Genomic DNA, 115,343 nt, shown 5'->3' on the forward strand with positions numbered 1-115,343 from the left:
GTCGGCACGCTGATGAGTAACCTCGGCCTGGAACTGGCCCTGGCGGATCTGGGGATTCCTTTTGTGCGTGCCAACGTGGGTGACCGATATGTCATTGCCGAGTTGCTGGAGCGCAACTGGCAGGTCGGCGGTGAGAACTCGGGGCACGTCGTCTGCTTCAATCACACCACAACGGGTGATGCGATCATCGCGGCCCTGCAGGTGCTGATGTCGCTCAAGACTCGCGGTGAAAGTCTGGCTCAAACCCGCCAGTCCCTGCGCAAATGTCCACAAGTGCTGATCAATGTGCGTTTCGGCGGTGGCGACAGCCCTCTCGAACACCCGGCTGTCAAGGAGGCCAGCAAGCGTGTGACCGAAGCCATGGCTGGGCGTGGACGTGTGCTTCTGCGCAAGTCCGGGACAGAGCCTCTGGTGCGCGTCATGGTCGAAGGTGAGGACGAAAACCAGGTTCGTGGCTATGCCGAAGAGCTGGCAAAACTGGTAACTGAAGTTTCTGCCTGATACAGCTTGCCAGTCTTGATTGTGTTGGGTAACATCTGCGCCCACTTTGACCGACGAGGTACAGCATGCGTCGCCCTATGGTAGCTGGTAACTGGAAGATGCACGGTACCCGCGCCAGCGTCGCTGAGCTGATCAACGGCCTTCGTCATCTGGCCTTGCCAAGCGGTGTTGATGTCGCGGTATTCCCGCCTTGCCTGCATATCAATCAAGTGATTGATGGTTTGAAAGGAAAATCGATTTCGGTTGGTGCGCAGAACTCTGCGGTGGAATCGATGCAGGGTGCGTTGACTGGTGAAGTTGCGCCGAGTCAGTTGGTGGATGCGGGATGTTCCCTGGTGCTTGTCGGGCATTCCGAGCGCCGCCAGATCATGGGCGAGCGAGACGGGATGCTGAATCGCAAGTTCGCAGCGGCACAGGCATGTGGCTTGATTCCGGTGTTGTGTGTGGGGGAGACCCTGGAGCAGCGTGAGGCCGGAAAGACTCTTGAAGTTGTCGGGCGTCAGCTGGGCAGCATCATCGAGGAGCTCGGTGTCGGTGCCTTTGCAAAAGCGGTGATCGCATACGAGCCGGTCTGGGCCATTGGTACCGGGCTGACTGCAACGCCACAACAGGCTCAGGATGTGCATAAGGCCATTCGTGAGCAGTTGGCGGCGGAGAATTCTGAAGTTGCTCGAAATGTGCGGCTTCTATACGGCGGCAGCGTGAAGGCGGCCAATGCGGTCGAGCTGTTCGGCATGCCGGATATCGATGGGGGGCTCATTGGTGGGGCCTCCCTGAATGCAGATGAGTTCGGTGCGATTTGTCGCGCCGCGGGAAACTGAAAAAATGCTGGAAACAGTCGTAGTCGTTTTTCATCTGCTGGGTGCATTGGGCGTAGTTGCTCTGGTTTTGCTGCAGCAGGGTAAGGGTGCGGACGCTGGTGCGTCTTTCGGAGCAGGTGCTTCAAATACTGTGTTCGGAAGCCAAGGTTCCTCTACCTTTCTTAGTAAGTTTACTGCTATACTTGCCGCCGGTTTCTTCATAACCAGCTTGGGGTTAGGATACTTTGCTAAAGAGAAGGCTCATCAGCTGACTCAAGCAGGATTGCCAAACCCAGCGGTATTGGAGGTTCCAAAGCAACAACCGGCTTCTGATGATGTCCCGGTGCTTCAAGAGCAAAAGTCGGCTAGTCCAGCGACTGACGTACCTCAAGCTCAAGAGCAGAAGTAAGAAGAGTTTCAAACGTAGTTTTGCCGAGGTGGTGGAATTGGTAGACACGCAACCTTGAGGTGGTTGTGCCCATAGGGTGTAGGGGTTCGAGTCCCCTTCTCGGTACCAATTAGTCAGGAGAGCCCGCTGTTGCGGGCTTTCTTGCAGGTGGAAGGTTACATTGACCCTCCAGGGGATCGGTCGTATACTTCCGCCCCAGCTTTGTCGCGGGGTGGAGCAGTCTGGTAGCTCGTCGGGCTCATAACCCGAAGGTCGTCGGTTCAAATCCGGCCCCCGCAACCAGTTTAAGGAGCCCCTTTTAAGGGGCTTTTTGTTAGCTGGACACTTTCAACGCCGCTGTTCGACGGCGTTTCAAGGATGGGCGTTTCGCCCATTTTTTATTTTGCAAAGCATGCACATACATGCACGAGGGGGTTCAGGTGTCGAGCAAGCTAGAAGAGTTGCAGGCCTTGTTGGCCCCGGTGGTCGTGGCCCTGGGCTATGAATGCTGGGGTATTGAGTTCTCGGCTCAAGGTCGTCACTCAATGTTGCGCGTTTATATCGATAAGGAGGGCGGCGTGCTGGTGGACGATTGTGCCATTGTCAGCCGTCAGATCAGCGGTGTGCTGGATGTTGAAGATCCGATCTCCGTTGAATACACCCTTGAAGTTTCCTCGCCTGGCATGGAACGCCCACTGTTCACTCTTGAGCAGTTTGCCAAATTTGCCGGTGAACAAGTAAAGATCAGGCTGCGCTCGCCTTTTGAAGGACGACGCAACTTTCAGGGCCTTCTGCGCGGTGTAGAAGATCAGGATGTCGTGGTGCAGGTAGATGACCATGAGTTCCTGTTGCCGATCGATATGATCGACAAGGCCAACATTATTCCCAGTTTTGACTGAGACGCGGATCCCGCGGATCCAATGGCTTGCGAAAGGCGAGGCGTACGATGAGCAAAGAAGTACTGCTGGTTGTTGAGTCGGTATCCAATGAAAAGGGCGTACCGGCAAGCGTAATTTTTGAAGCGCTGGAGCTGGCTCTGGCCACCGCTACCAAAAAGCGTTTTGAAGACGAAGTTGATCTGCGTGTGGAAATCAATCGCCACACCGGTTCTTACGAAACTTTCCGTCGCTGGACGGTCGTCGAAGAGAATGATCTCGATGATCCGGCTATCGAAACCTGGCCAAGCAAGGTTGCCGAAACGCACCCTGGCGCCAAGGTCGGTGACGTCGTCGAAGAAAAGATCGAATCCATCGAGTTCGGCCGCATCGCTGCGCAGACCGCCAAGCAGGTCATCGTGCAGAAAGTGCGCGAAGCCGAGCGCGCTCAAGTGGTAGACGCCTATCGCGAGCGCCTGGGTGAAATCATCTCCGGCACCGTGAAAAAAGTGACCCGCGATAACGTGATCGTTGATCTGGGCAATAACGCTGAAGCGTTGCTCGCCCGCGAAGACATCATTCCCCGCGAAACTTTCCGTGTCGGCGTGCGTCTGCGTGCGCTGCTCAAGGAAATCCGCACCGAGAACCGTGGTCCGCAGCTGATCCTGTCGCGCACCGCGCCGGAAATGCTGATCGAGCTGTTCCGTATCGAAGTGCCGGAAATTGCTGAAGGTCTCATCGAAGTAATGGCCGCTTCCCGTGATCCGGGATCGCGCGCCAAGATTGCCGTCCGCTCCAAGGACAAGCGCATCGACCCGCAGGGTGCCTGCATCGGTATGCGCGGTTCGCGTGTGCAGGCCGTGTCGGGCGAGTTGGGTGGCGAGCGTGTCGACATCGTCCTTTGGGACGACAACCCGGCGCAGTTCGTGATCAATGCCATGTCGCCGGCGGAAGTGGCGGCCATCATCGTTGACGAAGATGCCCACGCGATGGATATCGCCGTCGCCGCAGACAACCTGGCTCAGGCCATCGGTCGTGGTGGTCAGAACGTGCGTCTGGCCAGCCAGCTGACTGGCTGGACCCTGAACGTGATGACCGAGTCGGACATCCAGGCCAAGCAGCAAGCGGAAACCGGCGACATCCTGCGCAACTTCATCGACGAGCTGGAAGTCGACGAGGAGCTGGCTCAGGTGCTGGTCGACGAAGGCTTTACCAGCCTGGAAGAGATTGCCTACGTACCGTTGGAAGAAATGCTCAACATCGACGGCTTTGACGAAGACATCGTCAACGAGCTTCGCGCTCGTGCCAAGGATCGCCTGTTGACCAAAGCCATCGCTACTGAGGAAAAACTGGCAGACGCCCATCCGGCCGAAGACCTGCTCTCGCTTGAGGGTATGGACAAGGATCTGGCGGCGGAACTGGCGGTGCGCGGCGTAGTTAACCGCGAAGACCTGGCCGAGCAGTCGATTGACGACCTGCTCGACATCGACGGTATCGACGAAGAGCGTGCCGGCAAGTTGATCATGGCCGCCCGAGCCCACTGGTTCGAGTAATTAGGCGCGGCCTGAGGAGAGAAGTGCATGACGCAAGTCACGGTGAAACAACTGGCCGATGAGGTCAAAACACCGGTAGAGCGCCTGTTGCAGCAGATGCGTGAGGCAGGTCTGCCGCACACCGCCGCCGAAGAACATGTGACTGACAGTGAGAAGCAGTCCCTGCTGACTCATTTGAAGAGCAGCCACAAGGCGAAAGTGGAAGAACCACGCAAGATCACGCTGCAGCGTAAAACCACCAGCACCCTGCGTGTGGCTGGCAGCAAAAGCATCAGCGTTGAAGTTCGCAAGAAGAAAGTTTTCGTACAGCGTAGCCCGGAAGAAATCGAAGCCGAGCGCAAGCGTGAACTGGATGAGCGTCGTGCAGTAGAAAATGCTGCTCGTCAAAAGGCTGAAGAAGAAGCCCGTGCTCGCGCCGAAGAAGAAGCGCGTCGCCAGCCTGCTCCGGTCGTTGCTCCTGAACCTGTTGCAGAGCCTGCCCCTGTGGTCGAGCCAGTGCGTGAAGCCGCTCCGGTAGCGCCTGCTGCGCCGGTTGCCGACACTCGCAAGCGTGACGAACAGCGCCGTCCGGACAAGTCTCGTGCCGACGACAACAACCGTCGTGGCGGTGGTGATGGCGAGCGCAAGAACGCTCCGCACCGCGCTTCGGTCAAGGAAAAGGCTCCGGCTCCACGTGTGGCGCCGCGCACTACCGACGAAGAAAGCGATGGCTTCCGTCGCGGCGGCCGTGGCAAGGCCAAGCTGAAGAAACGCAATGCTCACGGTTTCCAGAGCCCGACCGGGCCTGTGGTGCGTGATGTGCGAATCGGCGAAACCATCACTGTGGGCGATCTCGCCCAGCAGATGTCGGTAAAAGCTGCTGAAATCATCAAGTTCATGTTCAAGCTGGGTACGCCGGCGACCATCAACCAGGTACTGGATCAGGAAACTGCCCAGCTGGTTGCTGAAGAACTGGGCCATAAAGTGACTCTGATCAGCGACACGGCTCTGGAAGACTCCCTGGCCGAGTCCCTGAAGTTCGAAGGTGAAGAGGTTCCACGTGCGCCGGTCGTGACCGTAATGGGTCACGTTGACCACGGTAAGACTTCCCTGCTCGACTACATCCGTCGTGCCAAGGTCGCTGCTGGCGAAGCCGGCGGTATCACCCAGCACATCGGTGCGTACCACGTTGAAACCGAGCGCGGCATGGTCACCTTCCTCGACACCCCGGGTCACGCCGCGTTTACCGCCATGCGTGCCCGTGGTGCCAAGGCGACCGACATCGTGATCCTTGTGGTTGCGGCGGACGACGGCGTGATGCCGCAAACCATCGAAGCCGTTCAGCACGCTCAGGCGGCTGGTGTTCCTCTGGTGGTCGCGGTGAACAAGATCGACAAGCCGGGCGCTGATCTCGATCGCATCCGCAGCGAGCTGTCGACTCATGGCGTGACCTCTGAAGACTGGGGTGGCGATACACCTTTCGTGCCGGTTTCGGCGAAGATGGGTACTGGTGTCGACGAACTGCTCGAGGCTGTACTGCTGCAGGCTGAAATACTTGAACTGAAGGCCACTCCATCGGCTCCTGGCCGTGGTGTCGTGGTTGAGTCGCGTCTGGACAAGGGCCGTGGCCCGGTGGCCACCGTTCTGGTTCAGGACGGTACGCTGCGTCAAGGTGACATGGTGCTGGTCGGCTCGAATTACGGTCGCGTGCGAGCCATGCTCGACGAGAACGGCAAGCCGATCAAGGAAGCAGGCCCGGCCATTCCGGTCGAGATCCTCGGCCTGGACGGTACGCCTGACGCTGGTGACGAGATGAGCGTGGTTGCCGACGAGAAGAAAGCCCGTGAAGTGGCTCTGTTCCGTCAAGGCAAGTTCCGCGAAGTCAAACTGGCTCGTGCTCACGCCGGCAAGCTGGAAAACATCTTCGAAAGCATGGGTCAGGAAGAGAAGAAGACGCTCAACATCGTCCTCAAATCCGACGTCCGTGGTTCTCTGGAAGCACTGCAGGGCGCTCTGAACGGCCTGGGCAACGACGAAGTGCAAGTGCGTGTGGTCGGCGGCGGTGTCGGTGGTATCACCGAGTCCGATGCCAACCTGGCACTGGCTTCCAACGCTGTACTGTTCGGCTTCAACGTGCGTGCCGATGCCGGCGCACGGAAGATTGTCGAGCAGGAAGGTCTGGATATGCGTTACTACAACGTGATCTACGACATCATCGAAGACGTCAAGAAAGCCCTGACCGGTATGCTTGGCAGCGATGTTCGCGAGAACATCCTCGGTGTGGCCGAAGTCCGTGACGTGTTCCGCTCGCCTAAGTTCGGCGCCATCGCCGGCTGCATGGTGATCGAGGGTACCGTTCACCGTAACCGTCCGATCCGCGTACTGCGTGAAGACATCGTGATCTTCGAAGGCGAGCTGGAATCCCTGCGTCGCTTCAAGGATGACGCTTCCGAAGTGCGTGCCGGCATGGAGTGCGGTATCGGCGTGAAGAGCTACAACGACGTCAAGGTCGGTGACAAGATCGAAGTCTTCGAGAAGGTTCAGGTTGCTCGCAGCCTCTGACTCGCGCACTTCAAGGGCCGCGTCGGGCCGTCGCATGAACATGCGCGGCACGGCGTCAGGACTCTAAACGCAACGCCCGGTCTGGCTTTTTGTCAGGCCGGGCGTTTGCCGCTTTCAGACCTCGCGGGTTTCACCGCAGGGCAGTAACAGGTAACAAATCATGGCAAAAGAATACAGCCGTACCCAACGTATCGGCGATCAGATGCAGCGCGAGCTGGCTCAACTGATCCGTCGCGAAGTCAAGGATCCGCGTGTCGGTCTGGTCACCATTACCGCTGTCGATGTCAGTCGTGATGTCGGTCACGCGAAGATCTTCATCACCGTGATGGGGCAGGAAGGCGCTGCCGATATCGCACAGACCATCAAGGTGCTCAATGCTGCCGCCGGTTTCCTGCGCATGCAGCTGGGACGCGAAATGAAGTTGCGCAGCGTGCCGCAATTGCATTTCCACTACGACGAAAGCGTCGCCCGTGGTGCACACCTGTCCGCTCTGATCGAGCGCGCGGTGGCCGAAGACAGTCAGCACGAAGTGGCTGCACCTGAAGACACCAAGGAGTAATTCGGTGGCTCAGGTCAAACGTATCCGTCGTAACGTCAGCGGCATCATCCTGCTCGACAAGCCGCTGGGGTTTACCTCCAACGCAGCGCTGCAGAAGGTTCGCTGGTTGCTCAACGCCGAGAAGGCCGGTCACACGGGCAGTCTCGACCCGCTGGCCACCGGCGTGCTGCCGCTGTGCTTTGGCGAGGCGACCAAGTTCTCGCAATACCTGCTCGATTCCGACAAGGGTTACGAAACCCTGGCGCAGTTGGGCAAGACCACCACCACGGCAGATGCCGAAGGCGAAGTTCTGCGGGAGCGTCCGGTGACCGTTGGTCAGGCCGACATTGAAGCGGTCTTGCCGAAATTTCGCGGGCAAATCAATCAGATACCGCCGATGTACTCGGCTCTCAAGCGTGATGGGCAGCCGCTGTACAAGCTGGCCCGTGCAGGTGAAGTAGTGGAGCGTGAACCGCGTTCTGTTACTATTGCGCGCTTGGAATTGCTGGCCTTCGAAGGCGATACTGCGCGTCTTGCGGTGGATTGCAGCAAGGGCACCTATATTCGTACCCTGGTGGAGGATATCGGTGAGCAGCTCGGTTGTGGTGCGTACGTCGCTGAACTGCGCCGTACACAGGCCGGGCCTTTCACCCTGGCGCAGACCGTGACCCTCGAAGAGCTCGAAGCGGTACATGCCGAAGGCGGCAACGAAGCGGTCGACCGTTTCCTGATGCCGTCGGACAGCGGCCTGCAGGATTGGCCACTGCTGCAGTTTTCGGAACACAGTGCGTTCTACTGGCTCAATGGCCAGCCGGTACGCGCTCCGGATGCTCCGAAGTTCGGCATGGTGCGGGTACAGGATCATACCGGTCGCTTCATCGGCATCGGTGAAGTGAGCGAAGACGGGCGCATCGCGCCGCGTCGACTGATTCGGTCAGAATGACCGGACGAGTGTGGCTGTTAACAGGCACGGTCACTACTCATTTATAGATACAGGGATTTGTCCCTGGCCTGTTGAAACCGTTTTTGTAACGGTTTCCTGATAAAAAGGATTGCCTCATGGCTCTCGACGTTCAAGAAAAAGCCCAAATCGTAGCTGACTTCCAGCAAGCTGTTGGTGACACTGGTTCGCCAGAAGTGCAAGTTGCACTGCTGACCGCCAACATCAACAAACTGCAAGGTCACTTCAAGGCCAACGGCAAAGACCACCACTCCCGTCGTGGTCTGATCCGCATGGTTAACCAGCGTCGCAAGCTGCTGGACTACCTGAAAGGCAAGGACCTGAGCCGTTACAGCGCTCTGATCGCTCGCCTGGGTCTGCGTCGCTAATCAGCGATTGCGCTAGAGGTTGGTTGTCTGTCGTGCGTCAACGGGGTTCCCGCTGGCGCATGGCAGGCTCCCAGCCTCAAGTTTTATCTGAACTACCGTTTTACCCGGACAATCAGCGGGCCGATTCCCGACGTTGCCCAAGAATTTCGCAAGAAACCAGTTCCCCCAAGAGCCACAAAGAAGGTAGGACACCGTGAACCCGGTAATCAAGAAATTCCAGTTCGGTCAGTCGACCGTTACCCTCGAGACTGGCCGTATCGCCCGTCAGGCGTCCGGCGCAGTATTGGTCACCGTTGACGATGACGTCAGCGTATTGGTGACCGTAGTCGGTGCCAAGCAAGCCGATCCGGGCAAGGGCTTCTTCCCTCTGTCCGTTCACTACCAGGAAAAGACCTACGCTGCCGGCAAGATCCCTGGCGGTTTCTTCAAGCGTGAAGGCCGTCCTTCCGAGAAAGAAACCCTGACTTCCCGACTGATCGACCGTCCGATCCGTCCGCTGTTCCCCGAAGGTTTCATGAACGAAGTGCAGGTCGTCTGCACCGTCGTTTCCACCAGCAAGAAGACCGATCCGGACATCGCTGCGATGATCGGTACCTCGGCTGCCCTGGCGATCTCCGGCATTCCATTCAATGGCCCGATCGGTGCCGCCCGCGTTGCTTTCCACGAAAGCACCGGCTACCTGCTGAACCCGACTTACGAGCAACTGGCTGCCTCGAGCCTGGACATGGTCGTTGCCGGTACCGAAGAAGCCGTTCTGATGGTTGAATCGGAAGCTCAGGAGCTGACCGAAGACCAGATGCTGGGCGCTGTACTGTTCGCCCACGACGAATTCCAGGCTGTCATCAAGGCGGTCAAGGAACTGGCTGCCGAAGCTGCCAAGCCGACCTGGGAATGGTCTGCCGCTCCAGAGGCTACCGAGCTGCTGGGCGCCATTCGTGCCGAATTCGGCGAAGAAATCTCCAAGGCTTACACCATCACCGTCAAGGCCGACCGCTACGCGCGTCTGGGCGAGCTGCGTGACCAGGTGGTTGCCAAGCTGTCCGGCGAAGAAGGCCAGCCTTCGGCTGCCGACGTCAAAGCCGCTTTCGGCGAAATCGAATACCGCACCGTTCGCGAAAACATCGTTAACGGCAAGCCGCGTATCGACGGTCGCGACACCCGCACCGTACGTCCGCTGAACATCGAAGTCGGCGTGCTGCCGAAGACTCACGGTTCTGCGCTGTTCACCCGTGGTGAAACCCAGGCGCTGGTCGTTGCGACACTGGGCACCGCCCGCGACGCGCAACTGCTGGATACCCTGGAAGGCGAGAAAAAAGATCCGTTCATGCTGCACTACAACTTCCCTCCGTTCTCGGTGGGCGAGTGTGGTCGCATGGGTGGCGCCGGTCGTCGCGAAATCGGTCACGGCCGTCTGGCCCGTCGTTCGGTTCAGGCCATGCTGCCAGCCGCCGACGTGTTCCCGTACACCATCCGTGTCGTATCGGAAATCACCGAATCCAACGGTTCGAGCTCGATGGCTTCCGTGTGCGGTGCTTCCCTGGCACTGATGGACGCCGGTGTGCCGATGAAGGCGCCGGTTGCCGGTATCGCCATGGGTCTGGTGAAAGAAGGTGAGAAGTTCGCCGTTCTGACCGACATCCTCGGTGACGAAGACCACCTGGGCGACATGGACTTCAAAGTGGCCGGTACTGCCAAAGGTGTTACCGCACTGCAGATGGACATCAAGATCCAGGGCATCACCGAAGAAATCATGGAGATCGCTCTGGGCCAGGCCCTGGAAGCGCGCCTGAACATCCTCGGCCAGATGAACCAGATCATCGGTCAGTCCCGTACCGAGCTGTCGGCCAACGCTCCGACCATGATCGCGATGAAGATCGACACCGACAAGATCCGTGACGTGATCGGTAAAGGCGGCGCGACCATCCGTGCGATCTGCGAAGAGACCAAGGCTTCGATCGACATCGAAGACGACGGCTCGATCAAGATCTTCGGCGAAACCAAGGACGCCGCTGAAGCTGCACGTCAGCGTGTTCTGAGCATCACCGCAGAAGCCGAGATCGGCAAGATCTACGTGGGCAAGGTTGAGCGCATCGTGGACTTCGGTGCCTTCGTCAACATCCTGCCGGGCAAGGACGGTCTGGTTCACATCTCGATGCTGAGCGACGCTCGCGTAGAGAAAGTGACCGACATCCTGAAAGAAGGCCAGGAAGTGGAAGTGCTGGTACTGGACGTGGACAACCGCGGCCGTATCAAGCTGTCCATCAAAGACGTGGCAGCGGCCAAGGCTTCGGGCGTTTAATCACCCCGCCGCCGCAGCGCCATGAAAATGCCCCGCCGTGAAAAACGGCGGGGCATTTTTTTGTCTGTGAAACATGAGATTTCCTGCAAAGTTGCCGACCTTCAAGTCCGGTGCTAGGTTTAGCCCACCGCCCGTGTAGCTCAGCCGGTAGAGCAGCGCACTCGTAACGCGAAGGTCGCAGGTTCGATTCCTGTCTCGGGCACCAGTCCTCTCGCTTCATCTCTTGCCGTTCCATGATCCCCAGGTCAACTTTTTGTGGGAGAGATGTAAAGACCCGTGTAATTCGCTTGCCAAACGTCCTATATTCGCTGTCTGCATGAGCATCGCCCAGCAGTTTTCAGATGATCCCGAATGGTTCCGAAGGCCGGACAATCCGCGTCAGAGAGATCCTTGATGATCCAGCTCCATCCTCCATTCCCATGATCAGCGAGAACGCCATGACTGAATTGACCCAGGAACAACGCCACGAACAAGCGTTGGAGAAATACAAACTCGATGCGCCAGAGCTGATGGACGAGATCAAGGATCTGCCTGCGGATGAGCAGAAGGATCAGATCCAGTGGGCGTTCGAAGACGAAGCTGAAGCCCAGGGTTTGCAACCGTGGGAACTGACGCTCAAGTACACCAGCACCCCGGAGGAGTTCGAGGCCAAGCGTCTCGAGCTGCACAAGGAGGCTGCCGGGGTGTTGGGTGTCGATTGGGAGGAGTACTGCGAGATGAACAATCTTGTGGTCTGAAACAAAAACGCCAGCCTCGAAAGGGCTAGCGTTTTTTATTGCACGCTCGATTCAGAGGCTCAGACGCATCGACAGGTCCACAGCTTTCACATCCTTGGTCATCGCGCCAATCGAGATGTAGTCCACCCCGGTCTGTGCGATCGGCAACAGCGTGCTTTCGTTGATGCCGCCGCTGGCCTCCAGTTTCGCCTTGCCGCCGTTCAGGCGTACGGCTTCGCGCATGTCGTCCAGGCTCAGTTCGTCGAGCATGATGATGTCGGCGCCGGCCGCCAGCGCCTCCTTCAGTTCATCCAGGCTTTCCACTTCGATTTCCACCGGTTTGCCCGGCGCGATCTTGTGCGCGGCGGTAATGGCCTGCGGGATTCCGCCGCTGGCGGCAATGTGGTTTTCCTTGATCAGAAAAGCGTCGTACAGGCCGATGCGATGGTTATGGCAGCCGCCGCAAGTCACCGCGTATTTCTGCGCCAGGCGCAGCCCTGGAAGGGTCTTTCGAGTATCCAGCAGCTTCACCCCGGTGTCGGCGACGAAGTCTGCGAGGTGTTGCGCGCGGGTGGCCACGCCGGACAGCAGTTGCAGAAAGTTCAGGGCACTGCGTTCGCCGGTCAGCAGCGAACGGGCCGGGCCTTCCAGGTGAAACAACGGCTGGTTCGGTGATACCCGTTCGCCATCGCGCACCTGCCAGTGCACCGCCACCCGGGGATCGAGCTGACGAAACACCGTATCGACCCAGGCTGTACCGCAGATGACAGCGGCGTCGCGGGTGATGATGGTGGCTTTGGCCAGGCGTTCGGCCGGGATCAGTTGCGCGGTGATGTCGCCGCTGCCGATGTCTTCGAGCAACGCACGGCGCACGTTGGCTTCGATTTCGGCGGTCAAATCGGCGAGACGTAGATTCGGCATAACGGGCTCCACAAACTAAGTGGCCCGATTATAGGGGCATGGCGCGGGCCAACCCAAGGCAAGAACCGCGTACCGGTCTGCATCTGGTCGATTCTTCGGAGCAAAAAACGTCGCGCTGTGGTCACTTGCAGGCGCGCTCGTGTAGGGGAAACCCTGAGGCCTATGGCGCACTGGACAACTTTTGCAAGATAATCCGCCTTGCATTTGACGCCATGTCTTTGACGTCGGCAAATCACCGTTTGAGGAGGCTTGGATGCACAACGACGGGAACGTAGTGCCTTTGCACAAGGCCACTATCGGTCAGGCGAATCCTTCGCCGCTCGCCCGCTTGCCTGTGATTCTGCTTCAGGTTCGTGACAAGGCTGCCCAGCGCTTGCGCAATGGTTTGCAGGACCTGTTCGATAACGCCGACGACACCTTGTTCGAAATGGCCGATCGGGCCCGCAACGATGTCGAACAGAACATTTTTTTCGAAGCCATGCGCGACTTGCGCCTCAAGCGCAAGAACATCGAGCGCGGCTTTCTCGAGCAGTACTTTGCGGCCTTTGTCGGCCTCACTCAACCGGATCCTGCGCCGAACATTGTTTCGCACGTTTTGCAGTACGAAGACGCTGCGCCGCGTACTGACGACATGGAGCGCAACGTTGCCATCGAGACCATGGTCACCCGGGTCCTCAACCGTGACGGTTTCGCGCTCGATCAACTGACCGCACGGCTCAACGCTCTGCTGGACAAATCCCTCGATGATCAGCACAACCCGCTGGGGCCGGCGATGCTGTGCGAGTATTTTCTCCAGGCCGGGCGCAATCTGGGGGTGGAGATCAAGGTCAAGCTGATCCTGCTCAAACTGTTCGAGCGCTATGTCCTGGCGGACACCGATCAATTGTTCGCCGAAGCCAATGAACTGCTGGTCGCCACCGGTGTGTTGCCTGAACTGAAACCGGCACCGATGCGTCGCGCCAGGGATCATGCCACGGCCGGCGTGCACCGCGAATTTGAAGATCTCGATCAGGCGCCGGCAGATGCCGGTGTACAGGAAGTCTTTGCCGCGCTCCAGGAGTTGCTGTTGCACGTGCGCGGCAGTGTGGCCCCGACCCTGGAGCCCAGCGCGGCGACACAACCGATTTCCACCCGTGATCTGTTGCGCCTGCTTTCGCATTTGCAGCAGTACGCGCCGGCCCTGGCCGGACAGGAAGACTTCGACCTGCGCAACCAGCTCGAACAGTTGCTCACCCGGGTCAGCGTGAAAAGCGGTAGATCCCGGGTCGTCGATGGGGCTGACGAGGATGTGATCAATCTCGTCGCCATGGTTTTCGACTGCATCCTCGACGACCGCAATCTGCCGGACTCCCTCAAGGCGCTGATCGCCCGGCTGCAGATTCCGATGTTGAAAGTCGCGGTGATCGACAAGAGTTTTTTCAGCCGCAGCAGTCATCCTGCGCGACGCCTGCTCAATGAAATCGCCGAAGCGGCCATGGGCTGGGGCAATTGTGACGGTGACGCACGAGGCAGCCTGTACTTGCGCATCGAGCAAGTGGTGCAACGTCTGCTGACGGATTTTGTTGACGACACGACAATCTTTTCCGAACTGCTGGCGGACTTTCTGACCTTCACCAGCGATGAACGTCGCCGCAGTGAATTGCTCGAACAACGCCTGCGCGACGCCGAAGAGGGGCGGGCGAAAACCGAACTGGCGCGTGTGTGTGTCGAACAGGCGATGGCCCGGGCGCTGCTGGGCAAAGTGCTGCCACCATCGGTGGTGTCTTTCGTCCAGACCGCCTGGAGCAAGGTATTGCTGCTGACCTGCCTCAAGCATGGCGACCAGTCCGCCGAATGGCAGGCCGATGTGCAGACCATGGAGCAGTTGATCTGGAGTGTGCAGCGCCACGCCGATGCCGACGCAGGCTTGCGCCTGTTGAAACTGGTACCGGGGTTGCTCAAGTCGTTGCGTGACGGGTTGAACAGTTCGGCATTCGACCCCTTTGCCACCAGCGAGTTTTTCAGTGAGCTGGAAGGACTGCACGTGCGCCTGCTCGAAACGCCTGATCCCGCGCAGAGCGAGTTGCCTCCGATGATCGAGGTTTCCCGGGCCATCGTTCTGCAGACCGCTGACGAGGCGGCACTCACTTTGACTCCGGAGCGTTTGCCCGTCGACGATGCGAGCCTGCGCCAGGTCGACCAGCTGCGCCTTGGCAGCTGGGTGGCGTTCGAGGAGGGTGATGACGAGGACGTCCTGCGCTGCAAGCTGGCGGCGATCATCCAGGCCACTGGCAAGTATGTATTCGTTGATCGCACCGGGATGAAAGTCCGGGAGCGCAACCGTCTCGCCCTGGCCCTGGAATTTCGCCGGGGCACGGTGCGGACTCTGGACGACACCTTGCTGTTCGATCGAGCGCTGGAGTCGGTGCTCGGCAATCTGCGGCGGCTCAATAACGGCAAGTGATCGCGCGTCAGGGGCCGATCGCGGCATACTGGGCGCCAACACAGTCGGCGTTGAAGGAATCGGTATGCAGTTGGATCCCGCAAGCGGGTGGTGTCACGGGGTGCAGATCTGCCCCTCGCCCAACTTCAATGAACGCCCGGCGGGCGAAGTGTCGCTGTTGGTCATTCACAACATCAGCCTGCCGCCGGCGCAATTCGCCACCGGCAAGGTGCAGGAATTTTTCCAGAATCGCCTGGATGTCACGGAGCATCCCTACTTTGCAGGCATTGCCGACCTGCGGGTGTCTGCGCATTTTCTGATCGAACGTGACGGCAAGGTCACCCAGTTTGTCTCCTGTCTCGAGCGGGCGTGGCATGCCGGCGTTTCGGTTTTCGAAGGACGGGAAACCTGTAACGATTTTTCCGTGGGCATCGAGCTCGAAGGAACCGATGATCTGCCGTTCACCGATGCGCAGTATCAGGCCCTGGTTACGCTCACCCGGCAGTTGCAAACAGCATTTCCGGCTATCACCGGCGCCCGTATCTGCGGGCACAGCGACATCGCACCCGGGCGCAAGACCGATCCTGGCCCGGCATTCGACTGGGCTCGCTACCGCGCAGCCCTGGCACAAGAGGAAGAGCAATGAGTTTTCTGGTGTTACTGCTGGCGCTATGGGTCGAGAAATTCTCGGCCTTGCGCCATCGGGTTCAACGCGATGGCGGATGGATCCGCGAACTGCACAAACTTGAAAGCGGCAGCCTGTCAAAACGGCCCTGGCTGGTGCTGACCATTCTGGTGCTGCTGCCGGTGGCGTTGCTGGGGTTGTTGCTGCTGGTGCTGGAGCCGGTTGCCTATGGCCTGCTGGCCCTGCCGGTGCATTTGCTGGTGGTGATTTACAGCCTGGGGCGGGGTGATCTGCTCGGCGGTCTCGGACCGTTCCGTGACGCCTGGCGTCGCGAGGATCTGCAAGCCGCCGCCCACGTGGCCAAGCGTGACCTGGATATCTGCGCCGAGAGCGGTGAGCAATTGCTGGAGCAGGTGCAGCGGCATCTGTTGTGGCAGGCGTATCAGAGTTTTTTCGCGGTGATTTTCTGGTATTTCGTGCTGGGTCCGGTCGCCGCGCTGAGCTATCGCCTGCTGGCCCTGGCAGAAGAGAACGCACAGACCCCGGCGCTGGCCGAGCGTGCAGGGCAACTGCGACATGCCTTCGACTGGGTGCCGGTGCGTCTGTTGGCGGCCAGTCTCGCGCTGGTCGGCAACTTCGTCGCGGTCAGCCGGATCATGCTGCATGAACTGTTGAACTGGAACATCGGCGCCGCACAACTGATCAACAGAGTCGGTCTGGCCGCCGGAGAAATTCCGCCTGCCGTCACTGGCCCGGAAGGCATCAACACCCTCGATTGTCTGTGGGAGCTGCTGCTGCGTGCGGCAGTGTTGTGGTATGCCGGGTTTGCCCTGTGGACCGTTCTGATCCATTGATACCCGCTCGATGAGCAAAAGGTCGTCCGGACGCATCGGTGTTCGGGCGATCCTTCGTCGTTAACCTTAAGTTACAAAACCTCCCTTCGATTTGAGCTATACAGAGATGGCGCCCGATAGTGGCTATCTGCTGTCGCCCGCGCCTGCCAATAAAAACAAGAAAAAAACCAAGGGAGACTTCCAGTGAAGAGCTTGCTCTATCCCGCCGTCTCGCTGATGAACCGCCTGAGCTTCGGCATGAAGTTCAGCCTGATCAGCGTGCTGTTCCTGGTACCGATGCTGGTGACCAATTTCTATCTGGTGCGCGATTCCTATCGCCAGTTTCAGGGCACCCGGGTGGAGTTGCAAAGCCTCGACCTGCTGGGCAGCAGTCTGGTCTTGCGTCGGGATCTGGAAACCCTCAACAACCTGGTACAGATCAACGTCACGCTCGGCCAGTCGGGCAAGGCCGGGAATGTCGAGTCGCAGATCACGGGGCTTGAACAACGTGTTCTGACGCGCCTGCAAGGGCTCGCGGCGATGACCGACGACCCCGAGCAGATCAAGATCTTTGAGGCCAAACGCGATGAAATGATTGCTGCGTTCAAGGCCCAGCAAGCGGAAAACTCCCTGCAAAGCAAAAGCGCGCTGATCGGCAAACTGCTTGGCAGTGCGCAGATTTTCAGCCAGATCATCGCCAGCCAGGCCGGTCTGGGCCGCGATACGCAAAGTGATATCCGCCAGCTCAGCGAGCTGGTGACCGCCACCACGCCCGCCATTACCCAGATCCTCGGTGAAGGGCGGGCCATGGGCTCTTATTCATTGGGACAAGGATTTCTCAACAGTTCCTCCAGCACCCGTTTCGATGAGTTGCTGGCGCAGATTGAAAAACTTCAAGGCGAGTACGGGCTGAAGCTGCAGGATGCGCTGGGGTCGAGCAGCGCGGCGAGGGATTCGCTGAGTAGCGCAGCCGATGCCAGCAAGATGTCGCTGAAACAGGCCAGTGAAATCTTTGAAGAACAAGTGGTGGTCGCCGAAACGCTCGATGCACCGTGGCAGGCGTTCTACGATCAGGTCACCGGGCTGATGGATCGCACTTACCACCTCGACGAAGCCACTCTGAAGTACCTCGATACCCAATTGCAGCAACGTCTGGCGCAGAACCGCACGCACATGGTGTTGCAGGCGGTCGCATTGTCGGTGGTGTTCGTGCTGATCTTCTACCTCTACGGCGGTTTCTACGCTTCGACCCGCAACACGCTCAAACGCCTGGGCGCAATGATGGACAAAGTCGCGGCCGGCGACATGACAGTCAACTTCGTGGCCCACAGTCGTGATGAGCTGGGCGAGCTGGGCGAGGTGTTCAACGGTACGGTGCGCAAGATTCACGACCTGATCGAGCGGGTCGGCCAGACCGTCGGCGAGGTCGAGCGTCAGGCCGGGCAAGTGGAAAATGTCTCGGCGCAAAGCAATCAGGCAGTGGCCGGTCAGCGCAGCCAGATCGAACAGGTGGCCACGGCCATGAACCAGATGTCGGCCACTTCACTGGAGGTGGCGCGCAGCGCTGCGGCAGCGGTCAGCAGTGCGCACAGCGTGAATGGCGAGACCATCAGTGGGCGCGGTCTGGTGCAGTCCCAGCAAAGCAGTATTGCGGCGCTGGCCGGCGAGATCGATCAGTCGGTGCAAGTGATCAATCAACTGGCCAGCGACAGCCAGTCGATCAGCAGCGTGCTGGAGGTGATCAAGAGCATCGCCGAGCAGACCAACCTGCTGGCGCTCAACGCCGCGATCGAAGCGGCGCGCGCGGGAGAGCAGGGGCGAGGGTTTGCGGTGGTGGCGGACGAAGTGCGAACCCTGGCCAAACGCACCCAGCAATCGACCGAAGAAATCGAGCAGATGATCACCAGACTGCAGGGTGGGGTCGGCGCAGCAGTAAAGGCCATGGGCGTCAGTCATCAAATGGCCAGCGGCACCGTGGGACAATCGGAAAAGGTCCAGCAGGCACTGGAAAACATTCTCGGTGCGGTGGGAATGATCGTCGATCAGAACCAGCAGATCGCGGCGGCGGTGGAGCAGCAGACCGCCGTCGCCCATGACATTGATCAGAACATCGTCGAAATCAACCGGGCCGGTGAACGCACAGCCGAAGGCGCACACCGGACCGAGGATGCGAGTCGGGCCCTGTCGGCACAGGTGGTGGAGTTGAAGCAGTTGATCAGCGCGTTCCGGGTCTGAGTCGGCCTGTTGCATTGGAGGCCGGGTGTTCTCGGAACAGTTTGTAGTACTTTTTTGCTTACATTTGTAAGCCAAATCCTGATTTCCTCCGGGCCCGGATTTTTCGTCTTCAATGGTTCAAGATCACGCCAATTGACCGACTGGAGGAAGCCTCTCATGTCCGTTGCAACCCTGGGAATCCAGGGCCGCTGCGCCCATTGTCAGACCACGCTGCTGCTCAAACCCTGGCAACTCAATGCCATCGCGATCAATGAGCCGTTCACCTGCGCCCACTGCGAGAAAGCCCTGGAGCTGAGTTGCCCGAAACAGATCAGACGCTTCAAATCCCTTGATTCACTGGGCCTGTTGCGTTTCAGTGCATCGGTGACGGTGTGCACTGCGCTGCTGGTGGCGCTGGTGATGGAATGGGTAGGGTTGCTCAGCGTGACTGAGCAGCTGAATGCGTCATTGATCGTGATTTTTGTGTACTTCGCGCTGGTGCGGTTTGTTCGCCACCGTCAGCACATGACCTTGATGCTTGATGCCGCCAGGGCCCACGGCGAGTGACTACCAGCCGAATACTTCGCAGCAGTTGGCAGTGCTGGCCTCGGCGAGCCGTTCTTCACTGACGTTCATCAATCCCGCCAGCGCCGCACAGATGGCCGGCAGATGCGCCGGTGTGTTGCGCACACCGGGAAACATGGCGGGTGCCATGTCCGGAGAGTCGGTCTCCAGCACGATCGAGTCCAGTGGCAAATCGGGCAACACCCGGTGCATGCGCAGGGCCTGAGGCCAGGTGGGGGCGCCGCCGAGACCCAGTTTGAAACCGAGTCTGGTGTATTCCCGCGCCTCTTCACGGCTGCCGGCGAAGGCGTGAATGATGCCGGCGCGTTTGAGCTTGAAACGCTTGAGTGTGGCAATCACCGCCGCATGGCTGCGCCGCACATGGATCAATGCCGGCAACTCGAAATCCGCTGCCAGTTGCAGTTGTGCTTCGAACAGCGCTTGCTGGCGCTCGCGGTCGAGGCTTTCGATGAAGTAATCCAGCCCGATTTCGCCAACAGCGCACAGTTGCCGATGATCGCGCAGTCGTGACAGCCAGTCGCCCAGCGCCAGCAAGTCTTGCGACCTGTGCTGATCGAGATAGACCGGGTGCAAACCGAATGCGGCGTACAGCTGCGGATCGCTTTGCACCAGATCCCACACCCGCTGCCAGTTGCCTTCATATACGCCCAGCACCACCATCCGCCGCACCCCGAGGGCACGGCTTTCGGCCAGCAACGCCGCACGGTCGGCGTCGAAGTCGGGAAAGTCCAGATGGGTGTGGCTGTCGATCAGCTCCACGGCTCAGTCCCGGTGAATACGCTGCTTGAACGTACGGGCGATGGCTTGCACGCCAGGCTGGTACTCCGACTGCTCGACCGCTGCCAGCGCCAGTGCCAGCGCTTTGTCGGCGATCAACTGGTGCTGCTGGGCCATGGCGTTGACCGGCAGCGGCAGGAAATCCAGCAACTGGGTGTCGCCGAACGTGCCCAGACGCAGCGGGCGATTTTTCAGCGGGAAGTCATGCAGCGCGTCGAACACACCCTGCAACAGCACGTAGGACGTGGTCAGCAGCGCATCCGGCAAATGCCCGAGGCGTTGCAGGAGTTCTTCCATCAATTGCTTGCCGCACTCGCGGCTGAAGGATTCGGCGTGCTCGATCAGCACGTCGCCCTTGAACCCGGCCAAGGCTTGTTTGAATCCGGCGGCACGTTCCTGGCTGATGCTCAATTCCGGGCGGGCGCCCAGCAGCACGATCTGCCTGGGTTGCGGGTCGAGCAGGCTTTCGGTCAGGTGCAGGCTGGCTTCTCGGTCGTCACTGACCACCGAGCAGAAGTGTTCCGGATCCATCACCCGGTCGATGGCGATGATCGGCAGACCCTTGGCCTGCAACTGACGGTAGCTGTCGTCACCGGACGGCAGGCAGCTGGCGACGATCAACGCATCGCAGCGCCGTGCGCGGAACAGTTGCAGCAGTTGCCGTTCGCTGTCCGGCGCATCGTCGGAGCTGGCAATCAGCAACTGATAGCCGCGCGCCCGGGCGCCTTGTTCCAGCAGTTTGGCGATCCGCGCGTAGCTGGGGTTTTCCAGATCCGGCAGGATAAAACCCAAAGTCCGGGTGTGCCTGCTGCGCAATCCGGCCGCCTGGGGATTGGGAGTAAAGCCGTGCTGATCGACCACCGCCCGCACGCGCTCGACAGTCGCGTTGCTGATGCGTTGCTGTTCGGCCTTGCCATTGATGACGTAGCTGGCGGTGGTCACGGACACTCCGGCCAGCCGCGCGATATCACTGAGTTTCAACCCGGGATTTCCTTGTTTTTTCGAGCTTGCCGCCACATTTTCGCCAATCCTACCCGATTCAGGCAGGCGACCATTGTCGCAGCGCAACCGACAAGTTGGACTTCAAGGATGAGACATTATCGAGTAACGTGCCGATCAATCTAGATTAAACGTTTCAGCAGGCGTATTTTCTACGTTTTAGACGCTTTTGGCCGGTGCTGCCGTGAAACCGCCAAAACGGCCTCCTGAAAGGGAGGCGCACAAGCGCCTAAGCTGGAACCATTCAAAACAATACCTGGCGCGTTAGCGCGTCAAAAAGGAGATCGCATGCTCGAGCTCACTGTAGAGCAGATATCCATGAGCCAGTCGGCTGTGGATAAGCCCGCCGCTTTGCAATTGCTGGCCAGTCATCTGGTCGCCGATGGCCTTGTCGCCGACGGATACCTCGCCGGCCTGCAGGCCCGCGAGGCTCAGGGCTCGACCTTCCTCGGCCAGGGCATTGCGATCCCCCACGGCACGCCCGAAACCCGCGACCAGGTGTTCGCCACCGGCGTGCGGCTGATGCAGTTTCCCGACGGCGTGGATTGGGGTGACGGCCAGATTGTCTATCTGGCCATCGGCATCGCCGCCAAATCCGACGAACACCTGCGTCTGCTGCAACTGTTGACCCGTGCCCTCGGCGAGACCGATCTGGGCCAGGCCCTGCGTCGTGCCGGTTCGCCCGAAGCCCTGCTGAAATTGTTGCAGGGCGCACCACAGGAATTGGCGCTGGATGCGCAAATGATCGGCCTCGGGGTCTCCGCCGACGATTTCGAAGAACTGGTCTGGCGCGGTGCGCGTTTGCTGCGTCAGGCCGATTGCGTGAGCAACGGGTTTGCCGGCGTGTTGCAGCAAGTCGAAGCGTTGCCGCTGGGGGAAGGCCTGTGGTGGCTGCACAGTGAGCAGACCGTGAAGCGTCCGGGCCTGGCCTTCGTTACGCCGGACAAACCGATGCGTTACCTCGGTCAGCCTCTCAGTGGTCTGTTTTGCCTGGCCAGTCTTGGTGAAGCGCATCAGGCGTTGCTCGAGCGCTTGTGCGCATTGCTGATCGAAGGTCGCGGCCATGAATTGGGCCGCGCCACCAGCAGCCGCAAAGTCCTTGAAGTGCTCGGCGGCGAATTGCCTGCCGACTGGCCCAGTGCGCGAATTGCCCTGGCCAACGCCCATGGTCTGCACGCACGTCCGGCGAAGATCCTCGCGCAGCTGGCAAAAAGTTTCGAGGGTGAAATCCGCATCCGCATCGTCGACGGTCAGGACAGCGCCGTGTCGGTGAAAAGCCTGAGCAAACTGCTGAGCCTTGGCGCCCGTCGCGGTCAGGTGCTGGAAATCATCGCCGAGCCGAGCATCGCCGCCGACGCCTTGCCGGCCTTGCTGGCGGCCATTGAAGAAGGTCTCGGCGAAGAGGTCGAACCGTTGCCGGCAGTCAGTCAGCAGCGCGAAATCATGGCCGATATCGCCGAAGTCTTGAGTGCCCCGGCTTCCGGCAGCCTGCTGCAAGCGATTCCCGCCGCCCCCGGCATTGCCATCGGGCCGGCGCACATTCAGGTCCAGCGAACCATCGATTACCCGCTGCGTGGCGAGTCTGCCGCCATCGAGCGCGGACGTCTGAAAAACGCGCTGGCCGAGGTACGTCAGGACATTCAGGGCCTGATCGAACGCAGCAAGGCCAAGGCGATCCGCGAGATTTTCATCACTCACCAGGAAATGCTCGACGACCCGGAACTCACCGATGAAGTTGACACCCGCCTCAAGCAGGGCGAAAGCGCGGAAGCGGCCTGGATGGCGGTGATCGAGGCCGCCGCGAAGCAACAGGAAGCCTTGCACGATGCCTTGCTCGCCGAACGCGCCGCCGATCTGCGCGACATCGGGCGTCGGGTACTGGCGCAATTGTGTGGCGTGCAGATGCCCGCCGAGCCAGAGCAGCCGTACATTCTGGTGATGGACGAGGTCGGTCCGTCCGACGTGGCGCGACTGGATCCGGCACGGGTCGCCGGGATTCTCACCGCACGCGGTGGCGCCACCGCTCACAGCGCAATCGTGGCTCGCGCGCTGGGCATTCCGGCATTGGTCGGAGCAGGCGCAGCGGTGCTGCTGCTGAAACCGGGCACGCCGTTGCTGCTCGACGGCCAGCGCGGTCGTCTGCATGTCGATGCCGATGCCGCGACCCTGCAACGCGCCGCCGAAGAACGTGACACTCGCGAACAGCGCTTGAAGGCCGCCGCCGAGCAACGCCACCAGCCGGCACACACCACCGACGGCCACGCCGTGGAAGTGTTTGCCAACATCGGTGAAAGCGCCGGTGTCAGCAGTGCGGTGGAGCAGGGTGCCGAAGGCATCGGTCTGCTGCGCACCGAACTGATTTTCATGGCCCATCCGCAGGCGCCGGACGAAGCGACTCAGGAAGCCGAGTACCGGCGCGTCCTCGACGGGCTCGCCGGGCGCCCGCTGGTGGTGCGCACCCTTGATGTGGGTGGCGACAAACCGTTGCCGTATTGGCCGATTGCCAAGGAAGAAAATCCGTTCCTCGGCGTGCGCGGGATTCGCCTGACCCTGCAGCGTCCGCAGATCATGGAGGCGCAATTGCGCGCCTTGCTGCGTTCGGCGGACGACCGCCCGCTGCGCATCATGTTCCCGATGGTCGGCAGCGTCGAAGAGTGGCGTCAGGCTCGTGAGATGACCGAACGTCTGCGCCGGGAAATCCCGGTCGCCGACCTGCAACTGGGGATCATGATCGAAGTGCCGTCCGCCGCGTTGCTGGCGCCGGTGCTGGCCAAGGAGGTGGACTTCTTCAGCGTCGGCACCAACGACCTGACCCAATACACCCTGGCCATCGACCGTGGTCATCCGACCCTGTCCGCCCAGGCTGACGGCCTGCACCCGGCGGTGCTGCAACTGATCGATATCACCGTGCGTGCAGCCCATGCCCACGGCAAATGGGTCGGCGTCTGCGGCGAGCTGGCGGCGGATCCGCTGGCAGTGCCGGTGCTGGTCGGACTGGGTGTGGATGAGCTGAGCGTGTCCGGACGCAGCATCGCCGAGGTCAAGGCGCGCATCCGCGAACTCAGCCTGACCCGCACGCAAACCCTTGCTCAACAAGCCCTGGCAGTGGGCAGCGCCGACGAAGTGCGCGCATTAGTGGAGACCCTGTAATGGCCAGGATTCTTACCCTGACCCTCAATCCGGCGCTGGACCTCACGGTGCAGTTGCCAACGCTGGTGGCCGGTCAGGTCAATCGCAGCGACGAGATGCACACCCACGCCGCTGGCAAGGGCGTGAACGTAGCTCAGGTTCTGGCTGACCTCGGGCATCAACTGACGGTCAGCGGTTTTCTCGGCGAGGACAATTTGCAGGCGTTCGAAAACCTGTTCGCCAAGCGCGGTTTTGTCGATGCCTTCATCCGCGTTCCGGGTGAAACCCGCAGCAACATCAAGGTCGCTGAACAGAGCGGTCGCATCACCGATATCAATGGCCCGGGTCCGGTTGTGGGCGTGGTGGCGCAACAGGCGTTGCTCGATCGTCTGGTACAGATCGCGCCGGGGCATGACGCGGTAGTGGTGGCTGGCAGTCTGCCGCGTGGGGTCAGTGCGAAGTGGTTGCGTGAATTGATCGAGCGTCTGAAGGGGCAGGGCCTGAAAGTCGCGCTGGACACCAGCGGCGAGGCGCTGCGCACGGCGCTCAAGGCCGGCCCGTGGCTGATCAAACCGAACACCGAAGAGCTGGCCGACGCGCTGGGGTGTGAAGTGCTGTCTCACGTCGCAGAGGCAGAAGCGGCCAATCGATTGCACGCGCAAGGCATCGAGCATGTGGTGGTTTCCCACGGTGCCGAGGGCGTGAACTGGTTCAGTGTCGGCTCGGCGCTGCATGCCACGCCGCCGAAGGTCAGCGTCGCCAGCACGGTGGGCGCCGGCGACTCGTTGCTGGCCGGCATGCTCCACGGTCTGCTCAGTGCCGACACGCCGGAGCAAACCCTGCGCACGGCTACGGCGATTGCGGCACAGGCGGTGACCCAGATCGGTTTCGGCATTCACGATGTCGCGCAACTGGCGCGGCTCGAACAGGGCGTGCGCGTGCGCCCCCTGACAGAACAATAAGAGGGTTTGTCATGAAGTTAGCCATTGTCACGGCCTGCCCGAACGGCATGGTCACCAGTGTGCTGTGCGCCCGGTTGCTCGATGCGGCGGCCCAGCGTCAGGGCTGGAGCACCAGCGTCGAGGTGGTGGATGCGGCGCATCCGGAACGCGCGTTGTCGGCAGCCACCCTCGATGCGGCGGAATGGGTGTTGCTGGTGGCCACCGGTGATGTCGACATGAGCCGCTTCGTCGGCAAGCGCGTGTACCGGATCGCACCGGCGCAAGCGTTGCAGGATGTCGAAGCGGTGCTGCGTCGCGGTGCCGAAGAAGCCGACATTCATGTTGCAAGTGAAGTTGCCCCGGCTGCCGTTGAGCAACGCGTACCACGCATTGTCGCCATCACGGCGTGCCCGACCGGCGTGGCCCACACCTTCATGGCCGCCGAAGCCTTGCAGCAAGCGGCCAAGCGTCTGGGCTACGAGTTTCAGGTGGAAACCCAAGGCTCGGTGGGGGCAAAAAATCCCCTGAGCGCGACGGCGATTGCCGAAGCCGACGTGGTGCTGCTGGCGGCGGATATCGAAGTCGCCACCGAGCGTTTCGCCGGCAAGAAAATCTACCGCTGCGGCACCGGAATTGCGTTGAAGCAGTCCGAAGCCACGCTGAAAAAAGCCCTGGCCGAAGGCAAGCAGGAAAGTGCGGCAAGCGACGGCAAGGCCCCGGCCAAACAAGAGAAGACAGGCATCTACAAACACCTGCTGACCGGTGTGTCGTTCATGCTGCCGATGGTGGTGGCGGGCGGTCTGATGATTGCGTTGTCGTTCGTGTTCGGCATCACCGCGTTCAAGGAAGAAGGCACGCTGGCGGCGGCATTGATGCAGATCGGTGGCGAGACCGCGTTCAAATTGATGGTGCCGTTGCTGGCCGGTTACATCGCTTACTCGATTGCCGACCGTCCGGGGCTGGCGCCGGGGATGATCGGCGGTTTGCTGGCAAGTACGCTGGGCGCCGGTTTCATCGGCGGGATCGTCGCCGGTTTCATTGCCGGTTACGCGGCGAAGCTGATCAGTCGTTATGTGGCGTTGCCGCAGAGTCTGGAAGCGCTGAAGCCGATTCTGATCATCCCGCTGTTCGCCAGTCTGATCACCGGGCTGGTGATGATTTACGTGGTCGGCAAACCGGTGGCGGGAATGCTCGCGGCGCTGACGCATTTCCTCGACAGCATGGGCACCACCAACGCGATCCTGCTCGGTGTGTTGCTGGGCGGCATGATGTGCGTCGACCTCGGCGGGCCGATCAACAAGGCCGCTTATGCGTTTTCGGTGGGGCTGCTGGCCTCGCAGAGTTACGCACCGATGGCCGCGACCATGGCTGCCGGCATGGTGCCGCCGATCGGTCTGGGCATCGCCACGTTCATCGCCCGGCGCAAGTTCGCCCAGACCGAACGCGAGGCAGGTAAAGCGGCGCTCGTGCTGGGCCTGTGCTTCATCTCTGAAGGGGCGATTCCGTTTGCCGCGAAAGACCCGCTGCGGGTAATCCCGGCCAGCATTGTCGGCGGTGCGCTGACCGGTGCGTTGTCGATGTACTTCGGTTGCAAGCTGATGGCGCCCCACGGAGGCCTGTTTGTGCTGGCGATTCCGAATGCGATCAACCATGCGCTGCTGTACCTGTTGGCCATCGTCGCGGGCAGTCTGTTGACGGCGCTTGTGTATGCGCTGGTCAAGCGTCCGGAAGCGCTCGATCTGGCGCTGGAGCCGGCCAACGCCTGAGGTGTCACACCCGCTTCATCTGGTGATGGTTAAGTTTTCCTTTTTTCAGGGAGAACACCATGAGCGATTTCAACCTCGGTCGCCGGCGCGTGATGCAAGTGGTCGGCGCCGGACTGCTGATGCCGAGTCTGGCCCCGGCCGTGATTGCTTCGGTCAAGGACCGACCACAACTCACCGACGGCGTGCAGTCCGGCGACCTGCAGGGCGACCGGGCGATGATCTGGAGTCGCACCGACCGCCCGGCGCGGATGGTGGTGGAGTGGGACACCCGCAGTCAGTTCCGCCATCCACGACGTGTCGTTTCTGCGCTGGCCGATGCCCGCAGCGATTTCACCGCCCGCGTCGAGCTCACCGGATTGCCCGCCGATCAGGCGATTTTCTACCGCGTGTATTTCAAGGACGCCCAGACCGGTGTTGCCAGTGAGCCGTGGCTCGGCCACTTGCGCAGTGCGCCGACGGCGCGGCGCAACATCCGTTTCGTCTGGAGCGGCGATACGGTCGGTCAGGGTTTCGGCATCAACCCGGATATCGGCGGCATGCGTATCTACGAATCCATGCGTTTGCGCCTGCCGGACTTCTTTATCCACAGCGGCGACACCATCTATGCCGACGGCCCGGTGCCGGCGCAACTGAACACCGAAGGTGGCCGCGTATGGCGCAACCTCACCACGGAAGCCAAGAGCAAGGTCGCCCAGACCCTCGACGATTATCGCGGCAACTATCGCTACAACCTGATGGATGAAAACATCCGCCGTTTCAACGCCGAAGTGCCACAGATCTGGCAGTGGGACGATCATGAAGTGGTCAACAACTGGTCGCCGGGCAAACAACTCGACGAGCGCTATCAGGAAAAGGATATCCACACCCTGGTCGGGCGCGCGCGTCAGGCCTGGCTCGAATATTCGCCGATGCGCCGTCAGGCAGCGGATGGTGGCGGGCGGATTTATCGTAAGTTGAGTTATGGGCCGATGCTCGATGTCTTCGTGCTCGACATGCGCAGCTATCGCGGCGCCAACGATGACAATCTCGGGGCGGAAAAACCGTTCCTCGGGCGCGAGCAACTGAACTGGCTCAAGCGCGGATTGAAGGCCTCGAAAGCCCGGTGGAAAGTCATCGCTGCCGACATGCCGATCGGCCTGGGCGTGCCGGACGGTGAAGTCAGCCCCGGCGTTCCGCGTTGGGAAGCCGTGGCCAATGGCGATCCCGGTCCGGCTCAGGGCCGTGAGCTGGAAGTGGCCGAATTGCTCGGGTTCCTGCGGGCGCAGCAGGTGCGCAATTTCGTGTTCCTGACAGCGGACGTGCATTACTGCGCGGCCCATCACTATCACCCGGACCGTGCGGCGTTCCAGGATTTCGAACCGTTCTGGGAGTTTGTCGCAGGACCCTTGAACGCCGGAAGTTTCGGGCCCAATCCGCTGGACAAGACCTTCGGCCCGGAAGTGGTGTTCCAGAAAGCGCCGCCGACGCAAAACGCTTCGCCGTTTGCCGGATTCCAGTTTTTTGGCGAGGTGAATATCGAGGGGCAGAGCGGGGAGATGAGTGTGGTGTTGCGGGATCTGAACGGGGTGGCGGTGTTTGAGCAGAAGTTGCAGCCGGTCTGATCACCATGAGCCCTGCGGGAGCGTGCAAGTTCGCTCCCGCAGGGCGTGGCGTCAGTAGACGTCGCGGCGATAGCGCCCCTGCTCGATCAGGCGTTCGACTTCTTCGGCGCCGAGGATGTCATGCAGAGCCAGGTCGACGCCCGAAGCCATGCCTTGCAGGCTGCCGCAGATGTAGATTACGGCGCCGTCCGCCAGCCACTTTTTCAGTTCATCAGCCGATTCGCGCAAACGATCCTGCACGTAGATTTTCTCGGCCTGATCCCGGGAGAATGCCAGGTCCAGTCGCGCCAGATCACCATTGATCAGCCACTCTTCCAGCTCCGTACGGCACAGGAAATCGTGTTCCCGATTGCGCTCGCCGAACAACAGCCACTGGCGCTGCTGGCCGTCGGCGATCCGCGCCTTGAGCAGGCTGCGCAGGCCGGCAAGGCCGGTGCCGTTGCCCAGCAGGATCATCGGTACCGGCTGGTTCGGCAGATGGAAGCCACTGTTGCGGCGTACCCGCAGGCTGATGCTGCCGCCTACGGGAGCATGCTCGGTCAGCCAGCCGGAGCCGATGCCGAGGGTGCCGTCGCTGTGTTGTTCCTGACGCACGATCAGTTCCAGCACGCCGTCGGCAGCAATCGAGGCGATCGAGTATTCGCGCATCGCCAGCGGCATCATCGCATCCACCAGCGCCTGAGCGTGCAGGCCCACCAGATGGGCGCGGTGCTCGGGCAACTGGCGGGAGGCGAGGGCGGTTTCCAGGGTCTCTTCCAGACCGTTGACCTTCACGGTGGTTTCGCCACGGATGCCCAGGCCGTCGAGGAAATGTTCGATGGTCCAGGGGCAGTTGCGCGGCAATACTTCCACCAGATCGCCGGCCAGCCAGCTGCTGTTATCGGGGGGCGTGAGTCCCAGCAGATAAACCGGCGAACCGCTGCTGTCAGGGTTCATCAATTCGCGGCGGACCAGTGTCCAGTTGCTGTAGCTCGGTGCCTGCCAGGTGTCGACCGGCGCTTGCCCCGTGATCAGGCCGAGCTGGGTCTGCCAGTGTCGCAGTGCGTAGGGATCGCCGCTGTCGACTTCCACCGGGGCGAACAGGGGCGTGCCGCCGTGTTCGCTCAGCCATTGATGCAGGCGTCGGGCGAAACCGCAGAAATGCTGATACTGGCGGTCGCCGAGCCCCAGTACGGAGTACTTGAGATCGCCGAAAGCCGAGGCGCGACTCAGCACGTTGCGCTCGAAACCGCGAGCACTGTCCGGCGCCTCGCCGTCACCGAAGGTGCTGACCACGAACAGCGCGTTGTTTGATGCCTGCAGATCCTGTTCGCGGACATTCGCCAGCGGCTGGACCTTCACCGGCAAACCGGCGGCCTGCAACTGGCCGGCGGTCTGCCACGCCAGTTGCTCGGCAAAGCCGCTCTGGCTGGCGAAGCCGATCAGCCATGCCGGACCGTCGCCCGCCGGCTGTTCGAGCCCCTGACGGGCATCCTTGATCTGCTTTTTCTTGCGCCGGCGATCCAGGTACAGCAGCCATCCGGTGATGAAAAACAGTGGCATCAGTACTGACGCGACGGTCACGATGATCCGCCCGGCCAGGCCGAAGTAGCTGCCGACGTGCAGCGCGTAAATGCTGGTCAGCAATTGCGCCTTGAAGCTCTTGTCGGTGTAGCGGTCGACCCGTTTGACGACGCCCGTGGCCGGGTCGAGAGTGATCTGGTTGAGCGCACGCTCATGGGGCGAACTGTCGAGCAGATAGAACACCGTCGCCGGTTGACCGGCCACTGGCGGCATGCGGATGTTGTAGGAGGCGAGGCCCGGACCTGCGGCGCTGTAGATGCTGAGCCACATGGCGGCGTAATCGGCGGTCGGCGCCGGGCCTTCGGGAGCCGGGCCACGACCGCCGCGCACGCGCTCGTTCTGTGGTGCATCCGACAGCAACTTCGTCAGTCCCTTGTTGTACCACTCGTAGGACCAGAACAGGCCGGTCAACGCCAGTAGCAAATAGACCAGCATGCACCAGGTGCCGAACACCGAATGCAGGTCCCAGTTGAAACTGCGGCCCTTTTTCTTCCAGTCCAGGGTCAGCCACACACGCCAGCTGTTCCACTGACGCGGCCAGCGCAGGTACAGGCCGGACAGGCAGAAGAACAACAGCATCAGGGTACAGGCACCGGTGATGTTGCGACCGGTGTCGCCCATGGCGAGGAAACGGTGCAGCTGCAGCATCAGGCCGAAGAAATCCTCACCGGTGACATCGCCCCTGACCTCGCCGGTGTACGGATCGAAATAGCGCATCTCGCCACGGCGCTCACCCTTTGCCGGGGTGAACCAGACCCGCGCCGCATTGCCGCTGTCGGTCTCGACCGTGAGCATCGAAACGGTCATGCCCGAGGCTGCCTGAATACGCTCCACCAGCTCGGCGGGCGGCAGGACGCCGGCGACCTGTTTTTCCACTTGCAGGACCTTCGGATTGAGCGCCTTCAGGATCTCGTCCTGAAACGAATAGGCGGCGCCGGTGATGCCCATCAGGGCCAGTACCAGCCCGGCAGTGATGCCAAAAAACCAGTGCAACTGGAACAGGGTTTTCTTCAACACGTCGCTTGCCTTGTCCGTCCGGAAATTGTTCTCACGGTGTGCATTATGCCGTGGGTTATCGAGAAACGTTCTTTATTGCGCACAAAGGCCCCGTTCAAGCGAATGAACGGGGCCTGGAACTTCCTTCCGCGATCAGAAGTGGAAGTTGGTGCTCAGCAATGCCGTGCGGCCCGCCGCCTGGTTGGCGAAGTGGGTCGAGAAGGCTTTGTCGTAGTAGGTTTCGTTGGTCAGGTTCTGCACGTTCAGTTGCAGGTCGACGTTCTTGCTCAGCTTGTAGGCCGCCATGGCGTCATAGCGAACGTAGGAATCGACCATGGTGGTGTTGGCCACGTTGCCATACACGTCATCCACGTAGAACGCACCGCCACCGATGGTCAGCTTCGGCGTGACCTGATAAGTGGTCCACAGGCTGGCGCTGTTTTTCGGGGTGTTCGGCAGTTCGTTGCCGTTGTTGGCCTTGTTGGCCGGCAGGTCACCACCGTCAACCTGTTCGCTGTCCATGTAGGCGTAGCCGGCGAACACTTGCCACTTGTCGGTGATCTTGCCGCTGGCCGACAGTTCGATACCTTGCACGCGGGTCTTGCCGGCGTTTTCGTACGAGGTGGTATCCACCTGGACACGCGCGTTTTCTTTCTCGGTACGGAACAGGTCGGCGGTCAGCGACAGGCGATCGTTCAGCAGATCCCACTTGGTACCGATTTCGTAGTTTTTGGTGGTTTCCGGCTCCATGTCGCTCTTGAGCAGGTTGCCGTTGCGATCCGGCGTGCCGCCCAGCGGGTTGCCTTCCTGGCCTTCACCCAGGGTGTTGCCCGGCGGTGTGGCGGACGTGGCGTAGGATGCATAGATGCTGCCGTTCGGTGCCGGTTTGTAGACGATACCGAACTGGCCGGTGACGAACTCGCTGGTGTCCGAACCCTTGGCGGTGGTGTTGCCGGCGTTGGTGTAAGTCTTGTAGCCGGTTTCGAAATGGTCATAACGCAGACCCATGTTCACCAGCCATTGTTCGGACAGCTCCAGTGTGTCGAACGCATACACGGCGTAGGTATCGGACTGGGTATCGGTGCCGGCATAGTTGCGCGAGATCGCGCCGTTCCACGGATCGTTCGGGTTCGGGTTCGACAGCGAGGTGCAGTTGTAGCCGCTGGCGGCACCGATCAGGCCCGGGTTGCAGTTGGTGGTCACGGCCGAGGTGCGCGGCGTGGTGTCGGTGTTGACGTTGTAGGAGGATTTGCTGCTTTCCTCACGGGTGTACTCGACACCGGTGGAGAAGCTGTTCTTGAAGCCCGCCACATAGAAGTTGCCGAACAGGTCAGTCTGGTTGGTGGTGGTCTCGGTGTTGCTCACGCGAGTGTTCGCGCGACGCCAGACGCTGCCGTTGTTGACGTTGCCCTTGCTGTCGTCCGGCTGGGTCAGGATGTAGTCCTGCATGCTGGTGCCGTGACGCAGGGTGTTCTTGATGGTCAGCGAGTCATTCAGGTCATGCTCGATGGCGAAGGTCGCGGTGTCGGTGCGGCCCTTGCGGAAGTCGCGATCCAGACCGTAGAAGTTGCTGTGGTCGCCGCCGGCGTATGGTTTGTCCGGGTTGGACTTGGTACGCGCCCCCGAGCCGCCGGCGGGGATGGTGTAAGGAATGCCCGAATCCGGGGTGTCGTTGCTTTCGAGATGGTAGTAGTCGAGGTTGACGCGGGTGTCGGTGCCCAGACCGAAGGCCAGGGACGGCGCGATGCCCCAACGGTCGTAGTCGACGCTGTCGCGACCGGCGACGTTGCTCTCGTGGCTCATCAGGTTCAGACGGCCGGCAGCGGTGTCGCTGAACTGGTAGTTGCCATCCATCGTGTAGCGCTGGGTCTGGTCGGAACCCCAGGTGAATCCACCGTCGAAGGAATTGCCCAGGTGCGCTTTCTTGCTCACCAGGTTGATGCTGCCGCCAGCCGCGCCACGACCGCCGATGGCGGAGTTCGGGCCCTTGCTGACTTCGATGTTTTCCACGGCGAAGATCTCGCGGCTCTGGGAGCCGGTGTCGCGTACGCCGTCGAGATAAGTGTCTCCCTGGGCATCGAAACCACGGATGAACGGACGGTCACCCTGCGGGTTGCCACCTTCACCGGCACCGAAGGTGATGCCCGGTACGGTGCGCAGGGCATCCTGCATGTTCAGCGCGCCGGTGTCTTTCAGGACTTGTTGCGGAATGACGGTGACCGAGCGCGGTGTGTCGACCAGCGGCGCGGTGTACTTGGGCGAGGAGGCTTTTTCGACCTGGTAGGACGTCGGGTCCTGCGCTTCGCCGGTGACGGCGGTGGCGTCCAGGGCGATGGCATTGCCGGAGGCTTTGCTGTCGGTCTTTTCGGCGGCGAACACCATGTGGCCTGCGGAACCGGCGGTCAGCGCCACGCCGATGGCAGAGGCGAGCAGGCGTGGTGAACTGACGGGTAATTGTGCGTGTTGACGTGACATTTTTATTCCCCTCCCCAAGGATTCGAGGCGGCGGAATATAGGGTAAACAGGTATTCGTATCAATTGCGAAATATTGTTATTCGCGACGAATTTACATTCTTTACAATTTATCCTTACGGTTTTTGCCGATTCATTCGTCTAGCGGGTTTTACACAGTCAATAAGAATCAATACCATTGCCGCCTCTTTGCCATCAGGTGACCCCGACATGCTGCTGCACATCCCAGCTCTGTTCGAAAAAGACGAAGTGCGGCGCATCCGCGAGGCTCTGGAGCAGGCCGACTGGGCCGACGGCAAGATCACCGCCGGCTATCAATCGGCCAAGGCCAAGCACAATCTGCAGCTGCCGGAAGGTCATCCACTGGCCAAGGAAATCGGCGCGGCGATGCTTGAACGCCTGTGGAAAAATCCGCTGTTCATGTCGGCCGCGTTGCCGCACAAGGTATTCCCGCCGTTACTCAACTGTTACACGGCGGGCGGCAGTTTCGATTTCCACATCGACAACGCCGTGCGCCAGCCCAAAGGCAGTATCGAACGGGTGCGCACGGATCTGTCGGCCACGCTGTTCTTCAGCGAACCCGAGGATTACGACGGCGGCGAGCTGGAAATCCAGGACACCTACGGCACCCAGCGCGTGAAACTGCCGGCCGGCGACATGGTGTTGTACCCCGGCACCAGTCTGCACAAGGTCAACGCCGTCACCCGCGGTGCGCGCTACGCCTCGTTCTTCTGGACCCAAAGCCTGGTGCGTGAAGACAGTCAGCGCGCCTTGCTGTTCGAGATGGACGGTGCAATCCAGCAACTCACCCGGGACCTGCCCGATCACCCTTCACTGATCCGCCTCACCGGCACCTATCACAACCTGTTGCGTCGCTGGGTCGAGGTGTAAGTGGCGGACTTTCGTTTGCGCCGCGAGGAAGTCCTCGATGGCGAACGGCTCACCGCGATGCTTGAAGAAAGCCCCGCCCGTGCCGCCCAGGCCATTCTGATGGCGGCGGGTGAGGGTGTGCTGGAGGCGCAGGCGCTGCTTGGGCAGATTCTGCTCGATGGCCATGGGATTGCGCAGGATCAGTCGTTGGCGCTGCGCTGGTTTGAAATCGCCGCCGGGCAAGGTCACCTGATGGCGCGCAACATGCTCGGTCGCTGCCATGAACAGGGTTGGGGATGCGCGGCAAATGCGTCGATTGCCGCGCAGCACTATCGAATCGCTGCCGAAGCCGGCCTGGACTGGGCGATGTACAACCTGGCCAATCTGTTGGCCACCGGGCGCGGTGTGGCGGTCGATCATCTTCAGGCCTTGGCGCTGTATCAACGCGCAGCCGAGGCTGGTCATGCCAAATCGATGAACCTGCTCGGGCGTTATCTGGAAGAAGGGCAAGTGTGCCCGGCGGATCCGGTAGCGGCCCGTGACTGGTATCGGCGTTCGGCCGAGGGCGGTGATTTTCGCGGCCAGTTCAGTTACGCCGCGGTGCTGGCGGCTGAGGGGCGAGTCGATGACGCAATTGTCTGGCTGGAGAAAGCGCTGGCCGGCGGCAACCTGAATTTTCTGCGAGTGGCGAGCCAGACACTGGCGAGCGCAACCGATCCGAAAATACAGGCATTGGCGCAGGCGTACGCTCGCCGTTGCGCCGAATGGCAGAACTCCTGAGCCGCAGCCACAAAAAAGCCCATGACGCGTCATGGGCTTTTTGCATTACGCCAGCGACACTTACACGTAGAACGATTTCAGCGGCGGGAAGCCATTGAACTCTACGGCGCTGTAGCTGGTGGTGTACGCACCGGTCGACAGCCAGTACAGGCGATCACCGATGGCCAGGTTCAGCGGCAAGCCGTATTTGTAGTTTTCATACATGATGTCGGCGCTGTCGCAGGTCGGGCCGGCGATCACGACTTCTTCCATCTCGCCTTTCTTCTCGGTCCAGATCGGGAACTTGATCGCTTCGTCCATGGTTTCGATCAGGCCGGAGAACTTGCCCACATCGGTGTACACCCAACGCTCCACAGCGGTGCGGGATTTACGCGCAACCAGCACCACTTCACTGACCAGGATGCCGGCGTTGGCGATCAGCGAACGGCCCGGCTCCAGGATGATTTCCGGCAGGTCATCACCAAAATCTTCTTTCAGGAAGCGAATGATTTCTTCGGCATAGGTTTCCAGGCTGTTGGTGCGGGTGATGTAGTTGGCCGGGAAGCCACCGCCCATGTTGATCAGCTTCAAGTGGATGCCGTCTTCTTCTTTCAGACGCTGGAAGATCACTTTGACCTTGGCGATCGCGGCGTCCCAGACACTGATGTCGCGCTGTTGCGAACCGACGTGGAAGGAGATGCCGTACGGCACCAGGCCCAGGTCGCGGGCGAGGATCAGCAGATCCATGGCCATGTCGGTCTGGCAGCCGAACTTGCGCGACAGCGGCCAGTCGGCGGTGGTCGAACCCTCGGTCAGGATGCGCACGTAGACTTTGGCGCCCGGAGCGGCCTTGGCGATGTTGCGCAGGTCGGCTTCCGAGTCGGTGGCGAACAGGCGCACGCCCTTATCAAAGAAGTAGCGGATGTCCTTGGACTTCTTGATGGTGTTGCCGTAGCTGATCTGGTCCGGGCTGACGCCACGGCTCAGCACTTTGTCCAGTTCGTAGATCGAAGCGATGTCGAAGCTCGAGCCTTTCTCCTTGAGCAGGTCGATGATTTCGACGGCCGGGTTGGCCTTGACCGCGTAGTAGACCTTGGCGAATTCGAAACCGGCGCGCAGGTCATCATAGGCCTGGGCGATCATCGCGGTGTCGATCACCACGAACGGGGTTTCCTGTTTGTCGGCGAACGCCTTCATTTTCTGAAAGGTTTCGCGCGCGAAATAGTCTTCGACCTGGATCGACATACCTGGGAGCTCCTATGGGCAAACTCGTGAAATCAATGGGTGCGAGGGTGTGTCATCAATGAATTCGCGAGGGCGTTGCGCCTGAGCGCGTGCCAGGCAAGGCGCAGGCCGCCGCTAATGGTCGCTCCCTTCGCAAGGCCTGCAACGCAGCATGGCGCGCGCTCAGGCACAACCCGAAGGGCCGGGCCTGCTTTTGCGCAGGGCTGCGTTGCTCGTCCCTTATTTGGAACAACCAAACTGCAGGCCTCGCGCCTTGCCCTGCGCAAAAGCAGACCCGGCGCACTCGTGAATTCATTGATGACACACCCTCCTGAACGTCCTCCGTATCCCCACTTTGGTTCGCCTACTTCCCAAGGCATGTCGCCGAAAGCAAAAAGGCCATGGGAAATGTAGTCTTTCTTTCCCTTGGCCTTGCTGTCTCGTCGTCAGTACTTGAGCCGGATGGATCGTTTCCAGCATGGACGTTCGGCGCGAACTTTAGGGCGTGAGGGGCCTGAGATCAACTAAAAATGTCGCGTTTTTGCACGCTTCTGACGTGCGTTGCGGATATCACTCTTTGTAGCCGACCGAGATGACGGTCAGATGTTCCGAAATAATTTTCAGGTGTTAAAAATACCTGCACGTTCGATGCTGATGTGCGCCAACTCTCAGATAACTACGATCACTTCAACATCGGCGACGTTGGCCGCGAGAAGGGCAGGTGAGGGGGGATTTGCTGGTTGAAGCTGACAGGAACGGCCGGGTTCGGCGCTCTGGTGTGTTGATATTTCTTGCCGGCTCATCGTCGGCGAAAAAATCCCGGCCTTGAGGATCCGGTGATCGAAAAAAAGGGCTGTCGAACAGCCCTTTTGCGTTTGATCAGGCCACCGCTTCGGCCGGCGACACAATATTGGTCTTCATTCCGCGTGATCGACCCGAACTCAGGTACGCGGCAATCGACTCTTGCGTGACCTCCCCGAGGAACACTCGTTCGGCATCCAGCACCGGCAACCATGCCCGATTGAACTCGTACATGCGCGACAACAGAATCCGCAAATGCTCGTCGTACGCAGCCGTGGCGTTGAATTCCCGCAGGAACTGCGCACAGGTTCCGGTCTGGCGGTGCAGGTCGCGACGTCGCACATAACCCAGTGCCTTGTTCTCGGCACAGGTGACCACCACGTAACGACGGTCATGCTCATCCATCAATTCCAGCGCGTCGGCCACCGGGGTTTCCGGGCTCACCGACGGTGCGTTGTCCGCCGCGTCTTGCGCCTTCACCAGCAGCAGGCGCTTGAGGGTGCTGTCCTGGCCGACGAAGTGGCTGACAAAGTCGTCCGCCGGATGGGCGAGCAGGGTGTCCGGGTGGTCGATCTGCAGCAGTTTGCCGGCGCGGAAGATCGCGATCTTGTCGCCGAGCTTGATCGCTTCGTCGATGTCGTGGCTGACCATGATCACGGTCTTGTTCAGCGCTCGCTGCATCTCGAAGAATTCGTTCTGGATCATCTCCCGGTTGATCGGGTCCACCGCACCGAACGGTTCGTCCATCAGCAGCAGCGGCGCATCCGCCGCCAGTGCGCGGATCACGCCGATCCGTTGCTGCTGGCCACCCGACAGTTCACGCGGATAACGATGCAGATATTGCTTGGGTTCAAGCTTGATCATGCTCATCAGTTCGCGGGCGCGGTCGTGGCATTTCTGTTTGTCCCAGCCGAGCAGTTTCGGCACCACGACAATGTTCTCTTCGATGGTCATGTTCGGGAACAGACCGATCTGCTGAATCACGTAACCGATGTTGCGACGCAGGGTCACTTCGTCGAGGTCGGTGGTGTCTTCGCCGTTGATCAGGATCTTGCCCGAGGTGGGCTTGATCAGGCGGTTGATCATTTTCAGCGTGGTGCTTTTGCCGCAGCCCGATGGCCCGAGGAACACGCAGATTTCGCCTTCATTGACGGTCAGGCTTACCGAATCCACGGCTTTCACGTCTTTGCCGTTGCTTTGGAAGGTCTTGCTGAGGTTTTGAAGTTCGATCATTTGAGGAGTCCTTTTGGAGTCAGCGAACGTTGCAGCCACTGCAAAATGAGGTCGGCGAAGATCGCCAGAAGACTGACCAGCAGCGCGCCGACGATCAGCATCGACATGTCGCTGCGGCTGATGGAGGCGAGGATCAGCACGCCGAGGCCGCCGGCGCCGATGGTTGCGGCAATGGTCATCACGCCGATGTTCATCACCACGGCGGTGCGTACGCCGGCAAGAATCACCGGCACCGCGATCGGCAACTCGACCATGCGCAGGCGCTGGCCGAAGGTCATGCCGATGCCGCGAGCGGCTTCACGAATGCCCGGTTCGACGCCGGTCAGGGCGAGGTAGGTATTGCGCATGATCGGCAGCAGTGAATAAAGGAACACGGCGGTAATGGCCGGCATCGGGCCGAGGCCCTGACCGAATTTCGAGTAGAACGGCAGCAGCAGCCCGAAAAGGGCGATCGACGGCACGGTCAGCAACACGGTGGCGCTGGCCTGCAAGGGACCGGCGAGGCTCGGGAAACGCGTCATCAGAATGCCCAGCGGCACGCCGATGAGGATCGCCAGGCTGACGGCGATGCCGACCAGGGTGATGTGCTGCCAGGTCAGGTGCATCACCTGCTGCCAGTCGAGGTGGGAAAAGGCGTTCAGGAATTCCATGACTTTTCCTCCTTCAATTCAGTGGATGCTGGCGCAGGAAATCGGCAGCGACTTTCGACGGGCTTTCATGATCGACATCGACCCGCGCATTGAGCTGGCGCATGGTTTCGTCGTCGAACAATTCCGCCAGCGGCTTGAGTTGCCCGGCCAACTGCGGATGGGCATCAAGGTAGGCCTGACGTACGACCGGTGCGGCGGTGTAGTCCGGGAAGTAATGTTTGTCGTCTTCCAGCAGCTTCAGGCCGAACGCGTTGAGGCGACCGTCGGTGGTGTAGACCAGCCCGGCAAACACCTGGCCGTTGCGCAGGGCGGTGTAGACCAGGCCTGCGTCCATCTGCCGGATATTTTTGCGGGTCAGGTTCATGTCGTAGCGCTTGACCATGCCGTCCAGACCGTCGGAGCGGTTGGCGAACTCGGTGTCCAGCGCCACCAGGTGATTGGTCCTGGCTTCAGCCTTCAGCACGTCGTTCAACTGGCTGATATTGCTGATCTGCGGATAGTCCTCGGCCACCTTTTTCGGCAGGGCGAGGGCGTAGGTGTTGCTGAATTTCGACGGGGTCAGCCAGACGAGGCCTTTTTTCGCGTCGAGTTCTTTCACCCGTGCGTAGGACTGTTCGCTGTCGAGTTTTTCGGTGACATGGTTGTAGGCCACCAGCGATACGCCGGTGTATTCCCAGAGCATGTCCAGTTGCCCGCTTTCGTGGGCGCTGCGGGCCAGATTGCTGCCCAGTCCGCCGGTGATCTGCGCATCGTAGCCTTTGCTGCGCAGGTATTGCGCGGTGATTTCCGCGAGCAGGGTTTGCTCGGTGAATACCCGGGCGCCGAGGCGAATGAGCGGCTTTTCCGCCGCCTGGGCAAATCCTGCGAACAGCAGGGCGCAGCCCAGAATCAAGCTAAGTCGTTTCATGAATATTCCTTTGCCGAAGCCTTAAGACGGGCGCAAACCGCGTTCCAGCCAGAGACGGCTGGCAAGGGTGACCACGCCATCGAGCAGCAGGGCCAGCAGCGCGGTGCACGCGGCGCCGAGCAGCAGTTGCGGCTGATTGTTCAGGGCGATGCCGGGGAAGATCAGGCTGCCAAGGCTGTTGGCGCCGATCAGGAATGCCAGCGGCGCGGTGCCGACGTTGATCGCCAGCGCCACCCGTACACCGCCGACGATGATCGGCACGGCGTTGGGCAATTCAACCTGCCACAGCACCTGGCGCGGGGTCATGCCAATGCCGGTGGCGGCTTCCTTGAGTGAACCCTGGACATTTTTCAGGCCTTCGTAGGTGTTGCGCACAATCGGCAAAAGCGATGCAAGGAACAACGCGAAGATCGCCGGGCCGCTGCCGATGCCGAGAAAACCCAGGGCAATCGCCAGCACGGCCAGCGGGGGCACGGTGTTGCCGATATTGAAGACCTGCATGAAACGTTCGGCGCGCCCGACCATGGTCGGACGGCTCAGGAAGATACCGGCGGGGATGCCCACGAGCAGGGCGGCCAGCATTGAAGCGAGGACAAGAATCAGATGAGCTTGCAGGTAAAACAACAAATCGTCGCGGTAGTGTTCGATCGTGTTGATGCCGATCCAGCGGACCAGCAGGGCCAGGAGCGCGATCACCACCGCACCTCCCATCAGCCCTTTGCCATAGCGGATAGCCACAGGCGGACTCCTTTTTCATAGTCGGCGGACGCTGTCCCGAGTGGCATGCCAAGCCTTGGCTGCCGAGAGAGTCGTTCGCGAGAAGCAGCTTTTTTTCAGCCCGGCAAAAGCGGTCCGAAAGCGAGCCATGAGCGCAGCCTCGTCAGGCTAACTTGCTGATTTTTCAGCCCCTGACGAAAAGTCGTAACAGGGGATGGACGTCTCCATGAATTAAAAGGTTCCCATCCTGGACAGCATTTGGCCACCCTTGATGTGCTCAACGGTTCGGTAATTGTCTTGACTTGGGCTATAATCGCAGCCCTTTTTTGAATCACCGCCAGGCGATTTCCCATGACCAACCAGGCCGCCGAAGTCGCGAAACGCCGCACTTTCGCCATTATTTCCCACCCCGATGCCGGTAAAACCACGATCACCGAAAAGCTCCTGTTGATGGGCAAGGCGATCTCCGTGGCCGGTACGGTGAAATCCCGCAAATCCGATCGCCATGCGACATCCGACTGGATGGAAATGGAGAAACAGCGGGGCATTTCCATTACCACGTCGGTCATGCAGTTCCCGTATCGCGAACACATGATCAACCTGCTCGATACCCCGGGCCACGAAGACTTCTCCGAAGACACCTATCGCACCCTGACTGCGGTGGACTCGGCCCTGATGGTCCTCGACGGCGGTAAAGGTGTAGAGCCGCGGACCATCGCGCTGATGGATGTCTGCCGTCTGCGTGACACGCCGATCGTCAGCTTCATCAACAAACTCGACCGCGACATCCGCGACCCGATCGAGCTGCTCGACGAGATCGAAGCCGTCCTGAAGATCAAGGCTGCGCCGATCACCTGGCCGATCGGTTGCTACCGCGATTTCAAGGGTGTGTATCACCTGTCGGGTGACTACATCATTGTCTACACCCCCGGTCACGGCCACGAACGCACCGAAACCCGGATCATCGAGAAGCTCGACTCCGACGAAGCCCGCGCCCACCTGGGCGACGAGTACGAGCGCTTCCTTGAGCAGCTGGAGCTGGTGCAGGGTGCCTGCCACGAGTTCAACCAGCAGGAGTTCATCGACGGTCAACTGACCCCGGTGTTCTTCGGTACCGCGCTGGGCAACTTCGGTGTCGATCATGTACTCGACGCCGTGGTCGACTGGGCGCCGCGTCCGCTGCCACGGGTGGCCAACGAGCGCACCGTGGAGCCGGTGGAAGAGAAGTTCTCGGGCTTCATCTTCAAGATCCAGGCGAACATGGACCCGAAACACCGCGACCGCATCGCCTTCATGCGTATCTGCTCCGGCAAGTACGAAAAAGGCATGAAGATGCGCCACGTGCGCACCGGCAAGGACGTGCGCATCGGCGATGCCCTGACGTTCTTCTCCTCCGAGCGTGAACAGCTGGAAGAGGCCTATGCGGGCGACATCATCGGTCTGCACAACCACGGCACCATCCAGATCGGCGACACCTTCACCGAAGGCGAAACCCTGGGCTTTACCGGTATCCCGCACTTCGCCCCGGAACTGTTCCGTCGCGTACGTCTGCGCGACCCGCTGAAATCCAAGCAACTGCGCCAGGGCCTGCAACAGCTGGCCGAAGAAGGCGCGACCCAGGTGTTCTTCCCGGAGCGCACCAACGACATCATCCTCGGCGCCGTCGGTGTGCTGCAGTTCGATGTGGTCGCCAGCCGCCTGAAAGAGGAATACAAGGTCGAGTGCTCCTACGAGCCGATCACCGTGTACTCCGCGCGCTGGATCGAATGCAGCGACAAGAAGAAGCTGGAGGAATTCTCCAACAAGGCTGTGGAAAACCTCGCGCTGGACGGCGGCGGTCACCTGACCTACCTCGCTCCGACCCGGGTCAACCTGGCCCTGATGGAAGAGCGCTGGCCGGACGTGAAATTCCGTGCGACCCGTGAGCATCATTAAGCGCTGAACTATTGTGCGGACTCCCTGCAGCGCGAGCTGCGGGGTTCAGACCGAATAGCCCTGCCGGTTTACGCCTGCAGGGCTTTTTTGGTTTTGCTTCACAGGTTGTCCGCAAGATACAGCCGGTGGCTGCGTTCAATTTCTTCGATCAATTCTTTATTTTCAATGCCGGCGGTGCTTGCGAATTCGCGCCATCGACGAACCGAATCGGCGACTTCCTTGATGATTTTGCGCCCGTTCAACCTGGGGATCTGTTTCGCCAGTGCGAGCAGGTCTTCGATTGTAAAACCATCTCTTTTCCCATTGATGGTCATCTGGTGAGTGGATACCCATGGCGAGTCGACGCGATAAGCCCAGCACATGTCATAGGCCGGGGCCAGGCGCCAAACCCCGTCCCTCCAGACCTGGAAAGCAATATTTCGAGTATGGTCGTCCTGATTGCGTGCAATCACATTGAACACGGCGCGACGAAACAGCTCTATGTGATCTTCTCTGGGAAGACTCAGATCCCTCGCTACGAGCAGCGCTTGTTCGTAAGAGTACGCGCCTGGTTGGGTATAGTCGGCAATGTCCATGGCACACAATGTTTGCACGTGAATCTTGTCACCATCGTCCATCCGGTCGAAACGGCGGGTCATGAAGTGAGCGCGAGGACCATCAATGTGCAGGCGGCACTCGGTCATGGTAATCCCCGAGGCGACAGTCATCAGATGGTAGGCGTATTCCACCCGGCCAAAGCCGGCCGGGTCCCCCAGCGAGTTTGCCCCTTTTGGCACATCGAACTTGAACAGCCAGTAGCTGTAACCCTCAGGGGCCGTGATTTGTCCCGAGCAAAGTTGGCCGGTCTTTTCATTGATGGCAATGATCGCCTTCGGTCGTTGGCCGCCAGCCGATGAACCCACCTGAAACAAATGCTTGAGCGCTTCTTCATCCCGCTTGCCGTGATGACCCAATTGCAGCCCGGCAAACTGCTGTTGGCGCTGCTCGAGGATCTGTCCGGCAAGCTCCACCAGAGAATCGAGCTCCAGCTTTTCGATCCTGGTCCTGGCCCGGTCCACGGCAGGGCGGAATTCCAGCGCCCCCATGCCTCGGGCGCCGATGTAAAGCAATCGTTCAACAGGCGTGAAGCTTTTGGGGTCGCGCCCTTCCCTGGCCAGCCAGGCGTCGATCACTGCGTTACCGAAGTCATCCGGAAGCGAATCTGAAAGGCATGGCGGGAGAGATTTGAAAGCCTGGACGTTCAGCGATGGGAAGGCGTACACCTCACCTGCCACTGCTCGCATGGTCAGTGGTGCAATCTCGAGCCCGATTTCGGCAAACGCTGGATCGAATTCAAATGTCGCTGTTGCCGGGGACTGACTTTCATCCCAAAGCACGGCACCCACCTTGATATCCCACATCCACACTTCTGCGGTTATCGTCACGTCATTTCTTCCTTGGTATCAGCAAAGGCTTCGCTTTGCCCTGCTCATTGTTTTTTGATGATGCTTGCGGTTGAGCGCTGCCGTAGGCATGTATTCGGCCCTCGCGGGTACGGACGCTTCCCTGTGCACGGACCCGGCCTGTCTTGCCTGTCTGGGCCGCAGTCATCGGGCTCGCACGTGGAGGCTCGATCAGGCCGGAGAGAAGGTCCAGAGAATCAAACTCTCGTAGCACGGCGATCAGCAGCTGTAGGGTACCTTTGCCTTTTTCCAGCTTTTGAATCGTGGGAGTGCTGACTCCGACACTTTCTGCAAGCTGGTCTTGTGTTATGTCCTTGCGCAGGCGGCGCGCGCGCAAAGCCTCACCTAACTGAGCAGAAATGGCGTCATCACTTTTACGTTGAATTCGCATAAGAAAAATATTCCTTTGTGTTGTGGTCTTTTTTCAGACTTAAGGAAAATATTATTTTGCATTATGCAAGGTTTCAAATCTGATCATTTTAGTCGATAAAGAAAATTTTTATTTGTGTTAGGCGATGAGATACGCACAAATGAAAATATTTCTTTGTTTTATAGGCTAGCCAGGATTCGTGATGATTTTGCGGTCATGAAGGCGCTTTTTTCAGGCCAGTGGGGCCAACAGTTGCAGTTATCGAGACGCTATGCACATAGCTTTCGGCGTTCGCCTGGTTGTCTGGAGGCACTCTCAATTCAATGCGAATGCTACGTGCGATGTAAAAGAGTGCACAGGCTCTTCGTGTAGGCCTTTTCCTGCCTGTAGGTGAGAGGACTCCGGATTGTTGTCTTCACGGGATGTCCAAACGACAACCCGCCTTCTGGCAGCTAGTGTCAACGCTCACGCACCTTCAAGGATTAATGGAATGAGAGGGCGGTTCACTCATTTGCTGCGATTCGATGGTTACTTCAGCACCATGGCCTGGGTACTCGCGGCGCTGCTGTTCATCAATCGCCTGAGCAGCATGGTCAAGCTGTTCATGGCCTTGTATCTGCGTCAGGAGCTGGGCTTCGCCATCGAGACCGTTGGCTGGTTGCTGGCGGCGTATGGCGGCGGGTTGTTGATCGGTTCGCTGCTGGGCGGTTTGCTCAGCGACCACATCCGCACCGCGCGGCTGACGGCGGCGCTGTTCTTCCTTTCAGCCTGGGTACTGCTCGGGCTCGGGCTGGTGACACAAGTGCCGCTGCTGGCCGGGCTGCTGTTGCTCAGCGGTACGATCGACGGTGCGATCCGTACGTTGCACCAACGCCTGATCATGGAGTATTGCGAAGTCCCGCAGCGGCCTCGGGCGCAGGCCTTGAGCCGTATCGCCAGAAACCTCGGCATGGCCGCCGCCGGTGTCGCGGGCGGGGTGCTGGCGCAGGCGGATTTCCGCTGGGTGTTCTTCATCAGCGCGGCGCTGACGCTGGTGGCGCTGCTCTGGTTCGTCCGCACGACCTGGCGGCGAACAGTGCTGATCCCGGACGAAACCCCAGAGGCGCAGATCGGATCCGGCCTGCCATACCGCGACAAACCCTTTCTCTGGCTGCTGGCAGCGACCGTTTTGCTCGGCATGGCGTTCGACACCGTTTACAGCACCCTCGGCAACTATCTGCGCGACTACTATCGCTTGAGTACCGAGGCCATCGGCTGGCAGTTCGCGATCAACGCGGTCCTTGTCGTGGCGTTGCAGATTCCAGTCTCGCATTGGGGCGAACGCTGGGGCTCGCGTCGGCCCTTGATCGCCGGTTGCGTGTTGCTGGCGCTGGGCCTCGGCATGCTGCCACTGGGTTCCGGATTGTTTTATGTCTGCCTGTCGACAATGGTCTGGACGCTGGGCGAAGCGCTGTTCATGCCGCCGCTGAATGTGCTGGTCATGCAGCATGCGCAACGCGGCAAGAGCGGCCAGTACTTCGGTCTGTTTTTCATGGCCTGGAGCGCGAGTGCGTTGCTGTCGCCGGTGCTGAGCGGACAGCTTTACGGCCAGTTCGGAGGGCACAGCGTCTGGGTGGCTAGCGCGGCACTGGCACTGCTGTCGGTTCCGCCGGTTTGTCTGGCGACCCGTTTGCGCGGCTCGGCCAGCCAGCCCGTGCAAACCCGCAAGGTCACCTCGCTTAGTTGATCCGGTTATGGGGCTTATTCGAAAGCGGTCTGTCCAGCCATGGCATTTCCGGGCATGGGTTAGCGTCCTATCTGGTGAACCCGGCTGATCGGAACTAGATTTTATTCAGCGCCGGACCGGCACTCTGGCTTCAACCACGAAAGGATGGAAACGCTTATGAGCATTTTTCAACGCACAGTGTTGTTGCTTAAGGTTTTGCTGATGCTGACGCTTGGCACCACGGCAGCGTGGGCGAGCAACGCGGCGCCTGCGCAGGGTTTCAATGCGGCGCAGGGGCACGCGGGTGTGATCATGCTCGCCAAATCCGAGTCCGAACCCGGCGATCAGGACCAGGGTGGCAGCAAGAATGATGACGACTCGACCACCGACGAGCCTGACACCGATGATCCTGATTCCGGTGACGATGGCGACAGCCAGACCTAGAACGCAGACAAAAGAAAACCCCTTCCTCCCCGACTGATGCGCAATCGAAGAAGAAGAGGTTGGGTCAACGCTTTAACGACCCGCCCCGGCAACAGGGCGGGTTTTTTCATGCCGCGCCGTCGAGGAACTGCTCGGCGTAGTGGCACGCGACCTGACGGGTGTCGAGCTGGCGCAGGGCCGGCTCTTCCGTGCTGCAACGCTCGGTGGCGTATGGGCAGCGCTTGTGGAAGGCGCAGCCCGGTGGCGGGTTCAACGGGTTGGGCAGCTCGCCGACGATCTTGATTTTCGGCTTGTCCGGATCCGGATGGATGGTCGGGGTCGCCGACAGCAGCGCCTGGGTGTACGGGTGCAGAGGACGGGCATAGATGTCCTCTTTCGGGCCGATTTCCACCGGACGACCGAGGTACATCACCATCACGTCATCGGCCACGTGCTGCACCACCGCCAGGTTGTGCGAAATGAACACGTAACCGGTGTTGAACTCCTGCTGCATGTCCATGAACAGGTTCAGCACCTGCGCCTGGATCGACACGTCCAGCGCCGAGGTCGGTTCGTCCGCCACCAGCACTTTCGGTTGCAGCATCATGGCGCGGGCCAGCGCGATACGCTGGCGCTGACCGCCAGAGAACATGTGCGGATAACGCTGGTAATGCTCGGGACGCAGGCCGACCTGCTTCATCATCGCCTGGACTTTCTCGCGACGCTCGGCGGCACTCAGGTTGGTGTTGATCAGCAGTGGCTCGGCGAGCTGGTCACCGATCTTCTGCCGTGGGTTCAACGACGCGTACGGGCTCTGGAACACCATCTGCACGTCTTTGCGCAGTTGCTTGCGCTGGGCCTTGTCGGCGCCGGCCACTTCCTGCCCGGCGATTTTCAGCGAGCCGGATGACGGCTCTTCGATCAGGGTCAGGGCACGGGCCAGGGTGGATTTGCCGCAGCCCGATTCGCCGACCACGGCGAGGGTCTTGCCGGCTTCCAGTTCGAACGACACGCCGTTCAGGGCGCGTACGGTCGCATGGCCCTTGAACAGGCCACGGGAGACTTCGTAGTGACGGGTCAGGTCGCGGGCGGTAAGTACGACGGCCATTACGCCACCTCCTGGTTCAACGGGTAGAAGCAGCGGGCGAGGCTGTTGGCTTTCGGATCGAGGGTCGGACGCTGCGCGCGGCAGCTGTCCTGAACGTACGGGCAGCGTGGCGACAGCAGGCAGCCGTGCGGGCGGTCGTAACGGCCGGGAACGATGCCTGGCAGTGTGGCCAGACGCGCGGCACCCTGGCTGTGTTCCGGAATCGCCTTGAGCAGTGCTTCGCTGTACGGGTGGGCCGGGATGTCGAACAGTTGCGGCACCTGGCCGACCTCAACGGCTTGACCTGCGTACATCACACACACGCGCTGGGCGGTTTCGGCCACCACGGCGAGGTCGTGGGTGATCAGCACCAGGCCCATGTTCTGCTCTTTCTGCAGTGCCAGCAGCAGGTCCATGATCTGGGCCTGGATCGTCACGTCGAGTGCAGTGGTCGGCTCGTCGGCGATCAGCAGTTTCGGCTCGCCGGCAATCGCCATGGCGATTGCCACACGCTGGCTCATGCCGCCGGACAGTTGGTGCGGATAGGCGTCCATGCGGCTGGCGGCGCCGGGGATTTCAACCTTTTCCAGCAGTTCGATGGCGCGCTTGCGGGCGGCCTTGCCGGACATTTTCAGGTGCAGGCGCAGCACTTCCTCGATCTGGAAACCGACGGTATAGCTCGGGTTCAGCGCGGTCATCGGGTCCTGGAACACCATGGACAGGTCTTTGCCGATGATCTGCCGACGCTGGCGATTGCTCAGTTTGAGCATGTTCTTGCCGTCGAAGCTCAGGGAGTCGGCTGTGACGATGCCCGGGTGCTCGATCAGGCCCATCAGCGCCATCATGGTCACGGACTTGCCGGAACCCGATTCGCCGACGATGGCCAGGACTTCGCCCTTGTCGACCTTGAGGTCGAGACCGTCGACCACCGGTGTGGCGTTCTTGTCGCCGAAGCGAACGTTGAGATTCTTGATTTCTAGCAGTGACATGGGAATCTCCTCAGGCGGCGTTCTTGAGTTTCGGGTCCAGCGCATCGCGCAGGCCGTCGCCCATCAGGTTGATTGCCAGCACGCTGAGCAAAATGGTCAAACCAGGCAGACTCACCACCCACCAGGCGCGTTCGATGTAGTCGCGGGCCGAGGCCAGCATGGTGCCCCACTCCGGGGTTGGCGGCTGCACGCCGAGGCCGAGGAAGCCCAGGGCGGCGGCGTCGAGGATCGCCGAGGAGAAGCTCAGAGTGGCCTGAACGATCAGCGGTGCCATGCAGTTCGGCAGCACGGTGATGAACATCAGGCGTGGCAGGCCGGCACCGGCCAGGCGCGCAGCGGTCACGTAGTCGCGGTTCAGTTCGCCCATCACCGCAGCACGGGTCAGACGCACGTAGGACGGCAGCGAAACCACGGCAATCGCGATCACGGTGTTGATCAGGCCTGGGCCGAGGATGGCGACGATCGCCACGGCCAGCAGCAGCGATGGCAGGGCCAGCATGATGTCCATCAGACGCATGATGGTCGGGCCGACCACTTTCGGGAAGAAACCGGCGAACAGACCCAGCAGGATCCCCGGAATCAGCGACATCACCACCGACGACAGGCCGATCAGCAGCGACAGGCGCGAACCCTGGATCAGACGCGACAGCAGGTCGCGACCCAGTTCATCCGTGCCGAGCAGGAACTGCATCTGCCCGCCTTCGAGCCAGGCCGGTGGCGTCAGCAGGAAGTCCCGGTATTGCTCGCTCGGGTTATGCGGGGCGACCCACGGCGCGAAGATCGCGCAGAAGATCACCAGCAGCATGAACAGCAGGCCGGCAACGGCGCCCTTGTTCTTGGCGAAGGCTTGCCAGAATTCCTTGTACGGCGACGGGTACAGCAGACTTTGATCCGCGCCAGGTGCAGCGGTGACTACTGAGGATGTTGGAGTGCTCATGGGTATTGACCTCAGCGCTGATGACGGATGCGTGGGTTGGCAAAGCCGTAGAGGATGTCCACCACGAAGTTGACCAGGATCACCAGGCAGGCGATCAACAGAATGCCGTTTTGCACGACCGGATAGTCCCGGGCGCCGATGGCTTCGATCAGCCATTTGCCGATGCCGGGCCACGAGAAAATGGTCTCGGTCAGTACCGCACCGGCCAGCAGGGTGCCGACTTGCAGGCCGACTACGGTCAGCACCGGGATCAGGGCGTTGCGCAGACCGTGCACGAACACCACGCGCGACGGCGACAGGCCTTTGGCCTTGGCAGTACGGATGTAGTCTTCACGCAGCACTTCGAGCATCGACGAACGGGTCATCCGCGCGATCACCGCCAGCGGAATGGTGCCGAGGACGATGGCCGGCAGGATCAGGTGATGCAGCGCATCGAGGAAGGCACTGACGTCGTCGGCCAGCAGGGTGTCGATCAGCATGAAGCCGGTGCGTGGCTCGATGTCGTAGAGCAGGTCGATCCGCCCGGAAACCGGGGTCCAGCCCAGGCTCACCGAGAAGAACATGATCAGGATCAGGCCCCACCAGAAGATCGGCATCGAATAGCCCGCCAGGGAGATGCCCATCACCCCGTGGTCAAACAGTGATCCTCGCTTGAGGGCGGCGATCACGCCGGCCAGCAGACCGATGATGCCGGCGAACAGCAGGGCGGCCATGGACAGTTCCAGGGTCGCCGGGAAGAGGGAGGTGAACTCGGTCCATACGCTTTCACGGGTGCGCAGGGATTCGCCGAGATCGCCATGGGCCAGTTTGCCGATGTAGTCCAGGTACTGGGCGTACAACGGCTTGTTCAGACCGAGGCGTTCCATTGCCTGAGCGTGCATTTCGGGGTCGACCCGACGTTCGCCCATCATCACTTCCACGGGGTCGCCGGGAATCATGCGAATCAACGCGAAAGTCAGCAAGGTGATGCCGAAAAACGTGGGGATCAATAACCCCAGTCGGCGGGCAATAAAACTAAACATCTTGTGTGGTACCTCATCAGCCGGTTAGGCGTGCCCGGCGACCCTGGGGTCAGGGAGGCCGGGAGTTTCTTATCTACTTCACCTGGGTGGTGGCGAAGTTATTGGTTGTCAGAGGGCTGATGTGATAACCCTCGACGTTGTTGCGCATTGCCGTGAACATCCGGGTGTGGGCCATGCTGATCCACGGTTGATCCTTGTTGAAGATGGCCTGGGCTTCTTCATACAGTTTGGCGCGTTCGGCCGGATCTACTTTAGCCCGTGCTTCGTCGAGCAGGGTCTGGAATTTCTCGTTGCACCAGCGAGCGTAGTTTTCGCCGTTCTTGGCGGCCTCGCAACTGAGCATAGGCGTCAGGAAGTTATCCGGGTCACCGTTGTCGCCCGCCCATCCGGCCGACACCATATCGTGTTCGCCCGCCTTGGCGCGCTTGAGCATTTCGCCCCATTCCATCACGCGGATGTCGATCTTGATCCCGACTTTCGCCAGGTCAGCCTGCATCATCTGCGCGCCGAGCATCGGGTTGGGGTTGGTCGGGCCGCCGCCGTTGCGGGTGAACAGGGTGAAGGTGGTGCCTTCCGGTACGCCGGCTTCCTTGAGCAGGGCGCGGGCCTTGTCGAGGTCGCGTGGCGGATTTTTCAGCTCGTGGTTGTAGCCCAGCAGGGTCGGCGGGTACGGGTTGACCGCAACGGTCGCATTGCCCTTGCCGAACAGTGCGTTGACATAGGCTTCCTTGTCGAAGGCAATGTCGATCGCTTTGCGCACCCGCACGTCGCTCATGTACTTGTGCTGGGTGTTCATGGCGATGTAGGAGACGGTCATCGCGTCCATTTCGTCGACTTTCAGCTTGTCGTCTTTCTTGATGCTCGGGATGTCATCCGGTTTCGGATACAGCGCGATCTGGCACTCGTTGGCCTTGAGCTTCTGCAGGCGCACGTTGTTGTCGGTGGCGATGGCCAGAATCAGTGCGTCAGCCGGCGGCTTGCCACGGAAGTAGTCCGGGTTGGCCTTGAAGCGAACCTGGGCATCTTTGTTGTAGCGCTGGAAGACGAACGGCCCGGTGCCCACCGGCTTGCTGTTCAGGTCGCCGGTCTTGCCGGACTTGAGCAACTGGTCGGCGTATTCGGCCGAGTAGATCGAGGAGAACGCCATCGCGATGTCGGCCAGGAACGGCGCTTCGCGGCGGGTCAGGGTGAACTTGACGGTGTTGTCGTCGACTTTCTCGACGCTTTTCAGCAGTTCCTTGAAGCCCATGCTTTCAAAGTACGGGAAACCCACGCTCGACAGTTTGTGCCACGGGTGATTCGGGTCCAGCTGGCGCTGGAAGCTCCAGACCACGTCGTCGGCGTTCAGGTCGCGGGTCGGCTTGAAATATTCGGTGGTGTGAAACTTGACGCCTTTGCGCAGGTGGAACGTGTAGGTCAGGCCGTCGTCACTGATGTCCCAGGACTCGGCGAGCGCCGGGATCACTTCAGTGGTGCCGGGCTTGAAGTCGGCCAGGCGGTTGAAGATGGTTTCGGCCACCGCGTCGGCAGTGACTGCAGTCGTGTACTGGACCATATCGAAGCCTTCCGGGCTGGCTTCGGTGCAGACCACCAAGGGTTTGGCCGAGACGCCGATGGCGGCGCTCAACAGGGCGGCAGCGACGGCCGCACGTAGGGGAAGCATTTTCATCGATAACCCTCTGCAATCGGTTGAAGACAAAAAGCCGAACGGCCGACTCGTCACTGAGTCAGCCGTCGACCGCGTTTTTACAGAATGTTGAACGGTACGGTGGTCACGAGACGGAACTCGTTGATGCTGCCGTCCGCCTGGTTTTCGCTGGCGCGGTGGGCAGTGTAGGTGGCACGCACGGTGGTTGCCTTGAGCGGGCCGCTCTGTACCGCGTAGGTGGCACCGATGCCGTATTCGTAGTGGTGCTCGCCGTCCATGTTGCGTACGTCATACGCCGTGCCGGTGTAGTGAGTACCGTCGATGCCCCAGCCGCGAGCCTGGTAAATGTTGAACTTCAGGCCCGGCACGCCGTATTCGGCCATGTTCAGACCGTAGGCGACCTGGAAGGATTTCTCGTTCGGGCCGTTGAAGTCCGACAGCAGGGAGTTGGCCAGGTAGATGCCGTTGGTTTCGTGCAGGTAGTCGAAGTATTCGTTACCGTTGATCGCCTGATACGAGAAGGTCAGGCTGTGGGCCTGGTGAGTCAGGCCGAACGACAGCGAGTAGGTGTCGTTATCGATCTCACCCATCTCTTTCTTGCCGGTATCGACGGTCTTGTAGTAGTTCAGGCCGGTGGTCAGGCTCACGACGTTGCTGTCACCCAGTTCGTGGGTGGCGCCGAAGTAGTACTGGTTCCAGAAGTCTTCAGCCTTGGAGGCGTACAGGCTGGTCTTCAGGCTCTGCAGCGGCTGGTAGTTCAGGCCGACGATGCTCACGCGATCGGTTTCGGCGCCGTTGGCGCTGTACTCGGTGCGGAATTTCGACAGGCTTTCTTCGGTACGCGGCGATACGCGGTCGAAGCTGCCGGCGTCGAACGACAGGTTGTTCAGCTCTTCGCTGTGCAGGCTCACACCTTCAAAGCTCGAAGGCAGCGCACGGTTGCCGATGGTGTCGACGATCGGCGTGCTGAAGTTCTGGCGACCGGCGGTCAGGGTGGTGTTGGAAACGCGGAACTTGACGTTGGCCAGGCCGAGTTTGCTCCACTGGCCTTCGGCGTCACCGCCTTCCTTGGTCAGGGTACGGTTGTTGCCCGCGCCTGGACGTGTACCCGGCGCACCGCCGTTGTTGGAGGCCAGGGACTTGCGATCGCGCTCCAGGGCCACGGCGTTGTAGGCGGCTACTTCAGTGCTGACACCCACGGTGCCCTGAGTGAAACCGGAAGTGAAGTTGACGATGGTGCCCTGTACCCAGTTGATACGGCGATCGGTCGGGGTCGCAACGCCGTCCTTGCGGTAGGTGAACTTGCCGCCGCGCTTGAGTTGCTCGTTGGCGTACCAGTTACGGGTCGTGCCGCTGATCTTCGAACCTTCGAGGAAACCGGTGGCCTCGGCCTGGGCGCTTTTCTCGTTGACGGTCACCGGGGTGAACGCCTGGCTCTGTTCCTCGGCAAACGCCGTGGCGGTGATGCTGCTGATGGCCAGGGCCAGTATCGCGGTGCTGCTCAGTTTCATGGGTGAAGCTCCTTTACTTTCTTTTTATGCCGGCTTTTTTGGTTGGGCCGGTTTTTGGTTTTAGAACTCATTCACACATCGCAAACGTTTGCAAAAGGCCTGATCGGCAAATTTCGGCAAAGCGCTTGCGTGAGGAGGTAGACGGCCTCCTCAGCATTGCGGCTAATCGGTTATGGGTTTAATCGATGCTGACACCCGAAAACACGTTGCGGCCGAAGGGGCTGACCTTGAACCCTTCGACCCTGGCGCTCAGCGGCTGGTTGACCGTCGAGTGGGCGACAGGCGTGATCGGCACTTGCTGCTTGAGCAACTGCTGGGCCTGTTTGTAGAGCACGGTGCGCTGGTCGCGGTCGGTGACGACCTTGGCTTCTTTGATCAGCTTGTCGTAAGCCGGGTCGCACCACATGGAATAGTTGTTGCCGCCAATGGCGTCGCAGCTGTACAGCGTGCCGAGCCAGTTGTCCGGATCCCCGTTGTCACCGGTCCAGCCGATCAGGCTGATGTCGTGTTCGCCATTCTTGGTGCGCTTGATGTACTCGCCCCATTCGTAGCTGACGATCTTCACCTTCAGGCCGATCTTCGCCCAGTCTGCCTGGAGCATTTCGGCCATCAGCTTGGCGTTAGGGTTGTACGGACGCTGCACCGGCATGGCCCACAGGGTGATTTCGGTACCTTCCTTGACGCCGGCAGCCTTGAGCAACTCCCTGGCTTTTTCCGGGTTGTAGGCGGCGTCCTTGATGGTGTCGTCGTAAGACCATTGGGTCGGCGGCATGCCGTTGACCGCCAGTTGGCCGGCGCCTTGATAAACAGCGTTGAGAATCCCCTGTTTATTCACCGCCATGTCCAGTGCCTGACGCACTTCGAGCTGGTCGAACGGTTTGTGGCGCACGTTGTAGGCGATGTAGCCGAGGTTGAAGCCCGGCTTCTCGATCAGTTGCAGTTTCGCGTCATTCTTCAGTGCCGGCACATCCGCCGGCCGTGGATGCAGCGTGACCTGGCATTCGCCGGCCTTGAGCTTCTGCACGCGCACGGAGGCGTCGGTATTGATCGCGAAAATCAGGTTCTTCAGCTTCACCCGGCTCTGATCCCAGTAATGCGGGTTGCCGGTGTAGCGGATGTTCGAGTCTTTCTGATAGCTCTTGAACACGAACGGGCCAGTGCCGATCGGCTTCTGGTTGATGTCGCTCGGCTTGCCTTCGGCCAGCAGTTTGTCGGCGTATTCGGCAGACAGAATGGCGGCGAAGCTCATGGCGATGTTCTGGATGAACGCGGCGTCGACGCTGTTGAGCGTAAACACCACGGTCAGTGGCCCGGTCTTCTCGACCTTGGCGATGTTCTTGTTGAGGCTCATCCCGTTGAAATACGGGAACTCGGTCGGATAAGCCTTACGGAAAGGCTGCTGCGGATCGAGCATGCGGTTAAACGTGAACAGCACGTCGTCGGCGTTGAAATCGCGGGTAGGTTTGAAGTACGCCGTTGTATGAAATTTCACCCCTTCACGCAGGTGAAAAGTGTACTTGAGGCCATCCTCGGAAATCTCCCAGCGCGTTGCCAGGCCCGGTACGACATTGGTCGCGCCTTTTTCGAATTCGGCCAGGCGGTTGTACAGCGGCTCCGCGGCGTCGTTATCGGTCGCGGTCGTGTATTGCGCGGTATCGAAACCGGCCGGGCTGCCTTCGGAGCAGAACACCAGACTGTCGCTGGCGGCAAAACTCGCGGACGTGGCGGCCAACAGGCCGGCGCCCAGCAATGCGGAAAAAACCAAGGTGTGGCGCATGACGCTCCCTCTTGTCTCAGTGTTTTTCAATGCGCCGCGATCCCTTCCAGGGAAGTTGTGGCCGCATTGAGCTCAATCCAGCAGCAAACCGATAGCCCACGCAGTCACTGGTCAGAGCCTGACGGTAGGGGCCGCAGGTCTGGCAGTAAATGCGCTGAGTCCTAAAGACTCGTAGGAAAAGGCGACACGTCCGATACCAACCTGGTCAGACCAAGTGGAAATGGATGTAGGCAAATTCCTGACTATTCGGCAGAAAAAAGCAGCGGCGACGCTGAATACGTCGCCGCTGCGTTTTTTACTTGATGCTGACGCCGTAGAAGGAGTTCAAGCCGAACGGGCTGATCTTGAAGTCCTGCACGTTGGCGCGCATGGGTTGATACACCGTCGAGTGAGCGATAGGTGTCATGGGAACTGCATCTTTCAGGACGTGTTGCGCCTCTTTGTAGAGTTCGGTGCGCTTGGCCTGGTCGGTGGTGCGCTTGGCTTCTTTCACGAGGCCGTCGAATTTCTTGTCGCACCATTTGGAGAAGTTGTTGCCACTCAGGGAGTCGCAACCGAACAACACGTTCAGCCAGTTGTCCGGATCACCATTGTCACCGCTCCAGCCAATGATCATGGCCTGGTTCTCGCCACCTTTGGAACGCTTGATGTACTCGCCCCACTCATAGCTCTGGATCTTCACGTTCAGACCGATCTTCTTCCAGTCGGACTGGAGCATTTCGGCCATCAGTTTGGCGTTCGGGTTGTACGGACGCTGCACCGGCATCGCCCACAGGACGATCTCGGTGCCTTCCTTGACGCCGGCTTCCTTGAGCAGCTCCTTGGCTTTCTCGGGATCGTACTTGGCGTCCTTGATGGTGGTGTCGTAGGACCACTGGGTTGGCGGCATGGCGTTGACGGCCAGCTGGCCCGCGCCCTGGTAAACCGAGTCGATGATCTGTGGCTTGTTCACAGCCATGTCCAGCGCCTGGCGAACGCGCAGGTCGGCCAGCGGGTTCGGCTCGTTGCTGCCCTTGACCTTATCCATCACGTTGTAAGCGATATAGCCCAGGTTGAAACCGGCCTGGTCAGGCATCTTCAACGCAGGGTCGGCTTTCAGTGCCGCGAGGTCGGCCGGACGCGGGAACAGGGTGACCTGGCACTCGTTCTTCTTCAGCTTCTGGATACGTACCGACGGGTCGGTGGTGATGGCGAAGATCAGGTTGTCGATCTTCACATCTTTAGGGTTCCAGTAATCCTTGTTGCCGGTGTAACGGATGTTGGAGTCTTTCTGGTAGCTCTTGAACACGAACGGACCAGTGCCGATCGGCTTCTGGTTGATGTCGGCCGCCTTGCCTTCCTTCAGCAGCTGGGCTGCGTACTCGGCGGACTGAATCGAAGCGAAGCTCATGGCCATGTTCTGGATGAACGCGGCGTCGACTTCTTTCAGGGTGAACTTGACGGTGTGGTCGTCGACTTTATCGATCTTGGTGATGTTGGTATCCATCCCCATGTCGGTGAAGTACGGGAATTCGGTCGGGTACGCCTTACGGAACGGGTCATCCTTGTTAATCATGCGATTGAAGGTGAACAGCACGTCGTCGGCGTTGAACTCACGAGTCGGCTTGAAATACGGGGTGGTGTGGAACTTCACGCCTTCACGCAGGTGGAAGGTGTAGGTCAGGCCGTCCGGGGAGATGTCCCAGCTGGTCGCCAGCCCAGGAGTCACGGCGGTGCCGCCACGCTCGAACTGGGTCAGACGGTTGAACATGGTTTCGGCTGAGGCGTCGAAGTCGGTTCCGGTGGTGTATTGGCCTGGGTCGAAACCGGCCGGGCTGCCTTCGGAGCAGAACACCAGGTTAGTCGCAGCGGAAGCGAAAGGTGCGGAGGCTAACAAGCCTGCGCCGACTAAAAACGGAATGACCGCGTGTTTAAGCATGTTGGCCTCATGATTTGTTGTCATTTTTTAATATTGAGGTACGACCTCGTGAGTCGTGCCTGCGGATACTTATGCAGGGCCCATACCCAATGCAAGATCCAGAGCGCCCGGCGGCGTCAAAGCGTGGCACGAACGTACCTTAATGTCGCATCTGTATAACTTTTGACGCATTTAACCGTTTGCGCCCGGTTTTTACGGTGCAAACCGAGCCCCAAAACGGTGCATTGGTCACGATGTGTGCGCCGGATCGGGGCCGGGTGTTACTTATTTATACCCACGCCATAGAACGGGGTTAGACCGAACGGGCTGATCCTGAAGTCGGTGACTTCCTTGCGCAGTGGCTGGAACACCGTGGAGTTGGCGATTGGCGTGATCGGCACCTGCTGTTTAAGGATCCGTTGCGCCTGTTGATACAGTTTTACCCGTTGCGATTTATCGGTAGACACCTTGGCCTGTTGCACCAGTTTGTCGTAGGCCGGATCGCACCACTTGGCGTAGTTGCTGCCCTTGACGGCGGCGCAGCTGTAAAGCACGCCCAGCCAGTTGTCGGGGTCGCCGTTGTCACCGGTCCAGCCATAGATCATCGCGTCGTGTTCGCCATTTTTGGCGCGCTTGATGTACTCGCCCCATTCATAGCTGACGATGTTGGCCTTGATGCCGATCTTCTCCCAGTCCTGCTGGATCATCTGCGCCGACATCCGCGCATTCGGGTTGGAAGCGCGCTGCACGGTCATCGCCCAGAGATTGATAGTTGTACCCGGTGCAACCCCGGCTTCCTTGAGTAGCGCCTTGGCTTTTTCAGGGTTGTACGGTGCGTCCTTGATATTCGGGTCATAGGACCATTGCGCAGGTGGCAAGGCGTTCTGCGCCAGTTGCCCGGCACTCTGATAGACGGCTTTGATGATCGCCGGTTTGTCGATGGCCATGTCCAGGGCCTGACGCACTTTCAGCTGATCCAGCGGCGGATGCGTGGTGTTGTAGGCGAGGAAGCCGAGGTTGAAGCCGGCCTGCTTCAACACGCGCAGGTTCGGGTCTTTCTCCATCACTTCGATGTCGGCCGGGCGCGGGTAGCCGCTGACCTGGCATTCGCCGGTCTTGAGCTTCTGCAGACGGACAGCGGCATCCGGGGTGATCGAGAACACAAGGTTGTCGATTTTTACATCTTCGGGTTTCCAGTAGTCCTTGTTCGCCGCGTAGCGGATCTGCGAATCCTTCTGGTAACGCTTGAACACGAACGGGCCGGTACCGACCGGTTTCTGGTTGATATCTGCTGCTTTGCCTTCCTTCAGCAACTGCGCGCCATATTCGGCCGATTGCACCGAGGCGAAGCTCATGGCGAGGTTTTGCACGAACGCGGCGTCGACGTTGTTCAGGTTGAAACGTACGGTGTTGTCGTCGAGTTTTTCCACCGACTTGATCGTGGTGTTCAGGTCCATGTCGGTGAAGTACGGGGACTCGGCGGGGTAGGCCTTGCGAAAGGCGTTGTCCGGGTCGAGCAGGCGCTGGAAGGTGAACAGGACGTCGTCGGCGTTGAAGGGGCGGGTGGGGGTGAAGTAATCCGTGGTGTGGAATTTTACGTTCTGGCGCAGGTGGAAGGTGTACTGGAGGCCGTCCGGGGTTACGTCCCAGCTTGTGGCCAGACCGGGTTCGACTTCGGTGCCGCCGCGTTTGAATTGGGTGAGACGGTTGAAGACGGTTTCGGCGGAGGCGTCGAAGTCGGTGCCGCTGGTGTATTGGCTGGGGTCGAAGCCTGCGGGGCTGGCTTCGGAGCAGTAGACCAGGGTTGTTGCTGCGTTGGCGATTGGGGTTATGGCGGTCAGGGCGAGGGTGATCAGGAGTGGTTTTAGGGTGGGTCTTTGCATGTCTGGCCCGTGGGTCTGGAGGTGGTTGTTCCTTGAGGTTAGCGGGGATTTGGGGGTGTTCGGAAATATCGTTTTTTGAGGGGGTGCGTCTGTCTCGGTATATCTGGCGGGATTTTGGGCATATCCGTTTCTTCGGGTGTTGCGGCTTATGGTTCCGCCCTTACGGCGGGTCACTTTGGCAAACGCCCCAAAGTAACCAAAGGTCTGGGCCCCGGCGTACGGCCCCTCGCTGGGGCTCGGGGTTCCTTCGTTACGGTATTCATCCGGGGGCATCGCCTACGGTTTGCTTCGCTGCACCTCCTCTCGATGTGTTTGGCTTCGCCAAACGGTCGCTGCGCTCCCACCCCCGGATGAATCCCTCCACTCAGCCTGCCGAAGGGGCCGTCACGTCAAAAGCGGTACTCGAGCTAACGCTCATCGTGTTAAGTGGTAGGAAGCGGAAAGCGAACTGCTTTCCTGTGGGAGCCAGCCTGCTGGCGATGGAGGCCTGACAGCCGACCAGATCTTGTGGGGGTCAGTCCACTCCGCGTGGGAGCGCCGCCCGGGACGCTCCGCGTTCCATTTTCGAATGTTTAAAGATGTGTGGGATTTACAGAACCTTCCCACAGTGTTTTCAGGTTGTCCGTCGGAAGTGCGGTCTCTAGTCTTTGGTTGTCGCTGCCAATTCAGCGACCGGGAGTGAGATCCCGGCGATTCATTTGGATACTTGTACGAGCCCCTTCATAATCGCCGCCAGCTTAGACTGTCAGCGATTCTTTATGGCGGCTGTGTGCGGGTGGACGAATGTCCTGCCGGGTGTCCATACCGGTGATCTCACCCCGTACATAGCTGCCACCTCTTCTTCGAGTGAGATCGGGAAAAAGTGGCTCCATAACTTGGAGAAATTGCTACATGGATAAGCTGATACCCGACCCACCCCTCGAATCACCCACCCCCCTCGAAGAAGCCATGCGCGCCGAAGACCTCGCCCGCAACCGCGAAGCCATCAAACGCGCCCTCGACTATTACCTGTGCCCCAACCCTTCCAAACCGCGCCCGAGCACGATGTATATGGTCACGCCCAACGTCGACACCGAAAGCCTGTTGGTCAACGCCTGCGAATCCCTGGCGTCGGCCAGTACCATCGCCAGCAATTTTGCCAATGAACTCAGCGGTTCGCAGCGCAGTACGGCACTGGGTATTCAGCAGATCATCATGCTGGCCGAGTTGGCGGTGAACCGTGCGCTGGACCGGGTTGATCCGAGAGCTTGAGACCGCGTCGTCGTTCATTGCGGGCAAGCCCGCTCCCACAGGGTCGTGCGCGATTTGAATAAATCCACAGAACCGGTGGGAGCTGTCTTGCCAGCGATGACGGCAGAGCTGACAACTCAAATCCCGGGCACAAAAAAACCGGCGTTCATCACTGATCGCCGGTTTTCATTCAGCTGTCACTCAATCACTGCATCAACACTTCGATCGAACCGTCGGCGGTCAGGCTGACCTGGCTGGTGCCTGCTTCGACTTCAGGCGTGACCGGCGCAGCGTCCATGCCAGCGGCCGCTTTCATCATCATCGGGGCGCGCATGTACGGTTGCGGGTAGCCATTGCTGTTGAGGTTCATGTTGACGATTTTGTAGCCCTTGCCGCCCAGGGCGTCGGTGGCCAGTTGGGCGCGGGCCTTGAAGGCAGTGACGGCTTCTTTCAGCAGATTGTCTTCGCTGGCCTTGCGGGTCGGGTCGGCGATGGCGAAGTCCATGCCGCCCATTTTCATTTCGGTCAGCAGTTCGCCGGTGAGTTTGGACAGGGCGGCGAAGTCGGTACTTTCCAGACGCAGTTCGGCGCGTTCGCGCCAGCCGGTGATTTTCTGGCCCTTGGTGTCGTAGATCGGGTAGCTGTTGCGACTGCCCTGGCGCAGGGTGATGTCTTTCACCTGTTTGGCCTGGGCCAGTGCCTTGTTCATGGTGGTGCTGATGTCGGCAGCGAGTTTGGCCGGATCAGTGTTTTGCTCTTCGGTGTAGAGGGTCACGATCATCAGGTCGCGGGCCACTTCCTGGCTGACTTCGGCGCGCAGGGAAATCTGGTTGTAGTGCAGCTCATCGGCGGCCAGGGCCGGAAGGCTGGCGACGCTGCCGACGGTCAGGGCGAGAAGGGCGGCGCTGCGGCGAAATGTGTGCATGAAAGCTCCTTGATGAGGGCGCAGGTGATGGTTCGGGGGCCTGCGTGAAACCATCAGACTCTAGCTTTTATGATCCGGTTCGCCCAGTTACAACTTCTATACAGATGCGAGCGTGCACCGCCCGTCGTATAAAACGGGATACCTGTTGGTTCTGACAGTAGACGGATTTCGCCGGCAGATTGAGCATGTTTGTGAGCCGTCATTTCACTCGGCTTCAAACACGACAATTGCGAATAAGGAAATTGAAAATGAACGCACAAGAACAAGCCGATGCAAAAGGTCGAGGCTATTCAGTCCAGCTCCAGGAACGGGGTCCCGGCAGTTGGTCGTATTGGGTTTACTTCAATGGCAATCAGGTGGGCGGCCCCTTTGGGTCAGAGAATGAAGGGTGGAGTTGCGTGCAGGGATTGATTAATCAACAAACGTACGGGATGTGAAATCGACTGATCCTGCAAACCGGTAATCGGGAACAGATCGCTGATTTTTTGAGTATCAGGCCGCCGTGTGCAATGCCGGTGGCCACCCTTATAGCCGCAGAAAAACTTTGCGCCATGTGGTCGTTTGCCGCACTTTCGCCTCTCAAGCCCGCGCCTTGGTTATACTCCGTGCGATCCGCCTGGAGCGCTCATCAGGAGAGCTCATGCTCGCCCCCGTACAACTGACTTCCGCCACTCGCCAGAACCTCTGGCGGCTGACTTTCATTCGCACCCTGGTGCTGGCCGCGCAGGCCGGTTCCGTGGGCCTGGCCTACTGGCTGGAGCTGTTGCCGTTGCCGTGGGTGCAACTGGTGATGACCCTCGGCTGTTCGATTCTGCTGTGTGTGTTCACCGCCGTGCGCCTGCGCACTTCGTGGCCGGTCACTGAACTTGAATACGCGCTGCAACTGGCCTGCGACCTGTTTATCCACAGCGCCTTGTTGTACTTCTCCGGTGGTTCGACAAACCCGTTCGTTTCGTACTATCTGGTGCCGCTGACCATCGCCGCAGTGACGCTGCCATGGCGTTATTCGGTGTTGCTGTCCGGCATTGCGCTGGCTCTGTATACGCTGATGCTGACGCATTTCTATCCGCTGGAAACCCTGCCGGTAGCGCGGGAAAACCTGCAGATCTACGGCATGTGGCTGAGCTTCGCGCTGGCGGCAGCGGTGATTACCTTCTTTGCCGCGCGCATGGCTGAAGAGCTGCGCCGGCAGGAAGAATTGCGAGCGATCCGCCGTGAAGAAGGCCTGCGTGATCAGCAACTGCTGGCCGTGGCGACCCAAGCCGCCGGTGCCGCCCATGAACTGGGCACGCCGCTGGCAACCATGAGCGTGTTGCTCAACGAAATGCAGCAGGATCACCACGACCCGATGCTTCAGGAAGACCTGAAGGTGTTGAAGGATCAGGTCAAACTCTGCAAGGAAACCCTGCAACAACTGGTGCGCGCCGCCGAGGCCAATCGCCGGATGGCGGTGGAGATGCAGGACGTCACCGACTGGCTCGACGAAGCCCTCAACCGCTGGCACTTGATGCGTCCCGAGGCCAGTTACCGCTTCCAGCGTCTGGGTCAGGGGCCGTTGCCCCGTGTCGCACCACCGCCGGATCTGACCCAGGCCTTGTTGAATCTGTTGAACAACGCCGCCGATGCCTGCCCGGATAACCTTCAGGTCACCCTGGACTGGGACACGGAATACCTGACCATCAGTATTCGCGACCACGGCGCCGGCGTGCCGCTGGTAATAGCCGAGCAAATTGGCAAACCGTTTTTTACCACCAAGGGCAAGGGCTTCGGCCTGGGCCTGTTTTTGAGCAAGGCCAGCGTGACACGCGCCGGCGGCTCAGTGAAACTCTATAGTCATGAGGAAGGCGGCACGCTCACCGAGCTGCGCCTGCCCCACGGCGTCCGAGGAGAGCAACATGAGTGACGAAATCCAAGTCGAAGGCGAAGAACTGCCGCATTTGCTGCTGGTCGATGACGATGCGACCTTCACCCGGGTAATGGCTCGGGCCATGGCTCGCCGTGGTTTTCGCGTCAGCACCGCCAGTTCCGCCGAAGAAGGCCTGACCATCGCCCAGGCCGATCTGCCGGACTATGCAGCGCTCGATCTGAAAATGGACGGCGATTCCGGTCTGGTGCTGCTGCCCAAACTGCTGGAGCTGGACCCGGAAATGCGCGTGGTGATCCTCACCGGTTATTCGAGCATTGCCACCGCAGTCGAAGCGATCAAGCGCGGCGCCTGCAACTACCTGTGCAAACCGGCGGACGCCGACGATGTGCTGGCGGCGCTGCTGTCCGAACACGCCGACCTCGACAGCCTGGTGCCGGAGAACCCGATGTCGGTGGATCGCCTGCAGTGGGAACACATCCAGCGAGTGCTGACCGAACACGAAGGCAACATTTCCGCCACTGCCCGCGCCCTGGGCATGCACCGCCGCACCTTGCAGCGCAAGTTGCAGAAACGCCCGGTTCGTCGCTGAACCGGCGCTGAACGGCCATTGCCCGCTCTCGCGATAAAGCGCACCGATCAACTATGATCGGTGCGTGTCTGTTCTTTTCTTTATCGAGCCTTATCCATGAATCAGAACGCTGAATATTCCGCGGTCAACGATGCTGTGCGCGGGCAGTTTTTTCGCAAGGTGTGGGCCATGACCACGCCTTACTGGCGCAGCGAAGAGAAGGGCAAGGCCTGGACATTGCTGATTGCCGTGATTGCCCTTTCGCTGTTCAGCGTGGCGATCTCGGTGTGGATCAACAGTTGGTACAAGGACTTCTACAACGCCCTGCAAAAGAAGGATGAGGCGGCGTTCTGGCAGTTGATCCTGTATTTCTGCGGTATCGCCACGGTAGCCATCCTGGGCGTGGTGTATCGCCTGTACCTGACGCAGATGCTGACCATCCGCTGGCGGGCATGGCTCACCGAGAACCATTTCAAACGCTGGCTTGGCCACAAGAATTACTACCAGCTGGAGCAGGGCGGCTACACCGACAACCCCGACCAGCGGATCTCCGAAGACCTCAATACCTTCACCGCCAACACCCTGAGCCTCGGGCTGGGGTTGATCCGCACGGTGGTCAGCCTGGTGTCCTTCTCGATCATTCTGTGGGGGGTGTCCGGCAGCATCGAGGTGTTCGGCGTCGAGATTCCCGGCTACATGTTCTGGTGTGCGCTGTTGTATGCGGCGGTCGGCAGTTGGCTGGCACACTTGATCGGTCGGCGTCTGATCGGCCTGAACAACCAACAACAACGCTTTGAAGCCGACTTGCGTTTCTCCATGGTGCGTGTGCGCGAAAATGCCGAGAGCATTGCGCTGTACAACGGCGAGCCCAACGAAAACCGTCGCTTGAGCAGCCGCTTCGGTCTGGTCTGGCACAACTTCTGGGACATCATGCGGGTCTCCAAGCGCCTGACGTTTTTCACCTCGGGTTACGGCCAGATCGCGATCATTTTCCCGTTCATCGTTGCAGCGCCGCGTTACCTGGCAGGCAAGATCGAGCTGGGTGAACTGATGCAAATCAATTCGGCATTCGGCAATGTGCAGGAAAACTTCAGCTGGTTCATCAGTGCCTATTCGGAACTGGCCGCCTGGCGTGCCACCTGTGATCGTCTGCTGAGTTTCCGTCAGGCCATGACCGACAACGAAGAACGTGCACCGGCCATTGACGTACAGAATCAGGGCAGCGAGCTGAAAGTGCACAACCTCGGCCTGAATCTCGCCGACGGTCGTCATCTGCTGACCAGCGCCGACATGACCGTTGAGCCGGGCGACCGGGTGATGCTCAGCGGCCGGTCCGGCAGCGGCAAGTCGACATTGCTGCGGGCGATGGGGCACTTGTGGCCGGCAGGGCACGGCAGTATCCGCCTGCCGGCGGCACGTTATCTGTTCCTGCCACAAAAGCCGTATCTGCCGATCGGCACCTTGCGCGAAGCCTTGAGTTATCCACAGCCGGGCGACACCTACGCGCCGGAGCATTATGCACAAGTGCTGGAAACCTGCCGTCTGCCGCATCTGGTGGCACGACTGGACGAAGCCAATCACTGGCAGCGCATGCTTTCGCCGGGTGAGCAGCAACGACTGGCCTTTGCCCGTGCGCTGCTTTATGCGCCGCACTGGCTGTACATGGACGAAGCGACGTCGGCGATGGACGAAGAAGACGAGGCCACGCTGTATCAGGCGCTGATCGATCAGTTGCCGGGCCTGAGCATCGTCAGCGTCGGCCATCGCAGCAGCCTCAAGCGTTTCCATCCACGACATGTGCGGATCGACAGCGGGCATCTGGTCGAGCAGACCGTGACCGCGTGACCTCACTCGGAACCTGTGGGAGCTGGCAAGCCAGCTCCCACAATATCTGCAGTGTGTGTGCCGAGTGATCGTACAACTCCCTTGGGCTATGATGCCCCTCCCGCTGAATTTTCGAGACAACCGCAGACCATGGAAACCCCGATCGACACCCCGCGCCTCCCTCGCAAGCGCCGCAGCCTGGCACAGGAACTGGTGACGGTGCTGACCGAGCAGATCCGCGACGGTCTGCTCAAGCGTGGCGACAAGTTGCCTACCGAGTCGGCGATCATGGAAGCCCATGGCGTCAGCCGCACCGTAGTACGCGAGGCGATTTCCCGGCTGCAGGCTGCGGGGCAGGTCGAAACCCGCCACGGCATCGGCACCTTCGTGCTCGACACCCCGAGCCCGAGCGGTTTCCGGATCGACCCGGCCACCGTGGTCACCCTGCGTGATGTGCTGGCGATTCTCGAATTCCGTATCAGCCTGGAAGTCGAATCCGCCGGTCTCGCCGCACAGCGTCGCAGCACCGAGCAACTGGCCGCGATGCGCGCCGCTCTCGATGCACTGAACGAAAGCGTGGCCCATGCCAGCGATGCGGTGGCGTCGGACTTCCAGTTCCACCTGCAAATCGCGCTGGCCACCGGCAATCGCTACTTCACCGACATCATGACTCACCTGGGCACCAGCATCATTCCGCGTACGCGGCTGAACTCGGCGCGTCTGGCCCATGATGATCAGCAGCACTACATGAATCGCCTGAGCCGCGAGCACGAAGAAATCTACGAGGCTATCGCCCGTCAGGATGCCGATGCCGCCCGCGCGGCCATGCGCCTGCACCTGACCAACAGCCGCGAACGGCTGCGTCAGGCGCATGAAGAGGCGCAGGCTCAGGGCTGATGGATCAGGCTTCGACGTAGAGTTTCAGTGGCTCCGAACAAGGCTCCATACTGGACTCGTCGGCAAACTTGTAGCGCAACTCGACGGTGCTGTTCAGGTACTTCTCCAGCTCGAATTTCGGGATGCTCAGTTCGATTCCGGTCAGGCCGACCATGTCGTCGAGTGCGTCATCCCAGACACCGGTCGGTTCCGACAGGCCCAGCCATTCAGGCTCTTCCGGGTCCTCGCCGAGGATCGGGTACACGGTCCAGTTCGGCGGAGTGTTCTGGCCGTCGGGTACGCGGATGATCAGGTCATCATCCAGGGACGACAGGCGCAGGATGATCGAGTCGCTGGCGTGGTCGGGGAATTGCGGAAGGTGTGCAGCGGCAAAACTCATGCTTCGTTCTCCTTGAAAGATCTGCCGCGATCCTTCGCGGCAGTCATCGCACTTTACCCGGCGAATCGGTGAGGCGCGCCGGGGCAATCTTGTCCGGGCATTTCAGCTCTTGGGCAGAATCGAACGATCGACCCTGACCGCCAGTTTGCCCGGGCCGGGCCTGACGGCGAATATTGCGAGCCCCTGAGCGTCCACCGACGCCCGGGCGATGGCCACGCCGTCGCGCAGCAATTGCAGCGGCGCACCTTTCAACGATTGGCCCGAGGCCAGTTCCACGTTCAATTTGATACTCATCGAATCGCTCCTTAATTCGTGTTGCCGGTCGGGTGATAGTCCTTGAGCAGCAGGTAAGTGCTCCAGCCCCACCAATCGTCGACGGTGGCAGTGTCGTTGAGGTTGTTCACATCCTTGCGCCGCAGGACTTTGTTGCCCTGAAGGCGGAACAGTGGCGGAAAGTTGTTGGCCAGGTTCATCACGGCAGTCAGATCCGGCAACCGTTGCAGCGCGTTGAAGGTGGTCGGCACGTTGCCGCTTGAATACGCGGCATACACCTCGTCCGCCGAATCCTGCACCGCCAGATTCACTTGATTTCGGTTGTCGGCATCCGTGGCGTCGAAGTAGCGTTTGTCGCCGAACGCACGCCATTGCTCGCCATGTCCGTTGCGTACCTTGAGCCCGAATTTGCTGTCTTCGTCATGCATGAAGCGAGTGATCAACGAGCCCAGATCGCTCGGTGTTACGACGGCGGCCATGGCCTTGCGCGGCACTCGTAGATGCCCGGAAGAAAACAGGTCGGTGAGGTAGTGGTCGGCAAATGCATTCATCGCATAGGCCCGTTCCAGTTGCAGTTCGTCCTGCCCGGCGTGGGCGGCTGCGGCAGTCTGCAGGGCGACGGTGTGCCCGGCGATGTAGGCCTGCCGGGCCCATTCACCGAAGTGGTCGGCATTGTTCGCCGCCAGTTTCAGATAGCGACCGAGAGGGAACAGCGCCGAGACGAAACTGCCGCCGCCGGTAATTTTGTTCCACTCTTCCGACAACGTATCTCCCAGCGCGTCATAGGCTTCGTGGGGTGATTTGCCGTCCTTGATCGCCTGTTTAACGGCGTCGATCTCTTTTTGCATGATCGCCAGAATTTGTGGCGCTTCGGCCTTTGAAGCCGGTAGAGCGGCGAGGGTGTCGAACGCCGCTGAAAAACGCTGAAGACGATCCGCCGCAGTGGCACCTTCGTTGATCGGCCGGTCGACGATTCCGTAGAAATCGCCACCCAGTGCGAGCACCTGGCCATAGGTCAGCGCCAATCCGTTCGGCAGATGCAAGGGCACGTTTTGCGCGAGTACCGGCTCGGCGTTTTCAACGAAGCGCAGCCGGGTGTTATCGCCGATCGCCGTGTGTTCCGCGCCCTCGAAGCGCAGCGGCGGTTTGCCTTTCATGGCTTTGCCGGGCAGTGCGGGGGAGGGTTCGACATCGCTGTGGGAATCGGCAATGTGCAGCACCAGGTGCGGGTTTTCGGCACTGAAGGCGATGCCGCCGGGGGTGAAAAGATCATCGAAACGGGCGATGACCGGTGTGGATTTTTCAAGGCATTTGGGTTGTAGACCGGACATTTCTTTCTCCTTGAGATGTCGTCGGCAGGTTTTTATTTAACTGTATGTATATACAGCTAAATCGAGCCTAGTCCAGAAAACGCCTACGTCAAAAAGAAATCCTGTCCGACAAAAATTGCCCCCCAGCGATGAAATGCAGTTGACGGTTATTTTTTAGGTTGTACGATGACCTACAACTTCGGCGAAGGCTGAACGGTCCACTCACAAAAAAACGTTGCTACCAGGGTGTTCGAATAATGAATCCACAAGAACTGAAGTCCATCCTCTCCGCCGGCCTGCTGTCGTTCCCGGTGACCGATTTCGATGCCCAAGGCGATTTCAACCGCGCGGGCTACATCAAACGCCTGGAGTGGCTGGCCCCTTATGGTGCTTCGGCCCTGTTCGCCGCCGGTGGAACCGGTGAGTTCTTTTCCCTGGCGGCCAGTGAATATTCGGAAATCATCAAGACTGCCGTCGACACTTGCGCCAGCAGCGTGCCGATCCTCGCCGGCGTCGGTGGTTCGACCCGCCAGGCCATCGAGTACGCTCAGGAAGCCGAACGTCTGGGCGCAAGAGGTCTGTTGTTGCTGCCGCACTACCTGACCGAAGCCAGCCAGGACGGCGTTGCCGCCCACGTTGAAGCGGTGTGCAAATCGGTCAACATCGGTGTGGTGGTCTACAACCGCAACGTCTGCCGCCTGAATGCGCCGCTGCTGGAACGTCTGGCCGAGCGCTGCCCGAACCTGATCGGTTACAAGGACGGTCTGGGCGATATCGAGTTGATGGTGTCGATCCGTCGTCGCCTTGGCGACCGTTTCAGCTACCTCGGCGGTTTGCCGACCGCTGAAGTCTATGCCGCTGCCTACAAGGCCCTGGGCGTGCCGGTCTACTCGTCGGCGGTGTTCAACTTCATCCCGAAAACCGCGATGGATTTCTACCACGCGATTGCCCGTGACGATCACGCGACTGTCGGCAAGATCATCGATGACTTCTTCCTGCCGTATCTGGATATCCGCAACCGCAAGGCCGGTTATGCCGTGAGCATCGTCAAGGCCGGCGCCAAAATCGCTGGGCATGACGCCGGCCCTGTGCGGGCGCCGCTGACCGACCTGACCCGCGAAGAGTACGAAATGCTCGCCGCGCTGATCGACAAGCAAGGTGCGCAGTAACCCACTCTAAAAACAAGGCTGCCGAGCGATCAGCGGCCTTTTGCGTCAGGAGCAAGATTCGTGACCAAGCGCTACGACAACTACATCAACGGTGAATGGGTCGCCGGCAACGATTACTCGGTCAACATCAACCCGTCCGAGTTGAGCGACACCATCGGCGACTACGCCAAGGCCGATCTGGCTCAGGTCAACGCCGCCATCGAAGCAGCCCGTGCCGCGTTTCCGGCATGGTCGACTTCGGGCATTCAGGCCCGCCACGACGCGCTCGACAAAGTCGGCAGCGAGATCCTCGCCCGTCGCGAAGAACTCGGCACCCTGCTGGCCCGGGAGGAGGGCAAGACCCTGCCGGAAGCCATCGGCGAAGTGACCCGCGCCGGCAACATCTTCAAGTTCTTCGCTGGCGAGTGCCTGCGTCTGTCGGGTGACTACGTGCCGTCGGTGCGTCCGGGCGTCAATGTTGAAGTCACTCGCGAAGCCCTCGGCGTGGTCGGTCTGATCACCCCGTGGAATTTCCCGATTGCCATCCCGTCATGGAAAATCGCCCCGGCCCTGGCCTTCGGCAACTGCGTGGTGTTGAAACCGGCGGATCTGGTGCCGGGTTGCGCCTGGGCACTGGCGGAAATCATCTCCCGCGCAGGCTTCCCGGCCGGCGTGTTCAACCTGGTGATGGGCAGTGGTCGCGTGGTCGGTGAAGCGCTGGTCAACAGCCCGAAGGTCGACGGCATCAGCTTTACCGGCTCCGTGGGTGTGGGGCGTCAGATCGCGGTCAGCTGCGTGTCGCGCCAGGCCAAGGTTCAGCTGGAGATGGGCGGCAAGAACCCGCAGATCATTCTCGACGACGCTGACCTCAAGCAGGCGGTCGAGCTGTCGGTGCAGAGCGCGTTCTACTCCACCGGCCAGCGTTGTACGGCGTCGAGCCGTTTGATTGTCACCGCCGGGATTCACGACCAATTCGTCGAAGCCATGGCCGAACGCATGAGGTCGATCAAGGTCGGCCACGCGCTGAAGGCCGGCACCGATATCGGTCCGGTGGTCTCGCAAGCGCAGCTTGAGCAGGACCTGAAATACATCGACATCGGCCAGTCCGAAGGTGCGCGCGTAGTCAGCGGTGGCGGTCTGGTGACCTGCGACACCGAGGGCTACTTCCTTGCGCCGACCCTGTTTGCCGACAGCGAAGCCTCGATGCGCATCAGCCGCGAAGAGATCTTCGGCCCGGTGGCCAACATCGTCCGCGTGGCCGATTACGAAGCTGCACTGGCCATGGCCAACGATACCGAGTTCGGTCTGTCTGCAGGCATCGCCACCACGTCGCTGAAGTACGCCAACCATTTCAAGCGTCATTCCCAGGCCGGGATGGTGATGGTCAACCTGCCGACCGCCGGTGTCGATTACCACGTTCCGTTCGGCGGCCGTAAGGGTTCATCCTATGGCTCACGTGAGCAAGGCCGGTACGCGCAAGAGTTCTACACCGTCGTGAAGACCAGCTACATCGGTTCCTGACCGACGCACTACCTGTGGGAGCTGGCTTGCCAGCGAAAGTATCACCTCGGTGTGACAGACATTCCGGGGCGCCTGCATCGCGGGCAAGCCCGGCTCCCGCAAAAGCAAGACCAAAGAAGATTCACCCGCGCATAAAAATAATCAGTGGGAGTACATCTACATGCAATCGTCCAGGCCGACTCACGTCCGCTATTTGATCCTGCTCATGCTGTTCCTGGTGACCACGATCAACTACGCCGACCGCGCCACCATCGCGATCGCCGGTTCCAGTCTGCAAAAAGACCTCGGCATCGACGCCGTCACCCTCGGCTACATCTTCTCTGCTTTCGGTTGGGCCTACGTGGCCGGGCAAATTCCCGGTGGCTGGCTGCTCGATCGTTTCGGCTCGAAAAAAGTCTACGCCCTGAGCATCTTCACCTGGTCGATGTTCACCGTGCTGCAAGGCTTCGTCGGTGAGTTCGGCCTGTCCACGGCCATCGTGGCGCTGTTCATGCTGCGCTTTCTGGTGGGGCTGGCCGAGGCGCCATCGTTCCCCGGTAACGCCCGCATCGTGGCAGCCTGGTTCCCGACCGCCGAACGCGGCACGGCTTCGGCGATTTTCAACTCGGCGCAGTACTTCGCCACCGTGCTGTTCGCGCCGTTGATGGGCTGGATCGTCTACGCCTTTGGCTGGGAGCATGTGTTCATTGTCATGGGTGTGTTCGGCATCCTGTTTTCACTGATCTGGTTGAAGGTTATCCACAGCCCGCGCCAGCACCCGATGGCCAACGAGGCGGAAGTGAAGTTCATCGCCGACAACGGCGGCATGGTCGACATGGACCAGAAGCAAGGCAAAAAGGCTGACGGCCCGAAGTGGGACTACATCCGTCAGTTGCTGACCAACCGCATGATGCTTGGTGTGTACCTGGGTCAGTACTGCATCAATGGCATCACCTATTTCTTCCTGACCTGGTTCCCGGTGTACTTGGTGCAAGAGCGCGGCATGACCATTCTCAAGGCCGGGTTCATCGCCTCGTTGCCGGCGATCTGCGGATTTATCGGCGGCGTCCTCGGCGGGGTGATTTCCGACTATCTGTTGCGCAAGGGCCACTCGCTGACCTTCGCCCGCAAGGCGCCGATCATTGCCGGTCTGCTGGTCTCCAGCAGCATCGTCGCCTGCAATTATGTCGAAGTGGAATGGATGGTGGTCGGCTTCATGGCCCTGGCCTTTTTCGGCAAAGGCGTGGGTGCGCTGGGCTGGGCGGTGGTTTCCGATACTTCGCCAAAACAGATCGCCGGGTTGAGTGGCGGCCTGTTCAACACCTTCGGCAACATCGCCTCGATCACCACACCGATCGTCATCGGTTACATCATCAGCTCCACCGGTTCGTTCAAGTGGGCGCTGGTATTCGTCGGTGCCAATGCACTGGTGGCGGTGTTCAGCTACCTGGTGATCGTCGGCCCGATCAAGCGTGTGGTACTCAAAGAGCCGCCAACCAATGGCGGTTCCGAGGCCACCGGTAAATTGTCTCAAGCGCATTCCTGAGGAGCGGCGCCATGCAGTTGATTGAACATTCCGACTCGCCGCGCTACATCCGCCTGCACGAGCGGGACAACGTAGTGGTCGTGGTCAACGACCAGGGCGTTCCGGCCGGCACTGCATTTGCCGATGGCCTGGTGACGGTGGATTTTGTGCCGCAAAGCCACAAGGTCAGTCTGGTGGATATCCCCGAGGGTGGTACGGTGATTCGCTACGGCCAGATCATTGGCTATGCGTTGCAGCCGATTCCCCGTGGCAGTTGGGTCAAGGAAGATCAACTGCGCATGCCGACCGCGCCACCGCTGGACAGTCTACCGCTGTCCACCGATGTACCGGCCGCCCAGGCGCCGCTGGAGGGTTACACCTTCGAGGGTTATCGCAACGCTGATGGCACTGTCGGTACGCGCAACATCCTCGGGATCACCACCACCGTGCAGTGCGTCACCGGGGTGCTGGATCACGCGGTCAAACGCATCAAGGATGAACTGTTGCCCAAGTACCCGCACGTCGATGACGTGGTGGCGCTGACTCACAGTTACGGCTGCGGTGTGGCCATTACGGCCACCGACGCCTACATCCCGATCCGCACGGTGCGCAATCTGGCGCGCAACCCGAACCTCGGTGGCGAGGCGCTGGTGATCAGTCTGGGTTGCGAGAAACTCCAGGCCGGGCAGGTGATGCACGAGGACGATGCGTCGGTGGATCTGAGCGAGCCGTGGTTGTATCGCTTGCAGGACTCCAGTCACGGCTTCACCGAGATGATCGAGCAGATCATGGCACTGGCCGACGTTCGCCTGAAGAAACTCGACCAGCGCCGCCGCGAAACCGTGCCCGCGTCCGAGCTGATCCTCGGCATGCAGTGCGGCGGTAGCGATGCGTTTTCCGGGATCACCGCCAACCCGGCGCTCGGTTATGCCTCGGACTTGCTGCTGCGGGCGGGGGCGACGGTGATGTTTTCCGAAGTCACCGAAGTACGCGACGCGATTTACCTGCTGACCTCACGGGCCCAGAGCAAAACCGTTGCCGAGGAACTGGTGCGTGAAATGGACTGGTACGACCGCTACCTGGCCAAGGGCGAGGCGGACCGTAGCGCCAACACCACGCCGGGCAACAAGAAGGGCGGGTTGTCGAACATTGTCGAGAAGTCGCTGGGATCGATCGTCAAATCCGGCAACAGCGCGATCAGCGGTGTACTCGGCCCGGGTGAACGCTTCAAGCAGAAAGGTTTGATTTTCTGTGCGACGCCGGCGAGTGATTTCGTCTGCGGCACTCTGCAACTTGCGGCGGGGATGAACCTGCATGTGTTCACCACCGGGCGTGGAACGCCTTATGGTCTGGCCATGGCTCCGGTGATCAAGGTGTCGACCCGGACCGAACTGGCGCAGCGCTGGCCGGACCTGATCGACATCGATGCCGGACGGATCGCTACCGGTCGCGCGAGCATCGAGGAACTGGGCTGGGAGTTGTTTCACTACTATCTGGATGTGGCGAGCGGCAAGCAGCAGACGTGGGCGGAGAAGCACAAGCTGCATAACGACATTACGTTGTTCAATCCGGCGCCGATCACGTGAGACCGCGAAGGCGATCCGACAGACGCCGGGGGACTGGCTGGCTTATCATTAGCCCCTGACGACGCTCACCTCCAAGGCTCCCCGGCATGCTGGCAATCTTCCTCGAAACCCTGAATATCACCGCGCCGGTGTTTGCCATGCTGTTCCTGGGGGTATTGCTCAAGCGCATCGACTGGATCAACGACAATTTCATCCACACGGCCTCGGCGCTGGTGTTCAACGTCAGCATGCCGGCGCTGCTGTTTCTCGGCATTTTGCATGCCGACCTGCACGCGGCGCTGCAACCGGCGTTGCTGGTCTACTTCGCCGTCGCCACCCTGGCCGGTTTTGCTCTGGCCTGGGGCTGGGCGATTCTCCGCTGCCCGCGCGAGGATCGCGGCATCTACACCCAAGGTGCGTTTCGCGGCAACAACGGGGTGATTGGCCTGGCCCTGGCGGCGAGCATGTATGGCGACTACGGAATTTCCCTCGGGGCGATTCTCGCGGCGTTGGTGATCCTGTTCTACAACACGCTGTCGACCATCGTGCTGGCAGTCTATAGCCCGGTGATCAAGTCCGATCCGTGGAGCATCTGCAAAAGCGTGTTCAGCAATCCGCTGATCATCAGCGTGATTGCAGCGGCGCCGTTTGCCTGGTTCAAGATCGGTTTGCCGGGATGGCTGGAGACGTCCGGCCAGTACCTGGCGCAAACCACGCTGCCGCTGGCGCTGATCTGCATTGGCGGCACATTGTCACTGGCGGCACTGCGCAAGAGCGGGAGCATGGCGCTCAGCTCCAGCCTGCTGAAGATGATCGGCCTGCCGGTGTTCGCCACGCTGGGCGCATGGCTGTGGGGCTTTCGCGGGGCGGAACTGGGGATTCTGTTTCTGTACTTCGGCAGCCCGACGGCGGCTGCCAGTTTTGTCATGGCCCGGGCGGCCCAGGGCAATCATGAACTGGCGGCGGCGATCATTGTGTTGACCACGTTGATGGCGGCGGTGACCACCAACGTCGGGATCTTTTTCCTGCAGTGGGGCGGGTGGATCTAGCCGGAGACCGGGTTTGATCTTTCGGGCCCTTTCGCGAGCAGGCTCGCTCCCACAGGGAAATTGTGATCGCCACAGATCTCATGTGGGAGCGAGCCTGCTCGCGAAGGGGGCAGATCTGTCACTCAGGTTTCTGGTAGGTATCGATCACTTCCTGCGCTGCCCGAAACGCATCGATCGCCGCCGGCACCCCGGCATACACCGCGCAATGCAGCAGCGCCTCGCGGATCTCCTCGACCGTGCAGCCATTGTTCAACGCGCCGCGCACGTGGCCCTTCAATTCCTGCGGGCACTTCAGTGCAGTCAGCGCGGCGAGGGTGATCAGGCTGCGGGTCTTCAGCGGCAGACCTTCGCGGTTCCACACGCCGCCCCAGGCATGTTCGTTGACGAAATCCTGCAAGGGGCGGGTGAATTCGGTGGCGTTGCCCAGAGCACGGTCGACGAATGCATCGCCCATTACCTGGCGGCGGACTTCAACCCCGGATTTCTTCGATTCGGTCATGGCGTATCCCTCTTGTGGTGTTGGCGGCGCCAGGCGCGCACGGACGTGAAAAACAGAAACGTCAGCAGCGTCGGCAGCACATAAAACAGCATCAAACGTTCGAGCTTGCCGGCCAGTGGCATGCCGGTGGTGAACGACACCACATGCAGTGCATACGCCAGGTACAAACCGAGCAGCAACAAGCCTTCGGCGCGGGTCACACGGTAGCCGGAATAGAACACCGGCAAACATAGCGCCGCGACGCCGAGCATTACCGGCAAGTCGAAATCCAGCGCGTTGGGCGACACCGACAGCGGGGTCGGCGCGAGCAGTGCGGTCACGCCGAGTACCCCGAGCAGATTGAACAGGTTCGCGCCGATCACGTTGCCCACGGCAATGTCACGCTGCCCGCGCAGGGCGGCGATCAATGAGGTGGCCAGTTCCGGCAGCGAGGTGCCGACCGCGACCACGGTCAGGCCGATCACCCGCTCGGAGAAGCCCATGTCCGTAGCCACCGCAACAGCTGCGCCCAGCAACAGGTGTCCGGCGAAGACCAGCACGGCCAGCCCGACGACGATCATCAGCAGACTGGTCACCCAGGGCGCTTGCGCCGCTGGCGGCAGTTCCGAGTGCGGACGGGACGAGTGTCGCGACTGGCGCAACAGCAGACCCAGATACAAACCCAGTGCGGCGAGCAGGAGGATGCCGTCGAAGCGGCCGATCTGTTCGTTCCAGGCCAGAACGAACACCAGCAGACTGGCGCCGATCATCAGCGGAATATCCAGGCGCACCAGTTGTCGCGAGACCCGCAATGGAATGATCAGCGCCGAAAGACCGAGGGTCACGAGGATGTTGAATATGCTGCTGCCGATCACGCTGCCGACGGCGATGTCGGGGTTGTGCGTCAGGGTGGCCTGCAGGCTGACCGCCATTTGCGGGGCGCTGCTGCCGAGGGCGACGATGGTCAGGCCGATGATCAGCGGCCGCACATGCAGGCGAGCGGCCAGACGCACGGCGGCCCGCACCATCAGTTCGGCACCGAAAATCAGCAGGGCCAGACCGCTGAGCAGTTCGATCACGTTGATCAGCGGTAAATCGCTCAGTCCGAAAATGGTGGGGGCTCCATCAGTCGTCGAGAGCCTGCACGCGAACCCGTGCCGTGCCGCTGCCCAGCATGCCGAGGCGCTCGGCGGCTTCGCGGGAAACATCGATGATGCGCCCGCGAGTGTGCGGCCCGCGGTCGTTGATACGCACCACGCAGGACTTGTCGTTTTTCAGGTTGGTGACCTTCACCCGCGTGCCGAACGGTAGCTGGCGGTGGGCGGCGGTCAGGGAATTCTGGTTGAACGCTTCGCCGCTGGCGGTGCGTTTTCCGTGGTGTCTGGCTCCGTAATAGGAGGCGACGCCGGTCTGGTCGTAACCATGCGGGTCGATGACATCGGTGCTGGCGCAACCGGCCAGCAAAGAGAGCAGGGCGCAGGCGCCGAGCAGACGTTTCATTTCAAAGGCTCCCAAAAATAATTGGCGAGGGAACCTGCTCCCGCTCGACCGAGAAGAGGTCGCAATTCGGTCAATGCATTCTTTTTCAAAGAGTGCGGTATCCGATTCGGGTCTGCTTTGCAGACCAGCGGGAGCAAGCTCCCTCGCCACAGGGGATCGGAGCCAGTCAATGAATCCTGGCTCCATTGTGGTCAGCCTTCGAGCTTGCTTTTCAGCAGTTCGTTCACTTGCTGCGGGTTGGCCTTGCCCTTGGAGGCTTTCATGGCCTGACCGACGAAGAAACCGAACATCTTGCCGCGTTTGGCTTCGTCTGCCGCACGGTATTGCTCGACCTGCTCGGCGTTGGCCGCGAGCATTTCATCCAGCACCGCCGAGATGGCGCCAGTGTCGGTGACTTGCTTCAGACCACGCTTCTCGATGATTTCATCGGCGCTGCCTTCACCGTTGGCCATCGCTTCGAACACCACCTTGGCGATTTTGCCGGAGATGGTGTTGTCCTTGATGCGCAACAGCATGCCGCCCAGCAGCTCGGCCGAAACCGGCGAATCCTGGATGTCCAGGCTCTGCTTGTTGAGCAGGCTGCCCAACTCGACCATCACCCAGTTCGCCGCCAGTTTGGCGTCGCCGCCGATGCTCGCGACTTTCTCGAAGTAGTCCGCCTGTTCACGGCTGGTGGCCAGCACGTTGGCGTCGTAGGCCGACAGGCCGAAGGCACTCTGGAAGCGCTCGCGCTTCTGCGGCGGCAGTTCCGGCAGGGTGGCACGCACGTCATCCAGGTACGAATCCTCGATGACCACCGGCAGCAGGTCCGGATCGGGGAAGTAACGGTAGTCGTTGGCTTCCTCTTTGCTGCGCATCGGACGGGTTTCGTCCTTGTTCGGATCGTACAGACGGGTCTGCTGGACCACTTTGCCGCCGTCTTCGATGAGGTCGATCTGACGCTGGATCTCGGAGTTGATCGCCTTCTCGATGAAGCGGAACGAGTTGACGTTCTTGATCTCGCAGCGGGTGCCGAATTCGGCCTGGCCTTTCGGGCGTACCGACACGTTGCAGTCGCAACGCAGCGAGCCTTCGGCCATGTTGCCGTCGCAGATGCCCAGGTAGCGCACCAGCGCGTGGATCGCCTTGACGTAGGCCACCGCTTCCTTGGCGCTGCGCATGTCAGGCTCGGAAACGATTTCCAGCAGCGGCGTGCCGGCACGGTTCAGGTCGATGCCGGTGGCACCGCTGAATTCTTCGTGCAGGCTCTTGCCGGCGTCTTCTTCCAGGTGCGCGCGGGTGATGCCGACGCGCTTGACCGTGCCGTCTTCCAGGGCGATGTCCAGGTGGCCTTTGCCGACGATCGGCAATTCCATCTGGCTGATCTGGTAACCCTTCGGCAGGTCCGGGTAGAAATAGTTTTTACGGGCGAATACGTTGTGCTGACCGATCTCGGCGTCAATCGCCAGACCGAACATCACCGCCATGCGCACCGCTTCCTGATTCAGCACCGGCAGGGTGCCGGGCATGCCCAGATCGATCAGGCTGGCCTGGGTATTCGGCTCGGAGCCGAACTGGGTGGAACTACCGGAAAAGATTTTCGACCGGGTGGTGAGCTGTGTGTGAATCTCCAGCCCGATCACGACTTCCCATTGCATGTGTGTCTCCTAGCCTTTTGCTGGGGATTTTGAAACGTCGCGAGCGAAGGTAAGGCAAGGCGAAAACTGGCGAGTAAGCGGAGTTGACTTCAGTCAATGAGCATTACGAGCCAGTTTTCAACGCCGCGTTACCGAGCGCAGCCGTTTCAAAACCCCTGCGGGGTGCGGGTGTGCCAGTCAGTGTGTAACTGATACTGGTGGGCAACGTTCAACAGGCGACCTTCCTGGAAATACGGCGCGAGCAGCTGTACGCCGACCGGCAGACCGTCGACGAAACCGGCCGGCATCGACAGGCCCGGCAGGCCCGCGAGGTTGGCGGTAATGGTGTAGACGTCTTCCAGGTAGGCAGCGACCGGGTCGCTGTTCTTGGCGCCGAGTTTCCAGGCCGGGTTCGGCGTGGTCGGGCCGAGGATGATGTCGACTTCATTGAAAGCCGCCATGAAGTCGTTCTTCACCAAGCGACGGATCTTCTGCGCTTTCAGGTAGTAAGCGTCGTAGTAACCGGCGGACAGCGCGTAGGCACCGACCATGATCCGGCGCTGCACTTCGGCACCGAAGCCTTCGCCACGGGAGCGTTTGTACAGGTCTTCCAGGTTCTTCGGGTCTGCGCAGCGGTGGCCGAAGCGCACGCCGTCGAAACGCGACAGGTTGGAGGAGGCTTCCGCCGGGGCGATCACGTAATAAGCCGGAATGGCGTGCTGCATGTTCGGCAGGCTGATTTCCTTGATCACGGCACCGAGCTTCTGCAGCTCCTTGATGCTGTTCTGGATCAGGTCGGCGATACGCGGGTCGAGGCCGGCACCGAAGTATTCCTTCGGCACGCCGATGCGCAGGCCTTGCAGCGAGCCGTTCAGGCCGGCGGCGTAGTCCGGCACCGGTTCATCGATGCTGGTGGAGTCGTTCGGATCGAAGCCGGCCATACCTTGCAACAGAATCGCGCAGTCTTCGGCGGTGCGCGCCAGTGGGCCACCCTGATCAAGGCTGGAGGCGTAAGCGATCATGCCCCAGCGCGACACGCGACCATAGGTCGGTTTCAGGCCGGTGAGGTTGGTGAACGCGGCTGGCTGGCGGATCGAGCCGCCGGTGTCGGTGGCCGTGGCGGCTGGCAACAGACGAGCCGCAACAGCGGCAGCCGAACCACCGGACGAACCGCCCGGGACGTGTTCCAGGTTCCACGGGTTTTTCACCGCGCCGTACCAGCTCGACTCGTTGGCCGAACCCATGGCGAATTCGTCCATGTTGGTCTTGCCCAGCGTCACGGCGCCGGCAGCGGCCAGCTTCGAAACCACGGTGGCGTCGTACGGCGCCTTGAAGTTGTCGAGCATCTTCGAGCCGCAACTGGTGCGGATGCCCTGGGTGCAGAACAGGTCCTTGTGGGCGATCGGCGCACCGAGCAGGGCGCCGCTCTCACCGTTGGCCCGGCGCGCGTCGGCGGCTTTCGCCTGCTCGAGGGCCAGCGCTTCGGTAAGGCTGATGAAACTGTTGAGCTGCGGATCGAGCTGGGAAATGCGCGCCAGCAGGACTTTGGTCAGCTCTTCGGAGGAAAACTTTTTATCGGCAAGACCGCGGGCGATCTCGGCCAGAGTCATTTGATGCATTGCGGGCTCTTTCCCTTTAGTCGATGACTTTCGGAACCAGATACAGGCCGTTTTCGACCGCTGGCGCGATGGACTGATAAGCCTCGCGGTTATTGCTTTCGGTCACGACGTCGGCGCGCAGGCGCTGACTGGCTTCCAGCGGGTGGGCCAGTGGCTCGATACCGTCGGTATCGACCGCCTGCATTTCGTCGACCAGCCCGAGAATGCTGTTGAGGGCCGAAGTGATATGTGGAAGATCGGCGTCATTGAGGCCAAGGCTGGCCAGATGAGCGATTTTTTCCACGTCGGAGCGTTCTAGTGCCATCGGGATTCTCCAGTGGAAAACAGGACGGACGGCGTCCGTGCGTTGATTTGTCGGAACACTACCGCACTTCTACGGTCATAAGGCCGCGATTGTGGGGCTTGGTGCACAGAAAAGCGGCCAATTTAACATATTGGCGCCTTGCCCAAAATCCCTGTCGTTGTTAGAGTTTGCCGCACTTTTTTACCCACGCGTTGCCTAGGGTCCCTTTCCCATGTTCAAGAAACTGCGTGGCATGTTTTCCAGCGATCTTTCCATTGACCTGGGCACTGCCAACACCCTTATTTACGTGCGCGAGCGCGGCATCGTCCTGAATGAGCCATCGGTTGTGGCCATTCGGACACACGGTAACCAGAAAAGTGTCGTCGCTGTCGGCACCGAGGCCAAGCGCATGCTCGGTCGTACGCCGGGCAACATTGCTGCCATTCGTCCGATGAAGGACGGCGTCATCGCCGACTTCAGCGTCTGCGAAAAGATGCTGCAATACTTTATCAACAAGGTTCACGAAAACAGTTTCCTGCAGCCCAGCCCTCGTGTGCTGATCTGCGTTCCATGCAAGTCCACCCAGGTCGAGCGTCGTGCCATCCGTGAATCGGCCCTGGGCGCCGGTGCCCGTGAAGTGTTCCTGATCGAAGAGCCAATGGCGGCTGCGATCGGTGCCGGCCTGCCGGTTGAAGAAGCACGCGGTTCGATGGTCGTGGATATCGGTGGCGGTACCACCGAGATCGCACTGATCTCCCTGAACGGTGTGGTCTACGCCGAATCCGTACGCGTTGGCGGCGACCGCTTCGACGAAGCGATCATCACCTATGTACGCCGCAACTACGGCAGCCTGATCGGCGAATCCACCGCCGAGCGCATCAAGCAGGAAATCGGTACGGCCTACCCGGGCGGCGAAGTTCGCGAAGTCGACGTTCGCGGCCGCAACCTGGCCGAAGGCGTTCCACGCGCATTCACCCTGAACTCCAACGAAGTGCTGGAGGCTCTGCAAGAGTCGCTGGCGACTATCGTTCAGGCCGTGAAAAGCGCCCTGGAGCAATCGCCGCCGGAACTGGCTTCCGACATCGCCGAGCGTGGCCTGGTGCTGACCGGTGGTGGCGCGTTGCTGCGTGACCTCGACAAGCTGCTGGCCCAGGAAACCGGTCTGCCGGTCATCGTTGCCGAAGATCCGCTGACCTGTGTGGCTCGCGGCGGCGGCCGTGCACTGGAAATGATGGACAAGCACACCATGGACCTGCTCTCCAGCGAATAAGTCGCCGGGTGCAATACGTGGGTGAGCGCACAGGCAGCACTTTGCAGTGCTGCCTGTTGGCGTTTATCTTCTGTCAGTCTTCATCCAGGCCGGTTTGATGCCGTATGAATAAACAGAACATTTGCCTGGGAGGAGCGGCTTATTAAACCGCTTTTCGCCAAGGGCCCCTCACTGGGCGTTCGCCTGCTGGTGCTGGCCGTGCTGTCGGTCGCGCTGATGGTGGTCGATGCCCGTTTCAGCCTGCTCAAGCCTGCCCGCAGCCAGATGTCGCTGGTGCTGATGGACGCTTACTGGATCACCGATCTGCCCGGCAGATTGTGGGAAGGTGTCGCCAGTCAGTTCGGCAGCCGCACCGAGCTGGTCGCCGAAAACGAAAAACTCAAGACCGAGAACCTCCTGTTGCAGGGCCGCATGCAGAAGCTGGCCGCCCTCACCGAGCAGAACGTCCGTCTGCGCGAGTTGCTCAATTCCTCTGCGCTGGTCAACGAGAAGGTCGAAGTGGCCGAACTGATCGGCATGGACCCCAACCCCTTCACTCATCGCATCATCATCAACAAGGGTGAGCGTGACGGAGTGGTCCTCGGCCAACCGGTGCTCGACGCACGCGGACTGATGGGGCAGGTGGTCGAACTGATGCCGTACACCTCCCGCGTATTGCTGCTGACCGACTCGACCCACAGTATTCCTGTGCAGGTGAACCGTAACGGTCTGCGGGCGATTGCCAGCGGCACCGGTAATCCTGAACGTCTGGAGCTGCGGCATGTGGCCGACACCGCCGACGTCAAGGAAGGCGATCTGCTGGTCAGCTCCGGTCTGGGCCAGCGCTTCCCGGCCGGTTATCCGGTGGCGACGGTCAAGGAAGTGATCCACGATTCCGGCCAGCCATTCGCCATTGTCCGCGCCGTGCCAACGGCTGCATTGAACCGCAGCCGCTACTTGCTGCTGGTGTTCAGCGACAACCGGACGGCTGAGGAGCGTGCCAACGATGCGGCGCAGGCTCAGGAAAATCTGGATGCGTTCGGTGGCGGTCCGGTCATTCCGGCAACCGTACCGAAAACGGTGAACACACCGGCTCAGGCCCCCGCTGCGGCGAGCACGCCTGCCGCTGCACCTGCTGCAACGCCGGCCAAACCTGCTGCAAGCAAACCACCGGCGAAACCGACTGCAGCGACGCCGGCGGCCAGCAAGCCACCAGCCGCCCAGCCAGCCAGTGCCCGGCCGGCCGCCAAACCGCCTGCCACCGCGCCGGCCACCACCGGGGGACGAGAGTAATGGTCGGTGTCAAAGCTTCCCGAAACGGCTGGATCGTCTGGCTGACCTTTCTGATCGGTATGCTGCTCAGCGTGTCGCCTTTGCCGCAGTTCATGGAAATCCTCCGCCCATTGTGGCTGGCGTTGCTCCTGGCATTCTGGGCGCTGTACATGCCGCAGATGATCGGCATGGTGACTGCTTTCTGCCTGGGGCTGGCCGAGGATGTGCTGTATGGCACGTTGCTGGGGCAGAACGCCTTGATCCTGACCCTGATCACGTTCCTGGTGCTGTCGTTGCAGCAGCGCCTGCGGATGTTCCCGATGTGGCAGCAGAGCCTGGTGATCCTGGTAATCTTCGGTCTCGCTCAACTCGTACAACTCTGGCTCAGCGCCTTGACCGGCAATCGCCAGCCGACCCTGGCGCTGGTCCTGCCGGCGCTGGTCAGTGCCTTGCTCTGGCCCTGGGTCAGCTTCGCTCTGCGCGGCCTGCGCCGACGTTACAAAATCAACTGATTCGGTCAGGCATGGGCCCCCACCGGTGCCATGAGGCAGGGCACTCAACAGGGAGATGTTTGGATGAAGCCGCTTTACCTCGCCTCGGGATCGCCGCGTCGGCGTGAATTGCTCACGCAGATCGGCGTTCCGTTTACCGCCGTCAGCGCGGATATCGATGAAACCCCTTTCGCCCATGAGTCCCCGTCGGCCTATGTCGAGCGCCTGGCGCGCGGCAAGGCTGACGCCGGGCGGCGCTCTGTCGTCAGCGGCAAACCGTTTTGCGTGTTGGGTGCCGATACCGCTGTGGTGCTGGACGGCAAAATTCTCGGCAAACCGGTGGACGAAGCCGACGCATGCGCCATGCTGATGATGTTGTCCGGCAAGGAGCACGAAGTGCTCACCGCCATCGCCGTACTGGAGGGTGAACGCTGCGAGTCGCAAGTGGTGCGCAGTCTGGTACGGTTCCGGGCAATCAGTCGGGAAGAAGCCGCTGCCTACTGGGCCAGCGGCGAACCAAAGGACAAGGCTGGCGGTTACGGCATTCAGGGGCTTGGCGCGGTGTTCGTCGCCGGACTGAACGGCAGCTATTCGGCCGTGGTCGGTTTACCGGTGTGCGAAAGCGCAGAACTGCTTGGCCGTTTCGGCATACCCTGTTGGCAAAGCCTGAGTGCGCAGTAACCGTCGAACAGATCGAGACGCGGTCATCATTGTGAACATGCCTGAACGAGACCCTGCCATGAGTGAAGAGATTCTGATCAACATCACGCCGATGGAGTCGCGCGTGGCGGTGGTCGAAAACGGTGTGCTGCAAGAAGTGCATGTCGAGCGCACGCAGAAACGCGGGATCGTCGGCAACATCTATAAAGGCAAGGTCGTGCGGGTACTGCCGGGCATGCAGGCGGCCTTCGTCGACATCGGCCTGGACCGCGCGGCGTTCATTCACGCCTCGGAAATCTCCCTGCGCGAAGGCCCGGCGGTGGAAAGCATCAGCGCGCTGGTGCACGAAGGTCAGAGTCTGGTGGTGCAGGTCACCAAGGATCCGATCGGCTCCAAAGGGGCGCGTCTGACCACTCAACTGTCGATCCCGTCGCGCTATCTGGTCTATATGCCGCGCACCGCCCATGTCGGCATTTCCCTGAAGATCGAAGACGAAGCCGAGCGCGAGCGCCTCAAGCAGGTGGTCAGCGACTGTGTGGCCAAGGAAGGCATCAAGGAGGCCGGTGGCTTTATCCTGCGCACCGCTGCCGAAGGGGCCGGGGCTGAGGAGATCCTCATGGACATCCGCTACCTGCGACGCCTGTGGGATCAGATCAACGAGCAGATCAAGACCATCGGCGCGCCAAGTGTGATCTACGAAGACCTCGGTCTGGCCCTGCGCACCCTGCGTGATCTGGTCAGTCCGAAAATCGAGAAAATCCGCATCGACTCCCGGGAAACCTTCCAGAAAACCACGCAGTTCGTCGCCGAACTGATGCCGGAAATCGCCGATCGTCTGGAACACTATCCGGGCGAACGGCCGATCTTCGACCTGTACGGTGTCGAAGACGAAATCCAGAAAGCCCTCGAGCGCAAGGTGCCGCTGAAGTCCGGCGGTTATCTGGTGGTGGATCCGGCCGAAGCCATGACCACCATCGACGTGAACACCGGCGCGTTCGTCGGACACCGCAACCTCGAAGAAACCATCTTCAAGACCAATCTTGAAGCCGCCACGGCGATTGCCCGGCAGATGCGCCTGCGCAATCTGGGCGGGATCATCATCATCGACTTCATCGACATGGAGGATGAAGAGCACCAGCGCCAGGTTCTGCGAACCCTGGAAAAACAGCTGGAGCGCGATCATGCCAAGACCAACATTATCGGCATCACCGAACTTGGTCTGGTGCAGATGACCCGCAAGCGTACACGTGAAAGCCTGGAGCAGGTGCTGTGCGAACCTTGCAGCAGCTGTCAGGGGCGGGGCAAGCTGAAAACCCCGGAAACCATCTGTTACGAGATCTTCCGCGAGATTCTGCGCGAGGCCCGGGCCTATCAGGCCGAGGGTTATCGTGTATTGGCGAACCAGAAAGTCGTCGACCGGTTGCTCGATGAGGAATCCGGCAACGTAGCCGAGCTTGAAGGGTTCATTGGCCGCACCATACGCTTCCAGGTGGAAACCATGTATTCCCAGGAACAATATGACGTGGTGCTGCTCTGATCCCCTGCGTCACTTTTTTCCTGAAACGGCTGGCCTCAGCTTTTTGCAGTATTTTTGCCATGGGAGCCAACTGACATGGAACGTCTGACACGCATTTTTGCCGCACTGACCCGTTGGGGGTTGGGCCTGTGCGCGCTGGTTCTGGTGTTGATGGCGTTGTACGTCAGCCTCGGCCGGGAGCTTGCGCCACTGGTGGCCGAGTACCGCGCCGACATCGAAGACAAGGCCGGTACCGCGCTGGGCATGCCGTTGCAGATCGGCGAACTGGAAGGCGACTGGAGCGGATTTGCGCCGATCCTGCTGGCTCACGACGTCATGGTCGGCGATGGCGCCAATGCCTTGCGTCTGGACCGGGTACGTGCGGTGCCGGATTTGTGGGCCAGTCTGCTGGCTCGCGAAGTGCGCATTGCTCATCTTGAGCTCGATGGCCTGAAGATCAGCCTCAAGGAAGGCGAGGACGGCAAGTGGGCGCTGGAAGGTTTGCCGGTGCAGCAGGACCAGCCCATGGATCCGGAGCAACTGTTCAACCGCATGCAAATGGTTCAGCAACTGTCGGTGCTCGACAGTCAGGTGACCTTGCAGCCGCTGGACCATGCGCCTCTGACCCTTGCTTATGTCGGGATCAATCTCAAGACAGGTACCAATCGCCAGCGCCTCGACGCGCGTCTGAACCTGCCCGACGGGCAACCCGTGGCGCTGAGTCTGCGTACGAAGATTCGCCCCGGTCAGTTGCCGGACAGTACGGTCGAGGGCTACATCAGTCTGCCGCAAAACGATTGGGCGAAATGGCTGCCCGAGCGTCTCACTCGGCAATGGAATTTTTCCGAGATCAAGGCGGGTGGCGAGCTGTGGGTCAACTGGAGCGAGGGTGCCCTGCAAAGCGCTGCCGTTCGTCTGAACGCCCCGCAACTGATTGGCGCGTACGACGAGCGCAAGCCGATCCAGATCAACAATCTGGCGCTCAACGGCTACTTTCAGCGGACCGGTGAGGGCGCTACCGTCACCCTGGATTCGCTGGCGATGAACTTTGGCGAGACGCGTTGGGAGACCCGCGTGCAGATCAGGCAGACGGCTGCCACCGACAAGGTCGACGAACTCTGGCACCTGCAGGCCGATCGCCTCGACCTGACCCCGATCACGCCATTGCTCAACGCACTGGGGCCACTGCCGCAGGGTTTTGCGACGGTGGTCGACCATCTGAAGGTGACCGGTGGCTTGCGCAACGTACTGCTGGATCTGCGACCGAACGCCACCGACGACAGCAAATTCAGTTTCGCCGCGAACCTCGACCGGGTCGGCTTCGACGCCTATCACGGAGCCCCGGCGGCGCGCAATGTCAGCGGCAGTCTGAGCGGCAACCTTGGCGGCGGCGAATTGCGCATGGACAGCAAGGACTTCGTCCTGCATCTCGATCCGATCTTCGCCAAACCATGGCAATACATTCAGGCCAATGCCCGGCTGACCTGGAAACTCGACAAGGAAGGTTTCACCCTGATCGCTCCGTACCTGAAGGTGCTTGGCGAAGAGGGCAAGATTGCCGGCGACTTTCTGATCCGCCTGCATTTCGATCACAACCAGGAAGACTACATGGACCTGCGGGTCGGTCTGGTGGAGGGTGACGGTCGCTACACCGCCAAGTACCTGCCCAAAGTCCTGAGCCCGGCCCTCGACGAATGGTTGCGCACGGCGATTCTCAAAGGCGCGGTGGATCAGGGCTTTTTCCAGTATCAGGGTTCGCTGAACAAGAATGCCGGTGAAGCGGATCGCAGCATCAGCCTGTTTTTCAAGGTGCACGACGCGGAGCTGGCATTCCAGCCAGGCTGGCCGCATGTGAGCAAGGTCAGCGGCGATGTGTTTATCGAGGACAGCGGCGTGCGGATTGTCGCCAGCGAGGGGCAGTTGCTCGACACCCGGGTCAACGATGTCTTCGTCAACATTCCTCATGTGCCGAGCGGTGAGCACAGCCACATGTACCTCGATGGCGAGTTCGCCGGCGGTCTGAGCGACGGTTTGAAGATTCTCCAGGAAGCGCCGATCGGCACTGCCGAGACCTTCGCCGGCTGGGAAGGCGAGGGCGATCTGCAAGGCAGGCTCAAGCTGGACGTGCCGCTGGCCAAGGGCGATCAGCCGAAAATCCTGGTGGATTTCAAAACCGCCAACGCGCGGCTGAAACTGGCCGAGCCGAAGCTGGAGCTGAGCCAGCTCAAGGGCGATTTCCGTTTTGACAGCGCCAAGGGCCTGAGCGGGCAGAACATCAGTGCCCGGGCCTTCGACAAGCCGGTCACCGCACAGATTTTCGCCGATGGAGGCCCCGGCAAGCTCAAGACCCGGGTGACGGCTTCGGGACAGGTCGAAGTCAAGAAACTCACGGACTGGCTGGGCGTGACGCAGCCGTTGCCGGTGTCCGGGACGATTCCTTACCAGTTGCAAGTGAATCTGGACGGTGCCGACAGTCAATTGATGGTCAGCTCCAATCTGAAAGGGGTGACGGTGGACCTGCCTGCGCCTTTCGGCCTGTCGGCCAGCACGGGGCGTGACACCGTGTTCCGCATGAGCCTGCAAGGCCAGGAACGGCGCTACTGGGTCAACTACGATCAACTGGCCAACTTCACCTTTGCGGCGCCACCAAACAGTTTTGCCGAAGGTCGTGGCGAGCTGTTTCTCGGCGTCGGCGAGGCGGTGCTGCCTGGCAATAAAGGCCTGCGGGTGCGCGGCGTGTTGTCCGAGCTGGACGTCAAGCCCTGGCAGGATCTGGTGGACAAATACGCCGGGCAGGATCCTGGCGGCAGCGCCAGGCAATTGCTCAGCGGTGCGGACTTCAAGGTCGGCAAGCTCACAGCCTTTGGCACCACGCTGGATCAGGCTACCGTGCAATTAAACCGTAAACCCGATGCCTGGGCCCTGGCGTTAGACAGTCAGCAGGCCAAAGGCACGGCCAGCCTGCCGGATGCCAAGGGCGTGCCGATTGCGGTGAACCTGCAATACGTGCGCCTGCCGGCGCCCGACCCGACGGTGCAGGCCGACGAAAACTCGCCGGATCCGCTGACCTCGGTCGATCCGAGCAAAATCCCGGCGCTGGATATCACTATCAATCAGCTGTTCCAGGGACAGGACCTGGTTGGCGGCTGGTCGCTGAAAGTTCGACCGACCGCCAAGGGCATTGCCCTGAACAATCTCGATCTGGGCCTCAAAGGCATCCTGTTGCAGGGTAGCGGCGGCTGGGAAGGCGCCCCGGGTGCCACGACCAGCTGGTACAAGGGCCGGATCGGCGGCAAGAATCTCGCCGATGTGCTCAAGGGCTGGGGCTTTGCGCCGAGCGTGACCAGTGAAGAGTTCCACATGGATGTCGATGGTCGCTGGCCGGGCTCGCCGGCATGGTTGGCCACCAAGCGTTTCTCGGGCTCGCTGGATGCATCGCTCACCAAGGGACAGTTCGTCGAAGTCGAAGGCGGCGCTCAGGCGCTGCGAGTGTTCGGTCTGCTGAATTTCAACTCCATCGGTCGCCGGTTGCGTCTGGACTTCTCCGACCTGTTCGGCAAAGGCTTGAGTTACGACCGGGTCAAGGGGTTGCTGGTAGCGAACAATGGCGTGTACGTCACGCAGGAACCGATCAGGTTGACCGGACCGTCGAGCAATCTGGAGCTCAACGGCACGCTGGATCTGGTGGGCGATCAGGTTGACGCCAAATTGCTGGTGACCCTGCCGGTCACCAACAACCTGCCCATCGCCGCGTTGATCGTGGGAGCACCGGCGGTCGGTGGTGCGCTGTTCCTGATCGACAAACTGATCGGTGACCGCGTGGCGCGCTTCGCCAGCGTCAAATACACCGTCAAAGGTCCGTGGAAAGAACCGAAAATCACCTTCGACAAGCCGTTTTGATCAGCCACGCCGCAAACCGATGGAGTAGCATGGCCGTCTACCTCTTGCGGAGTTCGCCATGTCTTTTGCGGTGATTCAAATGGTCAGCCAGAGCGATGTGCTGGCCAATCTGCGTGATGCCCGACGCCTGCTCGAACAGGCGGCCAGCGCCGGCGCGAAGCTGGCGGTGCTGCCGGAGAACTTCGCCGCCATGGGGCGTCGCGACATCGCCGATATCGGTCGTGCCGAAGCGCTGGGCGAAGGCCCGATCCTGCCGTGGTTGAAACAGACCGCCCGTGACCTCAGGTTATGGATAGTGGCCGGCACCTTGCCGTTGCCGCCGGCGGGGCAGCCCGAGGCGAAATCCCATGCCTGTTCGTTGCTGGTGGACGATCAGGGCGAGATGGTTGCCCGTTATGACAAGCTGCATTTGTTCGATGTGGACGTGGCGGACAATCGCGGGCGTTATCGCGAATCCGATGACTATGCTTATGGCAGTGGCGTGGTCGTGGCGGACACCCCTGTCGGCCGGCTTGGCCTGACGGTGTGTTACGACTTGCGCTTCCCGGAGCTGTACAGCGAACTGCGGGCTGCCGGGGCTGAACTGATTACCGCACCCTCGGCTTTCACCGCCGTGACGGGGGCGGCGCACTGGGATGTGCTGATTCGTGCACGGGCGATTGAAACCCAGTGCTACGTGCTGGCGGCGGCCCAGGGCGGGATCCATCCGGGGCCTCGGGAGACCTTTGGTCACGGGGCGATTGTCGACCCGTGGGGCCGCGTGCTGGCGCAACAGGAACAAGGCGAGGCCGTATTGCTGGCCGAGCGTGACAGTGACGAACAGGCGTCCATCCGGGCGCGCATGCCGGTGACGAATCATCGGCGGTTTTTTTCGCAGGGCGCGCAGCGACCTGCTTCAGAACACGAATTTAAGGCGTAAACCTATGAGCGAGTTGTTGTCCTCAGTCAGTGATCATCTGTTGGCGCCCGGCGGCGTGACGATCGAGAGCCTGCAAGGCGTGCTTGGTGATCTGGCCGGCCCGGGCATCGATGCGGCCGATCTGTATTTCCAGGGGCAGATTTCCGAGTCCTGGTCGCTGGAAGACGGCATCGTCAAGGAAGGCAGTTTCAACCTCGACCAGGGTGTCGGCGTGCGGGCCCAGTCCGGTGAAAAAACCGGTTTCGCCTACAGCAACGCGATCACCCTCGAAGCCCTCGGCGCGGCGGCCCGTGCGGCACGGTCTATTTCTCGCGCCGGGCAGAATGGCACGGTGCAGGCGTTCAGCGCGCAGGACGTCGCCCAACTGTACGCGCCGGATAACCCGCTGGAAGTGCTGAGTCGTGCCGAGAAAGTCGAGTTGCTCAAGCGCATCGATGTGGCGACCCGCGCCCTCGATCCGCGAATCCAGCAGGTCAGCGTGAGCATGGCCGGGGTCTGGGAACGGATCCTGGTCGCTTCGACCGACGGCGGCCTGGCTGCCGACGTGCGTCCGTTGGTGCGTTTCAATGTCAGCGTGATCGTCGAGCAGAACGGTCGTCGCGAACGGGGTGGCCATGGCGGCGGCGGGCGTACCGACTACCGTTATTTCCTCGCCGAAGACCGCGCCATGGGGTATGCCCGTGAGGCGTTGCGTCAGGCGCTGGTGAATCTGGAGGCGATCCCGGCACCGGCCGGCACGTTGCCTGTTGTTCTGGGCTCGGGCTGGTCCGGTGTGCTGCTGCATGAAGCGGTCGGACACGGTCTGGAAGGCGACTTCAACCGCAAGGGCAGTTCGGCCTACAGCGGGCGGATGGGGGAAATGGTTGCCTCCAGACTCTGCACCATTGTCGATGACGGCACACTGGCCGGTCGTCGCGGCTCCCTGAGCGTCGACGACGAAGGCACGCCGACCGAGTGCACCACGCTGATCGAAAACGGCGTGCTCAAAGGCTACATGCAGGACAAGCTCAATGCGCGCCTGATGGGCGTGGCCAGCACCGGCAACGGTCGCCGTGAATCCTACGCGCACCTGCCGATGCCACGAATGACCAACACCTACATGCTCGGCGGCCAGAGCGATCCGGCGGAAATCATCGCGTCGGTGAAGAAAGGCATCTACTGCGCCAACCTCGGCGGCGGCCAGGTCGATATCACCAGTGGCAAGTTCGTGTTTTCCACCAGCGAGGCGTATCTGATCGAGGACGGCAAGATCACCGCACCGGTCAAGGGCGCGACGTTGATCGGCAACGGTCCGGAAGCGATGAGCCGGGTGTCGATGGTCGGTAACGATCTGGCGCTGGACAGCGGTGTGGGGACGTGTGGCAAGGACGGGCAGTCGGTGCCGGTGGGCGTGGGTCAGCCGACGCTGAAAATCGATGCGATCACCGTGGGTGGCACGGGCGCATAAGCGGGGAGGGAGCTTCGGGTGGCGCGCAGTGCGGCCACCCGGTGGCGAATATCAACGCAGACCGCGTTGAGTCTCGTCCAGCTCACGGATGTATTTGAAGATCTTGCGGCTCGAGGCAGGAGGTTTGTTATGTGCAACCTCGTGCTGGGCCTGCCGGATCAGCGAGCGCAGTTGCTGGCGGTCGGCGTCCGGGTACTCGACGACGAATTTCTCCAGCACGGCATCGTCACCGCCGATCAGGCGGTCACGCCAGCGTTCGAGGTTGTGGAAACGCTCGTTGTACTGGCGGGTAGAGGCATCGAGTTGATCGAGCAGCTCAAGGATCGCGGTGGTGTCCTGATCGCGCATGAGTTTGCCGATGAACTGCAAATGCCGTTTACGTGCAATGTGCGCAACGTGTTTGGGCGCATCGGCCAGAGCCCGGCGCAGGGCATCGGTCAGTGGCAGTTTGGCCAGCCGGTCCGGCTTGAGTGTCGTAAGGCGCTCGCCGAGGTCAACCAGAGCATGCAGCTCGCGTTTGACCTGGGATTTGCTTTTTTCTCCCGTATCGAGGGAGTCGTCGTAAGAATCAACCATGGTGGCAGTCCGCAAAGAAACGCCGCCATGATAACCAGTCGGGGGCCGCTTGTCCGGCCCGGTCGCTCGAAGGCCCCAGCCGAAAGCAGAATTTGAGTGGAGATGAGCATGAGTGCAGTTGAAAGCGTCGGCCCGCAGGCATTGCCGGCACTGCAGGAACAGGTCGAGCAGATCATCGCCGAAGCCAGACGTCAGGGCGCCAGTGCCTGCGAAGTGGCGGTGTCGCTGGAGCAGGGCCTGTCGACCTCGGTGCGCCAGCGTGAAGTCGAAACGGTCGAGTTCAACCGCGATCAGGGTTTCGGCATCACCTTGTACGTCGGCCAGCGCAAGGGCTCGGCCAGCACCTCCGCCACCGGGCCGGATGCGATTCGCGAGACCGTTGCCGCGGCGCTGGCGATTGCCAGACATACTTCCGAAGACGAAGCCTCGGGGCTGGCCGACCCGGCACTGATGGCCAAGGATATTCAGGACTTCGATCTGTTCCACGAGTGGGGCATCACTCCAGAGCAGGCCATCGAGAAGGCGTTGCTCTGTGAAGCTGCCGCGTTCGACGCCGATGCACGCATCAAGAACGCCGATGGCACCACGTTGAGCACTCATCAGGGCTGCCGCGTGTATGGCAACAGCCACGGTTTCATCGGCGGGTACGCATCCACCCGGCACAGCCTGAGCTGCGTGATGATCGCCGAGGCCGAGGGCCAGATGCAGCGTGATTACTGGTACGACGTGAATCGCCAGGGCGGTTTGTTGGCTGATCCGGTGAGTATCGGCCAGCGTGCGGCGCAGCGGGCTGCGAGCCGCCTGGGCGCGCGTCCGGTGCCGACCTGCGAAGTGCCAGTGCTGTTTTCCGCTGAACTGGCCGGTGGGTTGTTCGGCAGTTTCCTGTCGGCGGTGTCCGGCGGCAGTCTGTATCGCAAGGCGTCGTTCCTGGAAGGCACGCTGGGGCAGAAGCTGTTTCCGGAGTGGCTGACCATCGATGAGCGTCCGCATCTGATGCGCGCCATGGGCAGCGCCGCCTATGACGGTGACGGCCTGGCGACCTATGCCAAACCGTTTGTCGAAAAAGGTGAATTGGTGTCTTACATCCTCGGCACTTATTCCGGCCGCAAGCTGGGTATGCCGAGCACCGCCAACGCCGGTGGCGTGCACAACCTGTTCGTCACCCATGGGGATGAAGATCAGGCGGCTTTGCTGCGGCGCATGGGGCGTGGGTTATTGGTGACCGAGTTGATGGGGCATGGCCTGAACATGGTTACCGGCGATTACTCCCGCGGCGCAGCCGGTTACTGGGTCGAGAACGGTGAAATCCAGTTCCCGGTGCAGGAAGTGACCATCGCCGGCAACATGCGCGACATGTTCAGGCAGATCGTCGCGGTCGGTAACGATCTGGAACTGCGCAGCAACATTCGCACCGGTTCTGTGTTGATCGAACGGATGACCGTCGCGGGCAGTTAAGCCGCAGTTTGGTACAAAAAAAGGCGCGCCACCCGGTGGGGTGGTGCGCCTTTTTTGTGTCTGCACAATTTCGGGCGGATCTCACCGCAAGGTATTTTCAACTGCCCTCGTCGAAGTAGTTGTTGATCAGGGCGACCAGTGCATCCATGGCTTCCTGTTCCTGATGTCCCTCGGTGCTCAAGTGGATTTTGGTGCCTTTGCCTGCGGCGAGCATCATCATGGCCATGATGCTTTTTCCATCGACCGTGGTGTCGGGCGTGCGGCCCACCCGGATCGTGCAGTCGGGAAACTGACCCGCCACGCCAACGAACTTTGCCGACGCCCGGGCATGCAGGCCCAGCTTGTTGATGATTTCGATTTCACGAGCAGGCATCGCGGTGTGAGTCCTATGGCTAGCTGAGGTCGCGGTGGCGGACCTGGACGTTTTTCAGGGTTTTCTGCAGGGCCTGACCCAGACGTTCGGTCAGGTAGACGGATCGGTGATGCCCGCCGGTGCAGCCAATGGCAATGGTGACGTAGGCACGATTGCTTGCGGCGAAGCGCGGTAACCACTTGAACAGGTAGGCGTAGATGTCCTGAAACATCTCTTCCACTTCCGGCTGCCCAGCCAGATACTCGGCCACCGGCTCGTCGAGACCCGATTGCGCGCGCAGCTCCGGTTTCCAGTACGGATTGGGCAGACAGCGTACATCGAATACCAGATCCGCATCCACCGGCATGCCGCGTTTGAAACCGAACGACTCCACCAGGAACGCCGTGCCGGGTTCCGGCTGGTTCAGCAGTCGCAGCTTGATGGTGTCGCGCAACTGGTAAAGATTGAGATTGGTGGTGTTGACCTTCAGGTCGGCCAGATCGGCGATCGGGCCCAGCAGGGCTGTTTCGTCGTTGATGGCTTCAGCCAGCGAGCGGTTTGCACTGCTCAGCGGGTGACGACGACGGGTTTCCGAGAAACGCTTGAGCAGGGTTTCTTCATCGGCATCCAGATACAGGACGTCGCACTGGATGTGCCGGCTGCGGACTTCCTCGAGCAACTCCGGAAAGCGCGAAAGATGGCTCGGCAGGTTGCGTGCATCGATCGATACCGCGACCAGTGGCTGAGACAGTTCCGTATGAATCAGTGCGCGTTCCGCCAGCTCCGGCAGCAGGCCGGCCGGCAGATTGTCGATGCAGTAGTAACCGTTGTCCTCAAGGACATCCAGTGCGGTGCTCTTGCCCGAGCCGGAACGGCCACTGACGATGATCAAGCGCATGTTTAGTGCCCGTTTTGCTCGTCCAGGACAACCTGATACAAGGCTTCGTTGGTTGTGGCGCGACGCAGTTTCTCGCGTACTTCCTTGCGGTCGAGCATGCTGGCGATCTGACGCAGCAGCTCCAGGTGCGCATCGGTGGCAGCTTCCGGGACCAGCAGCACGAACAGCAGGTCAACCGGCGCGCCATCGATGGCGTCGAAGTCGATAGGCGCTTCCAGGTGCATCAAGGCACTGATGGGCGCTTCACAGCCCTTGAGACGGCAGTGAGGAATGGCGATGCCGTTGCCAAAACCCGTCGAGCCGAGTTTTTCACGGGCAATCAGCGCTTCGAAGACGTCTTGCATCTCCAGATCCGGGACTTCCCGGGCGATCAGGTTGGCAATTTGTTCGAGGGCTTTCTTTTTACTGCCGCCCGGCACGTTCACCAGGGAACGGCCGGGGGTCAGGATGCTTTCAAGTCGGATCATGGGGGTGGGGGTTATCGACCGGTCGCGCCCTGGAGCAGGCTCTGGGTCTTTTCCTTATGCTTTTTGAGTTGTTTATCAAGCTTGTCGGTCAGCGCGTCGATCGCCGCGTACATATCGGTATGTTCCGCGTTGGCGACGACCTCGTTGCCGGGAATATGCAGCGTGGCTTCGATTTTCTGCTTCAGTTTTTCGACGCACATCGTGACTTGCACGTTGGTGATCTTGTCGAAATGTCCCTCAAGCCTCTTGAGCTTTTGCTCAACGTATTCACGGAGAGGTGGGGTAACTTCCAGTTGGTGTCCACTGATGTTGACTTGCATACAGCTTCTCCTTCGTTGCCAGTGCATAAAGCGGCAGGCCGAAGAGCCTGCCACTGGAACGCTGTAACGTGGCTTACATCAACCGCTTGCGTTCGCTCGAAGGCGCGATTCCGAGGGATTCGCGATACTTGGCGACGGTGCGGCGAGCCACCTGAATGCCTTGTGCCTCCAGTAAACCAGCGATCTTGCTGTCGCTCAACGGCTTTTTCTGATTTTCCGCAGCGACCAGTTTCTTGATGATCGCGCGGATCGCCGTGGACGAGCATTCGCCGCCTTCGGAGGTGCTGACGTGGCTGGAGAAAAAGTATTTCAGTTCATAGATGCCCCGGGGGGTATGCATGAATTTTTGCGTGGTCACCCGGGAAATCGTCGACTCGTGCATGCCCACCGCTTCGGCAATGTCATGCAGGACCAGGGGCTTCATGGCTTCGTCGCCATACTCCAGGAAGCCGCGCTGATGTTCGACGATCTGGGTGGCCACTTTCATCAGGGTTTCGTTGCGGCTCTGCAGGCTCTTGATGAACCAGCGGGCTTCCTGCAACTGATTGCGCATGAAGGTGTTGTCGGCGCTGGTGTCGGCTCGACGGACGAAACCGGCGTATTGAGCGTTGACCCGCAGGCGCGGCACCGATTCCTGGTTCAGCTCCACCAGCCAGCGCTCGTTGTCCTTGCGCACGATCACGTCAGGCACCACGTACTCGGCTTCGGTGGATTCGATCTGCGAGCCTGGGCGCGGGTTGAGGCTCTGGACCAACTCGATGACCTGGCGCAGTTCATCTTCCTTGAGCTTCATGCGCCGCATCAACTGGCTGTAGTCGCGGCTGCCGAGCAAGTCGATGTAATCGGTGACCAGGCGTTTGGCTTCATTGAGCCAGGGGGTCTTGGCTGAAAGCTGGCGCAACTGCAGCAAGAGGCACTCGCCCAGGTTGCGGGCGCCGATGCCGGCGGGTTCGAACTGCTGGATGCGATGCAGGACGGCTTCGATCTCGTCCAGTTCGATGTCCAGTTCCGGATCGAACGCATCGAGAATTTCTTCGAGGGTTTCGTCGAGATAGCCCTGATTGTTGATGCAGTCGATCAGGGTCACGGCGATCAGGCGGTCGGTGTCGGACATCGGCGCCAGATTCAGTTGCCACAGCAGGTGGCTTTGCAGGCTTTCGCCGGCGGAGGTGCGGGTGGTGAAATCCCACTCGTCGTCATCGCTGCTGGGCAGGCTGCTGGCGCTGGTCTGGTAGACGTCTTCCCAGGCGGTGTCCACAGGCAATTCGTTGGGGATGCGTTCGTTCCATTCGCCGTCCTCGAGATTGTCGACCGTCGGCGCGGTTTCCTGATAGGAAGGCTCCTGAATCTCGGTATTGGGCTTCTGCTCGGCGCTGTCGGCCAGCGGGTCGGAATTGTCGAAGTCGTCGCCATCTTCCTGGCGTTCGAGCATCGGATTGGATTCCAGAGCCTCCTGGATCTCCTGCTGCAGATCCAGGGTCGACAATTGGAGCAGGCGGATGGCCTGTTGCAGCTGCGGTGTCATCGTCAGCTGCTGGCCCATTCTCAAGACTAGCGATGGTTTCATGGCAGGGGCTTAACACCTTATTCGCCGGCGCTATGCGCCATCCACTACAGGGCGCCGAAGCGCCAAATTCAAGCAAATTATATGCCCGAAACTGTCGTGTTTGCCTAGAGCGCTGTAACAATAAAAGCCTATAAAAATGCGCTTCAACGTTACAGCACCGGACGGCTGGTCGAACGCTGTCGCGCTTAGAGGCGGAACTCGTGACCCAGATACACTTCCTTCACCAGATCGTTGGCAAGGATGGTGGCGGAGTCGCCTTCGGCGATCAGCTGGCCGTCGTTGACGATGTAGGCCGTTTCGCAGATGTCCAGGGTCTCGCGGACGTTGTGGTCGGTGATCAGTACACCGATGCCCTTGGCCTTGAGGTGGTGGATGATCTGCTTGATGTCGCCCACGGAAATCGGGTCGACACCGGCGAACGGTTCGTCGAGCAGGATGAATTTCGGTGCGGTGGCCAGCGCACGGGCGATTTCCACCCGGCGACGCTCACCACCGGACAGGCTCATGCCGAGGTTGTCGCGGATATGGCTGATGTGGAATTCCTGCAGCAGGCTTTCCAGCTCCTTGCGACGACCGGCCTTGTCGAGTTCCTGGCGGGTTTCCAGGATGGCCATGATGTTGTCGGCGACCGACAGTTTGCGGAAGATCGACGCTTCTTGCGGCAGATAGCCGATTCCTGCCTTGGCGCGGCCGTGCATCGGCTGGTGACTGACGTCCAGGTCGTCGATCAGGACGCGGCCCTGATCGGCCTGCACGAGGCCTACGATCATGTAGAAGCAGGTGGTCTTGCCGGCGCCGTTCGGTCCGAGCAGGCCCACGATCTGACCGCTGTCGATCGACAGGCTGACGTCGCGCACGACCTGGCGGCTTTTGTAGGCCTTGGCCAGGTGCTGAGCTTTCAGAGTTGCCATTACTGGGTTTTCTCGTCGGTTTTCTTCTTCGGCTGGATCACCATGTCGATGCGCGGACGGGCTTCGGTGACCTTGGTGCCGGTGGCGCGACCTGCGCTGGCGAGTTTTTTCACCGTGTCATAGACGATCTTCTCGCCTTGAGTGGTGTTGTTGTCCTTGTCGACGACCTTGGCCCTGTCGATCAGTACGACGCGGTTTTGCTGTGCGTGGTACTGGATGGTCTTGCCCCAGCCCTGGACCGGTTTCTTGTCGCCAGCGGTCTGCAGCTGTTCGAAGTAGGCCAGGTTGCCTACCGAAGTCACCACATCGATTTCGCCGGCCGGGTTGCGTGTCAGCGTCACGGTGTCGCCTTTGACGATCATCGAACCCTGGGTGATGATCACCGCGCCTTTATAAGTGGCAACGCCATTCTTGTCGTCCAGCTGGGCATCGTCGGCCTGAATGCGGATCGGCTGCTCCTGATCGTTCGGCAGAGCCCAGGCGCTCACGCTTCCCAGTGCTGCGCCCAGACTGAGCAAAATAGGGAGGGTTTTAACGAGCCTCATACTGTCCTCTTACGTTCGATTGCAGGTGTATCCTGCTTTCCTTCAAATACGCTTTCATTCCCACGCCGGTCGATACACCGCCAGCGCCGTCGATTCTAACGGGTTGCTGGGTCTGCGCATATTGCTGCTGAGGGAACACCGTCATGCGGGTGCTGGTGATCAGGGTGTCGCGGTTCTTTTCGTCGGTACGCTTGATCCGGACCGAGTCGATCAGTTCGACTTCGGTGCCGCCGGAGTTCACTTCGCCACGCTCGCTGGTTACGTGCCACGGGAAATCGGTACCGCGAAACATGTTCAGGTCGGGTCTGGTGACCAGTGTAATGTCGGTCGCCTTGACGTGTTCGGCCTTCTCGGACGTCATTTCGTACTGCACCTTGCCGTCTTCCAGGTACTGCAAGGTGTGGGTATTGGTCGCGTACCAGTCGATCGGGCTTTCTTCTGCCGAGACAGCAGGCTTGTCGAGGAAGCGTTCCGGGCTGATGTTCCAGTAGCCGACTGCGCCGAAAATCGCAGCGATGCAACCGAACAGCAGTATGTTGCGAAACTTTTTGCTAAACATGGTTTGACTCACAAGTACGCGTTGTTGGCCGCATCGAGGCTGCCCTGGGCGCGCAGGATCAGTTCGCAGAATTCACGGGCGGCACCTTCGCCGCCGCGGGCCTGGGTGACGCCGTGGGCATGCTCGCGCACGAAGGCAGCCGCATTGGCCACCGCCATGCCCAGCCCCACCCGGCGAATCACCGGCAGGTCGGGCAGGTCGTCACCCAGGTAGGCGACCTGTTCATAGCTTAGGCCCAGTTGTTCGAGAAGGCCGTCCAGGACGACAAGTTTGTCTTCACGTCCCTGAAACAGGTGCGGGATGCCCAGGTTTTTCGCTCGGCGCTCGACCACCGGAGTCTTGCGACCACTGATGATGGCCGTCTGTACACCGGCGTTCATCAACATCTTGATGCCCTGGCCGTCGAGGGTATTGAAGGTCTTGAACTCGCTGCCGTCTTCCAGGAAGTACAGGCGCCCGTCGGTCAGGACGCCGTCGACATCGAAAACCGCCAGCTTGATGGCTTTGCCGCGTTGCAGCAGATCGGTGCTCATTTACATCACTCCTGCGCGCAACAGATCGGAGAGGTTGAAGGCGCCGATCGGGCGATCGTCCTCGTCCACGACGACCAGTGCGTTGATTCGATGGTCTTCCATGATCTTGAGGGCTTCGGCGGCGAGCATCTCGGCGCGGGCGGTCTTGCCGTGTACGGTCATGACCTGATCGATGGTGGCGCTGTGAATATCGATGCTGCGATCCAGCGTGCGACGCAGATCGCCGTCGGTGAAGATCCCGGCGAGCCTGCCATCGGCCTCCAGAATGACAGTCATGCCCAGCCCTTTGCGGGTCATTTCCATCAATGCATCCTTGAGCAGGGTGCCGCGCTGAACCTGCGGCAGTTCCTCGCCGGCGTGCATGACGTTTTCCACCTTCAACAGCAGGCGGCGACCCAAAGCACCGCCGGGGTGGGAGAATGCAAAGTCTTCGGCGGTGAAACCGCGGGCTTCCAGCAGCGCCACGGCCAAGGCGTCGCCCATGACCAGTGCGGCAGTGGTGGAGGAGGTGGGTGCCAGGTTCAGCGGGCAGGCTTCGTGCTCGACGTGAACGTTGAGATTGACTTCCGCGGCCTTGGCCAGTGCTGACTGCGGGTTGCCGGTCACGCTGATCAACTGGATGCCCAGGCGTTTGATCAGCGGCAACAGCGTGACGATTTCGTTGGTGGAACCCGAATTCGACAGGGCCAGAATCACGTCGTCACGGGTGATCATGCCCATGTCGCCGTGACTGGCCTCGGCCGGATGCACAAAAAACGCCGGGGTGCCGGTGCTGGCCAGGGTGGCGGCAATCTTGTTGCCGATGTGGCCGGACTTGCCCATGCCGACCACTACGACACGGCCCTTGCTGGCCAGAATCATCTCGCAAGCGCGTACGAAATCGGCGTCGATAAGGGGCAGCAAGCCTTGTATGGCTTCCACTTCGAGGCGGATGGTGCGTTGTGCCGATTGAATCAGGTCGCTGGTTTGGCTCATGTCAGAAATCGTATAGCCCGATGAAAAGGCGACGATTATAGCGGTTATGTTGAAAAGCCTCACGCAAGTTCGACGTGCTTTGTCATTCCTCCTTGTTAAAACCTCTCAATAGACGCTTGCGGCCTGTCATATCGCTGAACGTGGCCGGGGAGAGGCCTTGGGCGCTCGCCCTTTGCGGTGATATAGTTCGCCGCCAGTTCGGCCTGCCCGGGATGTAGGGGCTTTCTCCAGAAAGCCAGGCGTCCGAGTGAGAGGCTGCATCGCAAGGAGTTTAGATGAGTGCCGATAACGCCTACGCGGTCGAGCTGAAGGGAGTCTCCTTCAAGCGCGGTGCGCGGAGCATTTTCAATAACGTCGATATCCGCATACCCCGTGGAAAGGTCACCGGAATCATGGGGCCTTCCGGGTGTGGCAAGACTACGCTGCTGCGCCTGATGGGCGCCCAGTTGCGGCCATCGCAGGGCGAGGTCTGGGTCAATGGCCAGAACCTGCCGACGCTTTCGCGCAGCGATCTGTTCGATGCGCGCAAGCATATGGGTGTGCTGTTTCAGAGCGGCGCACTGTTCACCGATCTCGATGTGTTCGAGAACGTCGCCTTTCCCCTGCGCGTTCATACCCAATTGCCGGAAGAAATGATCCGCGACATCGTCCTGCTGAAATTGCAGGCGGTCGGCCTGCGGGGCGCCATCGAGCTGATGCCTGATGAGCTCTCCGGCGGCATGAAGCGTCGTGTGGCCCTGGCCCGGGCCATTGCCCTCGATCCGCAGATTCTCATGTACGACGAACCGTTCGTCGGCCAGGATCCGATCGCCATGGGCGTTCTGGTGCGTCTGATCCGTCTGCTCAACGACGCACTGGGGATCACCAGCATCGTGGTTTCCCACGATCTCGCCGAAACGGCCAGCATTGCCGACTATATCTATGTGGTCGGTGATGGCCAGGTATTGGGGCAGGGTACGCCGGACGAGCTGATGAATTCGGATGAGCCGCGTATCCGTCAGTTCATGACCGGTGATCCCGATGGGCCGGTGCCGTATCACTTTCCAGCGACGGATTACCGCGCAGATCTTCTGGGGAAGCGCCGCTGATGCGAAGAATTACTTTAATGGAGCGTGTGCGCCGTTTCGGCCAGGCCGGGATCGACACCGTTGCCGTATTCGGTCGATCGACCCTGTTCCTGTTTCATGCCCTGCTTGGGCGTGGCGGTATCGGCGGCAGTTTCGGTCTGCTGGTCAAGCAGTTGCATTCGGTCGGCGTGATGTCGCTGGTGATTATCGTGGTCTCCGGGATATTCATCGGCATGGTGCTGGCGCTGCAGGGGTTCAACATCCTGTCCAGCTACGGCTCGGAACAGGCTGTCGGGCAGATGGTCGCGCTGACCCTGTTGCGTGAATTGGGCCCGGTCGTGACCGCACTGCTGTTCGCCGGTCGCGCAGGCTCGGCACTGACGGCGGAAATCGGCAACATGAAGTCCACCGAGCAGTTGTCCAGCCTGGAAATGATCGGTGTCGATCCGCTCAAGTACATCATTGCCCCGCGCCTTTGGGCGGGGTTCATTTCCCTGCCGGTGCTGGCGATGATCTTCAGCGTGGTCGGCATCTGGGGCGGTTCGTGGGTCGCGGTCGACTGGCTGGGCGTCTATGAAGGGTCGTACTGGGCGAACATGCAGAACAGCGTGAATTTCTCCAGCGATGTGCTCAACGGCGTGATCAAAAGTATCGTTTTCGCCTTTGTCGTGACCTGGATCGCCGTATTTCAAGGTTACGACTGTGAACCCACTTCCGAGGGAATCAGCCGTGCCACCACCAAGACCGTTGTGTTCGCCTCGCTGGCAGTGCTCGGCCTGGACTTTATTCTGACCGCTTTGATGTTTGGAGATTTCTGATGCAAAACCGCACCCTGGAAATCGGTGTCGGCCTGTTCCTGCTGGCAGGGATCCTGGCTTTGCTGCTGCTTGCTCTGCGGGTCAGTGGCCTGTCTCCGACTTCGACCACCGATACCTACAAGCTTTATGCCTACTTCGACAATATCGCCGGGTTGACGGTCAGAGCCAAAGTGACCATGGCGGGTGTGACCATCGGCAAGGTCACGGCGATCGATCTGGACCGTGACAGTTTCACCGGCCGGGTGACCTTGCAGGTGGATAAAAAGGTCGACAACCTGCCGACCGACTCCACAGCGTCTATCCTGACCGCTGGCCTGTTGGGCGAGAAGTACATCGGTATCAGCGTGGGCGGGGAAGAAACCCGGCTCAAGGATGGTGGAACCATTCATGACACCCAGTCGTCACTGGTGCTGGAAGACCTGATCGGTAAATTCCTGCTCAATACCGTTAGCAAAGACGCCAAATGAGGAGCTTTTGAATGATCTCTATCTTGCGACGTGGCCTGTTGGTGTTGCTCGCGACACTGCCACTGCTGGCAAATGCTGCGCCTGGTCAATCGGCGCACGATCTGGTTCAGGACACCACGAACCGGATGCTCGCCGATCTGGCAGCCAATAAAGAGAAGTACAAGCAGGATCCGCAGGACTTCTACGCCGCGCTCAACAGCATCGTGGGGCCGGTGGTGGATGCCGAAGGTATTTCCAAAAGCATCATGACGGTCAAGTATTCGCGCAAGGCCACCCCGGCGCAGATGCAGACCTTCCAGGAAAACTTCAAGCGCGGCCTGTTCCAGTTCTACGGTAACGCCTTGCTGGAATACAACAACCAGGGCATCACCGTCGATGCGCCGAAGGATGAGTCGGGCGACCGCACCAGCGTCGGCATGACCGTCAAGGGCAACAACGGCGCGATCTATCCGGTGCAGTACACGCTGGAGAAGATCAGCGGCGAGTGGAAACTGCGTAACGTGATCATCAACGGCATCAACATCGGCAAGCTGTTCCGTGACCAGTTCGCCGACGCGATGCAGCGCAACGGCAACGACCTGGACAAGACCATCAACGGCTGGGCCGGTGAAGTGGCCAAGGCCAAGCAGGCTGCCGAGCAACAAGAGAAGCCGGCCCAATGACCGAGTCGGCCGTTCGTCTGGACGAAGCCAGTGTGCTGCAGCTCACTGGCGTGCTGGATTATCGCACCGGCCCCGGCCTTCGGGAGCAGGGCCGGGCGCTGATCAAGTCGTGCAATGCCCCGGCATTGGTGATCGACTGCTCGGCGGTGGAGAAGTCCAGCAGCGTCGGTCTGTCGTTGCTGCTGTGCTTCATTCGTGATGCGAAAGCCGCCGGCAAGACCGTCAGCATCCGCGAGATGCCCGAAGACATGCGTGAAATCGCTCAGGTCAGCGAACTGACCGAGCTGTTGGCGCAACCCTGAACCCGCATCTATAAAGAAGCCCCCCGTCAGAGTCCTGCGCAGCGGGGTTCGCAGGCGCGGGGCTTTTTTGTATGATGTCCGACCCGTGCGCACAGGGCGCCGATTGAGGTTGAGCATGCAGGCCGTAGAAGTTAAGAGCTTCCTTGAAGGGAAGTTGCCAGGAACGCAGGTGGAAGTCGAAGGCGAAGGCTGCAACTTTCAGCTGAACGTGATTAGCGATGAACTGGCAGCATTGAGCCCGGTCAAGCGTCAGCAGAGCATCTATGCCCATTTGAACCCTTGGATCGCCGATGGCAGCATCCACGCGGTCACTATGAAATTTTTCAGCAGCGCGGCCTGGGCCGAGCGCACCTGAGCCCTAGGGCGTCGAGATTCTTATGGATAAATTGATTATTACCGGTGGCGCTCGTCTTGATGGCGAGATCCGCATCTCCGGGGCGAAGAACTCCGCCCTGCCGATCCTGGCCGCCACCCTGCTGTGCGATGGTCCGGTTACCGTCGGCAACCTGCCGCACCTGCACGACATCACCACCATGATCGAGCTGTTCGGCCGCATGGGCATCGAGCCTGTGATCGACGAGAAGCTCAGCGTCGAAATCGACCCGCGCACCATCAAGACCCTGGTCGCTCCGTACGAGCTGGTGAAAACCATGCGTGCGTCGATCCTGGTGCTTGGCCCGATGGTCGCCCGTTTCGGCGAGGCCGAAGTCGCCCTGCCAGGCGGTTGCGCCATCGGTTCGCGTCCGGTGGATCTGCACATCCGTGGCCTGGAAGCCATGGGGGCGATCATCGACGTCGAAGGCGGTTACATCAAGGCCAAGGCCCCCGAAGGCGGCCTGCGCGGTGCGCACTTCGTCTTCGATACCGTCAGCGTGACCGGTACCGAGAACATCATGATGGCCGCCGCCCTTGCCAAGGGCCGCAGCGTATTGCAGAACGCCGCCCGCGAGCCTGAAGTGGTCGACCTGGCGAACTTCCTGAATGCCATGGGCGCCAAGGTGTCCGGCGCCGGCACCGACACCATCACCATCGATGGCGTCGAGCGCCTGGGTTCGGCCTTCTTCAAGGTCATGCCTGACCGTATCGAAACCGGCACCTACCTGGTGGCCGCCGCGGTCACCGGCGGTCGCGTGAAGGTCAAGGACACCGATCCGACCATCCTCGAAGCCGTTCTGGAAAAACTCCGTGAAGCCGGCGCAGAAATCACCACCGGTGAAGACTGGATCGAGCTGAACATGCACGGCAAGCGCCCGAAGGCGGTCAACGTGCGCACCGCGCCGTACCCGGCGTTCCCGACCGACATGCAGGCGCAGTTCATCTCGCTCAACGCCATTGCCGAAGGCACCGGTGCAGTGATCGAGACGATCTTCGAAAACCGCTTCATGCACGTGTACGAAATGCACCGCATGGGCGCCAAAATCCAGGTTGAAGGCAATACCGCCATCGTGACCGGCGCTGAACTGCTCAAGGGCGCGCCAGTGATGGCGACCGACCTGCGGGCTTCGGCCAGTCTGGTGATCTCGGCGCTGATGGCTGAAGGCGATACGCTGATCGACCGCATCTACCACATCGACCGTGGTTATGAGTGCATCGAGGAAAAACTGCAGATGCTGGGCGCGAAGATCCGTCGCGTTCCGGGCTAGTCGCTGCATCGGGGCACAGGGAAGTGTCCGTTGAATTCGTTTCGATCGGGGGTGGTGACACCCTCGATGTATGTCCGGCGCCGATTGCGACCGGACATGAGTACCTTGATAAGGACTGACGTTTCCCATGTTGACCATCGCACTGTCCAAGGGCCGCATCCTTGACGACACCCTGCCGCTTCTCGCTGAAGCGGGCATCGTGCCGACCGAGAATCCGGACAAGAGCCGCAAGCTGATCATCCCCACGACCCAGGAAGACGTACGCCTGTTGATCGTGCGTGCCACCGACGTGCCGACCTATGTCGAACATGGCGCGGCCGACCTCGGCGTTGCCGGCAAGGATGTGCTGATGGAGTACACGGGCCAGGGCCTGTACGAGCCGTTGGACTTGCAGATCGCCCGGTGCAAGCTGATGACCGCCGGCAAGGTCGGCGCCGTCGAGCCCAAGGGCCGTCTGCGTGTCGCCACCAAATTCGTCAACGTTGCCAAGCGTTACTACGCCGAACAGGGCCGTCAGGTCGACATCATCAAGCTTTATGGCTCGATGGAACTGGCGCCGCTGATCGGTCTGGCCGACAAGATCATCGACGTGGTTGACACCGGCAACACCCTGCGTGCCAACGGCCTGGAACCCCAGGAACTGATCGCCACGATCAGCTCGCGCCTGGTGGTCAACAAGGCTTCGATGAAAATGCAACACGCCCGGATCCAGGCGTTGATCGACACACTGCGCAAGGCAGTGGAGTCTCGACACCGCGGCTGATGTACCTGCGCGACCCCGTGTCGCGCCGTCTATCCGCCTCATAGCCAGAATTCTCAGGTGCCCAAGCGGATCGAATGGTAGTTTCGGGCGCCTGAGTTTTCCGCCATTCCTATGAGGCTCACGCTATGACCGCACCGACTGCAATTCGCCGACTCAACGCTGCTGACCCGGATTTCGCGCATCATCTGGATCATCTGCTGAGCTGGGAAAGTGTGTCTGACGACTCGGTCAATCAGCGGGTGCTGGACATCATCAAGGCTGTGCGCGAACGCGGTGACGCGGCGCTGGTCGAGTTCACGCAGAAATTCGATGGCCTCGAAGTCGCCTCGATGGCAGACCTGATTTTGCCGCGCGAGCGCCTGGAACTGGCCTTGACCCGTATCAGCGTGGCACAACGCGAAGCGCTGGAAAAAGCCGCTGCCCGGGTGCGCAGCTACCACGAAAAGCAGAAGCAGGACTCCTGGAGCTACACCGAAGCCGACGGCACGGTGCTGGGTCAGAAGGTCACGCCGCTGGACCGCGCCGGTCTGTATGTGCCGGGCGGCAAGGCGTCGTATCCGTCTTCGGTACTGATGAACGCGATTCCGGCCAAGGTCGCTGGCGTCACCGAAGTGGTGATGGTGGTGCCGACCCCGCGTGGTGAGGTCAACGAGCTGGTGCTGGCAGCAGCCTGCATCGCCGGCGTAGACCGGGTGTTCACCATCGGTGGCGCCCAGGCGGTTGCCGCATTGGCTTACGGCACCGAAAGCGTGCCGCAAGTGGACAAGGTCGTCGGCCCGGGCAACATCTACGTCGCCACCGCCAAGCGTCACGTATTCGGTCAGGTCGGCATCGACATGATCGCCGGCCCGTCGGAAATTCTCGTGGTGTGCGACGGCCAGACCGATCCGGACTGGATTGCCATGGACCTGTTCTCCCAGGCCGAGCACGACGAAGACGCCCAGGCGATTCTGGTCAGCCCGGACGCCGAATTTCTCGACAAGGTCGCCGCCAGCATCGACAAACTGCTGCCGACCATGGATCGCGCCAACATCATCGAAACCTCGATCAATGGCCGTGGCGCCCTGATTCACGTGCGCGACATGACCCAGGCCATTGAAGTCGCCAATCGCATTGCCCCGGAACACCTTGAGCTGTCGGTCGCCGATCCGCAGGCCTGGCTGCCGCAGATCCGCCACGCCGGTGCGATCTTCATGGGCCGTCACACTTCCGAGGCGCTGGGCGACTACTGTGCGGGTCCGAACCACGTGCTGCCGACCTCCGGCACCGCGCGTTTCTCCTCGCCACTGGGGGTGTACGACTTCCAGAAACGCTCGTCGATCATCTTCTGCTCCGAGGCCGGTGCTTCGGAACTGGGCAAGACCGCATCGATCCTGGCCCGTGGCGAATCCTTGAGCGCCCATGCACGCAGCGCCGAGTACCGCATCAAAGACGAAGTGAAGGGGAACTGAACATGAGCAAATTCTGGAGCCCGTTCGTCAAGGACCTGGTGCCTTATGTACCGGGCGAGCAGCCGAAGCTGACCCGTCTGGTCAAGCTCAACACCAACGAAAACCCTTACGGCCCGTCGCCAAAAGCCCTGGCGGCGATGCAGGCCGAGCTCAATGACAACCTGCGTCTGTACCCGGATCCGAACAGCGATCTGTTGAAAAACGCCGTCGCCAACTACTACGGCGTGCAGAGCAATCAGGTGTTCCTCGGCAACGGTTCGGACGAAGTGCTGGCGCACATCTTCCACGGCCTGCTGCAACACAATCAGCCGATCCTGTTTCCGGACATCAGCTACAGCTTCTATCCGGTCTACTGCGGCCTGTACGGCATCCAGTTCGATGCGGTGCCGCTGGATGCGCAGTTCCGCATCAACCCGGTGGACTACGCCAAACCGAACGGCGGGATCATCTTCCCCAACCCGAACGCGCCGACCGGTTGCCTGCTGGCACTGGAAGCGGTCGAGCAGATCCTCAAGGGCAGTCCGGATTCCGTGGTGGTGGTCGACGAGGCCTACATCGACTTCGGCGGTGAAACCGCGATCAGTCTGGTGGACCGCTATCCAAACCTGCTGGTGACCCAGACCCTATCCAAGTCCCGTTCGCTGGCGGGCCTGCGGGTCGGTCTGGCGGTCGGCCATCCGGACCTGATCGAAGCGCTGGAGCGGATCAAGAACAGTTTCAACTCCTATCCGCTGGACCGCATGGCCAATGTCGGCGCGGCGGCGGCGTTCGAAGATCGCGAATACTTCGACAAGACCTGTGCACTGGTCGTCGAGAGTCGCGAATGGGTGGTTGCGCAGTTGCAGGCCAAGGGTTTTGAAGTGCTGCCGTCAGCGGCCAACTTCATCTTCGCCCGGCATCCGCAACATGATGCGGCAGGGCTGGCGGCCAAACTGCGTGAGCAGGGCGTGATCGTGCGCCACTTCAAGCAGGAACGGATTGCCCAGTTCCTGCGGATCTCGATCGGTACGCCGGAGCAGAATCAGGCGTTGATCGACGGTCTGGGCGACCTCTGATCAGCGGGCGAAAAAAAGGGAGCGAATTCGCTCCCCTTTTTTTCGCTTCAGTTTTCTTCCTGTTCCTTGACCGGAGCAGGCGGCGGACGCAGACCAATTTCCGCCGTCAGCTTCAACTCCTTGCCATTGCGCATCACCTCGATGGTGACCTTGTCGGTCGGTTTGATCCGCGCTACCTGGTTCATCGACTTGCGGCCATCGCCGGCCGGTTCACCGTCGATGCTCAGGATCACGTCGCCCAGTTGCAGGCCCGCCTTCTGTGCCGGGCCGTCGCGGAAAATCCCCGCGACCACGATCCCCGGACGTCCGGACAGGCCAAACGACTCGGCCAGTTCCTGCGTCAGCGGTTGTACCTCGATCCCCAGCCAGCCACGAATCACCTGACCGTGCTCGATGATCGATTTCATCACTTCCATTGCCAGCTTCACCGGGATCGCAAAGCCGATGCCCTGAGAGCCGCCGGACTTGGAGAAAATCGCCGTGTTGATGCCAGTGAGATTGCCGTTGGCATCCACCAGCGCACCACCGGAGTTACCCGGGTTGATCGCTGCGTCGGTCTGGATGAAGTCTTCGTAGTTGTTCAGGCCCAACTGGTTACGGCCGGTGGCGCTGATGATGCCCATGGTCACGGTCTGGCCGACCCCGAACGGGTTGCCGATGGCCAGTGCGACGTCGCCGATGCGGATGTTGTCGGAGCGACCGACGGTGATCGCCGGCAGGTTTTTCAAGTCGATTTTCAGCACCGCCAGGTCGGTTTCCGGGTCGCTGCCGATCACCCGCGCCAGGGTTTCACGGCCATCCTTGAGCGCCACGACGATCTGGTCGGCCCCGCTGGTCACGTGGTTGTTGGTCAGGATGTAGCCTTCGGGGCTCATGATCACGCCGGAACCGAGGCTCGACTCCATGCGCTTCTGTTTCGGTGAGTTGTCACCGAAGAAGCGGCGGAACTGCGGATCCTCGAACAACGGATGCGCCGGTTTGGCGATGACTTTGGTGGTGTAGAGGTTGACCACCGACGGTGCGGCGATGGTCACCGCGTCGGCATAGGACACCGGCCCCTGCTGCACGCTGGTGGTCTGCGGGGCCTGTTGCAGGTTGACGTCAAGGCTTGGAAGCCCGACCCACTGCGGGTAACGCTGAATAATCAACAGAGCGATGAGCACGCCGGCCAACAGCGGCCAGCCGAAAAAACGCAGGGCCTTGAGCATTAAGCACGTCCTGGAAAAGTTGCAGGCGGGGTCAGACCGCCCATAATGTCGCGCATTATACGAGGCCGCGCGCGCCTCTGAACGGGATTTTCAGGAGTCTTTCATGGCCGTTGCCCTCAGTACCCTGGTCGAAGAAGCCGACCGCTATCTTGGCAGTGCAAAAATTGCCGATTATTGCCCCAACGGCCTGCAGGTCGAGGGCCGTCCGCAGGTGATGCGCATTGTCAGCGGCGTCACCGCCAGCCAGGCGTTGCTCGATGCCGCCGTCGAGGCCGAGGCCGATCTGATCCTGGTGCACCACGGTTATTTCTGGAAAGGCGAGAACCCGTGCATCACCGGCATGAAGCAGCGACGCCTGAAAACCCTGCTCAAGCACGACATCAGCCTGCTGGCCTATCACCTGCCGCTGGATCTGCATCCGGACGTCGGCAACAACGTGCAACTGGCTCGTCAACTCGACATCACCGTCGAAGGACCACTGGACCCGGACAACCTGAAGATCGTCGGGCTGGTCGGTTCGCTGGACGAACCGGTGACCGCGCGCGATTTCGCCCGGCGCGTGCAGGAGCGCATGGGCCGTGAACCGTTGCTGGTCGAAGGCAGCGCGATGATCCGTCGGATCGGCTGGTGCACAGGCGGCGGTCAGGGTTACATCGACAATGCCATTGCCGCCGGTGTCGATCTGTTCCTCAGCGGTGAAGCCTCCGAGCAGACGTTCCACAGCGCCCGGGAAAACGACATCAGCTTCATCGCCGCCGGCCACCACGCCACCGAGCGCTACGGCGTGCAGGCTTTGGGTGACTATCTGGCGAAGCGGTTTGCCCTGGAACACATCTTCATCGACTGCCCGAATCCGATCTGACCTTCCCCGGAATGCACCCGAACGGGCGGGCATATTCATATGCTCTTTCGTTCTAGTCCGCGCCCTGATTAGAAGAATGACGCTGTGCTAGGATTCTTCGCTCGAACACGGCCCGCTGGCCGTTCATAAGAAAGCTTTCGTGAGTAGCCATGGTCGACAAACTGACGCATCTGAAACAGCTGGAGGCGGAAAGCATCCACATCATCCGTGAGGTGGCCGCCGAGTTCGACAACCCGGTGATGCTGTACTCCATCGGTAAAGACTCCGCCGTGATGCTGCATCTGGCACGCAAGGCGTTCTTCCCGGGCAAACTGCCGTTTCCGGTGATGCACGTCGACACCCGCTGGAAATTCCAGGAGATGTACAAGTTCCGCGACAAGATGGTCGAGGAACTGGGTCTGGATCTGATCACCCACGTCAACCCGGATGGCGTTGCGCAGGGCATCAACCCGTTCACCCACGGCAGCGCCAAACACACCGACATCATGAAGACCGAAGGCCTGAAGCAGGCACTCGACAAGCATGGTTTCGACGCCGCGTTCGGCGGTGCCCGTCGCGATGAAGAGAAGTCCCGCGCCAAGGAGCGTGTCTACTCGTTCCGCGACAGCAAGCACCGCTGGGATCCGAAGAACCAGCGTCCGGAGCTGTGGAACGTCTACAACGGCAAGGTCAACAAGGGCGAATCCATCCGCGTATTCCCGTTGTCGAACTGGACCGAACTGGACATCTGGCAGTACATTTACCTCGAAGGCATCCCGATCGTGCCGCTGTACTTCGCCGCGGAACGCGAAGTGATCGAGAAGAACGGCACGCTGATCATGATCGACGACGAACGCATCCTCGAGCACCTGTCCGACGAGGACAAGGCGCGCATCGTGAAAAAGAAAGTGCGTTTCCGTACCCTTGGCTGCTACCCGTTGACGGGCGCGGTGGAGTCCGAGGCCGAAAGCCTGACGGACATCATTCAGGAAATGCTCCTGACGCGAACTTCCGAGCGCCAGGGCCGTGTCATCGACCACGATGGTGCAGGCTCGATGGAAGACAAGAAACGTCAGGGTTATTTCTAAGGGGCTGTCATGTCGCATCAATCTGATTTGATCAGCGAGGACATCCTCGCCTACCTGGGCCAGCACGAACGTAAAGAGCTGCTGCGCTTTTTGACCTGCGGTAACGTCGACGACGGCAAGAGCACCCTGATCGGGCGCCTGCTGCACGACTCGAAGATGATTTACGAAGATCACCTCGAAGCCATCACCCGCGATTCGAAGAAAGTCGGCACCACCGGTGACGACATCGACCTGGCATTGCTGGTCGACGGCCTGCAGGCCGAGCGTGAGCAGGGCATCACCATCGATGTCGCCTACCGCTATTTCTCCACTGCCAAACGCAAATTCATCATCGCCGACACTCCCGGCCATGAGCAGTACACCCGCAACATGGCCACCGGTGCGTCCACCTGTGACCTGGCGATCATCCTGGTCGACGCCCGCTACGGCGTGCAGACCCAGACCCGTCGCCACAGCTTCATCGCCTCGTTGCTGGGCATCAAGCACATCGTTGTCGCCATCAACAAGATGGACCTCAAGGGCTTCGATCAGGACGTGTTCGAGTCGATCAAGGCCGACTACCTGAAGTTCGCCGAAGGCTTGAAGATGCAGCCGACGAGCCTGCACTTCGTGCCGATGTCCGCCTTGAAGGGCGACAACGTGGTGAACAAGTCCGAGCGCTCGCCGTGGTACACCGGTCAGTCGCTGATGGAGATCCTCGAAACCGTGGAAGTGTCGGGCGACCGCAATTTCACCGACCTGCGTTTCCCGGTGCAGTACGTCAACCGTCCGAACCTGAACTTCCGCGGTTTTGCCGGCACCCTGGCCAGCGGCATCGTCAAGAAAGGCGACGAAGTCGTGGTCCTGCCGTCGGGCAAGAGCAGCCGTGTGAAGTCCATCGTCACCTTCGAAGGTGAACTGGAACACGCAGGCCCGGGTCAGGCGGTGACGCTGACCATGGAAGACGAGATCGACATCTCCCGTGGTGACCTGCTGGTGCACGCCGACAACGTTCCGCCGGTGACCGACAGCTTCGAAGCGATGCTGGTGTGGATGGCTGAAGAGCCGATGCTGCCGGGCAAGAAATACGACATCAAGCGCGCCACCAGTTACGTGCCGGGCTCCATCGCCAGCATCGTCAACAAGGTCGACGTCAATACCCTCGAAGAAGGCCCGGCGAGCGCGTTGCAGCTCAACGAAATCGGCAAGGTGAAGATCGCGCTCGACGCGCCGATCGCCCTCGACGGTTACGACAGCAACCGCACAACCGGCGCGTTCATCGTCATCGACCGCCTGACCAACGGCACCGTCGGCGCCGGCATGATCGTCGCCCAGCCGCTGGCCCATGGCTCCGCCACCCATCACGGTAAACTGGCCCATGTAGCGACTACCGAGCGCGCCCAGCGTTTCGGTCAGCAACCGGCCACCGTGCTGTTCAGCGGCCTGTCGGGCGCGGGCAAGAGCACGCTGGCCTACGCGGTCGAGCGCAAGCTGTTCGACATGGGGCGTGCGGTGTTTGTACTTGATGGCCAGAACCTGCGTCATGACCTCAACAAAGGTCTGCCGCAGGATCGCGCCGGTCGCACCGAGAACTGGCGTCGTGCCGCGCACGTGGCGCGTCAGTTCAACGAAGCCGGTCTGCTGACGCTTGCCGCGTTCGTGGCACCGAGTGCCGAAGGTCGTGAACAGGCCAGGGATCTGATCGGCAAGGAGCGTCTGCTGACGGTCTACGTCCAGGCCTCGCCGGCCGTGTGCGCCGAGCGTGATCCGCAAGGGTTGTACGCGGCGGGGGGCGATAACATTCCGGGTGAGTCCTTCCCGTATGACGTGCCGCTGGATGCCGATCTGGTGATCGATACCCAGTCCGTGTCGCTGGAAGAAGGCGTCAAGCAAGTGCTGGATCTGCTGCGTAAGCGTGGTGCGATTTAAGCGCTGACTGGAAATGAAAAAACCGCCGATGAGTGATCATCGGCGGTTTTTTTGTGTCCTTGAAGTTGTCATCGCGGGCAAGCCCGCTCCCACAGGTTTTTCGGCTGTATACAACAATAGTGTTCACTGAAGATCACTGTGGGAGCGGGCTTGCCCGCGATGAGGCCATTACTGACGCCTGATTATTTCGTTGGATACTCGCGATGCATCTGCTCCAGCAGCGCATCCTTGTCTTGCCACAGCTGGTTGATCCAGCCCTGGAATTGCAGGCGGTATTCGCCGTCCTGGTCGTAGTTTTTGCCGATGAACTGTGGCGGGATTTTCAGTTCTTCAAAATGCACCACCACGTCCCGCACGTTGCCGCACAACAGATCCCAGAAGCCAGGGCGTCCGCCGGGGTAGTGGATGGTGACGTTGACGATCGATTCCAGCTGTTCGCCCATCGCATCCAGCACGAACGCAATGCCACCGGCCTTGGGCTTGAGCAGGTATTTGAACGGTGATTGCTGCTGCGCGTGCTTGCCTTCGGTGAAGCGTGTGCCTTCGACGAAGTTGAAGATGCCTACCGGGTTGTCGCGAAATTTCGCGCAGGTCTTGCGGGTGGTTTCCAGGTCTTTGCCTTTCTTTTCCGGGTGTTTTTCCAGATAGGCTTTCGAATAGCGTTTCATGAACGGAAAGCCCAGCGTCCACCACGCCAGGCCGATCACCGGGACCCAGATCAGTTCCTGTTT

The 115,343-nt window shown here is 60.5% G+C and carries 102 protein-coding genes and 3 tRNA genes (2 of these 105 cut by a window edge); 61 read left to right on the top strand and 44 right to left on the bottom strand.

Features of this window, described 5'->3' with window-relative positions; all coding sequences use genetic code 11:
- From glmM to NWV16_RS04865, 14 genes are all read left to right on the top strand, one after another.
- Positions 1–501, top strand: partial view of a phosphoglucosamine mutase gene (gene glmM, locus NWV16_RS04800; RefSeq protein WP_260522169.1) — the 3' portion only. Its footprint begins 837 nt before the window's first position; 501 of the gene's 1,338 nt are visible here — the last part of the coding sequence; the start codon falls outside the window, past its left edge; the stop codon is at positions 499–501.
- A 65-nt stretch (positions 502–566) separates the two neighbouring features.
- Positions 567–1,322 carry a triose-phosphate isomerase gene (gene tpiA, locus NWV16_RS04805; RefSeq protein ID WP_260522170.1) on the top strand — a complete coding sequence of 252 codons (756 nt, stop codon included), beginning with the start codon at positions 567–569 and terminating at the stop codon, positions 1,320–1,322.
- A 4-nt stretch (positions 1,323–1,326) separates the two neighbouring features.
- On the top strand, positions 1,327–1,710 hold the full coding sequence (gene secG, locus NWV16_RS04810; protein WP_260522171.1) for a preprotein translocase subunit SecG: 384 nt from the start codon (positions 1,327–1,329) through the stop codon (positions 1,708–1,710).
- Positions 1,711–1,732: 22 nt separating this feature from the next.
- Positions 1,733–1,818: transfer RNA gene (locus tag NWV16_RS04815), tRNA-Leu, on the top strand.
- Positions 1,819–1,915: 97 nt separating this feature from the next.
- Positions 1,916–1,992, top strand: a tRNA-Met gene (locus NWV16_RS04820).
- A 137-nt stretch (positions 1,993–2,129) separates the two neighbouring features.
- Positions 2,130–2,588, top strand: a complete 459-nt coding sequence (rimP, locus tag NWV16_RS04825; protein WP_260523480.1) for a ribosome maturation factor RimP — start codon at positions 2,130–2,132, stop codon at positions 2,586–2,588.
- Between the two features lie 47 nt (positions 2,589–2,635).
- Complete coding sequence (nusA, locus tag NWV16_RS04830) at positions 2,636–4,117, top strand: transcription termination factor NusA (protein WP_260522172.1); 1,482 nt, start codon at positions 2,636–2,638, stop codon at positions 4,115–4,117.
- Positions 4,118–4,144: 27 nt separating this feature from the next.
- Positions 4,145–6,658, top strand: coding sequence for a translation initiation factor IF-2 (gene infB / locus NWV16_RS04835; RefSeq protein WP_065259981.1), 2,514 nt, complete (start codon positions 4,145–4,147; stop codon positions 6,656–6,658).
- A 160-nt stretch (positions 6,659–6,818) separates the two neighbouring features.
- Positions 6,819–7,217, top strand: coding sequence for a 30S ribosome-binding factor RbfA (rbfA, locus tag NWV16_RS04840; protein WP_065259982.1), 399 nt, complete (start codon positions 6,819–6,821; stop codon positions 7,215–7,217).
- A 4-nt stretch (positions 7,218–7,221) separates the two neighbouring features.
- A complete protein-coding gene (truB, locus tag NWV16_RS04845) occupies positions 7,222–8,139 on the top strand; it encodes a tRNA pseudouridine(55) synthase TruB (RefSeq protein ID WP_065259983.1) in 918 nt (305 codons plus the stop codon).
- Positions 8,140–8,255: 116 nt separating this feature from the next.
- Positions 8,256–8,525 carry a 30S ribosomal protein S15 gene (gene rpsO / locus NWV16_RS04850; protein ID WP_065259984.1) on the top strand — a complete coding sequence of 90 codons (270 nt, stop codon included), beginning with the start codon at positions 8,256–8,258 and terminating at the stop codon, positions 8,523–8,525.
- A 193-nt stretch (positions 8,526–8,718) separates the two neighbouring features.
- Positions 8,719–10,824, top strand: a complete 2,106-nt coding sequence (gene pnp / locus NWV16_RS04855; RefSeq protein ID WP_065259985.1) for a polyribonucleotide nucleotidyltransferase — start codon at positions 8,719–8,721, stop codon at positions 10,822–10,824.
- A gap of 129 nt (positions 10,825–10,953) precedes the next feature.
- Positions 10,954–11,029, top strand: a tRNA-Thr gene (locus NWV16_RS04860).
- A 232-nt stretch (positions 11,030–11,261) separates the two neighbouring features.
- On the top strand, positions 11,262–11,561 hold the full coding sequence (locus tag NWV16_RS04865; protein WP_260522173.1) for a DUF6388 family protein: 300 nt from the start codon (positions 11,262–11,264) through the stop codon (positions 11,559–11,561).
- 51 nt (positions 11,562–11,612) lie between these two features.
- On the opposite strand, the gene nadC is transcribed toward NWV16_RS04865, so the two are convergent.
- Complete coding sequence (gene nadC, locus NWV16_RS04870; protein ID WP_260522174.1) at positions 11,613–12,461, bottom strand: carboxylating nicotinate-nucleotide diphosphorylase; 849 nt, start codon at positions 12,459–12,461, stop codon at positions 11,613–11,615.
- Positions 12,462–12,714: 253 nt separating this feature from the next.
- On the opposite strand from nadC, the gene NWV16_RS04875 reads away from it, so the two are divergent.
- The 5 genes from NWV16_RS04875 (at position 12,715) to NWV16_RS04895 (ending at position 19,122) form a co-directional block, all read left to right on the top strand.
- Positions 12,715–14,904 carry a DUF1631 domain-containing protein gene (locus tag NWV16_RS04875; RefSeq protein ID WP_260522175.1) on the top strand — a complete coding sequence of 730 codons (2,190 nt, stop codon included), beginning with the start codon at positions 12,715–12,717 and terminating at the stop codon, positions 14,902–14,904.
- A gap of 64 nt (positions 14,905–14,968) precedes the next feature.
- Entirely contained in the window at positions 14,969–15,529 is a 561-nt protein-coding gene (ampD, locus tag NWV16_RS04880; RefSeq protein ID WP_065259988.1) for a 1,6-anhydro-N-acetylmuramyl-L-alanine amidase AmpD, read from the top strand.
- A complete protein-coding gene (gene ampE, locus NWV16_RS04885; protein ID WP_260522176.1) occupies positions 15,526–16,362 on the top strand; it encodes a regulatory signaling modulator protein AmpE in 837 nt (278 codons plus the stop codon). Before ampD ends, ampE begins: the two co-directional genes overlap by 4 nt.
- A 183-nt stretch (positions 16,363–16,545) precedes the next feature.
- Positions 16,546–18,576, top strand: a complete 2,031-nt coding sequence (locus tag NWV16_RS04890) for a methyl-accepting chemotaxis protein (protein ID WP_260522177.1) — start codon at positions 16,546–16,548, stop codon at positions 18,574–18,576.
- Between the two features lie 156 nt (positions 18,577–18,732).
- Positions 18,733–19,122, top strand: coding sequence for a hypothetical protein (locus tag NWV16_RS04895; RefSeq protein WP_260522178.1), 390 nt, complete (start codon positions 18,733–18,735; stop codon positions 19,120–19,122).
- Here the strand turns inward: NWV16_RS04895 and NWV16_RS04900 are convergent, their stop codons facing one another.
- Together NWV16_RS04900 and cra are read right to left on the bottom strand one after the other, a co-directional pair.
- The gene (locus tag NWV16_RS04900) at positions 19,123–19,899 is read right to left on the bottom strand and encodes a TatD family hydrolase (RefSeq protein WP_260522179.1); all 777 of its coding nucleotides are present in this window, start codon (positions 19,897–19,899) and stop codon (positions 19,123–19,125) included.
- Between the two features lie 3 nt (positions 19,900–19,902).
- Positions 19,903–20,898, bottom strand: a complete 996-nt coding sequence (gene cra, locus NWV16_RS04905) for a catabolite repressor/activator (protein WP_260522180.1) — start codon at positions 20,896–20,898, stop codon at positions 19,903–19,905.
- Positions 20,899–21,204: 306 nt separating this feature from the next.
- On the opposite strand from cra, the gene ptsP reads away from it, so the two are divergent.
- From ptsP to NWV16_RS04925, 4 genes are read left to right on the top strand one after another with little or no spacing between them, the layout of a single operon-like run.
- A complete protein-coding gene (gene ptsP, locus NWV16_RS04910; RefSeq protein ID WP_260522181.1) occupies positions 21,205–24,066 on the top strand; it encodes a phosphoenolpyruvate--protein phosphotransferase in 2,862 nt (953 codons plus the stop codon).
- Positions 24,066–25,007, top strand: a complete 942-nt coding sequence (gene pfkB / locus NWV16_RS04915) for a 1-phosphofructokinase (protein ID WP_260522182.1) — start codon at positions 24,066–24,068, stop codon at positions 25,005–25,007. The genes ptsP and pfkB overlap by 1 nt, the downstream gene beginning before the upstream one ends.
- Positions 25,008–25,018: 11 nt before the next feature.
- The gene (locus NWV16_RS04920; RefSeq protein WP_260522183.1) at positions 25,019–26,752 is read left to right on the top strand and encodes a PTS fructose-like transporter subunit IIB; all 1,734 of its coding nucleotides are present in this window, start codon (positions 25,019–25,021) and stop codon (positions 26,750–26,752) included.
- A gap of 59 nt (positions 26,753–26,811) precedes the next feature.
- A complete protein-coding gene (locus NWV16_RS04925; RefSeq protein ID WP_260522184.1) occupies positions 26,812–28,353 on the top strand; it encodes an alkaline phosphatase in 1,542 nt (513 codons plus the stop codon).
- Positions 28,354–28,404: 51 nt separating this feature from the next.
- Here the strand turns inward: NWV16_RS04925 and NWV16_RS04930 are convergent, their stop codons facing one another.
- Both NWV16_RS04930 and NWV16_RS04935 read right to left on the bottom strand, forming a co-directional pair.
- Positions 28,405–30,933: a sulfite reductase flavoprotein subunit alpha gene (locus NWV16_RS04930; RefSeq protein ID WP_260522185.1), complete on the bottom strand. Its 2,529-nt coding sequence runs from the start codon at positions 30,931–30,933 to the stop codon at positions 28,405–28,407.
- 132 nt (positions 30,934–31,065) lie between these two features.
- Complete coding sequence (locus tag NWV16_RS04935) at positions 31,066–33,387, bottom strand: TonB-dependent siderophore receptor (protein ID WP_260522186.1); 2,322 nt, start codon at positions 33,385–33,387, stop codon at positions 31,066–31,068.
- A 207-nt stretch (positions 33,388–33,594) separates the two neighbouring features.
- On the opposite strand from NWV16_RS04935, the gene NWV16_RS04940 reads away from it, so the two are divergent.
- Both NWV16_RS04940 and NWV16_RS04945 read left to right on the top strand, forming a co-directional pair.
- Positions 33,595–34,275, top strand: a complete 681-nt coding sequence (locus tag NWV16_RS04940; RefSeq protein ID WP_260522187.1) for a Fe2+-dependent dioxygenase — start codon at positions 33,595–33,597, stop codon at positions 34,273–34,275.
- A complete protein-coding gene (locus NWV16_RS04945) occupies positions 34,276–35,034 on the top strand; it encodes a tetratricopeptide repeat protein (protein ID WP_260522188.1) in 759 nt (252 codons plus the stop codon). It begins immediately after the preceding gene.
- Between the two features lie 60 nt (positions 35,035–35,094).
- On the opposite strand, the gene NWV16_RS04950 is transcribed toward NWV16_RS04945, so the two are convergent.
- From NWV16_RS04950 to NWV16_RS04970, 5 genes are all read right to left on the bottom strand, one after another.
- Positions 35,095–36,258, bottom strand: coding sequence for a type III PLP-dependent enzyme (locus NWV16_RS04950; protein ID WP_065259168.1), 1,164 nt, complete (start codon positions 36,256–36,258; stop codon positions 35,095–35,097).
- Between the two features lie 858 nt (positions 36,259–37,116).
- Positions 37,117–38,271 (bottom strand): betaine/proline/choline family ABC transporter ATP-binding protein, encoded by a 1,155-nt coding sequence (locus tag NWV16_RS04955; protein WP_260522189.1) that lies wholly within the window; start codon positions 38,269–38,271, stop codon positions 37,117–37,119.
- Positions 38,268–38,921, bottom strand: coding sequence for an ABC transporter permease (locus tag NWV16_RS04960; RefSeq protein ID WP_007953690.1), 654 nt, complete (start codon positions 38,919–38,921; stop codon positions 38,268–38,270). Before NWV16_RS04960 ends, NWV16_RS04955 begins: the two co-directional genes overlap by 4 nt.
- A gap of 13 nt (positions 38,922–38,934) precedes the next feature.
- A complete protein-coding gene (locus tag NWV16_RS04965) occupies positions 38,935–39,828 on the bottom strand; it encodes a glycine betaine ABC transporter substrate-binding protein (RefSeq protein WP_260522190.1) in 894 nt (297 codons plus the stop codon).
- A 21-nt stretch (positions 39,829–39,849) separates the two neighbouring features.
- Positions 39,850–40,539, bottom strand: coding sequence for an ABC transporter permease (locus NWV16_RS04970; RefSeq protein ID WP_176704448.1), 690 nt, complete (start codon positions 40,537–40,539; stop codon positions 39,850–39,852).
- Between the two features lie 357 nt (positions 40,540–40,896).
- Here NWV16_RS04970 and NWV16_RS04975 point away from each other — a divergent pair, with 357 nt between their 5' ends.
- Positions 40,897–42,480, top strand: coding sequence for a peptide chain release factor 3 (locus tag NWV16_RS04975; RefSeq protein ID WP_260522191.1), 1,584 nt, complete (start codon positions 40,897–40,899; stop codon positions 42,478–42,480).
- A 98-nt stretch (positions 42,481–42,578) separates the two neighbouring features.
- On the opposite strand, the gene NWV16_RS04980 is transcribed toward NWV16_RS04975, so the two are convergent.
- Positions 42,579–43,904: a type II toxin-antitoxin system HipA family toxin gene (locus tag NWV16_RS04980; RefSeq protein ID WP_260522192.1), complete on the bottom strand. Its 1,326-nt coding sequence runs from the start codon at positions 43,902–43,904 to the stop codon at positions 42,579–42,581.
- Between the two features lies 1 nt (position 43,905).
- Positions 43,906–44,313, bottom strand: coding sequence for a helix-turn-helix transcriptional regulator (locus tag NWV16_RS04985; protein WP_260522193.1), 408 nt, complete (start codon positions 44,311–44,313; stop codon positions 43,906–43,908).
- A gap of 469 nt (positions 44,314–44,782) precedes the next feature.
- Here NWV16_RS04985 and NWV16_RS04990 point away from each other — a divergent pair, with 469 nt between their 5' ends.
- Positions 44,783–46,018, top strand: coding sequence for an MFS transporter (locus NWV16_RS04990; protein WP_260522194.1), 1,236 nt, complete (start codon positions 44,783–44,785; stop codon positions 46,016–46,018).
- Between the two features lie 156 nt (positions 46,019–46,174).
- Complete coding sequence (locus NWV16_RS04995; RefSeq protein WP_260522195.1) at positions 46,175–46,441, top strand: hypothetical protein; 267 nt, start codon at positions 46,175–46,177, stop codon at positions 46,439–46,441.
- A 106-nt stretch (positions 46,442–46,547) separates the two neighbouring features.
- Here NWV16_RS04995 and NWV16_RS05000 read toward each other — a convergent pair whose 3' ends face one another.
- From NWV16_RS05000 to NWV16_RS05040, 9 genes are all read right to left on the bottom strand, one after another.
- A complete protein-coding gene (locus tag NWV16_RS05000) occupies positions 46,548–47,528 on the bottom strand; it encodes a peptide ABC transporter ATP-binding protein (RefSeq protein ID WP_260522196.1) in 981 nt (326 codons plus the stop codon).
- Positions 47,528–48,496, bottom strand: a complete 969-nt coding sequence (locus tag NWV16_RS05005) for an ABC transporter ATP-binding protein (protein WP_260522197.1) — start codon at positions 48,494–48,496, stop codon at positions 47,528–47,530. Before NWV16_RS05005 ends, NWV16_RS05000 begins: the two co-directional genes overlap by 1 nt.
- A 10-nt stretch (positions 48,497–48,506) precedes the next feature.
- Entirely contained in the window at positions 48,507–49,433 is a 927-nt protein-coding gene (locus NWV16_RS05010) for an ABC transporter permease subunit (protein WP_085711819.1), read from the bottom strand.
- An 11-nt stretch (positions 49,434–49,444) separates the two neighbouring features.
- Positions 49,445–50,455 (bottom strand): ABC transporter permease subunit, encoded by a 1,011-nt coding sequence (locus NWV16_RS05015; RefSeq protein ID WP_065259179.1) that lies wholly within the window; start codon positions 50,453–50,455, stop codon positions 49,445–49,447.
- 73 nt (positions 50,456–50,528) lie between these two features.
- Complete coding sequence (locus tag NWV16_RS05020; RefSeq protein WP_260522198.1) at positions 50,529–52,124, bottom strand: ABC transporter substrate-binding protein; 1,596 nt, start codon at positions 52,122–52,124, stop codon at positions 50,529–50,531.
- Between the two features lie 77 nt (positions 52,125–52,201).
- Positions 52,202–53,614, bottom strand: coding sequence for an OprD family porin (locus NWV16_RS05025; RefSeq protein ID WP_260522199.1), 1,413 nt, complete (start codon positions 53,612–53,614; stop codon positions 52,202–52,204).
- Positions 53,615–53,792: 178 nt separating this feature from the next.
- A complete protein-coding gene (locus NWV16_RS05030; RefSeq protein ID WP_260522200.1) occupies positions 53,793–55,391 on the bottom strand; it encodes an ABC transporter substrate-binding protein in 1,599 nt (532 codons plus the stop codon).
- A 295-nt stretch (positions 55,392–55,686) separates the two neighbouring features.
- Entirely contained in the window at positions 55,687–57,309 is a 1,623-nt protein-coding gene (locus tag NWV16_RS05035; protein WP_260522201.1) for an ABC transporter substrate-binding protein, read from the bottom strand.
- Between the two features lie 260 nt (positions 57,310–57,569).
- Positions 57,570–59,171: an ABC transporter substrate-binding protein gene (locus NWV16_RS05040; RefSeq protein ID WP_260522202.1), complete on the bottom strand. Its 1,602-nt coding sequence runs from the start codon at positions 59,169–59,171 to the stop codon at positions 57,570–57,572.
- Between the two features lie 891 nt (positions 59,172–60,062).
- Here NWV16_RS05040 and NWV16_RS05045 point away from each other — a divergent pair.
- The gene (locus NWV16_RS05045; protein WP_260522203.1) at positions 60,063–60,422 is read left to right on the top strand and encodes a DUF6124 family protein; all 360 of its coding nucleotides are present in this window, start codon (positions 60,063–60,065) and stop codon (positions 60,420–60,422) included.
- Positions 60,423–60,606: 184 nt separating this feature from the next.
- Here the strand turns inward: NWV16_RS05045 and NWV16_RS05050 are convergent, their stop codons facing one another.
- Entirely contained in the window at positions 60,607–61,326 is a 720-nt protein-coding gene (locus tag NWV16_RS05050) for an SIMPL domain-containing protein (RefSeq protein WP_260522204.1), read from the bottom strand.
- A 248-nt stretch (positions 61,327–61,574) separates the two neighbouring features.
- Between NWV16_RS05050 and NWV16_RS05055 the strand changes: the two genes are divergently transcribed.
- The 5 genes from NWV16_RS05055 (at position 61,575) to NWV16_RS05075 (ending at position 66,482) form a co-directional block, all read left to right on the top strand.
- The gene (locus NWV16_RS05055; RefSeq protein WP_260522205.1) at positions 61,575–61,763 is read left to right on the top strand and encodes a hypothetical protein; all 189 of its coding nucleotides are present in this window, start codon (positions 61,575–61,577) and stop codon (positions 61,761–61,763) included.
- 203 nt (positions 61,764–61,966) lie between these two features.
- Positions 61,967–63,229 carry an ATP-binding protein gene (locus tag NWV16_RS05060; RefSeq protein ID WP_065261802.1) on the top strand — a complete coding sequence of 421 codons (1,263 nt, stop codon included), beginning with the start codon at positions 61,967–61,969 and terminating at the stop codon, positions 63,227–63,229.
- On the top strand, positions 63,222–63,782 hold the full coding sequence (locus NWV16_RS05065) for a response regulator transcription factor (protein ID WP_065261803.1): 561 nt from the start codon (positions 63,222–63,224) through the stop codon (positions 63,780–63,782). Before NWV16_RS05060 ends, NWV16_RS05065 begins: the two co-directional genes overlap by 8 nt.
- Positions 63,783–63,878: 96 nt before the next feature.
- Complete coding sequence (locus NWV16_RS05070) at positions 63,879–65,606, top strand: ABC transporter ATP-binding protein/permease (RefSeq protein ID WP_260522206.1); 1,728 nt, start codon at positions 63,879–63,881, stop codon at positions 65,604–65,606.
- A 129-nt stretch (positions 65,607–65,735) separates the two neighbouring features.
- Positions 65,736–66,482 carry a FadR/GntR family transcriptional regulator gene (locus tag NWV16_RS05075; RefSeq protein WP_260522207.1) on the top strand — a complete coding sequence of 249 codons (747 nt, stop codon included), beginning with the start codon at positions 65,736–65,738 and terminating at the stop codon, positions 66,480–66,482.
- Positions 66,483–66,486: 4 nt separating this feature from the next.
- Here the strand turns inward: NWV16_RS05075 and NWV16_RS05080 are convergent, their stop codons facing one another.
- The 3 genes from NWV16_RS05080 to NWV16_RS05090 all read right to left on the bottom strand — a co-directional run bounded on the left by NWV16_RS05080 (position 66,487) and on the right by NWV16_RS05090 (position 68,465).
- Positions 66,487–66,861, bottom strand: coding sequence for a hypothetical protein (locus NWV16_RS05080; protein WP_260522208.1), 375 nt, complete (start codon positions 66,859–66,861; stop codon positions 66,487–66,489).
- Between the two features lie 102 nt (positions 66,862–66,963).
- Positions 66,964–67,155: a hypothetical protein gene (locus NWV16_RS05085; protein WP_260522209.1), complete on the bottom strand. Its 192-nt coding sequence runs from the start codon at positions 67,153–67,155 to the stop codon at positions 66,964–66,966.
- An 11-nt stretch (positions 67,156–67,166) separates the two neighbouring features.
- Positions 67,167–68,465 carry a phospholipase gene (locus NWV16_RS05090; RefSeq protein ID WP_260522210.1) on the bottom strand — a complete coding sequence of 433 codons (1,299 nt, stop codon included), beginning with the start codon at positions 68,463–68,465 and terminating at the stop codon, positions 67,167–67,169.
- 236 nt (positions 68,466–68,701) lie between these two features.
- Between NWV16_RS05090 and kdgD the strand changes: the two genes are divergently transcribed.
- The 5 genes from kdgD (at position 68,702) to NWV16_RS05115 (ending at position 75,231) form a co-directional block, all read left to right on the top strand.
- A complete protein-coding gene (gene kdgD / locus NWV16_RS05095; RefSeq protein WP_260522211.1) occupies positions 68,702–69,613 on the top strand; it encodes a 5-dehydro-4-deoxyglucarate dehydratase in 912 nt (303 codons plus the stop codon).
- A gap of 60 nt (positions 69,614–69,673) precedes the next feature.
- Positions 69,674–71,113 (top strand): aldehyde dehydrogenase family protein, encoded by a 1,440-nt coding sequence (locus tag NWV16_RS05100; RefSeq protein ID WP_260522212.1) that lies wholly within the window; start codon positions 69,674–69,676, stop codon positions 71,111–71,113.
- 76 nt (positions 71,114–71,189) lie between these two features.
- Positions 71,190–72,638: an MFS transporter gene (locus tag NWV16_RS05105; RefSeq protein WP_409519373.1), complete on the top strand. Its 1,449-nt coding sequence runs from the start codon at positions 71,190–71,192 to the stop codon at positions 72,636–72,638.
- 11 nt (positions 72,639–72,649) lie between these two features.
- Entirely contained in the window at positions 72,650–74,203 is a 1,554-nt protein-coding gene (garD, locus tag NWV16_RS05110; RefSeq protein WP_260522214.1) for a galactarate dehydratase, read from the top strand.
- An 86-nt stretch (positions 74,204–74,289) separates the two neighbouring features.
- Entirely contained in the window at positions 74,290–75,231 is a 942-nt protein-coding gene (locus tag NWV16_RS05115; protein ID WP_260522215.1) for an AEC family transporter, read from the top strand.
- A gap of 118 nt (positions 75,232–75,349) precedes the next feature.
- Here the strand turns inward: NWV16_RS05115 and NWV16_RS05120 are convergent, their stop codons facing one another.
- The 6 genes from NWV16_RS05120 to gatC form a co-directional block, all read right to left on the bottom strand.
- Positions 75,350–75,730, bottom strand: coding sequence for a carboxymuconolactone decarboxylase family protein (locus NWV16_RS05120; RefSeq protein WP_260522216.1), 381 nt, complete (start codon positions 75,728–75,730; stop codon positions 75,350–75,352).
- Positions 75,727–76,788, bottom strand: coding sequence for a calcium/sodium antiporter (locus NWV16_RS05125; protein ID WP_260522217.1), 1,062 nt, complete (start codon positions 76,786–76,788; stop codon positions 75,727–75,729). Before NWV16_RS05125 ends, NWV16_RS05120 begins: the two co-directional genes overlap by 4 nt.
- Before the next feature lie 46 nt (positions 76,789–76,834).
- Positions 76,835–77,209, bottom strand: a complete 375-nt coding sequence (locus tag NWV16_RS05130; protein WP_065260832.1) for a septal ring lytic transglycosylase RlpA family protein — start codon at positions 77,207–77,209, stop codon at positions 76,835–76,837.
- Positions 77,210–77,400: 191 nt separating this feature from the next.
- The gene (gatB, locus tag NWV16_RS05135; RefSeq protein ID WP_260522218.1) at positions 77,401–78,846 is read right to left on the bottom strand and encodes an Asp-tRNA(Asn)/Glu-tRNA(Gln) amidotransferase subunit GatB; all 1,446 of its coding nucleotides are present in this window, start codon (positions 78,844–78,846) and stop codon (positions 77,401–77,403) included.
- Positions 78,847–78,992: 146 nt separating this feature from the next.
- A complete protein-coding gene (gene gatA / locus NWV16_RS05140) occupies positions 78,993–80,444 on the bottom strand; it encodes an Asp-tRNA(Asn)/Glu-tRNA(Gln) amidotransferase subunit GatA (RefSeq protein WP_260522219.1) in 1,452 nt (483 codons plus the stop codon).
- A gap of 16 nt (positions 80,445–80,460) precedes the next feature.
- Entirely contained in the window at positions 80,461–80,748 is a 288-nt protein-coding gene (gene gatC, locus NWV16_RS05145; RefSeq protein ID WP_085698446.1) for an Asp-tRNA(Asn)/Glu-tRNA(Gln) amidotransferase subunit GatC, read from the bottom strand.
- Between the two features lie 211 nt (positions 80,749–80,959).
- Between gatC and mreB the strand changes: the two genes are divergently transcribed.
- The 8 genes from mreB to tldD all read left to right on the top strand — a co-directional run bounded on the left by mreB (position 80,960) and on the right by tldD (position 92,181).
- Positions 80,960–81,997, top strand: a complete 1,038-nt coding sequence (gene mreB / locus NWV16_RS05150; RefSeq protein ID WP_002555108.1) for a rod shape-determining protein MreB — start codon at positions 80,960–80,962, stop codon at positions 81,995–81,997.
- Positions 81,998–82,138: 141 nt separating this feature from the next.
- A complete protein-coding gene (mreC, locus tag NWV16_RS05155) occupies positions 82,139–83,269 on the top strand; it encodes a rod shape-determining protein MreC (RefSeq protein WP_260523481.1) in 1,131 nt (376 codons plus the stop codon).
- Positions 83,269–83,760 (top strand): rod shape-determining protein MreD, encoded by a 492-nt coding sequence (gene mreD / locus NWV16_RS05160; RefSeq protein WP_065260837.1) that lies wholly within the window; start codon positions 83,269–83,271, stop codon positions 83,758–83,760. The genes mreC and mreD overlap by 1 nt, the downstream gene beginning before the upstream one ends.
- A 63-nt stretch (positions 83,761–83,823) precedes the next feature.
- Complete coding sequence (locus NWV16_RS05165) at positions 83,824–84,420, top strand: nucleoside triphosphate pyrophosphatase (RefSeq protein WP_260522220.1); 597 nt, start codon at positions 83,824–83,826, stop codon at positions 84,418–84,420.
- A gap of 58 nt (positions 84,421–84,478) precedes the next feature.
- Complete coding sequence (gene rng, locus NWV16_RS05170) at positions 84,479–85,936, top strand: ribonuclease G (RefSeq protein WP_260522221.1); 1,458 nt, start codon at positions 84,479–84,481, stop codon at positions 85,934–85,936.
- Between the two features lie 75 nt (positions 85,937–86,011).
- On the top strand, positions 86,012–89,815 hold the full coding sequence (locus tag NWV16_RS05175) for a YhdP family protein (RefSeq protein WP_260522222.1): 3,804 nt from the start codon (positions 86,012–86,014) through the stop codon (positions 89,813–89,815).
- A gap of 58 nt (positions 89,816–89,873) precedes the next feature.
- Positions 89,874–90,734, top strand: coding sequence for a carbon-nitrogen hydrolase family protein (locus NWV16_RS05180; protein WP_260522223.1), 861 nt, complete (start codon positions 89,874–89,876; stop codon positions 90,732–90,734).
- 4 nt (positions 90,735–90,738) lie between these two features.
- Positions 90,739–92,181 carry a metalloprotease TldD gene (gene tldD / locus NWV16_RS05185; protein ID WP_260522224.1) on the top strand — a complete coding sequence of 481 codons (1,443 nt, stop codon included), beginning with the start codon at positions 90,739–90,741 and terminating at the stop codon, positions 92,179–92,181.
- A 51-nt stretch (positions 92,182–92,232) separates the two neighbouring features.
- Here the strand turns inward: tldD and yjgA are convergent, their stop codons facing one another.
- The gene (gene yjgA / locus NWV16_RS05190) at positions 92,233–92,757 is read right to left on the bottom strand and encodes a ribosome biogenesis factor YjgA (protein ID WP_260522225.1); all 525 of its coding nucleotides are present in this window, start codon (positions 92,755–92,757) and stop codon (positions 92,233–92,235) included.
- Between the two features lie 102 nt (positions 92,758–92,859).
- Between yjgA and pmbA the strand changes: the two genes are divergently transcribed.
- Positions 92,860–94,212 (top strand): metalloprotease PmbA, encoded by a 1,353-nt coding sequence (gene pmbA, locus NWV16_RS05195; protein WP_260522226.1) that lies wholly within the window; start codon positions 92,860–92,862, stop codon positions 94,210–94,212.
- 97 nt (positions 94,213–94,309) lie between these two features.
- Here pmbA and NWV16_RS05200 read toward each other — a convergent pair whose 3' ends face one another.
- The 10 genes from NWV16_RS05200 to NWV16_RS05245 form a co-directional block, all read right to left on the bottom strand.
- Positions 94,310–94,585, bottom strand: a complete 276-nt coding sequence (locus tag NWV16_RS05200) for an HPr family phosphocarrier protein (RefSeq protein WP_065260845.1) — start codon at positions 94,583–94,585, stop codon at positions 94,310–94,312.
- 19 nt (positions 94,586–94,604) lie between these two features.
- Complete coding sequence (gene rapZ / locus NWV16_RS05205) at positions 94,605–95,462, bottom strand: RNase adapter RapZ (protein WP_065260846.1); 858 nt, start codon at positions 95,460–95,462, stop codon at positions 94,605–94,607.
- A gap of 2 nt (positions 95,463–95,464) precedes the next feature.
- Entirely contained in the window at positions 95,465–95,929 is a 465-nt protein-coding gene (gene ptsN, locus NWV16_RS05210) for a PTS IIA-like nitrogen regulatory protein PtsN (RefSeq protein WP_065260847.1), read from the bottom strand.
- 11 nt (positions 95,930–95,940) lie between these two features.
- Positions 95,941–96,249 (bottom strand): ribosome hibernation-promoting factor, HPF/YfiA family, encoded by a 309-nt coding sequence (gene hpf, locus NWV16_RS05215; RefSeq protein WP_065260848.1) that lies wholly within the window; start codon positions 96,247–96,249, stop codon positions 95,941–95,943.
- Between the two features lie 73 nt (positions 96,250–96,322).
- Complete coding sequence (locus NWV16_RS05220; protein ID WP_260522227.1) at positions 96,323–97,816, bottom strand: RNA polymerase factor sigma-54; 1,494 nt, start codon at positions 97,814–97,816, stop codon at positions 96,323–96,325.
- A gap of 185 nt (positions 97,817–98,001) precedes the next feature.
- The gene (gene lptB / locus NWV16_RS05225) at positions 98,002–98,727 is read right to left on the bottom strand and encodes an LPS export ABC transporter ATP-binding protein (RefSeq protein WP_007953572.1); all 726 of its coding nucleotides are present in this window, start codon (positions 98,725–98,727) and stop codon (positions 98,002–98,004) included.
- Positions 98,727–99,272 carry a lipopolysaccharide transport periplasmic protein LptA gene (lptA, locus tag NWV16_RS05230; RefSeq protein ID WP_260522228.1) on the bottom strand — a complete coding sequence of 182 codons (546 nt, stop codon included), beginning with the start codon at positions 99,270–99,272 and terminating at the stop codon, positions 98,727–98,729. Before lptA ends, lptB begins: the two co-directional genes overlap by 1 nt.
- A complete protein-coding gene (gene lptC / locus NWV16_RS05235; RefSeq protein WP_260522229.1) occupies positions 99,259–99,831 on the bottom strand; it encodes an LPS export ABC transporter periplasmic protein LptC in 573 nt (190 codons plus the stop codon). Before lptC ends, lptA begins: the two co-directional genes overlap by 14 nt.
- Before the next feature lie 8 nt (positions 99,832–99,839).
- Positions 99,840–100,364 (bottom strand): KdsC family phosphatase, encoded by a 525-nt coding sequence (locus NWV16_RS05240; RefSeq protein WP_011332476.1) that lies wholly within the window; start codon positions 100,362–100,364, stop codon positions 99,840–99,842.
- Positions 100,365–101,339, bottom strand: a complete 975-nt coding sequence (locus tag NWV16_RS05245) for a KpsF/GutQ family sugar-phosphate isomerase (protein ID WP_260522230.1) — start codon at positions 101,337–101,339, stop codon at positions 100,365–100,367.
- Positions 101,340–101,614: 275 nt separating this feature from the next.
- On the opposite strand from NWV16_RS05245, the gene NWV16_RS05250 reads away from it, so the two are divergent.
- From NWV16_RS05250 to hisC, 10 genes are all read left to right on the top strand, one after another.
- A complete protein-coding gene (locus NWV16_RS05250; protein ID WP_065260853.1) occupies positions 101,615–102,427 on the top strand; it encodes an ATP-binding cassette domain-containing protein in 813 nt (270 codons plus the stop codon).
- Positions 102,427–103,224 (top strand): lipid asymmetry maintenance ABC transporter permease subunit MlaE, encoded by a 798-nt coding sequence (gene mlaE / locus NWV16_RS05255; protein WP_065260854.1) that lies wholly within the window; start codon positions 102,427–102,429, stop codon positions 103,222–103,224. The genes NWV16_RS05250 and mlaE overlap by 1 nt, the downstream gene beginning before the upstream one ends.
- A complete protein-coding gene (gene mlaD / locus NWV16_RS05260; RefSeq protein WP_065260855.1) occupies positions 103,224–103,691 on the top strand; it encodes an outer membrane lipid asymmetry maintenance protein MlaD in 468 nt (155 codons plus the stop codon). Before mlaE ends, mlaD begins: the two co-directional genes overlap by 1 nt.
- An 11-nt stretch (positions 103,692–103,702) precedes the next feature.
- Entirely contained in the window at positions 103,703–104,353 is a 651-nt protein-coding gene (locus NWV16_RS05265) for a phospholipid-binding protein MlaC (protein WP_260522231.1), read from the top strand.
- Positions 104,350–104,655 (top strand): lipid asymmetry maintenance protein MlaB, encoded by a 306-nt coding sequence (locus NWV16_RS05270; RefSeq protein WP_065260857.1) that lies wholly within the window; start codon positions 104,350–104,352, stop codon positions 104,653–104,655. The genes NWV16_RS05265 and NWV16_RS05270 overlap by 4 nt, the downstream gene beginning before the upstream one ends.
- A 115-nt stretch (positions 104,656–104,770) precedes the next feature.
- Entirely contained in the window at positions 104,771–105,010 is a 240-nt protein-coding gene (locus NWV16_RS05275; RefSeq protein WP_007953556.1) for a BolA family protein, read from the top strand.
- Positions 105,011–105,032: 22 nt separating this feature from the next.
- Positions 105,033–106,298 (top strand): UDP-N-acetylglucosamine 1-carboxyvinyltransferase, encoded by a 1,266-nt coding sequence (murA, locus tag NWV16_RS05280; RefSeq protein ID WP_260522232.1) that lies wholly within the window; start codon positions 105,033–105,035, stop codon positions 106,296–106,298.
- A gap of 127 nt (positions 106,299–106,425) precedes the next feature.
- On the top strand, positions 106,426–107,061 hold the full coding sequence (gene hisG, locus NWV16_RS05285) for an ATP phosphoribosyltransferase (RefSeq protein ID WP_065260859.1): 636 nt from the start codon (positions 106,426–106,428) through the stop codon (positions 107,059–107,061).
- A gap of 125 nt (positions 107,062–107,186) precedes the next feature.
- Complete coding sequence (gene hisD / locus NWV16_RS05290) at positions 107,187–108,512, top strand: histidinol dehydrogenase (RefSeq protein ID WP_260522233.1); 1,326 nt, start codon at positions 107,187–107,189, stop codon at positions 108,510–108,512.
- Between the two features lie 2 nt (positions 108,513–108,514).
- Positions 108,515–109,567, top strand: a complete 1,053-nt coding sequence (gene hisC, locus NWV16_RS05295; RefSeq protein ID WP_260522234.1) for a histidinol-phosphate transaminase — start codon at positions 108,515–108,517, stop codon at positions 109,565–109,567.
- A 47-nt stretch (positions 109,568–109,614) separates the two neighbouring features.
- Here hisC and algW read toward each other — a convergent pair whose 3' ends face one another.
- Positions 109,615–110,775 (bottom strand): Do family serine endopeptidase AlgW, encoded by a 1,161-nt coding sequence (gene algW, locus NWV16_RS05300; protein ID WP_260522235.1) that lies wholly within the window; start codon positions 110,773–110,775, stop codon positions 109,615–109,617.
- A 103-nt stretch (positions 110,776–110,878) separates the two neighbouring features.
- Between algW and NWV16_RS05305 the strand changes: the two genes are divergently transcribed.
- From NWV16_RS05305 to cysN, 3 genes are all read left to right on the top strand, one after another.
- Complete coding sequence (locus NWV16_RS05305; protein WP_260522236.1) at positions 110,879–111,637, top strand: Nif3-like dinuclear metal center hexameric protein; 759 nt, start codon at positions 110,879–110,881, stop codon at positions 111,635–111,637.
- A gap of 149 nt (positions 111,638–111,786) precedes the next feature.
- Positions 111,787–112,704, top strand: coding sequence for a sulfate adenylyltransferase subunit CysD (cysD, locus tag NWV16_RS05310; protein WP_007953546.1), 918 nt, complete (start codon positions 111,787–111,789; stop codon positions 112,702–112,704).
- Positions 112,705–112,713: 9 nt separating this feature from the next.
- The gene (cysN, locus tag NWV16_RS05315; RefSeq protein ID WP_260522237.1) at positions 112,714–114,612 is read left to right on the top strand and encodes a sulfate adenylyltransferase subunit CysN; all 1,899 of its coding nucleotides are present in this window, start codon (positions 112,714–112,716) and stop codon (positions 114,610–114,612) included.
- Positions 114,613–114,794: 182 nt separating this feature from the next.
- Here the strand turns inward: cysN and NWV16_RS05320 are convergent, their stop codons facing one another.
- On the bottom strand, positions 114,795–115,343 hold the 3' portion of the coding sequence (locus NWV16_RS05320; protein ID WP_260522238.1) for an acyltransferase. The gene runs 354 nt beyond the window's last position; 549 of the gene's 903 nt are visible here — the last part of the coding sequence; its start codon lies off the right edge, out of view; the stop codon is at positions 114,795–114,797.

The sequence above is a fragment of the Pseudomonas sp. BW7P1 genome (assembly GCF_024981055.1).
Taxonomy (GTDB): Bacteria; Pseudomonadota; Gammaproteobacteria; order Pseudomonadales; family Pseudomonadaceae; genus Aquipseudomonas; species Aquipseudomonas bananamidigenes.

Bases quoted from the DNA above. Each gene is read 5' to 3' on its own strand.
- tpiA (WP_260522170.1), top strand. From the start codon at position 567: ATGCGTCGCCCTATGGTAGCTGGTAACTGGAAGATGCACGGTACCCGC.
- secG (WP_260522171.1), top strand. From the start codon at position 1,327: ATGCTGGAAACAGTCGTAGTCGTTTTTCATCTGCTGGGTGCATTGGGC.
- nusA (WP_260522172.1), top strand. From the start codon at position 2,636: ATGAGCAAAGAAGTACTGCTGGTTGTTGAGTCGGTATCCAATGAAAAG.
- infB (WP_065259981.1), top strand. From the start codon at position 4,145: ATGACGCAAGTCACGGTGAAACAACTGGCCGATGAGGTCAAAACACCG.
- rbfA (WP_065259982.1), top strand. From the start codon at position 6,819: ATGGCAAAAGAATACAGCCGTACCCAACGTATCGGCGATCAGATGCAG.
- rpsO (WP_065259984.1), top strand. From the start codon at position 8,256: ATGGCTCTCGACGTTCAAGAAAAAGCCCAAATCGTAGCTGACTTCCAG.
- NWV16_RS04865 (WP_260522173.1), top strand. From the start codon at position 11,262: ATGACTGAATTGACCCAGGAACAACGCCACGAACAAGCGTTGGAGAAA.
- nadC (WP_260522174.1), bottom strand. From the start codon at position 12,461: ATGCCGAATCTACGTCTCGCCGATTTGACCGCCGAAATCGAAGCCAAC.
- NWV16_RS04875 (WP_260522175.1), top strand. From the start codon at position 12,715: ATGCACAACGACGGGAACGTAGTGCCTTTGCACAAGGCCACTATCGGT.
- ampD (WP_065259988.1), top strand. From the start codon at position 14,969: ATGCAGTTGGATCCCGCAAGCGGGTGGTGTCACGGGGTGCAGATCTGC.
- ampE (WP_260522176.1), top strand. From the start codon at position 15,526: ATGAGTTTTCTGGTGTTACTGCTGGCGCTATGGGTCGAGAAATTCTCG.
- NWV16_RS04895 (WP_260522178.1), top strand. From the start codon at position 18,733: ATGTCCGTTGCAACCCTGGGAATCCAGGGCCGCTGCGCCCATTGTCAG.
- ptsP (WP_260522181.1), top strand. From the start codon at position 21,205: ATGCTCGAGCTCACTGTAGAGCAGATATCCATGAGCCAGTCGGCTGTG.
- pfkB (WP_260522182.1), top strand. From the start codon at position 24,066: ATGGCCAGGATTCTTACCCTGACCCTCAATCCGGCGCTGGACCTCACG.
- NWV16_RS04920 (WP_260522183.1), top strand. From the start codon at position 25,019: ATGAAGTTAGCCATTGTCACGGCCTGCCCGAACGGCATGGTCACCAGT.
- NWV16_RS04925 (WP_260522184.1), top strand. From the start codon at position 26,812: ATGAGCGATTTCAACCTCGGTCGCCGGCGCGTGATGCAAGTGGTCGGC.
- NWV16_RS04935 (WP_260522186.1), bottom strand. From the start codon at position 33,387: ATGTCACGTCAACACGCACAATTACCCGTCAGTTCACCACGCCTGCTC.
- NWV16_RS04940 (WP_260522187.1), top strand. From the start codon at position 33,595: ATGCTGCTGCACATCCCAGCTCTGTTCGAAAAAGACGAAGTGCGGCGC.
- NWV16_RS04950 (WP_065259168.1), bottom strand. From the start codon at position 36,258: ATGTCGATCCAGGTCGAAGACTATTTCGCGCGCGAAACCTTTCAGAAA.
- NWV16_RS04955 (WP_260522189.1), bottom strand. From the start codon at position 38,271: ATGATCGAACTTCAAAACCTCAGCAAGACCTTCCAAAGCAACGGCAAA.
- NWV16_RS04960 (WP_007953690.1), bottom strand. From the start codon at position 38,921: ATGGAATTCCTGAACGCCTTTTCCCACCTCGACTGGCAGCAGGTGATG.
- NWV16_RS04965 (WP_260522190.1), bottom strand. From the start codon at position 39,828: ATGAAACGACTTAGCTTGATTCTGGGCTGCGCCCTGCTGTTCGCAGGA.
- NWV16_RS04970 (WP_176704448.1), bottom strand. From the start codon at position 40,539: ATGGGAGGTGCGGTGGTGATCGCGCTCCTGGCCCTGCTGGTCCGCTGG.
- NWV16_RS04975 (WP_260522191.1), top strand. From the start codon at position 40,897: ATGACCAACCAGGCCGCCGAAGTCGCGAAACGCCGCACTTTCGCCATT.
- NWV16_RS04985 (WP_260522193.1), bottom strand. From the start codon at position 44,313: ATGCGAATTCAACGTAAAAGTGATGACGCCATTTCTGCTCAGTTAGGT.
- NWV16_RS04990 (WP_260522194.1), top strand. From the start codon at position 44,783: ATGAGAGGGCGGTTCACTCATTTGCTGCGATTCGATGGTTACTTCAGC.
- NWV16_RS04995 (WP_260522195.1), top strand. From the start codon at position 46,175: ATGAGCATTTTTCAACGCACAGTGTTGTTGCTTAAGGTTTTGCTGATG.
- NWV16_RS05000 (WP_260522196.1), bottom strand. From the start codon at position 47,528: ATGGCCGTCGTACTTACCGCCCGCGACCTGACCCGTCACTACGAAGTC.
- NWV16_RS05005 (WP_260522197.1), bottom strand. From the start codon at position 48,496: ATGTCACTGCTAGAAATCAAGAATCTCAACGTTCGCTTCGGCGACAAG.
- NWV16_RS05010 (WP_085711819.1), bottom strand. From the start codon at position 49,433: ATGAGCACTCCAACATCCTCAGTAGTCACCGCTGCACCTGGCGCGGAT.
- NWV16_RS05015 (WP_065259179.1), bottom strand. From the start codon at position 50,455: ATGTTTAGTTTTATTGCCCGCCGACTGGGGTTATTGATCCCCACGTTT.
- NWV16_RS05020 (WP_260522198.1), bottom strand. From the start codon at position 52,124: ATGAAAATGCTTCCCCTACGTGCGGCCGTCGCTGCCGCCCTGTTGAGC.
- NWV16_RS05025 (WP_260522199.1), bottom strand. From the start codon at position 53,614: ATGAAACTGAGCAGCACCGCGATACTGGCCCTGGCCATCAGCAGCATC.
- NWV16_RS05030 (WP_260522200.1), bottom strand. From the start codon at position 55,391: ATGCGCCACACCTTGGTTTTTTCCGCATTGCTGGGCGCCGGCCTGTTG.
- NWV16_RS05035 (WP_260522201.1), bottom strand. From the start codon at position 57,309: ATGCTTAAACACGCGGTCATTCCGTTTTTAGTCGGCGCAGGCTTGTTA.
- NWV16_RS05040 (WP_260522202.1), bottom strand. From the start codon at position 59,171: ATGCAAAGACCCACCCTAAAACCACTCCTGATCACCCTCGCCCTGACC.
- NWV16_RS05045 (WP_260522203.1), top strand. From the start codon at position 60,063: ATGGATAAGCTGATACCCGACCCACCCCTCGAATCACCCACCCCCCTC.
- NWV16_RS05050 (WP_260522204.1), bottom strand. From the start codon at position 61,326: ATGCACACATTTCGCCGCAGCGCCGCCCTTCTCGCCCTGACCGTCGGC.
- NWV16_RS05055 (WP_260522205.1), top strand. From the start codon at position 61,575: ATGAACGCACAAGAACAAGCCGATGCAAAAGGTCGAGGCTATTCAGTC.
- NWV16_RS05060 (WP_065261802.1), top strand. From the start codon at position 61,967: ATGCTCGCCCCCGTACAACTGACTTCCGCCACTCGCCAGAACCTCTGG.
- NWV16_RS05065 (WP_065261803.1), top strand. From the start codon at position 63,222: ATGAGTGACGAAATCCAAGTCGAAGGCGAAGAACTGCCGCATTTGCTG.
- NWV16_RS05070 (WP_260522206.1), top strand. From the start codon at position 63,879: ATGAATCAGAACGCTGAATATTCCGCGGTCAACGATGCTGTGCGCGGG.
- NWV16_RS05075 (WP_260522207.1), top strand. From the start codon at position 65,736: ATGGAAACCCCGATCGACACCCCGCGCCTCCCTCGCAAGCGCCGCAGC.
- NWV16_RS05080 (WP_260522208.1), bottom strand. From the start codon at position 66,861: ATGAGTTTTGCCGCTGCACACCTTCCGCAATTCCCCGACCACGCCAGC.
- NWV16_RS05085 (WP_260522209.1), bottom strand. From the start codon at position 67,155: ATGAGTATCAAATTGAACGTGGAACTGGCCTCGGGCCAATCGTTGAAA.
- NWV16_RS05090 (WP_260522210.1), bottom strand. From the start codon at position 68,465: ATGTCCGGTCTACAACCCAAATGCCTTGAAAAATCCACACCGGTCATC.
- kdgD (WP_260522211.1), top strand. From the start codon at position 68,702: ATGAATCCACAAGAACTGAAGTCCATCCTCTCCGCCGGCCTGCTGTCG.
- garD (WP_260522214.1), top strand. From the start codon at position 72,650: ATGCAGTTGATTGAACATTCCGACTCGCCGCGCTACATCCGCCTGCAC.
- NWV16_RS05115 (WP_260522215.1), top strand. From the start codon at position 74,290: ATGCTGGCAATCTTCCTCGAAACCCTGAATATCACCGCGCCGGTGTTT.
- NWV16_RS05120 (WP_260522216.1), bottom strand. From the start codon at position 75,730: ATGACCGAATCGAAGAAATCCGGGGTTGAAGTCCGCCGCCAGGTAATG.
- NWV16_RS05130 (WP_065260832.1), bottom strand. From the start codon at position 77,209: ATGAAACGTCTGCTCGGCGCCTGCGCCCTGCTCTCTTTGCTGGCCGGT.
- gatB (WP_260522218.1), bottom strand. From the start codon at position 78,846: ATGCAATGGGAAGTCGTGATCGGGCTGGAGATTCACACACAGCTCACC.
- gatA (WP_260522219.1), bottom strand. From the start codon at position 80,444: ATGCATCAAATGACTCTGGCCGAGATCGCCCGCGGTCTTGCCGATAAA.
- gatC (WP_085698446.1), bottom strand. From the start codon at position 80,748: ATGGCACTAGAACGCTCCGACGTGGAAAAAATCGCTCATCTGGCCAGC.
- mreB (WP_002555108.1), top strand. From the start codon at position 80,960: ATGTTCAAGAAACTGCGTGGCATGTTTTCCAGCGATCTTTCCATTGAC.
- mreD (WP_065260837.1), top strand. From the start codon at position 83,269: ATGGTCGGTGTCAAAGCTTCCCGAAACGGCTGGATCGTCTGGCTGACC.
- NWV16_RS05165 (WP_260522220.1), top strand. From the start codon at position 83,824: ATGAAGCCGCTTTACCTCGCCTCGGGATCGCCGCGTCGGCGTGAATTG.
- rng (WP_260522221.1), top strand. From the start codon at position 84,479: ATGAGTGAAGAGATTCTGATCAACATCACGCCGATGGAGTCGCGCGTG.
- NWV16_RS05175 (WP_260522222.1), top strand. From the start codon at position 86,012: ATGGAACGTCTGACACGCATTTTTGCCGCACTGACCCGTTGGGGGTTG.
- NWV16_RS05180 (WP_260522223.1), top strand. From the start codon at position 89,874: ATGTCTTTTGCGGTGATTCAAATGGTCAGCCAGAGCGATGTGCTGGCC.
- tldD (WP_260522224.1), top strand. From the start codon at position 90,739: ATGAGCGAGTTGTTGTCCTCAGTCAGTGATCATCTGTTGGCGCCCGGC.
- yjgA (WP_260522225.1), bottom strand. From the start codon at position 92,757: ATGGTTGATTCTTACGACGACTCCCTCGATACGGGAGAAAAAAGCAAA.
- pmbA (WP_260522226.1), top strand. From the start codon at position 92,860: ATGAGCATGAGTGCAGTTGAAAGCGTCGGCCCGCAGGCATTGCCGGCA.
- NWV16_RS05200 (WP_065260845.1), bottom strand. From the start codon at position 94,585: ATGCCTGCTCGTGAAATCGAAATCATCAACAAGCTGGGCCTGCATGCC.
- rapZ (WP_065260846.1), bottom strand. From the start codon at position 95,462: ATGCGCTTGATCATCGTCAGTGGCCGTTCCGGCTCGGGCAAGAGCACC.
- ptsN (WP_065260847.1), bottom strand. From the start codon at position 95,929: ATGATCCGACTTGAAAGCATCCTGACCCCCGGCCGTTCCCTGGTGAAC.
- hpf (WP_065260848.1), bottom strand. From the start codon at position 96,249: ATGCAAGTCAACATCAGTGGACACCAACTGGAAGTTACCCCACCTCTC.
- NWV16_RS05220 (WP_260522227.1), bottom strand. From the start codon at position 97,816: ATGAAACCATCGCTAGTCTTGAGAATGGGCCAGCAGCTGACGATGACA.
- lptB (WP_007953572.1), bottom strand. From the start codon at position 98,727: ATGGCAACTCTGAAAGCTCAGCACCTGGCCAAGGCCTACAAAAGCCGC.
- lptA (WP_260522228.1), bottom strand. From the start codon at position 99,272: ATGAGGCTCGTTAAAACCCTCCCTATTTTGCTCAGTCTGGGCGCAGCA.
- lptC (WP_260522229.1), bottom strand. From the start codon at position 99,831: ATGTTTAGCAAAAAGTTTCGCAACATACTGCTGTTCGGTTGCATCGCT.
- NWV16_RS05240 (WP_011332476.1), bottom strand. From the start codon at position 100,364: ATGAGCACCGATCTGCTGCAACGCGGCAAAGCCATCAAGCTGGCGGTT.
- NWV16_RS05245 (WP_260522230.1), bottom strand. From the start codon at position 101,339: ATGAGCCAAACCAGCGACCTGATTCAATCGGCACAACGCACCATCCGC.
- NWV16_RS05250 (WP_065260853.1), top strand. From the start codon at position 101,615: ATGAGTGCCGATAACGCCTACGCGGTCGAGCTGAAGGGAGTCTCCTTC.
- mlaE (WP_065260854.1), top strand. From the start codon at position 102,427: ATGCGAAGAATTACTTTAATGGAGCGTGTGCGCCGTTTCGGCCAGGCC.
- mlaD (WP_065260855.1), top strand. From the start codon at position 103,224: ATGCAAAACCGCACCCTGGAAATCGGTGTCGGCCTGTTCCTGCTGGCA.
- NWV16_RS05265 (WP_260522231.1), top strand. From the start codon at position 103,703: ATGATCTCTATCTTGCGACGTGGCCTGTTGGTGTTGCTCGCGACACTG.
- NWV16_RS05270 (WP_065260857.1), top strand. From the start codon at position 104,350: ATGACCGAGTCGGCCGTTCGTCTGGACGAAGCCAGTGTGCTGCAGCTC.
- NWV16_RS05275 (WP_007953556.1), top strand. From the start codon at position 104,771: ATGCAGGCCGTAGAAGTTAAGAGCTTCCTTGAAGGGAAGTTGCCAGGA.
- murA (WP_260522232.1), top strand. From the start codon at position 105,033: ATGGATAAATTGATTATTACCGGTGGCGCTCGTCTTGATGGCGAGATC.
- hisG (WP_065260859.1), top strand. From the start codon at position 106,426: ATGTTGACCATCGCACTGTCCAAGGGCCGCATCCTTGACGACACCCTG.
- hisD (WP_260522233.1), top strand. From the start codon at position 107,187: ATGACCGCACCGACTGCAATTCGCCGACTCAACGCTGCTGACCCGGAT.
- hisC (WP_260522234.1), top strand. From the start codon at position 108,515: ATGAGCAAATTCTGGAGCCCGTTCGTCAAGGACCTGGTGCCTTATGTA.
- algW (WP_260522235.1), bottom strand. From the start codon at position 110,775: ATGCTCAAGGCCCTGCGTTTTTTCGGCTGGCCGCTGTTGGCCGGCGTG.
- NWV16_RS05305 (WP_260522236.1), top strand. From the start codon at position 110,879: ATGGCCGTTGCCCTCAGTACCCTGGTCGAAGAAGCCGACCGCTATCTT.
- cysD (WP_007953546.1), top strand. From the start codon at position 111,787: ATGGTCGACAAACTGACGCATCTGAAACAGCTGGAGGCGGAAAGCATC.
- cysN (WP_260522237.1), top strand. From the start codon at position 112,714: ATGTCGCATCAATCTGATTTGATCAGCGAGGACATCCTCGCCTACCTG.